At 69.5% G+C, this 115,343-nt stretch carries 95 protein-coding genes (1 of these 95 only partly in view); 50 read left to right on the top strand and 45 right to left on the bottom strand.

Annotated elements, in window-relative coordinates; genetic code table 11:
- The 4 genes from ACFQUV_RS04055 to ACFQUV_RS04070 all read left to right on the top strand — a co-directional run.
- Positions 1–33, top strand: partial view of a DUF2877 domain-containing protein gene (locus ACFQUV_RS04055; RefSeq protein WP_165364081.1) — the 3' end only. The gene continues 978 nt to the left of window position 1, outside the view; the window shows 33 of its 1,011 coding nt (coding positions 979–1,011); the start codon falls outside the window, past its left edge; the stop codon is at positions 31–33.
- A gap of 492 nt (positions 34–525) precedes the next feature.
- Complete coding sequence (gene oxlT, locus ACFQUV_RS04060) at positions 526–1,752, top strand: oxalate/formate MFS antiporter (protein ID WP_244601677.1); 1,227 nt, start codon at positions 526–528, stop codon at positions 1,750–1,752.
- A gap of 370 nt (positions 1,753–2,122) precedes the next feature.
- Positions 2,123–3,715: an L-lactate permease gene (locus ACFQUV_RS04065; protein WP_129610571.1), complete on the top strand. Its 1,593-nt coding sequence runs from the start codon at positions 2,123–2,125 to the stop codon at positions 3,713–3,715.
- Positions 3,716–3,733: 18 nt separating this feature from the next.
- Entirely contained in the window at positions 3,734–3,913 is a 180-nt protein-coding gene (locus tag ACFQUV_RS04070; protein WP_129610572.1) for a hypothetical protein, read from the top strand.
- Between the two features lie 190 nt (positions 3,914–4,103).
- On the opposite strand, the gene hpxZ is transcribed toward ACFQUV_RS04070, so the two are convergent.
- The 4 genes from hpxZ to ACFQUV_RS04090 form a co-directional block, all read right to left on the bottom strand.
- Positions 4,104–4,493, bottom strand: coding sequence for an oxalurate catabolism protein HpxZ (hpxZ, locus tag ACFQUV_RS04075; protein ID WP_129610573.1), 390 nt, complete (start codon positions 4,491–4,493; stop codon positions 4,104–4,106).
- Positions 4,494–4,533: 40 nt separating this feature from the next.
- Complete coding sequence (locus tag ACFQUV_RS04080) at positions 4,534–5,097, bottom strand: TIGR00730 family Rossman fold protein (protein WP_129610574.1); 564 nt, start codon at positions 5,095–5,097, stop codon at positions 4,534–4,536.
- 99 nt (positions 5,098–5,196) lie between these two features.
- On the bottom strand, positions 5,197–5,622 hold the full coding sequence (locus tag ACFQUV_RS04085; protein WP_111387351.1) for a heme-binding protein: 426 nt from the start codon (positions 5,620–5,622) through the stop codon (positions 5,197–5,199).
- Between the two features lie 21 nt (positions 5,623–5,643).
- Positions 5,644–6,762, bottom strand: coding sequence for a ring-opening amidohydrolase (locus tag ACFQUV_RS04090; RefSeq protein WP_129610575.1), 1,119 nt, complete (start codon positions 6,760–6,762; stop codon positions 5,644–5,646).
- Positions 6,763–7,014: 252 nt separating this feature from the next.
- Between ACFQUV_RS04090 and ACFQUV_RS04095 the strand changes: the two genes are divergently transcribed.
- From ACFQUV_RS04095 to fdrA, 3 genes are read left to right on the top strand one after another with little or no spacing between them, the layout of a single operon-like run.
- Positions 7,015–7,185, top strand: coding sequence for a hypothetical protein (locus tag ACFQUV_RS04095; protein ID WP_165364083.1), 171 nt, complete (start codon positions 7,015–7,017; stop codon positions 7,183–7,185).
- Between the two features lies 1 nt (position 7,186).
- Positions 7,187–8,443 (top strand): DUF1116 domain-containing protein, encoded by a 1,257-nt coding sequence (locus tag ACFQUV_RS04100; protein ID WP_129610576.1) that lies wholly within the window; start codon positions 7,187–7,189, stop codon positions 8,441–8,443.
- A 3-nt stretch (positions 8,444–8,446) separates the two neighbouring features.
- Entirely contained in the window at positions 8,447–9,970 is a 1,524-nt protein-coding gene (fdrA, locus tag ACFQUV_RS04105) for an acyl-CoA synthetase FdrA (protein WP_244601674.1), read from the top strand.
- A gap of 176 nt (positions 9,971–10,146) precedes the next feature.
- On the opposite strand, the gene ACFQUV_RS04110 is transcribed toward fdrA, so the two are convergent.
- From ACFQUV_RS04110 to ACFQUV_RS04155, 10 genes are all read right to left on the bottom strand, one after another.
- The gene (locus ACFQUV_RS04110; protein ID WP_129610578.1) at positions 10,147–10,758 is read right to left on the bottom strand and encodes a cysteine hydrolase family protein; all 612 of its coding nucleotides are present in this window, start codon (positions 10,756–10,758) and stop codon (positions 10,147–10,149) included.
- Positions 10,759–10,768: 10 nt separating this feature from the next.
- Positions 10,769–12,844, bottom strand: a complete 2,076-nt coding sequence (locus ACFQUV_RS04115) for a hydantoinase/oxoprolinase family protein (protein WP_129610579.1) — start codon at positions 12,842–12,844, stop codon at positions 10,769–10,771.
- Positions 12,841–14,604 carry a hydantoinase B/oxoprolinase family protein gene (locus tag ACFQUV_RS04120; RefSeq protein WP_129610611.1) on the bottom strand — a complete coding sequence of 588 codons (1,764 nt, stop codon included), beginning with the start codon at positions 14,602–14,604 and terminating at the stop codon, positions 12,841–12,843. The genes ACFQUV_RS04115 and ACFQUV_RS04120 overlap by 4 nt, the downstream gene beginning before the upstream one ends.
- 47 nt (positions 14,605–14,651) lie before the next feature.
- Positions 14,652–15,593, bottom strand: a complete 942-nt coding sequence (locus tag ACFQUV_RS04125) for an oxaloacetate decarboxylase (RefSeq protein ID WP_129610580.1) — start codon at positions 15,591–15,593, stop codon at positions 14,652–14,654.
- A gap of 69 nt (positions 15,594–15,662) precedes the next feature.
- Complete coding sequence (locus tag ACFQUV_RS04130; RefSeq protein ID WP_129610581.1) at positions 15,663–16,382, bottom strand: ABC transporter ATP-binding protein; 720 nt, start codon at positions 16,380–16,382, stop codon at positions 15,663–15,665.
- Entirely contained in the window at positions 16,375–17,121 is a 747-nt protein-coding gene (locus ACFQUV_RS04135; protein WP_129610582.1) for an ABC transporter ATP-binding protein, read from the bottom strand. Before ACFQUV_RS04135 ends, ACFQUV_RS04130 begins: the two co-directional genes overlap by 8 nt.
- Positions 17,115–18,134 (bottom strand): branched-chain amino acid ABC transporter permease, encoded by a 1,020-nt coding sequence (locus tag ACFQUV_RS04140; protein WP_129610583.1) that lies wholly within the window; start codon positions 18,132–18,134, stop codon positions 17,115–17,117. The genes ACFQUV_RS04135 and ACFQUV_RS04140 overlap by 7 nt, the downstream gene beginning before the upstream one ends.
- On the bottom strand, positions 18,131–19,003 hold the full coding sequence (locus ACFQUV_RS04145) for a branched-chain amino acid ABC transporter permease (protein ID WP_129610584.1): 873 nt from the start codon (positions 19,001–19,003) through the stop codon (positions 18,131–18,133). The genes ACFQUV_RS04140 and ACFQUV_RS04145 overlap by 4 nt, the downstream gene beginning before the upstream one ends.
- Before the next feature lie 109 nt (positions 19,004–19,112).
- Positions 19,113–20,336, bottom strand: a complete 1,224-nt coding sequence (locus ACFQUV_RS04150; RefSeq protein ID WP_129610585.1) for an ABC transporter substrate-binding protein — start codon at positions 20,334–20,336, stop codon at positions 19,113–19,115.
- On the bottom strand, positions 20,321–21,199 hold the full coding sequence (locus ACFQUV_RS04155; protein WP_129610586.1) for a GntR family transcriptional regulator: 879 nt from the start codon (positions 21,197–21,199) through the stop codon (positions 20,321–20,323). The genes ACFQUV_RS04150 and ACFQUV_RS04155 overlap by 16 nt, the downstream gene beginning before the upstream one ends.
- Positions 21,200–21,667: 468 nt before the next feature.
- On the opposite strand from ACFQUV_RS04155, the gene leuC reads away from it, so the two are divergent.
- A complete protein-coding gene (gene leuC / locus ACFQUV_RS04160; RefSeq protein WP_129610587.1) occupies positions 21,668–23,089 on the top strand; it encodes a 3-isopropylmalate dehydratase large subunit in 1,422 nt (473 codons plus the stop codon).
- The gene (gene leuD, locus ACFQUV_RS04165; RefSeq protein WP_129610588.1) at positions 23,086–23,709 is read left to right on the top strand and encodes a 3-isopropylmalate dehydratase small subunit; all 624 of its coding nucleotides are present in this window, start codon (positions 23,086–23,088) and stop codon (positions 23,707–23,709) included. The genes leuC and leuD overlap by 4 nt, the downstream gene beginning before the upstream one ends.
- A 67-nt stretch (positions 23,710–23,776) precedes the next feature.
- Here the strand turns inward: leuD and corA are convergent, their stop codons facing one another.
- The gene (corA, locus tag ACFQUV_RS04170) at positions 23,777–24,871 is read right to left on the bottom strand and encodes a magnesium/cobalt transporter CorA (protein ID WP_129610589.1); all 1,095 of its coding nucleotides are present in this window, start codon (positions 24,869–24,871) and stop codon (positions 23,777–23,779) included.
- 325 nt (positions 24,872–25,196) lie between these two features.
- On the opposite strand from corA, the gene ACFQUV_RS04175 reads away from it, so the two are divergent.
- From ACFQUV_RS04175 to ACFQUV_RS04190, 4 genes are all read left to right on the top strand, one after another.
- The gene (locus ACFQUV_RS04175) at positions 25,197–26,753 is read left to right on the top strand and encodes a Do family serine endopeptidase (protein WP_244601675.1); all 1,557 of its coding nucleotides are present in this window, start codon (positions 25,197–25,199) and stop codon (positions 26,751–26,753) included.
- 342 nt (positions 26,754–27,095) lie between these two features.
- A complete protein-coding gene (locus tag ACFQUV_RS04180) occupies positions 27,096–27,773 on the top strand; it encodes a response regulator transcription factor (RefSeq protein ID WP_207211554.1) in 678 nt (225 codons plus the stop codon).
- Complete coding sequence (locus ACFQUV_RS04185; protein ID WP_129610591.1) at positions 27,757–29,211, top strand: HAMP domain-containing sensor histidine kinase; 1,455 nt, start codon at positions 27,757–27,759, stop codon at positions 29,209–29,211. Before ACFQUV_RS04180 ends, ACFQUV_RS04185 begins: the two co-directional genes overlap by 17 nt.
- A 154-nt stretch (positions 29,212–29,365) precedes the next feature.
- On the top strand, positions 29,366–32,314 hold the full coding sequence (locus ACFQUV_RS04190; protein WP_129610612.1) for a bifunctional [glutamine synthetase] adenylyltransferase/[glutamine synthetase]-adenylyl-L-tyrosine phosphorylase: 2,949 nt from the start codon (positions 29,366–29,368) through the stop codon (positions 32,312–32,314).
- A gap of 75 nt (positions 32,315–32,389) precedes the next feature.
- Here ACFQUV_RS04190 and ACFQUV_RS04195 read toward each other — a convergent pair whose 3' ends face one another.
- From ACFQUV_RS04195 to pepN, 3 genes are all read right to left on the bottom strand, one after another.
- Complete coding sequence (locus ACFQUV_RS04195) at positions 32,390–34,264, bottom strand: potassium transporter Kup (protein ID WP_129610592.1); 1,875 nt, start codon at positions 34,262–34,264, stop codon at positions 32,390–32,392.
- 101 nt (positions 34,265–34,365) lie between these two features.
- Entirely contained in the window at positions 34,366–36,813 is a 2,448-nt protein-coding gene (locus ACFQUV_RS04200; RefSeq protein WP_129610593.1) for a PAS domain-containing sensor histidine kinase, read from the bottom strand.
- Positions 36,814–37,009: 196 nt separating this feature from the next.
- Positions 37,010–39,661, bottom strand: coding sequence for an aminopeptidase N (pepN, locus tag ACFQUV_RS04205; RefSeq protein WP_129610594.1), 2,652 nt, complete (start codon positions 39,659–39,661; stop codon positions 37,010–37,012).
- A gap of 351 nt (positions 39,662–40,012) precedes the next feature.
- Between pepN and ACFQUV_RS04210 the strand changes: the two genes are divergently transcribed.
- The 7 genes from ACFQUV_RS04210 (at position 40,013) to ACFQUV_RS04240 (ending at position 48,130) form a co-directional block, all read left to right on the top strand.
- Entirely contained in the window at positions 40,013–40,972 is a 960-nt protein-coding gene (locus tag ACFQUV_RS04210; RefSeq protein WP_129610595.1) for a tripartite tricarboxylate transporter substrate binding protein, read from the top strand.
- A 224-nt stretch (positions 40,973–41,196) separates the two neighbouring features.
- The gene (locus ACFQUV_RS04215) at positions 41,197–42,195 is read left to right on the top strand and encodes a tripartite tricarboxylate transporter substrate binding protein (protein ID WP_129610596.1); all 999 of its coding nucleotides are present in this window, start codon (positions 41,197–41,199) and stop codon (positions 42,193–42,195) included.
- Between the two features lie 248 nt (positions 42,196–42,443).
- A complete protein-coding gene (locus tag ACFQUV_RS04220; RefSeq protein ID WP_129610597.1) occupies positions 42,444–43,241 on the top strand; it encodes an HAD family hydrolase in 798 nt (265 codons plus the stop codon).
- A gap of 279 nt (positions 43,242–43,520) precedes the next feature.
- A complete protein-coding gene (locus tag ACFQUV_RS04225) occupies positions 43,521–44,492 on the top strand; it encodes a tripartite tricarboxylate transporter substrate binding protein (RefSeq protein WP_111387411.1) in 972 nt (323 codons plus the stop codon).
- A 143-nt stretch (positions 44,493–44,635) separates the two neighbouring features.
- Positions 44,636–46,369, top strand: coding sequence for an L-arabinonate dehydratase (gene araD / locus ACFQUV_RS04230; RefSeq protein WP_129610598.1), 1,734 nt, complete (start codon positions 44,636–44,638; stop codon positions 46,367–46,369).
- Positions 46,370–46,506: 137 nt separating this feature from the next.
- Positions 46,507–46,845 carry a helix-turn-helix transcriptional regulator gene (locus ACFQUV_RS04235; RefSeq protein WP_129610599.1) on the top strand — a complete coding sequence of 113 codons (339 nt, stop codon included), beginning with the start codon at positions 46,507–46,509 and terminating at the stop codon, positions 46,843–46,845.
- Entirely contained in the window at positions 46,835–48,130 is a 1,296-nt protein-coding gene (locus tag ACFQUV_RS04240) for a type II toxin-antitoxin system HipA family toxin (RefSeq protein ID WP_129610600.1), read from the top strand. Before ACFQUV_RS04235 ends, ACFQUV_RS04240 begins: the two co-directional genes overlap by 11 nt.
- A gap of 57 nt (positions 48,131–48,187) precedes the next feature.
- On the opposite strand, the gene ACFQUV_RS04245 is transcribed toward ACFQUV_RS04240, so the two are convergent.
- The 4 genes from ACFQUV_RS04245 to ACFQUV_RS04260 form a co-directional block, all read right to left on the bottom strand.
- Positions 48,188–49,168 (bottom strand): tripartite tricarboxylate transporter substrate binding protein, encoded by a 981-nt coding sequence (locus ACFQUV_RS04245; RefSeq protein ID WP_129610601.1) that lies wholly within the window; start codon positions 49,166–49,168, stop codon positions 48,188–48,190.
- A gap of 180 nt (positions 49,169–49,348) precedes the next feature.
- On the bottom strand, positions 49,349–50,305 hold the full coding sequence (locus ACFQUV_RS04250) for a dihydrodipicolinate synthase family protein (protein ID WP_129610602.1): 957 nt from the start codon (positions 50,303–50,305) through the stop codon (positions 49,349–49,351).
- 104 nt (positions 50,306–50,409) lie between these two features.
- On the bottom strand, positions 50,410–51,273 hold the full coding sequence (locus ACFQUV_RS04255) for an IclR family transcriptional regulator (protein WP_129610603.1): 864 nt from the start codon (positions 51,271–51,273) through the stop codon (positions 50,410–50,412).
- 282 nt (positions 51,274–51,555) lie between these two features.
- Positions 51,556–52,758, bottom strand: coding sequence for an MFS transporter (locus tag ACFQUV_RS04260; RefSeq protein WP_129611395.1), 1,203 nt, complete (start codon positions 52,756–52,758; stop codon positions 51,556–51,558).
- A gap of 257 nt (positions 52,759–53,015) precedes the next feature.
- Here ACFQUV_RS04260 and ACFQUV_RS04265 point away from each other — a divergent pair, with 257 nt between their 5' ends.
- The gene (locus ACFQUV_RS04265) at positions 53,016–53,936 is read left to right on the top strand and encodes an MBL fold metallo-hydrolase (RefSeq protein ID WP_129611396.1); all 921 of its coding nucleotides are present in this window, start codon (positions 53,016–53,018) and stop codon (positions 53,934–53,936) included.
- Here ACFQUV_RS04265 and ACFQUV_RS04270 read toward each other — a convergent pair.
- The gene (locus tag ACFQUV_RS04270; protein WP_111386194.1) at positions 53,918–54,757 is read right to left on the bottom strand and encodes a DUF1499 domain-containing protein; all 840 of its coding nucleotides are present in this window, start codon (positions 54,755–54,757) and stop codon (positions 53,918–53,920) included. The genes ACFQUV_RS04265 and ACFQUV_RS04270 overlap by 19 nt on opposite strands.
- Before the next feature lie 316 nt (positions 54,758–55,073).
- Here ACFQUV_RS04270 and ACFQUV_RS04275 point away from each other — a divergent pair, with 316 nt between their 5' ends.
- Positions 55,074–56,447, top strand: a complete 1,374-nt coding sequence (locus tag ACFQUV_RS04275) for an aminotransferase (protein ID WP_129611397.1) — start codon at positions 55,074–55,076, stop codon at positions 56,445–56,447.
- 190 nt (positions 56,448–56,637) lie between these two features.
- Here ACFQUV_RS04275 and ACFQUV_RS04280 read toward each other — a convergent pair whose 3' ends face one another.
- Complete coding sequence (locus ACFQUV_RS04280) at positions 56,638–57,303, bottom strand: L,D-transpeptidase (RefSeq protein ID WP_129611413.1); 666 nt, start codon at positions 57,301–57,303, stop codon at positions 56,638–56,640.
- 402 nt (positions 57,304–57,705) lie between these two features.
- Here ACFQUV_RS04280 and ACFQUV_RS04285 point away from each other — a divergent pair, with 402 nt between their 5' ends.
- The 3 genes from ACFQUV_RS04285 (at position 57,706) to ACFQUV_RS04295 (ending at position 61,185) form a co-directional block, all read left to right on the top strand.
- The gene (locus tag ACFQUV_RS04285; RefSeq protein WP_129611398.1) at positions 57,706–57,894 is read left to right on the top strand and encodes a hypothetical protein; all 189 of its coding nucleotides are present in this window, start codon (positions 57,706–57,708) and stop codon (positions 57,892–57,894) included.
- Positions 57,895–58,169: 275 nt separating this feature from the next.
- A complete protein-coding gene (locus tag ACFQUV_RS04290; protein WP_129611399.1) occupies positions 58,170–59,144 on the top strand; it encodes a magnesium transporter CorA family protein in 975 nt (324 codons plus the stop codon).
- Between the two features lie 181 nt (positions 59,145–59,325).
- Positions 59,326–61,185 (top strand): phosphoenolpyruvate carboxykinase (GTP), encoded by a 1,860-nt coding sequence (locus ACFQUV_RS04295; RefSeq protein WP_129611400.1) that lies wholly within the window; start codon positions 59,326–59,328, stop codon positions 61,183–61,185.
- Positions 61,186–61,599: 414 nt separating this feature from the next.
- Here ACFQUV_RS04295 and ptsP read toward each other — a convergent pair whose 3' ends face one another.
- From ptsP to pdxH, 9 genes are all read right to left on the bottom strand, one after another.
- A complete protein-coding gene (ptsP, locus tag ACFQUV_RS04300; protein ID WP_244601753.1) occupies positions 61,600–64,113 on the bottom strand; it encodes a phosphoenolpyruvate--protein phosphotransferase in 2,514 nt (837 codons plus the stop codon).
- Between the two features lie 36 nt (positions 64,114–64,149).
- The gene (gene dhaL, locus ACFQUV_RS04305; protein WP_129611401.1) at positions 64,150–64,782 is read right to left on the bottom strand and encodes a dihydroxyacetone kinase subunit DhaL; all 633 of its coding nucleotides are present in this window, start codon (positions 64,780–64,782) and stop codon (positions 64,150–64,152) included.
- 28 nt (positions 64,783–64,810) lie between these two features.
- Positions 64,811–65,812 carry a dihydroxyacetone kinase subunit DhaK gene (dhaK, locus tag ACFQUV_RS04310; RefSeq protein ID WP_129611402.1) on the bottom strand — a complete coding sequence of 334 codons (1,002 nt, stop codon included), beginning with the start codon at positions 65,810–65,812 and terminating at the stop codon, positions 64,811–64,813.
- Between the two features lie 14 nt (positions 65,813–65,826).
- On the bottom strand, positions 65,827–66,561 hold the full coding sequence (locus ACFQUV_RS04315) for an MIP/aquaporin family protein (RefSeq protein WP_129611403.1): 735 nt from the start codon (positions 66,559–66,561) through the stop codon (positions 65,827–65,829).
- Between the two features lie 103 nt (positions 66,562–66,664).
- A complete protein-coding gene (gene glpK / locus ACFQUV_RS04320) occupies positions 66,665–68,164 on the bottom strand; it encodes a glycerol kinase GlpK (protein ID WP_129611404.1) in 1,500 nt (499 codons plus the stop codon).
- A 90-nt stretch (positions 68,165–68,254) separates the two neighbouring features.
- Positions 68,255–69,808, bottom strand: a complete 1,554-nt coding sequence (gene glpD, locus ACFQUV_RS04325; protein ID WP_129611405.1) for a glycerol-3-phosphate dehydrogenase — start codon at positions 69,806–69,808, stop codon at positions 68,255–68,257.
- A 116-nt stretch (positions 69,809–69,924) separates the two neighbouring features.
- Positions 69,925–70,737, bottom strand: a complete 813-nt coding sequence (locus tag ACFQUV_RS04330) for a DeoR/GlpR family DNA-binding transcription regulator (protein ID WP_129611406.1) — start codon at positions 70,735–70,737, stop codon at positions 69,925–69,927.
- Positions 70,738–70,875: 138 nt separating this feature from the next.
- Positions 70,876–71,625: an SDR family NAD(P)-dependent oxidoreductase gene (locus tag ACFQUV_RS04335; protein ID WP_129611407.1), complete on the bottom strand. Its 750-nt coding sequence runs from the start codon at positions 71,623–71,625 to the stop codon at positions 70,876–70,878.
- A gap of 38 nt (positions 71,626–71,663) precedes the next feature.
- Positions 71,664–72,305 carry a pyridoxamine 5'-phosphate oxidase gene (gene pdxH / locus ACFQUV_RS04340; RefSeq protein WP_129611408.1) on the bottom strand — a complete coding sequence of 214 codons (642 nt, stop codon included), beginning with the start codon at positions 72,303–72,305 and terminating at the stop codon, positions 71,664–71,666.
- A gap of 123 nt (positions 72,306–72,428) precedes the next feature.
- Between pdxH and ACFQUV_RS04345 the strand changes: the two genes are divergently transcribed.
- The 8 genes from ACFQUV_RS04345 to ACFQUV_RS04380 all read left to right on the top strand — a co-directional run bounded on the left by ACFQUV_RS04345 (position 72,429) and on the right by ACFQUV_RS04380 (position 81,671).
- Positions 72,429–72,944: an RT0821/Lpp0805 family surface protein gene (locus ACFQUV_RS04345; protein ID WP_378394596.1), complete on the top strand. Its 516-nt coding sequence runs from the start codon at positions 72,429–72,431 to the stop codon at positions 72,942–72,944.
- A gap of 150 nt (positions 72,945–73,094) precedes the next feature.
- Positions 73,095–74,111: a DnaJ C-terminal domain-containing protein gene (locus ACFQUV_RS04350; RefSeq protein WP_129611410.1), complete on the top strand. Its 1,017-nt coding sequence runs from the start codon at positions 73,095–73,097 to the stop codon at positions 74,109–74,111.
- 185 nt (positions 74,112–74,296) lie between these two features.
- The gene (gene fabI / locus ACFQUV_RS04355) at positions 74,297–75,115 is read left to right on the top strand and encodes an enoyl-ACP reductase FabI (RefSeq protein WP_129611411.1); all 819 of its coding nucleotides are present in this window, start codon (positions 74,297–74,299) and stop codon (positions 75,113–75,115) included.
- A 108-nt stretch (positions 75,116–75,223) separates the two neighbouring features.
- Complete coding sequence (aroC, locus tag ACFQUV_RS04360) at positions 75,224–76,390, top strand: chorismate synthase (protein ID WP_378394236.1); 1,167 nt, start codon at positions 75,224–75,226, stop codon at positions 76,388–76,390.
- The gene (ribB, locus tag ACFQUV_RS04365) at positions 76,387–77,493 is read left to right on the top strand and encodes a 3,4-dihydroxy-2-butanone-4-phosphate synthase (protein WP_129610516.1); all 1,107 of its coding nucleotides are present in this window, start codon (positions 76,387–76,389) and stop codon (positions 77,491–77,493) included. Before aroC ends, ribB begins: the two co-directional genes overlap by 4 nt.
- Positions 77,494–77,625: 132 nt before the next feature.
- A complete protein-coding gene (locus ACFQUV_RS04370; protein WP_129610515.1) occupies positions 77,626–78,525 on the top strand; it encodes a DUF1194 domain-containing protein in 900 nt (299 codons plus the stop codon).
- Between the two features lie 174 nt (positions 78,526–78,699).
- Positions 78,700–80,886 carry a VTT domain-containing protein gene (locus ACFQUV_RS04375; RefSeq protein WP_129610514.1) on the top strand — a complete coding sequence of 729 codons (2,187 nt, stop codon included), beginning with the start codon at positions 78,700–78,702 and terminating at the stop codon, positions 80,884–80,886.
- Positions 80,883–81,671: an endonuclease/exonuclease/phosphatase family protein gene (locus tag ACFQUV_RS04380; protein WP_244601669.1), complete on the top strand. Its 789-nt coding sequence runs from the start codon at positions 80,883–80,885 to the stop codon at positions 81,669–81,671. The genes ACFQUV_RS04375 and ACFQUV_RS04380 overlap by 4 nt, the downstream gene beginning before the upstream one ends.
- Here the strand turns inward: ACFQUV_RS04380 and ACFQUV_RS04385 are convergent.
- The 3 genes from ACFQUV_RS04385 to ACFQUV_RS04395 all read right to left on the bottom strand — a co-directional run bounded on the left by ACFQUV_RS04385 (position 81,596) and on the right by ACFQUV_RS04395 (position 84,679).
- Positions 81,596–82,195, bottom strand: a complete 600-nt coding sequence (locus ACFQUV_RS04385) for a cysteine hydrolase family protein (RefSeq protein WP_129610513.1) — start codon at positions 82,193–82,195, stop codon at positions 81,596–81,598. The genes ACFQUV_RS04380 and ACFQUV_RS04385 overlap by 76 nt on opposite strands.
- Positions 82,196–82,883: 688 nt before the next feature.
- Positions 82,884–83,336 (bottom strand): protease inhibitor I42 family protein, encoded by a 453-nt coding sequence (locus ACFQUV_RS04390; protein ID WP_165364070.1) that lies wholly within the window; start codon positions 83,334–83,336, stop codon positions 82,884–82,886.
- Positions 83,337–83,380: 44 nt separating this feature from the next.
- Positions 83,381–84,679: an amidase gene (locus ACFQUV_RS04395; protein ID WP_244601668.1), complete on the bottom strand. Its 1,299-nt coding sequence runs from the start codon at positions 84,677–84,679 to the stop codon at positions 83,381–83,383.
- A gap of 258 nt (positions 84,680–84,937) precedes the next feature.
- Between ACFQUV_RS04395 and ACFQUV_RS04400 the strand changes: the two genes are divergently transcribed.
- The 4 genes from ACFQUV_RS04400 to ACFQUV_RS04415 all read left to right on the top strand — a co-directional run bounded on the left by ACFQUV_RS04400 (position 84,938) and on the right by ACFQUV_RS04415 (position 90,811).
- Positions 84,938–86,281 (top strand): extensin family protein, encoded by a 1,344-nt coding sequence (locus ACFQUV_RS04400; protein ID WP_129610511.1) that lies wholly within the window; start codon positions 84,938–84,940, stop codon positions 86,279–86,281.
- A gap of 203 nt (positions 86,282–86,484) precedes the next feature.
- Positions 86,485–88,695 (top strand): PAS domain S-box protein, encoded by a 2,211-nt coding sequence (locus ACFQUV_RS04405; RefSeq protein ID WP_129610510.1) that lies wholly within the window; start codon positions 86,485–86,487, stop codon positions 88,693–88,695.
- 95 nt (positions 88,696–88,790) lie between these two features.
- Entirely contained in the window at positions 88,791–89,555 is a 765-nt protein-coding gene (locus ACFQUV_RS04410; protein ID WP_129610509.1) for an SDR family oxidoreductase, read from the top strand.
- A gap of 206 nt (positions 89,556–89,761) precedes the next feature.
- Positions 89,762–90,811: a Tim44 domain-containing protein gene (locus tag ACFQUV_RS04415; protein ID WP_129610508.1), complete on the top strand. Its 1,050-nt coding sequence runs from the start codon at positions 89,762–89,764 to the stop codon at positions 90,809–90,811.
- 172 nt (positions 90,812–90,983) lie between these two features.
- Here the strand turns inward: ACFQUV_RS04415 and ACFQUV_RS04420 are convergent, their stop codons facing one another.
- Positions 90,984–91,907 (bottom strand): hypothetical protein, encoded by a 924-nt coding sequence (locus tag ACFQUV_RS04420; protein WP_129610507.1) that lies wholly within the window; start codon positions 91,905–91,907, stop codon positions 90,984–90,986.
- 3 nt (positions 91,908–91,910) lie between these two features.
- Positions 91,911–93,827, bottom strand: a complete 1,917-nt coding sequence (locus ACFQUV_RS04425) for a DUF4914 family protein (protein ID WP_129610506.1) — start codon at positions 93,825–93,827, stop codon at positions 91,911–91,913.
- A gap of 491 nt (positions 93,828–94,318) precedes the next feature.
- Between ACFQUV_RS04425 and ACFQUV_RS04430 the strand changes: the two genes are divergently transcribed.
- Entirely contained in the window at positions 94,319–94,780 is a 462-nt protein-coding gene (locus ACFQUV_RS04430; protein WP_129610505.1) for a MarR family winged helix-turn-helix transcriptional regulator, read from the top strand.
- A 687-nt stretch (positions 94,781–95,467) separates the two neighbouring features.
- Here the strand turns inward: ACFQUV_RS04430 and ACFQUV_RS04435 are convergent.
- Complete coding sequence (locus tag ACFQUV_RS04435) at positions 95,468–96,235, bottom strand: hypothetical protein (RefSeq protein WP_165364068.1); 768 nt, start codon at positions 96,233–96,235, stop codon at positions 95,468–95,470.
- 193 nt (positions 96,236–96,428) lie between these two features.
- Here ACFQUV_RS04435 and ACFQUV_RS04440 point away from each other — a divergent pair, with 193 nt between their 5' ends.
- Complete coding sequence (locus ACFQUV_RS04440; protein WP_129610501.1) at positions 96,429–96,716, top strand: hypothetical protein; 288 nt, start codon at positions 96,429–96,431, stop codon at positions 96,714–96,716.
- A 216-nt stretch (positions 96,717–96,932) separates the two neighbouring features.
- On the top strand, positions 96,933–98,243 hold the full coding sequence (locus tag ACFQUV_RS04445) for a hypothetical protein (protein WP_129610499.1): 1,311 nt from the start codon (positions 96,933–96,935) through the stop codon (positions 98,241–98,243).
- Here ACFQUV_RS04445 and ACFQUV_RS04450 read toward each other — a convergent pair.
- Positions 98,240–98,869: a transglutaminase-like cysteine peptidase gene (locus ACFQUV_RS04450; protein ID WP_129610497.1), complete on the bottom strand. Its 630-nt coding sequence runs from the start codon at positions 98,867–98,869 to the stop codon at positions 98,240–98,242. The genes ACFQUV_RS04445 and ACFQUV_RS04450 overlap by 4 nt on opposite strands.
- A 457-nt stretch (positions 98,870–99,326) precedes the next feature.
- On the opposite strand from ACFQUV_RS04450, the gene ACFQUV_RS04455 reads away from it, so the two are divergent.
- Together ACFQUV_RS04455 and ACFQUV_RS04460 are read left to right on the top strand one after the other, a co-directional pair.
- Positions 99,327–100,061, top strand: coding sequence for a metallophosphoesterase (locus ACFQUV_RS04455; protein WP_129610495.1), 735 nt, complete (start codon positions 99,327–99,329; stop codon positions 100,059–100,061).
- A gap of 40 nt (positions 100,062–100,101) precedes the next feature.
- The gene (locus tag ACFQUV_RS04460; protein ID WP_129610493.1) at positions 100,102–100,779 is read left to right on the top strand and encodes a hypothetical protein; all 678 of its coding nucleotides are present in this window, start codon (positions 100,102–100,104) and stop codon (positions 100,777–100,779) included.
- Between the two features lie 136 nt (positions 100,780–100,915).
- Here ACFQUV_RS04460 and ACFQUV_RS04465 read toward each other — a convergent pair whose 3' ends face one another.
- From ACFQUV_RS04465 to ACFQUV_RS04475, 3 genes are all read right to left on the bottom strand, one after another.
- Positions 100,916–102,142 (bottom strand): hypothetical protein, encoded by a 1,227-nt coding sequence (locus ACFQUV_RS04465; protein ID WP_378394244.1) that lies wholly within the window; start codon positions 102,140–102,142, stop codon positions 100,916–100,918.
- A 591-nt stretch (positions 102,143–102,733) separates the two neighbouring features.
- On the bottom strand, positions 102,734–103,387 hold the full coding sequence (locus ACFQUV_RS04470; protein WP_129610489.1) for a Crp/Fnr family transcriptional regulator: 654 nt from the start codon (positions 103,385–103,387) through the stop codon (positions 102,734–102,736).
- A gap of 231 nt (positions 103,388–103,618) precedes the next feature.
- Positions 103,619–104,038 carry a helix-turn-helix domain-containing protein gene (locus ACFQUV_RS04475; RefSeq protein WP_244601667.1) on the bottom strand — a complete coding sequence of 140 codons (420 nt, stop codon included), beginning with the start codon at positions 104,036–104,038 and terminating at the stop codon, positions 103,619–103,621.
- Between the two features lie 11 nt (positions 104,039–104,049).
- Between ACFQUV_RS04475 and ACFQUV_RS04480 the strand changes: the two genes are divergently transcribed.
- Positions 104,050–104,253: a hypothetical protein gene (locus ACFQUV_RS04480; RefSeq protein WP_165364066.1), complete on the top strand. Its 204-nt coding sequence runs from the start codon at positions 104,050–104,052 to the stop codon at positions 104,251–104,253.
- A gap of 172 nt (positions 104,254–104,425) precedes the next feature.
- Here ACFQUV_RS04480 and ACFQUV_RS04485 read toward each other — a convergent pair whose 3' ends face one another.
- Positions 104,426–105,892, bottom strand: a complete 1,467-nt coding sequence (locus ACFQUV_RS04485; protein WP_280176761.1) for an undecaprenyl-phosphate glucose phosphotransferase — start codon at positions 105,890–105,892, stop codon at positions 104,426–104,428.
- Between the two features lie 441 nt (positions 105,893–106,333).
- Here ACFQUV_RS04485 and ACFQUV_RS04490 point away from each other — a divergent pair, with 441 nt between their 5' ends.
- On the top strand, positions 106,334–106,672 hold the full coding sequence (locus tag ACFQUV_RS04490) for a hypothetical protein (RefSeq protein ID WP_129610487.1): 339 nt from the start codon (positions 106,334–106,336) through the stop codon (positions 106,670–106,672).
- Between the two features lie 37 nt (positions 106,673–106,709).
- On the opposite strand, the gene ACFQUV_RS04495 is transcribed toward ACFQUV_RS04490, so the two are convergent.
- The gene (locus ACFQUV_RS04495; RefSeq protein WP_129610485.1) at positions 106,710–107,114 is read right to left on the bottom strand and encodes a hypothetical protein; all 405 of its coding nucleotides are present in this window, start codon (positions 107,112–107,114) and stop codon (positions 106,710–106,712) included.
- 1,040 nt (positions 107,115–108,154) lie between these two features.
- Here ACFQUV_RS04495 and ACFQUV_RS04500 point away from each other — a divergent pair.
- The 6 genes from ACFQUV_RS04500 to ACFQUV_RS04525 all read left to right on the top strand — a co-directional run bounded on the left by ACFQUV_RS04500 (position 108,155) and on the right by ACFQUV_RS04525 (position 115,256).
- The gene (locus ACFQUV_RS04500) at positions 108,155–109,303 is read left to right on the top strand and encodes a polysaccharide biosynthesis/export family protein (protein ID WP_244601666.1); all 1,149 of its coding nucleotides are present in this window, start codon (positions 108,155–108,157) and stop codon (positions 109,301–109,303) included.
- 70 nt (positions 109,304–109,373) lie between these two features.
- On the top strand, positions 109,374–110,858 hold the full coding sequence (locus tag ACFQUV_RS04505; RefSeq protein WP_129610482.1) for an O-antigen ligase: 1,485 nt from the start codon (positions 109,374–109,376) through the stop codon (positions 110,856–110,858).
- A 47-nt stretch (positions 110,859–110,905) separates the two neighbouring features.
- The gene (locus tag ACFQUV_RS04510) at positions 110,906–111,634 is read left to right on the top strand and encodes a hypothetical protein (RefSeq protein ID WP_378394249.1); all 729 of its coding nucleotides are present in this window, start codon (positions 110,906–110,908) and stop codon (positions 111,632–111,634) included.
- 102 nt (positions 111,635–111,736) lie between these two features.
- Complete coding sequence (locus ACFQUV_RS04515) at positions 111,737–114,040, top strand: polysaccharide biosynthesis tyrosine autokinase (RefSeq protein ID WP_129608856.1); 2,304 nt, start codon at positions 111,737–111,739, stop codon at positions 114,038–114,040.
- A gap of 5 nt (positions 114,041–114,045) precedes the next feature.
- Complete coding sequence (locus tag ACFQUV_RS04520) at positions 114,046–114,810, top strand: hypothetical protein (protein WP_129608855.1); 765 nt, start codon at positions 114,046–114,048, stop codon at positions 114,808–114,810.
- Positions 114,798–115,256 (top strand): hypothetical protein, encoded by a 459-nt coding sequence (locus tag ACFQUV_RS04525; protein ID WP_129608854.1) that lies wholly within the window; start codon positions 114,798–114,800, stop codon positions 115,254–115,256. Before ACFQUV_RS04520 ends, ACFQUV_RS04525 begins: the two co-directional genes overlap by 13 nt.
- Positions 115,257–115,343 lie beyond the last annotated feature (87 nt).

A 115,343-nucleotide genomic window follows, 5' to 3' on the forward strand; every position in this document is an offset into this window, starting at 1 on the left:
GTGATGAGCGGACTGCGGGCGAGCTGCCGCTGACGTGATCCGGCGGCGCGCCGGACGCGATGCCGACGCGAGCGGGCCGCCGGGTTTCCACCAGCCGTGCGACGTACGGGAACAGCGTTCGAGTTCCACCTGCCGGAACACGTCTGAGAAAGCTCAACGACGCCTTCGATCTGGCCACGCCCGATGAGCCCGACACGCGGGCGAGACCGTTTCGTCCCGTCCTGCATCGATCCGTCGATCGCGCCGCGCGAGGCGTCATGCGCGTCGCTCAACCCGCCTTCAGCTCTGTCACGCTGCGGTTGCCGCGCGGTCGGGTGAGTATTCATCCGGACCATGCAGAAGCCATGGAAATTCGAAATTACGCTAGACGGCGCCGATCATCGTTTTAGTATGCGATCAACGAGCTCGGCTGTTTCACGAACGATGGAGAATGAGGTGTCTACCGAAACACTCACGCCGCCCCGATCAGGGTCGGCGTCGGCCGGCAACTATCGATGGCTCCAGCTCGCCCTCGGTATTACCTGCATGGTCGCGGTTGCCAACGTCCAGTACTCCTGGACCTTGTTCGTTCCTGAGATCCAGAAGACCTACGGATGGTCGCGGGCCTCGATTCAGACGGCATTCACGATATTCGTGATCATCCAGACCTGGGTGACGCCGGTGGTTGGCGTCGGGATCGACCGCTTCGGTCCGCGTCCGATCGCCATGCTGGGCGGCACGGCGGCCGGTCTCGCCTGGATCATGAACTCCTTCGCGTCGTCGCTCACCGGGTTCTATATCGGTGCCGCCATCGGCGGCATCGGGGCGAGCTGCATCAACGCCTGCGCGGTCAACAACGCGCTCAAATGGTTCCCGGATCGCCGCGGCCTGGCCGTCGGGCTGTCCGCCGCGGGTTACGGCTCGGGCACGATCATCACGACACTGCCGATCGCCAACATGATCCAGAGCAGTGGAATCAGCGCGACCTTCCTGACCTTCGGGATCATCCAGGGGCTGGTGATCGTCGCGGCGGGGCTCTTCCTGCGGGCGCCGCGCAAGGACCAGGTCAGCTACTCCACCAAGCTGGTCCAGTCGCGGCGCGACTACACGCTTGCTGAAGCCGTCCGGACTCCCGTGCTCTGGGTTCTGATGGTGATGTTTACCTGCACCATCACGGGCGGCCTGATGGCGGTGGCGCAGCTCAGCCTCATCGCGCAGGACTTCGGCGTGAAGGACATCCACGTCAACGTGTACTTCTTCAGCATGGCGGCCTTGCCGTTCGCCTTGATGCTCGACCGCTTCATGAATGGCCTGTCGCGGCCGTTCTTCGGCTGGGTGTCCGACACGATCGGCCGCGAGAAGACGATGTTCATCGCCTTCTCGATCGAATCGATCGGCATTCTGGCGCTGGCGACCTTCGGCTCCAATCCGTGGCTGTTCGTCATCCTGTCCGGCGTCGTGTTCCTGGCCTGGGGCGAGGTCTACAGCCTGTTCGGTGCCATCACGGGCGATGCCTTCGGCACCAAGCACGCCGGCAAGATCTACGGCATCCTGTTCCTCTCCAAAGGATTCGCCGCCCTGTTCGTTCCTGTCGGCAACCTGATCATGGAAGCGACCGGCTCGTGGGCCACGGTTCTGTACATCGTCGCATCGCTGGACTTCATCGCGGCGATCTCGGCGCTGTTCATCCTGCGGCCGCTTCTCCTGCGCCATCACGCCAAGGACGCGACCACCAACGCCGCCATGGCGAGCGTCGGCAAAGCCGCCCATTGAGGCGACCGAGGCCCGCCCGGCTGCACGGGCGGGCCTTCGTTCTTCGGCCGCTCCAGGCGGCGCACACGATCGAGCGACGTGCCTCGCCTTCCCTTTCGGCGCCAGACGAGAACAGCCGGCCTGCGGGCCGGCTGTTCGCGTTTCGCGCGAGGCGGTGTCGATGTGACGGACATCCGGAGAATGGAGATGTCGGGGTTTGCAGCCAATGATCTTATAACCTACAAAAACAATAATTTCGAAAATATATTGCATCGCCATCTTGTGCGGAGTAGCGTGAGATGCCGTCCGGCACGGACGGCCCGAGCCGTTGGTCGCCTGCGCTCGCTCTCGGCGACGGCGGCTCGAAGCGACGGTCAGCGAGGTGTCTGTGATGTCCCTGCCTATGAATGTCGTCACCTGGTCAGGGGCCGCACTGTCCATCGTCCTCCTCGTCTACCTTCTGGTCTGGCGACGATGGTCGGCCGTGCAGGCGTCCGCTGCCGGGGCGCTGATCGCGATCGTGGTCGCGTTCGGGCTCTACGGCGCAACGCCGCAAGGGGTCGGAGTCGAAGTCGCCAAGGGCGTGTGGAACAGCGTGTCGATCATCGCCGTCATCGTGCCCGCCATCCTGATCTACGAGGTCAGCCGGGAGGTCGGCGGGTTTGGGACGATCCAGCGCGAGCTGTCGCGCCTCATCCCCGACAAGCTGCTCCAGGTCATCGCGTTGGGCTGGTGCTTCTCCAGCTTCCTTCAGGGACCCTCCGGGTTCGGCGTGCCGATCGCGGTGACGGCGCCGCTGCTCATCGGGATCGGCGTGAAGCCGTTCTGGGCCGTGCTGGTGCCGCTGATGGCGCACGCCTGGGCCAACACGTTCGGCACGCTGGCGCTCGCCTGGGAGGCGCTCGTCCAGCAGACGACCCTGATCGCCGACGCAACCCTCTATTGGGAGACGGCCTTCAAGACCGGACTGCTGACAGGGCTGCTCTGCGTGATCGCCGGCAGCCTGCTATGCTGGCAGTACGCCCGTTTCGCCGGCCTGCGTCGCGGATGGCCGGCGGTCCTCGTGGTGGGCCTGATCCAGGCGGGTGGGCAGCTTTTGCTCACGCAGATCACGCCGACGCTGTCGGTGGTGATCCCGACGACCCTCGCGCTCGGCGTGGTGTTTGCGCTCGGGCGGCTGCCGCGCTACGCGCGCTCCTATGCGGACGGCAGCCCCATGCTGGCGGACGTGCCGGAGGGGGCGAGCGACAAGAGCCCGTTGACCATCCACGAAGCGCTGCTGCCCTATTACATCCTGGTCGGCGTATCGGTTTTCGTGCTGCTCACGCCCGGAGTGAACGCCGTGCTCGGCGCCTGGAAGATGAGCGTCGCGTTCCCGGAGACCAGCACGGCATACGGATTCGTCAACAAGGCGCAGCCGGTCTACGGGTCGGTGTCGTGGCTCACCCATTCCGGGTTCTTCCTGGTTCTCGCGGCCGCCGCCTCGTGCGCCTATTTCGGCTCGAAGGGCCTGATCCGTCGCGACGGCCTCGTCCGCATTCTCGGTGACACCGCCTGCAAGTCTGTGCCGGCGGCGATTTCGGTGGCGCTTCTGCTGACGATGAGCAAGGTGATGACGGGCAGCGGGCAGATCGAGGTGCTGGCGCGTGGCACGGCCGGCGCGACCGGGGCCTATTATGCGGCGCTGGCACCTCTGGTCGGCACCCTCGGAGCCTTCATGTCGTCGAGCAATGTCAGCTCCAACATCCTGTTCGGACAGTTCCAGGAATCGATGGCGCAGTTCACCGGCAAGAGCGTGTCCAGCATCCTGGCGGCGCAGACCAGCGGGGCCGCCATCGGGACGATGTTCTCGCCGTCGAAGGTTCTCCTCGGCACCACGACGGCGGGAATCGTCGGCCAGGAGGGCGCCATCATCAAGAAGCTGCTCGTCGTCGCCGTGGTGGCGGCTGCCCTGATGGGGCTGGTCACCGCCTTGGCCGTCTGATCGATCGGAGCATTGACCATGAACCCGTTGCGCTGGAACGAGCAGAGCCGCATGAGCGCCGCGCTGGCGGCGCTGTGCGCGTCGGCTGTCCTGCTGAGCAACCCCGACAGCACAGGGCCGGTGAGCTACACGCTGGGCTGGGCGCTGCTGGCGGCGTCGCTGCTGCTGCCCCTGTACTCCTGCGTGCGCCGGAGCTAGAGCATTTTCCGGCGAAGTGGATGCCGGTTCGCCGTCGAAAATGCGATCACACAAGGACTTCTAGAGTGGAGTCCGATCCAGTTGGATCGGATTCCACTCTAGCGGGAGCAAGCTGTTGCGCCGCGCCGCTGCCACCACGTGTGTAATGCGGGGCGGCGTGCCGGTGTCGGCCGGCGCGGAGTGTGCGGGTTCAGTCCGCCGGCCGGTCGATCACGCTCACATGGGCGGCGACGATGCGCCAGCCTTGGGGGAGACGCACCCAGCTCTGCATCTGACGGCCGATCTTCGCCGGGTCTCCGTCACGCTCGAACAACGTGGACGCGACGGCGAAATCATTGCCATAGGTCGTGATGACCGTCCGCGACAGCCGGCGGTCCAGTCCGTGGGACGGCCGGGCACGACGGTATCTCTCGATTTCGGCGAAGCCGTAGAGGTTCTCTCCGGCGCCGTAGCGGATCGTTCGCGCATCGTCGAGGAACAGAGCCCCGAGCGTCTGCACGTCGTTGGAGACGAGAGCCCGCTCGTATTGCGCGAAGGCGCGCGCGACTTCGGCGATCACCTCCGGCCTGTCGATATCCATGGCCACATCACCGGATTGTTTTGCGTGACGGCGAGCCGCCTCACATCCACTTGGAGACCTGGACCGGCCGATGATTCCGCAGGCTGTCGAGGAGGAGCCTCGGCTCGGATGCGACGATCAGCATGCTGCGCTGCTGGGAGGGTAGAAACCCTTCCGCCACCATGGTGTCGAGGAACTGGAGAAATCGGTCGTAGAAGCCGCCGATATTGTAGAGGCCGAGTGGCTTGCGGTGGCCGTCGAACTGTGCATTCACCCACATCTCGACGAGTTCCTCCACGGTGCCGAGTCCACCCGGCATGGCGATGAAGCCGTCGGCGACTGCAGCCATGCGGATCTTCCGGTCCGCCCGCGAGGCCACCACCTCGGACACCGCCAGCTTGTCGTACAGCTGGCCCTTGTCGACGAGCACCTGCGGGACGATGCCGTGCACGGTGCCTCCCCGGCTGCACGCCGCATCCGCGACGATCTTCATGAGGCCACGGCTGGTGCCGCCGAACACGAGCGTGATGTCCTGCTCGGCGAGTTCGCGGCCGAGTGCGGCGGCGGCTTCGCTGTAGATCCGGGAATGTCCGTGGTTCGAGCCGCAGAAGATGGCGAGCTTCATCGGGTGTATCCACTGGCTGGAGCGCTGCGGCCGCGGCCCGAGGGCCGCGGCCGTAGGCCGGCGATCGGTTGTGCGAGATCGCCGGGTGCGGTCACGGCGTCAGCCGAAGGTCTGAGCACCCTCGATCGCGGCGAGCCCGGCCTTGGTGACCTCGAGATCCTCCTCGCCGGTCTGGGAGCCGCATCCGATTCCGCCGATGGTGATGCCATCGACGATGATCGGGAGTCCACCCTTGAGGTTCACCAGCCGACCGGACGTCGCGTGGGCGAGCCTGAACTCCAGGTCGCCCTGGATGCCGCCGGTGGGGCCGCGGCTGGAGGCCGCCGTGGCGGCCTTCCGGATTGCCGACTCGATGCTGAGGATCTTGCCGCCGTCCATGCGGGTGAAGGCGAGCAGGTTGCCGCCCTCGTCGACGACCGCGATGCACTGGGGCTTGCCCATCTGGACCGCCTTCGCCACGGCGGCTTCGAGGATACGCATGGCGCCTGCGTGAGTGAGCCGCAGGTGCTTCTCGACATTGCTCATCGGTCTGTGTCCGTTCGGTCGTTACGCTTTGGCCTCGGCGATCACGCAGAGCAGGTTTGCGCCGGGCGGGCCCTGGTGCTCGGCACCGGCCGAGGCGAGGAACTGGGTGTCGCCGACGATCGTCGCCACGATGGCGTGTGCCACGGCCTTGGCCTGAATGCCGCAGAACGGCGCCAGGAAGTCCGAGTGGAGGACGTGCCGCCGGCCGCGGACGTTGGTGACGTAGTCGGCGCCCGCATTCACCAGCACGCCGGCGACGCGCTTGCGGTCCTCCTCGGTGAGGATGCCGTCCTTCAGCGACAGGCCGGCGTTCACGAACGCCTGACGGGCGCCCGCGATGTCGAGCTGGTCCTGCATCACGCCATGCGCCGCGACCAGGCGCCCCGGCGCGCCCTTGACGTTGCCGAGCACCATCACGCGGCAGGCGACCTGCTCGCCGCCCGCCGAGGTGGAGGCCACCGACGAGTAGAGGGTCTTGTCGACATTGATGACGCCGTCCCGCAGCTTGCTGCGGTCGACCTCGCCGGTGGCGACGGCGATGCCGAGGGCGCAGGCGCCTTTCGCCAGCGAGGATGCGACCGCCGGGTTCATGGCGACGACCTTCTGGTTGCGGCTTTCGGCGTCGGCGATGCGGGCCGGCGTCATCGCCGGGCATTTCACCTCGACGCACTCGATGTCGGCAGGATCGGTGATTCCGGCGTCCGCCATCGCGCGCTTCACCGTCTCGGCCACGAGATCGACCTCGATCATCGTGCCGTACTCCTCGGGCTTGAGCTCGCGCGAGCTGGCGACGCCGATCGCCAGGCGCTTGGCGGTGCCTTGCGCGGGCGTCGTGGCGGGCTGCTTGATGAACAGGTAGATGTGGGGCGTCATGATGCCCCCTACGCCGCCGATCATCATCATCGGGATCTTGGCGAACACCTCGGCGCGGGAGAGGCCGAGTCGCTCCGACAGAAGCACCTCCATGGCCAGCGTCGCGTAGCCGCGGGCATAGGGGTCGCCTTCGGTCTGCTCCATGATCGCCACGACATGCCGCGGGTCCACCTCCTTGCGGTCGAAGAGCGCGGCGACTTGCGAGACGTCTCCGGGCGAACTCATCGGAACGCAGACGACTCGGGATTCCAGCAGCTGGTTGGACATTCCATAGACTCCTTTGGTCCGGTGGCGGCTCTCCGCCACCGGCCTTGCCGCGTCCGCTTGGTTGGTCCCGGGCCGCGGTGTCGGCTTTTCGTCCCATCATCGGGACTGCCATTTGATACTACAATGCCGTCGATAGAGCATCAATCGTAGAATTTCGAATTTCTGTTGTTTCACGGTTCATCCTGGGGTAGGGTCTCGATCGATCGAGAGCGGTTGGCCGCGGCGCGGCGCCGCCACTGACGGAGAGACCAGATGGAAGTCGACAAGCTTCTCAACACCGAGGTGCGGGTGATCAATGTCGGGTTGCGCGCTTTCGCGCAGGACCTGGAGAGCCGCAAGTCTCCCGTCGTGCATGTCGATTGGTCGCCCCCGCCGGCGTCGAGCATGAAGCTCGGCAGCTTGCTCGATCGGCTGGGAGTCTGAGATGACCGACATCGCCTCACGCATCGAAGCGGCGAACCGAGAGGCGCATCGGCGCATGCTCGGGGCCGACCCCGTGCTGGTCGACGTGATGCTGGCCAGGGATGCGATTCCCAACCTGCCGCCGCGCACCGTTCTGCATGCCGGCCCGCCGATCTCTTGGGAGCGGATGTGCGGCCCCATGCGGAGCGCCGTGGCCGGCGCTCTGGTGTTCGAGGGCTGGGCATCGGACCTCGCCGAGGCGGAGACAGTGGCGGCCTCCGGCGGCGTGCGGTTCGAGCCCAACCACCACTACGACGGGGTCGGCCCGATGACCGGCATCACCACCCCCGGCATGGTGGTGCTGGTGGTGGAGAACCGCGCCTTCGGCAACCGCGCGTTCTGCACCGTGAACGAAGGCATGGGCAACGTCATGCGGTTCGGCGGCAACGACCAGGAGGTGCGCGACCGCCTGGCGTGGATCGCCGGCGTGTTCGGGCCCGCGGTCGGGGCGGCGTTGCGGCGGCGGGGCGGCGTTCCGCTCAAGAGCCTGATCGCCCGCGGCCTGACCATGGGCGACGAGATGCACATGCGCAACGCCGCCTGCACGGGGCTGATCCTGCGTGAGCTCGCCGCCGATCTGGCCGAGGTGGCGCCCGCGGATCTCGGGCGGATGCTGCGCTTCATCTCCGGCAACGACATGTTCTTTCTCAACATCGCGATGGCGATGGCCAAGGCGGTGGCGGCGCCGGCGCACGGAATCCCATACGCCACCGTGGTCACCACGATGGCGCGCAACGGCACCGACTTCGGCATCCGCCTCTCCTCGACCGGCGATGCCTGGTTCACCGGGCCGGCCCAGATGGCGCGCGGCCTGCTGTTCGCCGGCTTCACCGAGGCGGACGGCAATCCCGACATCGGCGACTCCTGCATCACCGAGACCGTCGGTCTCGGCGGCTGTGCCATGGCGGCGTCACCCGCGGTGGTGGGGTTCGTCGGCGCCGGCGCGCTGTCGGATGCGATCGGCTACACGCGCAGCATGAGCGAGATCACCGTCGGGCCGAATCCGGAATGGACGATGCCGACCATGGCGATGGCCGGCGTTCCGACCGCGATCGATATCCGCAAGGTACTGTCCACCGGCATCCTCCCCGTCATCAACACCGCCATCACCAATCGGCAGCCCGGGCGCGGCCAGATCGGGGCCGGCATCGTCAATCCGCCGCTGGAGTGCTTCCAGCAGGCGCTGATGAGGTTCGCCGAAGTTCACGGAGCTCTCTGAATCATGACCATTCTCGTCAACGAGGTGCGGCGCGGGTTCTACATGGACTCGGTCGCGCTGATGCGGATCTCGCGCAGCGTCGGCGCCATGCCGGGGGTGAAGGGTGCCGCGCTGATGATCGGCTCGGTGACCAACAAGGCGTTGATGCGGGACGCCGGCCTTCTGGGTGCGACCGGCGAGGACGCCGGCCCGAACGATCTCGTGCTCGCGGTCCGGGCCGAGAGCGAGGAGGCGGCCACCACCGCGCTGTCGTCGGCGGCGGGTCTTCTCGACAAGCCGCCGTCGGTCGGGCAGGGCGCCTCGGAGTGGCTGCCGAAGACGCTCGACACCGCCGTGCAGCAGCTCCCCGGTGCGAATCTGGTGCTGATCTCGGTGCCGGGCGAGTTCGCGACGGCAGAGGCGCGGCGGGCGCTCCGGCGCGGCCTCAACGTCCTCATGTTCAGCGACAACGTGCCGCTCGCCGACGAGGTGGCGCTCAAGCAGGAGGCGCAGCAGCGCGGCCTGCTGATGATGGGGCCGGACTGCGGCACCGCCATCATCGGCGGCACGCCGCTGGCATTCGCTAACGAGGTGCCGCGCGGCTCCATCGGGCTCGTCGGCGCCTCGGGCACCGGCTTGCAGGAAGTCTCGACGCTGATCGGGCGCAGCGGCGCCGGCGTGTCCCATGCGATCGGGGTCGGTGGCCGCGATCTCAAGGAGGCGGTCGGCGGCATCACCACGCTGATGGCGATCGATGCGCTCGACCGTGATCCGGGCACCGAGCAGATCGTGATCATCTCCAAGCCACCGGCTCCGTCGGTGGCCAAGCGGGTTCTCCAGCGCGTCGGCGAGAGCCGCAAGCCGGTCACCGTCTGCTTCCTCGGCGTCGACGACATGGCGCTCCCCGCCAACGCCGTGCTGGTTTCCGATCTGCGCAGCGCCGCCGAACGCGCGCTCGGGGGCGGGCGACTGCCGTGGTCCGATCGGCCCACGGTGGCGGCGCTGGCGGCGACCGTCGGGGCCGGACGGCAGCGCATCGCCGGCCTGTTCTGCGGCGGCACGCTGTGCGGCGAGGCTCAGCTGATGCTGCGCCGGGCCGGGCTCGCGGTCTCCTCCAACGCGCCGGTGACCGGCGTCGCGACGCCGAAGGAAGCGCCCGGGGCTCACCGCCTCCTGGATCTCGGCGACGACGAGTACACGGTCGGGCGTCCGCACCCGATGATCGACCCGTCGTTGCGCGACGACATGGTGCGGGCCGCCTTTACGGACCCGGAGGTCGGGGTGGTCCTCGTCGACGTGGTGATCGGCTACGGCGCCCACGACGATCCGGCGACCGATCTGGTCGCCGTGCTGCCGGCCGCGGCTGAGCGCGGCGCCGTGGTGATCGCGTCGGTGTGCGGCACCGACCAGGATCGCCAGGGCTATGCTCGCCAGGTCGGCATCCTGCGCGACGCCGGCGTCGTCGTGGCGCCGTCCAACGCGCACGCGGCCGAGCTGGCGGCGGAGCTCGCCGGCGCGCTCGCCGCGGCCGGCGGATCGTTGCGCTGAGCGGCAGCATCGTGTCCGGGCGCAGGCGCTGCGTCAGGGCGCAGGCGTGTCGGCCGCCGCAACGGCGGCCGACTGCGCCGTCGCGGTGCCGGCGGTCCGCCCGAGCACCACGGCGGTGATGAGGCCGTCGCCGACTGCTCGACGAGCGCGGTCGTGATCACGACAACCGCGACGGCTCAGGCGCTCTCGATGGCCGCGATCGTCGCGGCCACGGTGGTGACGCGGGCGACCGGCGCGAGCGCCGCGATGGCGGTGTCGTGCACCGCCGGCGAGAACGCCGCACAGCCGTCGGAGAGCACCGTCACGTCGATGTCGCGCACATGGGCGTCGCGCACCGTCGAGGCGACGCCGCCATTGGTGACGATGCCGCCGACGATCAGCCGCTCGATGCCGCACTTGCGCAGCACCCATTCGAGTCGCGTCTGATAGAAGGCCGAGTAGGCGATCTTCTCGATCACTAGGTCGGCGGGCGCCAGCGTGTCGACCAGCCGGTGGCCCCAGCCTCCGGGCAGGAAGTCGCCCGTCTTCAGGAACGGCCGCAGGGTCTTCAGATGCGGCGAGACGATCGGCTCGCCGCCCTTGGCCGGCACCAGCGTGAACTGTGTCGAGATGATCCAGCCGCCGGCGGCGCGCAGGCGGTCGGCGAGCGGCTTCAGCCGCTCGGGCAGAGCGGCGATCTCGGGCGCACCTTGGCCGGCGCGGCCATAGGCGCCGTCGGGATGCAGAAAGTCGTTCTGGAGGTCGACGATCAGGAGCGCGGTGCGCGCGATCGGCACGGCATGGTCCATGGCAGTATCCTCAGTGCGAGCCGGCGCGCGCGATGATCAGATTGCCGAAGCGGTCGACGCGGGCGACGAGCCCCGGGTCCACCACCGTGGTGGCGTCGGGCTGCTCCAGCACGGCGGGGCCGGCGATCTCGGCGCCGACCGGCAGGTCGAGCCGCGACCACACCGCGGTGTCGTGCCAGCGCCCCGCGAACCACACCGGACGGGCACCGCGCCGGGCCGCATCGAGGCTCGCGTCGGCCGGCGGCGCGAGCGCCGTCAGGTCGAAGTGCGGACGGCGGCCGGTCGCTGTGGTGCGCAGCGACACGATGCGGATGCCGAGCCCCGGCAGCAACCGGCTGAACGCCGTGAGATAGGCGCGCTCGAACGCCTCGCGCACCAGCGCCTCGGTCACGCCGGTGGCGCCGTCGCGCACGGTGACGGCGACCGGCACCTCGACCGTGTGGGTCTGGCCGACATAGTGCATGTCGAGCGCGAACACGATGTCGATGCGCTCGACCGGCAGGCCGGCGCCGGCCACCACGTCGCGCACCTCGGTGGCCTCGGCCACCATGCGGGCATCGAGGGCGGCGGCGTCGAGCCCGTCCAGCGTCAGGTTGAGGGTGCGCACCTGGTCGTGGCGGATGTCGGCGATCACGCAGCCGAGCGCGCTGGTGACGCCGGGGAAGCGCGGCACCAGGGCGCCCTTGAGCCCGACATCGTCGATCAGGGCACAGACATGCAGGGCGCCACCGCCGCCGAACGGCACCGCGACGTAGCGGCCGGGATCGTGGCCGCGCTCGATCGACACCAGCCGGATGGCGCCGGCCATGCGGGCGTCGGCGATCCGCACGATCGCCTCGGCGGCGGCCATTGGATCGAGCCCCAGCGGCTCGCCGACATGGCGTCGGATCGCCTCACGCGCCGCTTCGACGTCGAGCCGCGTCAGCGCGCCGCCGATCGGCCGCTCGGCATTGATGCGGCCGAGCACCACATTGGCGTCGGTCAGGGTCGGCCGGTCGTTGCCGTGGCCGTAGCACACCGGACCGGGGCGCGAGCCGGCGCTTTCCGGGCCGACCTGGAGGAGCCCGCCCTTGTCCACATGGGCGATGGAGCCGCCGCCCGCCCCGATGGTGGTGATCTCGATCATCGGGGTGCGCACCACCAGGCCGAAATCGATGGTCGTCTGGGCAGCGAGCGCGGTGGCTCCGCCGGTGACCAGGGAGACGTCGAACGAGGTGCCGCCGAGATCTCCGGTGATCACGTCCGGGTAGCCCGCCGCCGTCGCGATGGCGGCGGCGGCGATGACGCCGGCGGCGGGTCCCGACAGGGCCGTGCGCACCGGCAGCCGGCGCGCCGTCGCGGTCGACATCACGCCGCCGTTCGACTGCACGATGTGGAACGGCCCGCCGAAGCGAGACGAGACGAGGGCGCGCTCCAGCTTGGCCAGATAGGAGCCCACCACCGGCTGGAGATAGGCGTTGAGCGCCGTCGTCGAGGTGCGCTCGAACTCGCGGATCTCGGGCAGGATCTGCGACGAGCAGGCGACGTGGTCGTTGGGCCAGACCGACCGCACGGCCTCCAGGGCGGCGCGCTCGTTAGCATCGTTGGCATACGCATTGATGAAGACGATCGCCACTGCCTCGGCGCCGCGGGCGATCAGCGCTTGCGCGGCCGCCCGCACCGCGTCGGGATCGACCGGCACCCGCACGGTGCCGTCGGCCAGCGTCCGCTCCTTGACCTCGAACCTCAGATCGCGGTCGATCACCGGCACGAAGTCGCCCCACAGGCCCCAGGTGTGGCGGCGGTCGCGCCGGCGCATCTCCAGCACGTCGCGGAAGCCCGCCGTGGTGATCAGGCCGGCGCGGGCGCCCTTGCGCTCCAGGAGTGCGTTGGTGCCGACCGTGGTGCCGTGCACGATGGAGCCGAGCTCGCCGACCGCGCCGAAGCATTCGAGCCCGGCCAGGAAGCCGACCGCCTCGTCGCCCCGGTTGGACGGCACCTTGGCGGTGCGGAACGTGGCACTCGCCGCGTCGAAGCAGAACAGATCCGTGAAGGTGCCGCCGACATCGACGCCGACGATCGATCCCCCGCTCGCACGCACGCTCACGCTTCGGCTCCTTCACGCAGTTTGGCGGTTGCCGCCGCGTCGATCTCGCCTGTCTCGGTGAGCGCCACGCCATAGAGAGCGCGGGCCGCCTCGCGGCCGACGTAGCCGAGCCGTACGTCACGGGCGACGAGCGCCGGCGGCCGCTCGTGCGGCTGGCCGAAGCCGCCACCGCCCGGTGTCTCCAGCCGCACCCGGCGGCCCTGGCGGATCGCCACGTCGGTGACCTTGGAGGCGAGGGGCGGCGATGCCTCGCCGTCGTCGGTCTGCCAGGAGAAGCGGTTGAGGGCCGCCGGCAGGCCGCCGCCGACGCCGAAGGGCGCGAAGCGGCCGCGCTCGCCGAGCAGGAACACGTCGGCACCGTCCTTCGCCAGCACCTCGATCTCGTAGACGGCGCCGAGTCCGCCGCGATGGCGGCCGGCGCCGGCGCTGTCGGGCCGCAGCGCCCACTGGGTGAACATCACCGGATAGGCCGCCTCCAGAATCTCGACCGGCGGAATGGTGGCGGTGGAGATCGGGTTGTTGGCGTGGTTGAGGCCGTCGCTCTCCGGGTTGCCGCCCAGCCCGCCGCCGTAGAACGAGAACATCACGAAGCGCGAGCCATCGTCGCGGTGGCCGGCGAGCGACAGCGCGTTGATGGTGCCGAACGGCCCGGCGGTGGCGCGCTCCGGCACGGCGCGGGCGAGCGCTCCGAACACCACGCCGATCACCCGCAGGATGGTCTCGGTGTAGCCGCCGACCGGCTTCGGCGCCGAGACGCCGAGCAGCGTCGTCTCCGGAATGACGAAGTCGATCGGCGCCAGACAGCCGGCATTGGCAGGCACGTCCGGGAAGACGTGCTTGAGGGCGACGTAGCAGCAGGCGACCGCGGTCGAGCGGGCGATGTTGAGCGGCCCGCGGCACGGCGGCGACGAGCGCGAGAAGTCGAGTGTCATGCGGTCGCCCGAGACCGTAAGATCGAGCGCGATGCGCAGCGGCGTGTCGACGATGCCGTCGTTGTCGAGGAAGTCCTCGAACGAGAAGGTTCCGTCCGGCAATGCCGCGACGGCGTCGCGCATCAGCGCCTCGGCACGCGCCGTGAAGGCGTCGAAGGCGGCCGTGATGGTCGCCTCGCCGTAGTCGTCGAGCAGCGCGTTCAGCCGCTTCTCGCCGAGATCGAGGGCGTTGAGCTGGCCGGCGAGGTCGCCGCGGTTGGACACCGGCACCCGCGAGTTCGCCGTCAGGATGGCGACGATGTCCTCGTCGATCACTCCGGCGCGGGCGAGCCGCACGGGAGGGATGCGCACGCCCTCCTGGAAGCTCTCGGTGGCGCGGGCATTGAAGCCGCCCGGCACGTTGCCGCCGATGTCGAGCCAGTGGCCGACCGAGGCGAGCCAGCAGAACAGCCGGCCCTGGCGGAACAGCGGCTGCACCAGCCGCATGTCGTTGAGGTGGGTGCCGCCGAGATAGGGATCGTTGAACAGGAACACGTCGCCGGGTGCGAGTGCCGCGCGCCCGGCGGCAGCCTCCTCGGCCACCTTGTCGATCACCGCCTTGACGGCGAACGCCATGGCGCCGACGAAGATCGGCAGGCCCTTGCCGCCCTGCACCAGCGTGGCGCCGGTCTCGGCGTGGTAGAGCCCGTGGCAGGCGTCGCGCGCCTCGGCGATGATCGGGTTGAAGGCCGAGCGGTAGAGCGTCGCGTCCATCTCGTCGACGATCTGCTCCAGCCTGCCTTTCAGCACCGCGAGCGTCACCGGATCGAGCGGGCGCGCGAGCGGCATCGCGGGCGTGCCGGGTACCGTCGTGTCGCTCAGGGTGTCGAGCGCCGTCATCGGATCTCCTCGCTGGTCGTGGCCGCGGCCCCCTCGTGATCGGGCTGCATGGCGTCGTCGCCAGCTCCGGGGCCGGCTTCGTAGCGACGCCCCAGCGTCAGCATCTCGGGGGTGCCGATCAGTGCGTTCAGGGCATCGAAGTCGAACATCCGATCGCGGAACGCCGCCGTCGATCCGTCGCGGGCGAGCGTCGCGTAGAACTCTTGTGCGACGCGGGCGAGCGCCCGCACGATGGCGCCTGGGAAGATGACGAGGTGGAAGCCGAGCGCCTGAAGCTCGCTCGCCTCGGCGAGTGGCGTCTGGCCGCCTTCCACCATGTTGGCCATCAGCGGCTTCATGCCGCCGAGTGCCGCCGTGATGCGACCGAGCTGCTCACGCGAGCGCGGCGCCTCGACGAACAGCAGGTCGGCGCCGGCCTCCGCATAGCGCTGCGCGCGCTCGATCGCCCGATCGATGCCGTCGATCGCGACGGCGTCGGTGCGGGCGATGATCAGGGTCTCGGCCGACCGGCGGGCATCGACGGCGGCGCGGATCTTTCCCGCCATCTCGGTGGCCGACACGATGGTCTTGTCGGCGAGGTGGCCACACCGCTTGGGGAAGGTTTGGTCCTCCAGCTGGATCGCGGAGGCGCCGGCGCGCTCGAGCAGCCGCACCGTGCGGGCGACGTTGAGGGCGTTGCCGTAGCCGGTGTCGGCGTCGACCACCAGCGGGAGGTCGACTCGGTCGCGGATCAGCGTCACCGTCGCGGCGACCTCGGTCATCGACACGAGGCCGATGTCGGGACGGCCGAGCCGCGTGTAGGCGATCGCGGCGCCCGAGACGTAGAGGGCCGGAAAGCCCGCCCGTTCGGCGATCGTCGCCGTCAGGGCATCGTAGACGCCGGGCGCCACCACGATGGGCGGATGCGCCAGCCGGTCGCGCAGCGAGGGTCTAGCCATGGCGCCGGCTCTCCGTGAGGCGAGACCTGTGGTCCGATATGATCGAGGCGTGCGGCACGGGGGGCTCCGTCACAGGCCGAGATAGGCTTTCTCGAGTTGCGGGTCGGCGGCGAGGTCGCGGGCGGCGCCCGCCATTACGAAGCGGCCGTTCTCCATCACGAAGGCACGGCCGGCGATCTCCAGCGACTGCACCACGTTCTGCTCGACCAGCATGATGGTGAGACCATCGGTGTTGATGCGGCGGATCAGGGTGAACATCTGCTCGACCAGCAGGGGCGACAGGCCGAGCGAAGGCTCGTCGAGGATGAGGAGCTTCGGCTCGGCCATCAGGCCGCGGCCGATCGCCAGCATCTGCTGCTCGCCGCCCGAGAGCGTGCCGGCGCGCTGGCGGCGTCGCTCGGCGAGGCGCGGGAAGATGTCGTAGACGCGGGCCAGGTTGGCGGCCCGGTTGGCGCGGGCGCGCCGATAGCTGCCCAGCTCCAGGTTCTCGTGCACGTCGAGGTCGGGGAAGATCTTGCGGCCCTCGGGGACATGGACGAGGCCCGCCGCCACGATCGCCGGTGCAGCCGCACCGTCGATCCGCTCGCCGTCGAAGCGGATCTCGCCGGCGCTCGGCGTCAGCACCCCTGAGAGCACCTTGTTCAGCGTCGTCTTGCCGACCCCGTTGGCGCCGAGCACGGCGACGATCTCGCCGGGCCCGACCGAGAGATCGATGCCGCGCAGGATCGGGGCGCCGCCGTAGCCGGCGACGAGGCCGGTGACGGCGAGGAGAGGCGACGTCTCAGCCATGGCCGGCCCTCGCGCGGTCGAGCCGGGCGGCGGCGCCATGGCCCAGATAGGCTTCGATCACCCGCGCATCGCGGGCGACCGTCTCGGGCGCGCCCTCGGCGATCAGCCGGCCCTCGGCCAGCACGTAGATGTGCTCGGACAGCGCCATCACGGCCTGCATCACGTGCTCGACCATCAGGATGGTGATGCCGCGGTCGCGCAGGCCGTGCACCACCGGGATCATGTCGCGGATCTCGGACGGGTTGAGGCCGGCCAGCACCTCGTCGAGCAGCAGAAGGCGCGGCTCGGTGGCCAGCGCGCGGGCGAGCTCCAGCCGCTTGCGGCCGGCCACCGTCAGCCCCGCCGCCGGCTGGTCGAGCGCGGCCGACAGGCCGACCTCGGCGGCGATCGCCTCGGCGCGGCACAGCGCCTCGGCGCGAGCGCGATGGCGCAGATGGGCGCCGACCGCGATGTTCTCGCGCACCGTCAGCCCGGCGAACGGCTGCACCACCTGGAAGGTGCGGGCGATGCCGCGCACGGCGCGCCGGTGCGGCGGCTCGGCGGTGACGTCGATGCCCTCCAGCAGCACGCGGCCGGCGGACGGCGCGACGAAGCCGGCGATGACCGCGAACAGCGTGGTCTTGCCGGCCCCGTTGGGGCCGATCAGCCCGGTGATGCGGCCCGGCGCGACGTTAAGAGACACGTCGTCGACGGCGACGAGGCCGCCGAACCGACGGGTGACGTGCTCGACCGTCAGCATCGCTCGCCTCCCGTCGTCGTGTTGGTGGCCGGCGTGGCGGCCGTGGTGGTGGCTGGACGACGCCATCGTCGCCACAGGCGCCCGGCCATGCCGGTCGCGCCGTCCGGCGCGAAGGCGACCGCGAGGATCAGCAGCGCCCCGAACACCACCAGGCTGACGCCGGGGATCTCGCCGGCCAGATGGCCGGTGAGATGACCGAGACCTTGCAGCACGACGGCGCCGACCAGGGGACCGAACACCGTGCCGATGCCGCCAATGATGGGCGCCACCAGGGCCTCGACCGAAATCCAGGCGCCGTAGGCGATACCGGCATCGAGGAACAGGAAGTACTGGGCATAGAGACCGCCGCTCGCCGCCGTGAGGCCGGCCGAGAGCGTGATGGCGAGGAGCTTGACCCGCAGCGGATCGACCCCGAGGGCGCGGGCCGCGTCCTCGTTCTCGCGCACCGCGACCAGATGGGCACCGAAGCGCGAGCGCTCGATCGCTCGCGTCAGGACGAGGCCGATCGCCACCACCGCGAGCGCCACCCAGAAGAAGGTGCCGCGGCTTGCGAACTGGAAGTTCTCGGGTCGCACATCGAGCCGGATCAGCACGCCGGCGGCCCCGCCGGTGATCCCGGCCGCATTGGCGACGATGCGGAACACCTCGGCGAAGGCGAGCGTGATCAGCGCGAAGTAGGAGCCGCGCAGGCCGGAGCGGAACGACAGGAAGCCGATCACGGCACCCACGGCGGCGCCCGCCACGATGCCGAGCAGGACGGTTGCCCACGGGTTCCAGCCGGCCTGCGTCTGGAGCAGCGCGGTCACATAAGCGCCGGTGCCGAAGAAGGCGGCATGGCCGAACGAGTATTGACCGCCGTAGCCGCCGAGCAGGTTCCAGCCTTGCGCCGCCACCGCGACGATGAGGGTGAAGACGAGAAAGTTGATCACGGTGTTGGAGGTGACGACCAGCGGTACGACGGCGGCGAGCGCCACGACGGCCGCGATCGGGAGATAGGCGGCGACGCGGCTCATGCCCGGGCTCCGAACAGGCCGGTCGGCCGGAACAGCAGGATGGCGATGAAGATGGCGAAGATGCCGATCTGTCCCAGGCTCTCGCCGAAATAGAGGCCGCTCAGGCTCTCGACGACGCCGATGAACAGGCCGCCGATCAGCGCCCCGGGAATCGACCCCATGCCGCCCAGCACCACGATGGTGAAGGCGACGAACACGAAGGCGCCGCCCGCCCGCGGGCTGACGTAGAAGGTCGGCATCAGCAGGCAGGCGGCGACGGCGAGGCAGGCGGTGCCGAGCCCGAAGGTGACGGCATACACATGGGCGACGTCGATGCCGACCAGCGCGGCGCCGAGCTTCTCCTTCGCCACCGCGCGGATCGCCTTGCCGGTATCGGTGAGCGCCAGCACCGCCCACAGCGCGGCCGCGACCACGACCGATACTCCGAAGGCGATCACCCGCGGCAGCGCCAGGAGCGCGAAGTCGAGATCGATCGACATGAAGGCATAGGGCACGTCGATGGTGCGGGTGTCGGAGCGGAAGATCGCCAGCAGCAGGTTCTCGATCAGGATCGACAGGCCGAGCGTGACCAGCAGGATGTTGGCGTCGTTGCCGTGACTGGCCGGTCCGATGATGAAACGCTGGAGCGCGTAGCCGATGGCGAAGAACAGCGGCACCAGCGGCACCATCGCCACATAGGGATCGAGGCCGAGCCACAGGTTGAGGACCAGCACCGCGAACATAGCGGCGGTGAGCAGCGCCCCGTGGGCGAAGTTGATGATGTGCAGCACGCCGTAGACGAGCGTCAGCCCGAGCGCCACCAGGGCGTAGACGGCGCCGGTGAGCAGGCCGTTGAGCACGGCGGTGGCGACGATCTCGGGCGAGAACATGGGCGCGACCGGGTTCGAGATGAACTCTCGCCCCGCCGCGCGCGCGGCGGGAGCGAACGGTAAACAGCGTCGGCCGCGCGGCGCCTGAGGGGCCGAGCTGCAGCGGCGATCAGGCCGGCATCGGGAACACCGGCTTGCCGTCGGCGAACGTGTCCGGATAGATCACCTTGATGTCGTTGCCTTGAACCTGGAGGTTGACGGGCGCGGCGCCGGTGTTGGTGCCGTCGACGAACTTGGTCGGCCCGTAGGGCATGATATGGCCGTCGAAGGTCGACGCCGCGAGCGCCTCGATCACTGCGGCGCGGTCGGTGGACTTCGCCCGCTCCAGCGCGTCGGCGAGGAACAGCATGGCCGAGTAGTTGAGCGGGATGTTGTAGGTCCAGAAGGCGCCGCGGGCCTCGACCTCCTTGCGCAGCGCGATGGCTTTCGGGTTGCGCGGGTCGTGCCAGTGATTGCAGTCCATCATCAGGTTGGCGGCCTCGGGGAACTCCTTCACGAAGCGGAAGTTGGAGGCGGCGCCGTTGAGCACCGCATAGATCGCCTTCGGCCGGATGCGCTGCTGCTGCATGGTGCGGGCGAGCAGCACATACTCGCCATAATAGGAAGACGGAATCACGAGGTCCGGCTTCTTGGCCCGGATCTGGAGCGCCACGTTGGACATGTCCCGGGTCGGAGTCGGGTGCGCGATGGTCTCCAGCACCTCGAAGCCGCGCTTGGGCAGCTCGGTTTGCAGCAGCTTGGCGAGCCCGGAGCCGAACAGGCCGTCCTCGTGGATCAGCACCACGGTGCGGGCCGGCTTGCCGGCGGCATCGTTGATGCGCACCAGATTGTCGAGCGCCTGGGTGGCGCAGGTGCCGAAGCCGGGCGCGATGCGAAAGGTGTTCTTCAGGCCGCGCCGAACGATCTGATCCGAGACGCCGACATCGACCACGTAGGGCAGATCGTAGCGGGCCGCCGCCTGGGTGGTGGCGAGGCAGATGGCCGATGCGTAGCCGCCGACCACGGCGACGACGCCCTCGCCCTGCATCCGCTCCACCTCCTGGGTGCCGCCCTCGGGGGTCGACTTGGCGTCGCCGAACACCATCTCCAGCCTGGCGCCGCCGAGCGACTTGATGCCGCCGCCCGCGTTGATGTCGCGGATCGCCAGCTCGGCGCCGATGCGACCCTGCTGGCCGTCATGGGCGAGGGCGCCGGTGACGGGTTGCAGCACGCCCACCTTGATGGCGGCCGGCTGGGCGCGCAGCACCGTCGGCGCGGCGAGCACGCCGGTGGCGAGCGCGGCGGCGCCGGTCTTCAGGATGGTGCGGCGATCGGGCTTCATCGGGTCGAACATCGGGCGGCTCCTCTCCGGGATCGGGTGGCGGCCGGTCGCGCACGCGCCGGCTTCTGATTCGTCTTGGGCGTGCGGCCGGAATGATCGTGCGGGCCGGCGATGACACGGCCGACCGGCGACCAGTGCGGTGTGCCGCGGGCGCCGGTCCGCACCAGGTCCATGCAGAAGGCGTAGCGGTCGGGCCTATAGAGCGCGTGCAAATGCTCGACGCCCTGGCCCGATTGATCGAACACCACACGGGTCATCTCGATCAGCGGCGCCCCGACATCGACATCGAGCGCGCGAGCGACCTCGGGCGCCGCGAGCGCGGCCGCGATGGTCTGGGTGGCGCGGGCCACCTCGACGCCGGAGCGATCGAGCAGCGTCAGCAGCGGCGTGGTGGCCAGCTCGGCCTCCGAATAGGTGAGACCGATGCGCTCGGGCACATGAGTGGTGAGAAACGAGAACGGCGCGCCGTCGACGAGGCGGACCCGCACCGAGCGCTGGGTGCGCTCGCCGGCCTCGAGCCCGAGCGCCGCCGCGACCGCGTCGGGCGGCGTCTCGTAACTGAACGACATGAGCCGCAGGCCGGTGCTGCGGCCCATCTCGGCGAGAGTGGCCAGCACGTTGGCGATGTCGGCGGTGAGGATCGGCGCGGCGCGCCGGTGGATCACCCGGGTGCCGGAGGAGGGGCGGCGCTCCACCAGCCCTTCGGCGGCGAGCTGGGCGAGGGCGCGACGCACCGTGATGCGGGCGACGCCGTGGGCTTCGGCCAGCTCCGGCTCGGGCGGCAATTTGTCGCCGTATGGCAACGCGCCGCTGACGATCCGGTCGCGCAGGACCAGATAGATCTGTCGCGCCTTGCCATCGGCATGGCCATTCATCGCGGACGTTTCCTCGTTGCGGCGATCGACGTGACGAGCACACCGGACGGGATGGCGTCACATCGTCGCTTTGTCTTCTTTGAAGACCATACTTGATCGAGCATCGAAGACAATGTCAACTGAGAGGCAGTCAGGCGCCGCGGCTGCCCGAATGTGCGCCATTTCGCTCGCGGCGCACCCAGGCGATGGCCGCACGATCTGATTTCATGCGATTTCGGCAATACGATCCGTGCGAGGCGATCCTCTGTGATGCGGTGCAAGGTGAGATGGTCCGAGGCGCGGAAAGTTCGCATCATGCTGCGCCGCAGGAGGTGATCCGATGGGCCGCGAAACTCGATACGATCCGTGGTGACGTTGCGCGCTTTCGACACTGCCGGATCTGATATGGCCGTCGTGACTTCTCCGCACCTGCCGCGCTGCGGCGACGCCGGTGCGACATCGTGACCCCCACCCGAGCCCGCCAGACCGATGACCCCACCTCCCGAGACTCTGTTCGACAAGCTGTGGCGCAGTCACGAGGTTGTCCGCCGCGACGACGGTGAATCGCTGCTCTGGGTCGATCGCCATTTCCTCCACGAAGGCTCGTTTCATGCCTTCGGCCAGCTCGCCCGGCGCGGCGGTCGGGTGGCACGGCCCGATCTCACCATCGGGGTCGCCGATCATTACGTGCCGACCCGCCGACCCGGGCCGATCCTCGACCCCGGCATCGCCCGCATGATCGACGATCTGTCGGCCAACACGGCGCGCCACGGCATTCGCCTGTTCGGGCTCGACGACCGGCGCCAGGGCATCGTCCATGTGATCGGTCCCGAGCAGGGGCTGACGCTGCCGGGGCTGCTGATCGCCTGCGGCGACAGCCACACCTCGACGCACGGGGCTTTCGGGGCGTTTGCGTTCGGCATCGGCGCGTCCGATGTCGCCCATGTGCTGGCCACCCAGACGCTGTGGCAGAAGAAGCCGAAGCGCATGCGTGTCACCGTCGACGGACGGCCGGCGCCCGGGGTCGGCGCCAAGGACATCATCCTGGCGGTGATCGCTCGCGTCGGCGCCAACGGGGCCCACGGCCATGCCATCGAGTATGCCGGCTCGGCCATCCGGGCGCTGTCGATGGAGGGCCGGCTCACCATCTGCAACATGTCGATCGAATGCGGGGCCCGCTGCGGCCTGGTGGCGCCCGACGCGACCACCTTCGCGTATCTGCGCGGCCGTCCGTTCGCCCCGCAGGGGGCCGCCTTCGACGAGGCGGTCGCGGCATGGTCGGCGCTCGCCGGCGATGCAGACGCCACGTTCGATCGGGAGGTGACGATCGATGCCGCGTCCGTCGCCCCGGTGGTGACCTGGGGCACCAGCCCCGAGGACGCGCTGCCGATCGACGGCCGCGTTCCGGACCCCGCGGCCGAGGTCGACACAGGTCGCGCCGCGCATGTCGCCGAGGCGCTCGCCTATATGGGGCTCTCGGCCGGCCAGCGGCTCACCGAGGTGGCGATCAATCGGGTGTTCATCGGCTCCTGCACCAACGCCCGCATCGAGGATCTGCGCGCCGCCGCCGCCGTCCTGGCGGGCCGCCGCGCGCGGGTGCCGGGCATCGTCTCGCCGGGCTCCTCGCTGGTGAAGCAGCAGGCCGAGCAGGAAGGGCTCGACCGCGTCTTCGTCGACGCCGGGCTCGACTGGGTCGCCTCCGGCTGCTCGATGTGCGTCGGCATCAACGGTGACGTGGTGGCGGCCGGCCAGCGCTGCGCCTCCACTACCAACCGCAACTTCCCGGGCCGCCAGGGGCAGGGCGCGCGCACCCATCTGATGTCGCCCGCCATGGTGGCGGCCGCCGCGGTGACCGGCCGGCTCGCCGACGTGCGGCCGCTGCTGCGCGACACGAAGGAGACCTCGCCATGACCCCGGTTCGCCGCGTCGAGGGTGTCGCGGTCGCGCTGCGGCGCGACAATGTCGACACCGACCAGCTCTTGCCGGCGCGCTTCCTCAAGGTGCCGAGGCAGCAGGGTTATGGCGGCTTCCTGCTGCACGACCTGCGCCACGATGCCGAGGGGCGGCCGGTCGACGGCATGCCGCTGAACGATCCGGCGCACGCCGGCGCCAAGGTTCTCGTGGCGCGCCGCGCCTTCGGGGTCGGCTCCTCGCGCGAGGCGGCCGTCTATGCGCTCGTCGACTTCGGCATCGGTGCCGTGGTGGCGGCGAGCTTCGGCGACATCTTCGCCGCCAATGCGGCCAACAACGGGCTGATCACCGCCGAGGTGGCGGAGGCCGACATCGAGGTGCTGCTGGCCGCGGTCGCCACGGAGGGCACGGCCGTGGTGGACCTGGAGAGCTGCACGGTGACGAGCGGCCGCCTCACCGCTCCTTTCACGATCGATCCGGTGCGCCGCACCAAGCTGCTCAACGGCTGGGACGATCTCGATCTGACGCTGAGCCACCACGACGCGGTGACCGCCTTCGTGGCCGCCGATCGCATCGCCCGGCCATGGGCGCAGGAGATTCCCGAGGTGTCGGGCCGGTAGGCCGCGGGCACGCCTTCGCGCGCGCCGAGACCGGGCTCGGCTTGCGACGGTGCGGCGGTCTCGATGTCTACAACCAGCCGACCCGACGGAACCACGCGAACAGCGAGCCGCACACCGTGAGGATGCCGGCCAGCACCACGTAGTAGCCGTACTCCCATTGCAGCTCCGGCATGTGCTGGAAGTTCATGCCGTAGATGCCGGCGACCGCGGTCGGCACCGCCAGGATGGCGGCCCAGGCGGCGAGCCGGCGGGTGATCACCGTCTGCTGCATCTGGCCGATCATCAGCCCGGCCTCGAACGCGAAGGCCAGCACCTCGCGCAAGGTATCGATCTCTGCCTGGACGCGGCGGATGTGGTCCGTCACGTCGCGGAACAGCGGCTGGAGATCGGGATCGACCGCCGTCAGCTTGGAGTGCTCGAGCCGCTGGCAGACATCGACCAGCGGGCCGGCCGCGTTGCGCAGCCGCAGGAGATCGCGGCGCAACTCGTAGAGCCGGCCGACCGCATCGCCGCCGTCGGGCCGGTTCTCCAGCACTCGGTCCTCGATCTGCTCGACCTCGTCGGTGATCGCCTCGAGCACCGGCGCGTAATTATCCACGATGAAGTCGAGCACCGCGTAGAGGATGTAGTCCTCGCCCTGGATCAGCATGTCGGGCGAGGCTTCGCAGCGCTGACGCACCTCGGCATAGGAGCTCGACGGCCCGTGCCGCACGCTGACCACGTAGCCGCGGCCGACGAACAGGTGCGTCTCGCCGAAGGCGATGCGGCCGTCCACCATCTGGGCCGTGCGGGCGACCACGAACAGCGTGTCGCCGTACTGCTCCAGCTTGGGCTGCTGGTGCGCCTTGACGGCGTCCTCGATGGCCAGGGGATGCAGCCGGAACTGCCGCTGCACCCGGGCCAGCAGCTCGGAGCTGGCCTCGTAGAGGCCGATCCACACCACATGGCCGTCGCGCTCCGCCCAGGCGCCGGCATCCTCGATGGGGATATCGGCGAGGCGGCGGCCGTTGCGGTAGACCACGGCGTTGATGACGCCGGGCTCGTGCGGCGGCGCTCCGGGCGTCGGCCACGGTGCCGCGCCCGCCGCTGCTTCCCGCGGCGGGTGGGGGGCAGGGGTTGCGGACGCGGGCGTCGACTCGGCGGCGGGCTCGGCTCGGGTCATGGACGAGGTCTCGGGCGCGGGTTCGGCGATGATCGGTCGGCCGCCACGCGGCCGATCCGGATGCGGGTCCAGCTCCGGTGTAGCCCGGCGCCGCCGGCGGGCCAAGCGCAGCCCCGCCCCCCGGCGCGCGCCTGCGCTGCAGGCCGGCAGCAGGCCGGCAGCAAGCCGCGTGATGCTCAAGCCATTGAGGGAGCAAAATAAAATTCGATCGGCTCACCTTACGAGGATTTAATCCGGCGGTCAGGACGCGGTAATCCTCGCACCCCCATCTTCCGCTCCACGGTGATGCGGTTCGCGCCGCCGAAACGTCACGATGGAGCCTTGCATGATCGAGAGTGAAACCTGGAAGCAGACGGCGCGCGGTATCGTCTCGGCGCGGCGCCTGGCGCTGCTCGCGACCGTCGGTGCGCTCGGCGCCGGCGTCCTCTTCGTCCACCCGGATTTCGGCCCGGCCGGCAGCGGCGCGGCCCTGTTGTCCCCGGCCCACGCGCAGACCGCCGCGGCGGTGCAGCGGCCGGCCGGCTTTGCCGACATCGTCGACAAGGTGAAGCCCGCCGTCATCTCGGTGCGGGTGAAGGTGGGCGAGCCGACCCCACGCCTCGGCACTCGCGGTGAGGACGATCCGTTCGCCCCCGGCTCGCCGTTCGAGTTCTTCTTCCGCCGCTTCGGCCAGCCCGACGGCATGCCCGACCGGCCGCAGCAGCGCCGGCGCCAGTTCACCACCGGCCAGGGGTCCGGCTTCTTCATCACGCCGGATGGCTTTGCGGTGACCAACAACCACGTCGTCGACAAGGCGGAGTCCGTGCAGGTCACCACCGACGACGGCAAGACCTACACCGCCAAGGTGATCGGCACCGATCCGCGCACCGATCTCGCGCTCATCAAGGTGGAGGGCCGTACCGACTTCCCGGCGGTGGCGCTGTCCGACAAGGCGCCGCGCATCGGCGACTGGGTGCTGGCGGTAGGCAATCCGTTCGGCCTCGGCGGTACCGTCACGGCCGGCATCGTGTCGGCGCGTGGCCGCGACATCGGCGCCGGCCCCTACGACGACTTCATCCAGATCGATGCGCCGGTGAACCGCGGCAACTCGGGCGGCCCGAGCTTCGACGTCGACGGCAACGTGATCGGCGTCAACACGGCGATCTTCTCGCCGTCGGGCGGCTCGGTCGGCATCGCCTTCGCGATTCCCTCGGAGACGGTGCGCTCGGTGGTGGCCCAGCTCAAGGACAAGGGCGCCGTCACCCGCGGCTGGATCGGGGTGCAGATTCAGCCGGTCAATGCCGAGATCGCCGACAGCCTCGGCCTCAAGGATGCCGAAGGCGCGCTCGTCGCCGAGCCGCAGAGCGGTAGCCCGGCCCAGAAGGCCGGCATCAAGGCCGGCGACGTGATCGTCGCGGTCAACGGCGAGCCGGTGAAGGACGCCCGCACGCTCGCCCGCACCATCTCCACCATGGCGCCGGGCACCACCGTGAAGCTCGGCGTCTTCCGCAACGGCAAGACCGAGACGCTGACCATGACGCTCGGCGAACTGCCGAACGAGCGTCTCGCCCGCGCCGACCGCGACGACGACCGTGGCGGGGCGCGGGGCGGCGGCGACGCCAAGGTGCCGCGGCTCGGCCTCACCCTGGCGCCGGCCGGCTCGGTCGCCGGCGGCGGTAGCGAGGGCGTGGTGGTGACCGCCGTCGATCCCGACGGCGCCGCCGGCGACCGGCTGAAGACCGGCGACGTCATCCTGGATGTCGGCGGCGCGCTCGTCTCCTCTCCGGCGGATGTCCGCAAGGCGCTCGCCGAGGCCACCTCGGGCGGCAAGAAGACCGTCCTGATGCGCGTCAAGTCCGGCCAGAACACCCGCTTCGTCGCGGTGCCGCTGGGCCGCGGCTGACCGCGCCACCTCGTCGCGGCGGCGCCGGTCGCCTCGCCCCTTGGCGGCGCCGCCTCGACCGGGACGGGCTTCGGCCCGTTCCTCTCATTCGACGGGCGGTCCCGGCATATCCTCGCCCCGTCGGGATCGTCGGTGGAGGGGGACGGCGGGTCCGCCGCCGTCCCCCTTTTTTCCGGACAGCCGGTCCCGCGTGGGTTTCCAGCGGCCCCGGTTGTCATTCCGTCGTCGTGTCGCTACTTCTCCGGACGGAGGCGAGTCATGTCGCCCACCCTGCGTGTCCCGTCGTCGGCCGAGGCAATGCCCCGCGACGGGGAGGCCCCGGCGGACGGGAAGGTCCCCACCATGCGCCTGCTGGTCATCGAGGACGATCGGGACGCCGCCGACTATCTGGTCAAGGCGCTGCGCGAAGTCGGCCATGTCGCCGATCACGCGGCCGACGGCGAGGAGGGCCTGTCGCTCGCCGAGCACGAGTCCTACGACGTGCTGATCGTCGATCGCATGCTGCCCAAGCGCGACGGCCTCTCGGTGATCGGTGCGCTGCGCGCCAAGGGCATCACGGTGCCGGCCTTGATCCTGTCGGCGCTCGGCGCCGTCGACGATCGCGTCAAGGGCCTGCGGGCCGGCGGCGACGACTACCTCGCGAAGCCCTATTCGTTCGCCGAGCTGCTCGCCCGCGTCGAGGTGCTGGCGCGCCGCCACGGGGGCCGCGAGGAGACCGCCTACCGGGTCGGCGATCTGGAGCTCGACCGCCTCTCCCACCGGGTGACGCGCGGCAAGGAGGAGATCGTGCTTCAGCCGCGCGAGTTCCGCCTGCTCGAATACCTGATGAAGCACGCCGGCCAGGTGGTGACCCGCACCATGCTGCTGGAGAACGTCTGGGACTATCACTTCGACCCGCAGACCAACGTGATCGACGTCCACGTCTCGCGCCTGCGCGCCAAGATCGACAAGGGGTTCGCGCAGCCGCTTCTGCACACGGTGCGCGGGGCGGGGTACATGATCCGTGACGGCGCTCGCTAAGCTGCTGCGGACGACGGCGTTCCGCCTGACGCTGGTCTATCTCCTGGTGGTGGCGCTGTTCGCCGCCTTCCTGCTCGGCTACTTCGCGCTCAACACGCGGCGGCTGATGAACGAGCAGATCGTCCGCACCGTCGACAGCGAGCTGGCCGAGCTGACCGGCCAGTACGAGGCCGCCGGCCTGCGCCGGCTGGTCTACATCGTCGAGAGCCGCGCCAATCAGCCCGGCTCCAGCCTCTATCTGGTCACCACCCCGAACGGCGCCGGCCTCGCCGGCAATGTGGCGTCGCTGGAGACCGGCGTCATCGAGCGCACCGGCTGGGTGGAGACCAGCTACCGCCGGCTGGAGGAGCCGGACGGCGGCGAGCACCGCGCGCTGGTGCGGGTCACCGCGCTGCCGGGCGGCTTCCGCCTCCTGGTCGGCCGCGATCTCGCCGAGCGCGAGCACCTGTTCCGCATCGTCGCCACCGCGGGCCGCTGGTCGGTGTTCATCGTGGTGGTGCTCGGCATCGCGGGCGGCGTCTTCGTCAGCCGGCGGGTGCTGCGCCGTATCGACGCGATGACCGACAAGGCGCGGGTCATCATGGCGGGCGACCTGTCGGGGCGGCTGCCGGTCGGCGGCTCGGGTGACGAGTTGGACCGGCTGGCGGCCAGCCTCAACACCATGCTGGAGCGCATCGAGACGCTGCTGCGCGGCCTCAAGGAGGTGACCGACAACGTCGCCCACGACCTCAAGACGCCGCTGACCCGGCTGCGCAACCGCAGCGAGGCGGCGTTGCGGCACGCGGCGAGCCCGGCCGACTACCGGCACGCGCTGGAGACGACGATCGAGGAGTCCGACGCCCTCATCCGCACCTTCGACGCCCTGCTGATGATCGCGCGCGCCGAATCCGGCGAGCCGCGCGCCGGCATGGCGCCGGCCGACGCCGCCGCCATCGCCCGCGATGTCGGCGAGCTGTACGAGCCCTTGGCCGAGGAGCAGGGGCTGGCCCTGACAGTCGCGGCCGACGCGCCTGCGCCGATCGTCGCCAACCGCGAGCTGATCAGCCAGGCGCTCGCCAATCTCATCGACAACGCCATCAAGTATGCGGCGGTGCCGGCGCGCCCCTCCGGGCCGCCGGCCTCGGCGCCGGCCGGCGCCCCCGCGGCCGCCGAGCAGGCCGAGCTGCCGCCCGCCGACGTCACCGTCTCCGCCGCCGTCGTGGGCGACCGGGTCGAGATCGCGGTCGCGGATCGTGGCCCCGGCATCGCCCCGGCCGACCGCGGGCGGGTGCTCGACCGCTTCGTCCGCCTGGAGCAGAGCCGGTCGCAGCCGGGCTCGGGCCTCGGATTGAGCCTTGCATCCGCCATCGCGCGGCTCCATGGAGGTGAGTTGCGACTCGAAGACAACGCGCCGGGTCTCCGGGTCGTCCTGTCCTTGCCTCGGGCGGCGTCTGCCTGACACGGAACGCCATCCGGCCGGATCGTCTTTTCCGCTCCGGTAACCTGTGTCTGGGCACGGTGCCGCGACGAGGCGGGTTCGCTGTCGCCGGACGTCGCTTCGGATCGGATCTCGTTCGAGAAGGAATGCCCCCGTGTCCCACCAGCCGGCTGCCATGGCCGCGGACCCGGTGCCCGCCACGCTCGCGCACCGGCTCGCCCGGGTGCCGCTGGTCGTCGATCCCGATGCCGCCCGCAAGGCGGTCGACGACTGGCTCGCCGAAGCCGGGGAGGCGGGCGCCGCCATCACGGCGCTGGCCGCCGAGGCGCCGCGCGTCCGCCCGCTGCTGGAGGCGGTCGCCGACGGCTCGCCGTTCCTTTGGGAGCTGATGCGGAGCGACCCGGCCGGGCTGCTGAGGCTGCTCGGCAGCGATCCCGACCGGCATCTCACGGCCCGCCTGTCCGAGACCTTCCGGGCCGCCAGCCACAGCCGTGACGATGCCGAGGTGATGCGGCTGCTGCGCCGCATGAAGGCGGAGGCGGCGCTGCTCATCGCGCTGGCCGACATCGGCGGCGTCTGGGACCTCGGCCGGGTGACGCGGGCGCTCAGCGATCTCGCCGACGCCGCCGTGTGCGCCGCCGTCCGCTACCTGCTGCTCGGCGCCGTGCGGGCCGGCAAGCTGGTGCCGGCCGATCCCGACCATGTGGAGGAGCACTGCGGCTACGTGGTGTTCGCCATGGGCAAGATGGGAGCGCACGAGCTCAACTATTCGAGCGACATCGACCTCATCGTGTTCTTCGATCCGCAGGCGCCGCTCGCCCCCGGGGTCGAACCGGCCCAGCTCTTCGTGCGGCTGACCCGCACGCTGATCAAGCTGCTCCAGGAGCGCAACGGCGACGGCTACGTGTTCCGGGTGGATCTGCGGCTACGGCCCGATCCGTCGTCCACCCAGGTGGCCGTCTCGGTGTCGGCGGCGCTCGATTACTACGAGAGTGTCGGCCAGAACTGGGAGCGCGCCGCCTTCATCAAGGCGCGGCCCTGCGCCGGCGACCTGGCCCTCGGCGGCCGTGTCCTCAAGGAGCTGACGCCGTTCGTCTGGCGCAAGTATCTCGACTTCGCGACGCTCGCCGACGTCCACGCGATGAAGCGCCAGATCCACGCCTACAAGGGCCACGGCGACATTGCGGTGGAGGGCCACAACGTCAAGCTCGGCCGCGGCGGCATCCGCGAGATCGAGTTCTTCGTGCAGACCCAGCAGCTCATCGCGGGCGGGCGCAATCCCGGCCTGCGCGGCCGCGAGACGCTGGCGATGCTCGACGCGCTCGCCGAGGGCCAGTGGATCGCCGCCGAGGCGGCGACCGAGCTGGCCGGCGCCTACGTGTTCCTGCGCGAGGTCGAGCACCGGCTCCAGATGGTCGCCGACGAGCAGACCCAGAGCCTGCCCGCCGATCGTCCGGCGCTCGAGCGCTTCGCCCGCTTCCTCGGCTACGAGAGCCGCGACGCCTTCGCCCAGGCGCTGCTTGCCCACCTGGTGGTGGTGCAGCGCCACTACGCGGCGCTGTTCGAGGACGCGACGGCGCGCGCGGCCGACGAGCGCGGGCTTACCTTTCCGGCCGACCGCGACGACAAGGAGACGCTCGACAAGCTCGGCGCCATGGGGTTCCGGGCCCCGCTCGAAGTGTCGGCGACGGTGCGGCGCTGGCTGACCGGGTCGCCGCGCGGCGTGCGCGGCGAGACGGCGCGCAGCCACTTCGCGCTGCTGGTGCCGATGCTGCTCGACCAGCTCGCCCGCTCGGAAAATCCCGACGGCGCCGTGCTGGCCTTCGACCACTTCCTCTCCGGCCTGCACGGCGGCGGCCGGCTGTTCGCGCTGCTCAATCAGAACCCGGATCTGGTGGCGCTGGTCGGCCTGCTGCTCGGCACCGCGCCGCGCCTCGCCGACATCCTGGCGGCGCACCCGCAGGTGATGGACCCGCTGATCGAGCCGGCATTCTTCGGTGCGCTGCCGGACGCCGTCCAGCTCGACGCGGAGCTGACGCGCTCGCTCGCCCAGGCGCGATCCGACGAGGACTTCCTCGATCGCGTGCGGCTGTTCGGCCAGGAGCACATGTTTCTGATCGGCGCCCGCATCCTGTCCGGCACCGTCTCGGCCGTGCAGGCCGGCGACGCCTTCGCGGGCCTCGCCGACGTGGTGATCAAGGCGCTGCACCGCTCGGTGGGCGACAGCTTCGCGGCGACCTACGGCCGCGTCGCCGGCGGCGAGAGCGCGGTGCTCGCCATGGGCAAGCTCGGCGGCCGCGAGATGACGGCCTCCTCGGATCTCGACCTGATCGTCGTCTACGATTTCGACGAGGACCATCCGGAATCGGACGGCGCCCGCACCCTCTACGGCGGCCAGTACTTCGCCCGCTTCACCCAGCGGCTGATCAACGCGCTGACCACCCAGACCAACCATGGCCGGCTCTACGAGGTGGACATGCGGCTGCGGCCGTCCGGCCGCTCCGGCCCGGTGGCGACCTCGCTCGCCGCCTTCCGGGACTACCAGCGCAACGAGGCGTGGACCTGGGAGCACCTGGCGCTGACTCGCGCCCGGGTGGTGTCCGCCTCGCCGGCGTTCGCCGCGAAAGTCGAGGTGGCGATCCGCGAGGTGCTGCGGCTGCCGCGCGACGCCCGCGCGGTCGCCGGCGACGTCGTCGAGATGCGCCGCGCCATCGCCACCGAGAAGGGCGAAGGCGACCGCTGGAACCTGAAATACGTGGCCGGCGGGCTCGTCGACATCGAGTTCATCACCCAGTATCTCCAGCTCGTCCATGCCGCCACGACGCCGGCGATCCTCGACACCTCGACCATCCGGGTGCTGGAGAAGGCGGCGCGCCACGGGCTGCTGCCGGTCGAGGAGGCCGAGGTGCTGCGGCCGGCGGCGCGCCTCTACCACGACCTCACCCATGTGCTGCGGCTGTGCCTGGACGGGCCGTTCGAGCCGTCCAAGGCGGGCGCCGGCCTTCTCGCCCTGCTCACCCGCGCGGCCGACGTGCCGAACTTCGCCAATCTCGAAGCCCATCTCGTCGACACCCAGGAGAAGGTGCGGGCGAGCTTCGTGCGGATTCTCGGCGAAGCGCCGTAGAGCGGCGATCAATGGCGGGCGAAGCGCATCGTTCCGCCCCGACGATCCGACCCGGCCGGCGGACCGGCCCGCCCGTCAGATCTCCACCTGGGTGCCCAGCTCGACCACCCGCTCGGGCGGGATGCGGAAGAAGTCGGTGGCGCTCACCGCATTGCGCATCATCCAAGCGAAGAACAGTTCCCGCCACACCGCCATGCCGGGCGGAAGCCGGGGCAGCACGGTCTCGCGGCTGACGAAGAAGGTGGTGCGGTCCATGTCGAACATCAGGCCGTCGTGCCGGACGACGCGGAGCGCTGCCGGGATGTCGGGCCGCTCCATGAAGCCGTAGCGGATCAGGATGCGATAGAAGCCCTTGCCGAGATCCGACACGGTGGTGCGGTCGCTGTCGTCCACATAGGGGATCTCGGTCGCCACCACGGTGGCCAGCACGTTGCGCTCGTGCAGGATCTGGTTGTGCTTGAGGTTGTGCAGGAGCGCCGAGGGCACCCCCTCGGGCCGGCTGGTGAGGTAGACGGCGGTGTTCCTCACCCGCGGCACGCTCGGCTCCTTGATGCGCAGGAACTCGTCGATCGGCATGGTCTTCTCGGCCATCGCCTGGAGCAGCAGGCCGCGGCCGCGCTTCCACGTCGTCAGGGTGATGAACGAGGTCGCCGCGATGGCGAGCGCGAACCAGCCGCCCTGGCTGATCTTGAGCGCGTTGGAGGCGAGGAACAACGTGTCGACCAGGAGCAGCGTGCCGAGCAGCGGCACCACCAGCCACAGCGACCATTTCCACACCTGCACCGCCACGAACGAGATCATGATGGTGCTGATGATCATGGTGCCGGCCACCGCGATGCCGTAGGCGGCGGCGAGATGGCTGGACGTCTGGAAGGCGAGCACCAGGCCGATCACCGCGAAGAACAGCGTCCAGTTGGTGAACGGCACGTAGATCTGGCCGGCCTCGCTCGACGAGGTGTGGCGGATCGCCATGCGCGGCAGGTAGCCGAGCTGCACCGCCTGATGGGCGACCGAGAAGGCGCCCGAGATCACCGCCTGCGAGGCGATCACGGTCGCCGCGGTGGCGAGCCCGACCAGCGGCACTACGGCCCACTCGGGGGCGAGACGATAGAACGGGTTCTCCAGGGTGGTCGGATCGTGGAGCAGCAGCGCCGCCTGGCCGAAATAGTTGAGCACCAGCGCCGGCAGCACCAGCCCGAACCAGGCGAGCCGGATCGGCACGCGGCCGAAATGGCCCATGTCGGCATACAGCGCCTCGCCGCCCGTCACCGCCAGGAACACGGCGCCGAGTGCGAGAAAGCTCTGCCACGGATGCTGGGCGATGAGGGCGGCCCCATAGGCCGGGTTGAGCGCGGCGAGCACGCCCGGGTCGTGCAGGATGTTGATCACCCCGAGGAACGCCAGCACGGCGAACCACACGCACATCACCGGCCCGAACAGGCTGCCGATCGTCTCGGTGCCGCGACTCTGGAACCAGAACAGTCCGCACAGCACCGCGATCGTCACCGGGATGACGTAGCTCTGGAGCTCCGGCGCCACCACCTCCAGGCCCTCGACGGCGCTGAGTACCGAGATGGCCGGGGTGATCATGCTGTCGCCGTAGAACAGCGCCGCCGCGAAGATGCCGAGCGCCGTCACCACCGGGGTCAGCCGTGAGCGCCTCGTGAGGTCGATGACGAGCGCCAGCAGTGCCAGGCTGCCGCCTTCGCCGCGGTTGTCGGCCCGCATGATGACGGCGACGTACTTGATCGTCACCAGCACCATGATGGTCCAGAACATCAGCGACACGACGCCGAGCACCGTCGCCGGCTCCACCGTGAGCGGCGCGCGACCCGCGAAGGTCTCCTTCATGGCGTAGAGGGGACTGGTGCCGATGTCGCCGAAGACGACGCCGATGGCGCCGAGGATCAGCCCGTTGACGTTCTTCGACGCACTGCGGCCCGAGGGCACGACGCCCTCCCGAGTTCGGACGGGCCGGACGACGACGGGTGGCCCGCGACAGGTCGGGCCACCTTAGGGTGGTGCGTGTTGCGGCGCAATAAGGGCAAGCCCTATGCGACCTTGGTCCCCTCGGAGAAGCGCCGCGTCGCCCCCTCGGCGATCGACGGCGCCGACGGCGTGGCGCCGGCGCGCGCCGCCGGGCCGCCGAGATCCGCGGACGCGAGGACCGCATCGAAGCGCCGGGCCGCGGCCTGCAACTCGTTGATCCCGGCGTCGGACGGGGCGCGGGCCTCGAGCGGCAGCCGCAGCACCACCACGGTGCCCTTGTCGGGCGTCGAGCGCAGCCGCATGGTGCCGCGGTGCAGCTCGACCAGCGACTTGGAGATCGCGAGGCCGAGGCCGGAGCCCTGATGGCTCTTGGTGAACTGGTCCTCGACCTGCTCGAACGGCCGGCCGAGGCGGCCGAGCGCCCGCCGGCTGATGCCGATGCCGGTGTCGGCGATGGCGATCACCACGGCGTTGCCGCTGCGGCGGCCGTGCACCCGCACCTCGCCGCCGGCCGGCGTGAACTTGACGGCGTTGGAGAGGAGATTGAGCACCACTTGCTTGATTGAGCGGCGGTCGGCGACGAGGCCGATGCCGGTGGCGATGCGCGACGTCACCACCAGGTTCTTGTCCTGGGCCCGCTTGGCGACCACCCGGATGGCCTCGCCGAGAATGCGGTCGACCTCGATGGTCTCGAAATCGAGCCGCAGCCGGCCGGCCTCGATGCGCGACATGTCGAGAATGTCGTTGATGACGTCGAGGAGATATTGGCCGCTCTCGCGGATGTCGCGGCAGTACTCGTCGTAGCGCTCGACGCCGAGCGGTCCGAACAGCCGCGCCTCCATGATCTCCGAGAAGCCGATGATGGCGTTGAGGGGCGTGCGCAGCTCGTGGCTCATGTTGGCCAGGAACTTCGACTTGGCCTGATTGGCGTCCTCGGCCCGGGTCTTCTCGGCGGCGTATTTCTCGGCCAGCTCGGCGAGCTGGCGGGTCTGGGTCTGCAACGCCTGCTGCGAGGCGCGCAGGTCGGCGACCGTCGCCATCAGCCGGCGCTCGCTCTCGATCAGCTTCTCCTCGTGGCGCTTGATCGTGGTGATGTCGGTGCCGACCGAGACGTAGCCGCCGTCCTTGGTGCGACGCTCGCTGATCTGGAGCCAGCGGCCGTCGTCGAGCTGGGCCTCGAAGGTGCGGCCGCCGTCGGTGCTGGAGCCGCACTCGGCCACGACGGTACGCACGACGTGCTGGCTGCCGGCCGCCAGCACCGCCTCGTAGGAGGTGCCGGCCACCACGGCGGAGTCGGAGAGATTGTACAGCGCCTGGAAGTTCGAGTTGCACAGCACCAGGCGATTGTCGGCGTCCCACAGCACGAAGGCTTCCGGCACCGTCTCGATGGCGTCCCGCAGGCGGAGGTCCGCCGCCACGGTCTTCTCGACCAGGCTCTTCTGCTCGGTGATGTCGACCGCGATGCCGATCAGGTGCGGGCCGCTGCCGTCCTGGCGGATGATCTCGCAGCGCACGCGCAGCCATACCCAGTCGCCGCGGGCGTGACGCATGCGGAAGGCGCGGTCGATCGCCCGCGTCTGGCCGTCGGCGAGCTGCGCCGCCAGCGCGGCGAGGTCGACGTCCTGCGGGTTGACCAGCTCGGCCAACTCGGTGAACGACAACAGCTCGTCGCGCGCCTCGATGCCGAGCATCGCGAACATCGAATGCGACCAGAAGATCCGGCCGCCGCCGAGGTCCCAGTCCCACAGCCCGCAGCGGCCGCGATTGAGCGCCGTGTCGATGCGGTGGCGGACGGTGTCGTGAATGAGGTCGGCTTCACGGATGCGCAGCGCCTGCCAATGGAACGCGAAGCCGAGGATGAGGACGACGAAGCCGGTGGTGGCCGAGAGAGTCACGGTCATCGTCGCGTCGGAGCGCCACGACGCCAGCACATGGCTGGTCGGGATGATCACCAGCACCTGGCCGAGCGGGGCGGGGAGGCGGCGGATGGTGGCGAGGCCGGTGCCGCCCTCGGCGAGGTCGCTCTCGCTCACGGTGCCGCCGTAGCCGAGCGGTGCGGTGCCGGGGATGGGTGACGCCAGGGTCGACAGCCGGCGGCCGCGGCCTCGCTCCGGCGGCGTCGAGGCGATCACCACGCCGACCGCGTCGGCGACGAAGACGTCGCGGTCGCGCAGCATCGGCTCGGCGCCGAGCAGCGCCGTGACCTCCTCCTGCAAGCGGGGCGAGGGCGTCGTGCGGGCGACGCGATCGAGGCGGTCGGCGAGCAGGCCGGCGAGGATCTCGAGCTCGTAGGCGGCCGCCGCGACGGTCCGCCGGTGGTTCTCGCGGATCTGGACGGCGGCGCCGGTCGCGATCGTGATCAGGAACGCGACGATCAGCACCGGCACGGCGCGCCGGAGCACAGGTTCCGCCACCAGCAGCCGGCGATAAGCCGGCCTGGCCACGGCTTGCGCCAGACCTTTGATGGAATCGGTACTCGCCGACGCGCTCGCGCCGTGAGCGGGCGCCATCGCCAGCCTCCGTACGGGTCATTTCTGTAACGTCGGAGGATGTGCCGCATCTCCCGAACGGCGGCATTGGAATCGAAGATTAACGATTTGTCGAGAGTCCCCGAATCGATTCGGGGCGAAATTTTCCGTTGAGCGAGAAAAACGGAGTCGTTTGAATCGCTTGGCGAAAACTGCGCCCACGGGGGTGGGCGCCGCCTCACCGCTCGCCCAGCGATCGCTCGACGATGTCGGCGACGTCGCGCGACAGCGACGCCGTCCCGGCCAGCCGTTCGAGGCCGGCGCGGGCCGCGGCGCGTCGCGTCGGCTCGAGCGCGCGCCAGCTCCGGAAGGCGGTCGCGAGTCGGGCCGCGACCTGCGGATTGACTCCGTCGAGCGCCAGCACGGTGTCGACCACGAGGCGATAGCCCTCGCCGTCGGCGCGGTTGAACTGGGTGTGGTTGGCCTGGGCGAAGGAGCCGATCAGCGCGCGCACCCGGTTGGGGTTGGCGAGCGAGAAGGCCGGGTGGGCGGCGAGCCCCCTGACTCGATCCAGGGTGCCGGGGTCCGGGATCATCGCCTGGAGGGCGAACCACTTGTCGATCACCAGCGGGTCGGCGCGGAAGCGCTCGAAGAAGTCGGCCAGCGCCGCCTCGCGCTCCGGCGTGTCGTGCAGCGCCAGCGTGGCGAGCGCCGCCATGCGGTCCGTCATGTTGTCGGCCTCGGAATACTGAGCGGCCGCGAGCGCGATGGCGGCCGGGTGGCCGGGCGCGGCCAGGAGATCGAGGCAGACATTGCGCAGCGCCCGGCGGCCGGCGCTCGCCGCGTCGGGCGAATAGGGGCCGTCCTGGCGCAGGCGTTCGTAGAGGATGCGCAGGGTGGGGGCCAGGTCGTTGCCGAGCGCCCGGCGCAGCGCCTGGCGGGCCAGATAGATCGCCTCGGGATCGACGTCGCGGCCGATGTCGCGGGCGATGTCGCCCTCCGACGGGATCGACAGCACCTGCGCCACATAGGCCGGGGCGAGCCGCTCGTCGGCCAGCACGGCCGCCAGCGCATGGACAAAGCCGCCGTCGTGGCGCACCGCGCCGCCGGCCCGGATCACCGCGACGTTCTCGATCAGCAGCTCGGAGGCGAGCGTCTGCACCGCCTGCCAGCGGTTGAACGGATCGGAATCGTGGGCGGCCAGGAAGCGCAGGTCGTCGCTGGTCAGGTCGGCATTGATCTTCACCGGCGCCGAGAAGCCGCGGTTGAGAGACGGCACCGTGCCGGCCGGCACACCCTCCAGGACGAAGGTCTCGGCCGCCCGGGTGAGCACCAGGACGCCGCGCTCGACCGGCCCATGCCCGGCGCGCCGGATCGGCAGGTCGTCGCCGTCCGGCCCGACCAGGCCGAGCGCCAGGGGAATCACCATCGGCAACTTCGACGGCTGGCCCGGGGTCGGCGGCAGCACCTGGGCGATCTCCAGCGACAGAGTGCCGGCCTGCGCGTCGTCGCGGCGCGTCACCGCCAGCTCGGGGGTTCCGGCCTGGGCGTACCACAGCATGAACTGGGAGAGGTCGGTGCCGGCCGCCTCGGCGAAGCAGGCGACGAACTCCTCGACGGTCGCGGCGCGCCCGTCGTGGCGGGTGAAGTAGAGGTCCATGCCGGCGCGGAACCGTTCGCGGCCCAGCAGGGTCTCCAGCATGCGCACCACCTCGGCGCCCTTCTCGTAGACGGTCGCCGTGTAGAAGTTGTTGATCTCGCGATAGGTGTCGGGCCGCACCGGATGGGCGAGCGGCCCCGCGTCCTCGACGAATTGGTGGCCGCGCAGCACCCGGACGTCGGCGATCCGCTTCACCGGACGCGACCGCATGTCGGACGAGAACTCCTGATCGCGGAAGACCGTCAGGCCCTCCTTGAGGCAGAGCTGGAACCAGTCGCGGCAGGTGATGCGGTTGCCGGTCCAGTTATGGAAGTACTCGTGGGCGATCACCGCCTCGATGTGGGCGTAGTCGGCGTCGGTGGCGGTCTCGGGCGAGGCGAGGATGTACTTGTCGTTGAAGATGTTGAGGCCCTTGTTCTCCATCGCCCCCATGTTGAAGTCGGCGACCGCGACGATGTTGAAGACGTCGAGGTCGTACTCGCGGCCGAACGCCTGCTCGTCCCAGCGCATCGATCGTTCGAGGGCCTCCAGCGCGTAGCCGGCGCGCTCCTCCTTGCCGCTCTCGACATAGACGCCGAGCGCCACGGTGCGGCCCGACATCGTGGTGAAGGTCGCGGTGCGGGCGCCGAGGCGGCCGCCCACCAGGGCGAACAGGTAGCAGGGCTTCGGGAACGGATCGTGCCACACGGCGAAGTGGCGCGTGGTGCCGGGCACGTCGCCCTGCTCGATCAGGTTGCCGTTGCCGAGCAGCACCGGCGCCTCGTCGCGGTCGGCCTCGATGCGGGTCGTGTAGACCGCCATCACGTCGGGCCGGTCGGGGAAGAAGGTGATGCGGCGGAACCCCTCCGCCTCGCACTGGGTGCAGTAGTTGCCGCTCGACCGATAGAGACCCATCAGCTTGGTGTTGGCGGACGGATCGATCTCGGTCTCGATCTCCAGCACGAAAGGGCCGGCGGGCGGCTGCGGGATGGTGAGGCCGTCCGGCGTCGCCAGGTAGGCGGAGTCGGCCATCGGCACACCGTCGATACGGACCGACAGGGGCGTGATGTCGTCGCCGTCCAGAACCACGGCCGCCGGGCCGGCGGCCTGCGGGTTCGGCCGCAGGCGCAGGCGGGAGCGCACGCGCGTCCGGGTCGGGTGCAGCGCAATATCGAGGTCGACGGTGTCGACCAGCCAATCCGGCGGCCGGTAGTCCGAGAGACGGATCGGGCGGGCATGTTCGGTGCGCATGGGGACCTCGGCTGCTGCGAGCGCCATGTAATCCCGATGGCGGCCGAATTCAAAGACGGGTCCCGGCGAAGCCAGAACCGCGTCCAATTCCCGCAGCACGGCGTCTCATCGTGGATTTGCGCCATCCGACCATTGTGCTTTAGTTGAGCAACTCCGGTCCCACCGACCGGCAGGCTGTCCGTGTCGCGCGCATCGCTCCGAGGAGCGCTTTTCGTCCCCCCTTTCGCGCGTGCCTCTCCGGGAGGTCCGACCATCGCGGCGCCGCCAACGCCGCCCATAATCCGAAAAAAGCGTGCCGCCCGAGCCGCTCGGACGAGCCGACACTTTGAATAACAAGGGAGAGAAACAGACATGCGGATGCCGAGAACCATCATGCTGGCCGCGGCCGCCCTCGCCACCCTCACGGTCGACGGCTGGGCGCAGGGGAGCTATCCGAACCAGATGGTGCGCATCGTCGTGCCGTTTTCGGCCGGCAGCGTCACCGACGGCCTGGCCCGTATCCTGGCCGACAAGCTCGCCGAGACGTGGAAGCAGCAGGTCATCGTCGAGAACCGGCCGGGCCTGCCGGGCACCACCAGCGTCGCCAAGGCGGCGCCGGACGGCTACACCCTGATGCTCACCTCGAACGGCCACACCATCGCGAACGTCATCAACAAGAACATCCAGTTCGATCCGGTGAAGGACTTCGCCGGCGTCACCAAGGTGGCGTCGGTGCCGATGGTCGCCGTGGTGCCGCCCGACTTGCCGGCGCAGTCGCTCGCCGACTTCATCGCGCTCGCCAAGGACAAGCCGGGCAAGCTGAACTTCTCCTCGGCCGGCATCGCCAGCACCACCTATCTGTCGTCCGAGCTGCTCAAGCAGGCCGCCAAGATCGACATCGTCCATGTGCCCTACAAAGGAACCCCGGAGGCGACCACCGCGGTCGTGCGGGGTGACGCGCAGCTCTACTTCACGCCGATCCCGCTGGCGCAGGAGCTCACGGCCGGCAAGAAGGTGCGGGCGATCGCCATCAACTCCAACCAGCGCAGCCCTCAGATGCAGGACGTTCCCACCGTGAAGGAGACGGTGCCGTCCTACGACTACGATTCCTGGTTCGCCGTGATGGCGCCGGCCGGCACCCCCAAGGCGGTGCTCGCCAAGGTGAGCGACGACATCGCGAAGGTGCTCAAGATGCCGGACGTGGTGGACAAGCTCCAGGCCCAGGGGGCGGTGCCGTCGCCGGGCGGGCCGGATGCGCTCGACGCCCAGGTACGGCGCGAGGCCGATCTCTACACCAAGGTGCTGCGCGACGCCGGCGTCGGGACCAACTGACGCGGCGCCCGCCGCTTCGCCGTCGTCACGCCTCGCCGTCGCGGCCTGCGCCGCGGCGGGCCTGCGCCGGAGATCGCCGACCGCCGGCGGTCGGCGGCCTGCCGGTCACGACCGGCCAAGTCATCCAAGAACAAGTCATCCAAAAAACAAGTCATCCAAAAAACGTGACGTGAACGTCGCCGGAGCGGTCGCCGATCGCATCGGGCGCATCCAGGGAGAGACCCATGAAGGGACTGAAGCCCACCCTCGCGGCCGCGGCCGCCCTGCTGGCTCTCGGGACGGCGGCGGTCGCGCAGGCGCCGGCGCCGACGCAAGCGCCCGTGCAAGCCGGCGAGCGCGGCTGGCCGAGCCAGCTCGTGCGCATCGTCGTGCCGTTCTCGGCCGGCAGCATCACCGACAATCTCGCCCGCATCCTGGCCGACAAGCTGTCGGAGCTGTGGAAGCAGCAGGTGATCGTCGAGAACCGGCCGGGCCTCCCGGGCACCACCAGCGCCGCCAAGGCGCCGCCGGACGGCTACACGCTGATGCTGACCTCGAACGGCCACACGGTCGCCGGCACGGTCAACAAGAACATCCAGTTCGATCCGGTGAAGGACTTCGTCGGCGTCAGCAAGGTCGCCTCGGTGCCGCTGGTCGCCATCGTGCCGCCGGACCTCGCGGTGAGATCGCTGGCCGACTTCGTCGCGCTCGCCAAGGACAAGCCCGGCAAGCTCAACTTCTCCTCGGCCGGGGTCGCCTCCTCGTCGTTTCTCGGGTCCGAGCTGATGAAGCAGGGGGCCGCCATCGACATCGTCCATGTTCCCTACAAGGGCGTGCCCGAGGCGGTGACGGCGGTGATCCGCAACGACGCCCAGCTCTATTTCGCGCCGATCCCCAACGCCCAGGAGCTCGCCACCTCCGGCAAGGTGCGGATGATCGCGGTCAACTCCAACAGCCGCAGCGCCAAGCTGCCGGATCTGCCGACCGTGAAGGAGACGGTGCCGTCCTACGACTACGATTCGTGGTTCGCCGTGTTGGCGCCGGCCGGCACTCCCGGGGCAGTCGTCTCCAAGGTCAATGCCGATATCGCGAGGGTGCTGAAGATGCCGGACGCGATCGAGAAGCTCGATGCGCTCGGCGCCGTGCCGTCGCCCGGGACCCCGCAGGCGCTCGATGCCCAGCTCGCCCGCGAGACGGAGTTCTACGCCAAGGTGCTGCGCGACGCCGGCGTCGGGATCAACTGACGCGGCTCCCCGACCCGAGCAGGGCGGGCCGAACGGTTCCGCCCGGCCGTTCCGGACCCGATGCGCCATCATGATACCGATAACCTCGCGGCTCTATGGGGCGGCGGGGAAAATAACTGTCGTGCAGGGAACTAGCCGCGACCGACGCGGTTCTATGTCGGAGTCGCCGGGACGATGGTGCGAGGCTCCGCTTCTCGCATTGCCAGTGCACTCACCAATCCAAAGGGCGGGGGCGGACGAGGGAACGCATGGCTGTTGCGCGCAGGATTCGTCGACGCGGCTGGATGAACGCCGCCAACAAGACCGCCGCCGACGCCGAGCCGCGTCGGCCGGTGGTGCGGCATCTCGCTGTGCGCTCGCGGGTGGGCGGATCGCTCGCCGAGGCGCGCGCTTATCTGCTCGTCGTCGAGGGTGTGCTGGTCGATACCGTGCTGCCCTCGGTGAACTGCTGGCTCCAGACCCTCGCCGAGTTCGGCTTCACGTTCCGCACCGCCGACGTGCATCGCTTCCAGGGTCTCGACGCCGCCGATCTGCTCGACCGGCTGCTGCCGGCCGGCGAGGCGCAGGAGAGCAAGGAGTTCATCCTCGCCAAGTATCAGATGCGCTTCGTCGGCGAGGTGCTGCCGACGCTGCGGGTGATGCCCGGTGTGCGTGATCTCGTCGCCGATCTCGTCGGCCGTGGCGCCAAGGTGGCGTTGGTGTCGGCGGCGCGCGGCGAGGAGCTGGCCGGCTATCGGGCGCTGCTCGGTCTCGACGATCTGGTGGCCACGGTGGTGTCGGGCGACGACGTCGCGAACGGCATGCCGCATCCCGACCGCCTCGCGGCGGCGCTCGACCGGCTCGGCATCCGCCAGCCCGCCGACGCGCTGCTGGTCGGTCCGAGTCCGTACGATGCCGAGGCGGCTCACCTCGCCAAGATCCGCGCGGTCGGCATGCTGAGCGGCCTGTTCGCCCGTGCCGATCTGATGAATGCCGGGTGCCGGGACGTGTTCCTCGATCCCAAGAGCGTGCGGCTGGCGCTCGCGACCTCCGAGGTGGCCGCCTGACCTCGTCGGCGCGGCCGTCCCGACGCCCTCGTTCTTTCGTATAAAAAGCCGCCGCGGCCCTGACGCGGCGGCTTTTTCGTGCCGACGCGCCGGTCGATGCCGCTTGCTGTCGGCCCGCGAGGGCGCATAAGCTTTCTCCACAGCCACAAGATGACGCCGGGCCGGGCGGCGAGGCCGCGGGGACCACGGCGCTCGGGAAACGCCATGACGCCTCGACTGTCGGATCTTCTGTCCTCGTTCGTCTCCAGGGTGGCGCCGGCCGCCGCCACGTCGCGCCGCATGCTCGCCGCGGGCCTCGCCGGCGCGGCGGCGCTCGCCGTCGTCACGGCGGTCCCGGCTCCGGCGACGGCCGCCGCCGACTACCCGACCCGGCCGGTGCGCTGGGTCGTCTCCTACCCGCCCGGCGGCGCCACCGACATCACGGCCCGCCTCGTCGCGCAGGGGCTGTCGGAACGTCTCGGCCAGCAGGTCGTGATCGAGAACCGCGCCGGGGCCGGCAACAATATCGGCACCGAGATCGCCATCAACGCGCCGCCGGACGGCTACACGCTGTTCTTCGTCAATCCGGCCAACACCATCAACGCCACGCTCTACAAGAAGCTGTCGTTCGATTTCGTCCGCGACATCCAGGGCGTCGCCGGCATCATCCGGGTGCCCAACGTGATGGTGGTGAACCCGTCGGTGCCGGCCAAGACGGTGGCGGAGTTCATCGACTGGGTGAAGGCCAATCCCGGCAAGGTCAACATGGCGTCGTCCGGCAACGGCACCTCGATCCATCTGTCGGGCGAGCTGTTCATGGCGATGACCGGCGCCAAGATGACGCATGTGCCCTATCGCGGCTCGGCCCCCGCCGTGACCGATCTCATCGCCGGGCAGGTGCATGTGCTGTTCGACAATCTGCCCTCGGCGATCGAGCATATCCGGAGCGGGCGACTGCGGGCCCTCGCGGTGACGACGGCGGTGCGCTCCGAGATGCTGCCCGACGTTCCGACCATCGCCGAGACGGTGCCGGGCTACGAGGCGAGCGGCATCTTCGGCATGGGCATCCAGAAGGCGGCGCCGCGCGAGATCGTCGACCGCCTCAACGCGGTGGTGAACGAGTCCATCGACGATCCCAAGCTCAGGGCGCGCCTGCTGGAGCTCGGCGGCATTCCGATGAAGACGACGCCGGACGAGTTCCAGAAGGTGATCGAGGAGGAGACCGCCAAGTGGGGCAAGGCGGTGCAGTTCTCCGGCGCCTCGGTGGATTGAGGGCGGCAGGCGGAGGGCACGCGGCGCGCGCAGCCCCGCCTCGCGGCCGGCGCCGGTCTCCACCGCTTCGCCGATGTGCCGGCCTCGGCTAGAACCGGCTATGCCGCCCCGCGCGTCGCGGCGGCATTCACCGGACGAATGCCATGACGACCTCCTCTCGTAAGCGCCCCGACGATCTCCGCAGCCACCGCTGGTTCGGGGTCTCCGATCTGCGCGCCTTCGGCCATCGCTCGCGCCTGCGCCAGTTCGGCTACGACGCCGCCGACTGGGCCGGCAAGCCGGTCATCGGCATCGTCAACACCTGGAGCGAGATCAATCCCTGCCACGGCCATCTGCGCGAGCGCGCCGCCGACGTGAAGCGCGGCGTGCTCCAGGCCGGCGGGCTGCCGCTGGAGCTGCCGGCGATGTCGCTCGCCGAGCCGATCGTCAAGCCGTCGGCGATGCTCTATCGCAACTTCCTGGCGATGGAGGCCGAGGAGCTGCTGCGCAGCCATCCGATCGACGGCGTCGTCCTCATGGGCGGCTGCGACAAGACCACGCCGGGCCTCTTGATGGGCGCCATCAGCATGGGGCTGCCGGCGATCTTCGTGCCGGCCGGGCCGATGCTGCGGGGCCACTGGCGCGGCGAGACGCTGGGCTCCGGCTCCGACACCTGGAAGTACTGGGACGAGAAGCGCGCCGGCCGCATCGGCGAGGACGAGTGGCGCGAGATCGAGGGCGGCATCGCCCGCTCGTTCGGCACCTGCATGGTGATGGGCACCGCCGCCACCATGACGGCGATCGCCGAAGGGCTCGGCCTCACGCTGCCGGGGGCCTCGTCGATCCCGGCGGTCGATGCCTCCCACGCCCGCATGGCGGCCGCCTCCGGCCGCCGCATCGTCGACATGGTGTGGGAGGACCTGACGCCCGCCCGCATCCTGTCGCCGGCCGCCTTCGACAACGCCATCCGGGTCCACATGGCGATGGGCGGCTCGACCAACGCCATCATCCACCTGGTCGCCATGGCGCGGCGCGCCGGCGTCCCGCTCGACATGGCGCGCTTTGACGCGATCGCGCGCGAGATCCCGGTGCTCGCCAATGTGCGGCCGTCGGGCCAGTGGCTGATGGAGGACTTCTATTACGCCGGCGGGCTGCGCGCCCTGATGGGCGAGCTGCGCGATGCGCTCGACCTGTCCTGCATCGGCGTCACCGGGCAGCCGCTCGGCGCCGTGCTGAAGGACGCGCGGGTGCATCGCCCGGACGTGATCCGGCCGCTCTCCGATCCGGTGTCGCGGGCGGGCGCCACCGCGGTGCTGATCGGCAACCTGGCGCCCCGCGGTTGCGTGATGAAGCCGCCGGCCGCCGCTCCGCGACTGCTGAAGCACTGCGGCCCGGCGCTCGCCTTCGACAGCTTCGACGCGATGGCGCGGGCGGTGGAGCGCGACGATCTCGACGTCACCCCGGACCATGTGCTGGTCCTCAAGAATGCCGGCCCCAAGGGCGGCCCCGGCATGCCCGAGTGGGGCATGCTGCCGATCCCGAAGAAGCTGGTGCAGGCCGGGGTGCGCGACATGGTGCGCGTCTCCGATGCGCGGATGAGCGGCACCAGCTATGGCGCCTGCATCCTGCACGTCTGCCCGGAGAGCTTCGTGGGCGGTCCGCTGGCCCTGGTCGAGACCGGCGACCGCATCGAGATCGATGCCGACGGGCGCAGCATCCATCTCCATGTCGGCGAGGAGGAGCTGGCGCGTCGCCGCGCCGCCTGGACGCCGCCGCCGCCGCACTATGCGCGCGGGTGGGGCGCGATGTACTCGGCCCATGTGGGCCAGGCCGACGAGGGCTGCGACTTCGATTTCCTCCAGGGCACCGCGCCGACGGCCGAGCCGGAGATCCATTGAGCCGCGGTGTGGTTCATCAACGAGCCGAGTAGAGACTTCGGGGTCTGTTTATAGACCAACGGTTGACATCGGTTCGATCTGGTCTTATATGGTCCATAAATCAACCGCGTCGCCGTCTTCAGGTCGATTAATGGATTATGGCCAAGCCTCTCGATCGTCCTTACTCCCGTTACAGCCGTGATGCGGCAGCCTTGCTCGGCCAGCTCATTCGTCGGGCCCGGATCGAGCGCAAGCTGACCGCCGAGCAGGTTGCCGAGCGGGTCGGGATTTCGCGCGGGCTTCTCCGCCGCATCGAGCAGGGCGATCCGGGATGCTCGGTCGGGGCGGTCTTCGAGGCCGCGGCCGTCACCGGCGTGAAGCTGTTCGATGCCGATCGCGGAGCGCTGGCCGCCGGCATCTCGGCCAACACGGCGGTGCTGACGCTGCTGCCGCAGTCGGTCCGCGTCTCGACGGGGGCCGTCAAGGATGACTTCTGAGGCGGCGCCGACCGAGGCGTTTGTCTGGATCAGGCTGCCGGGGCAGAACGAGCCGGTGGTGGCCGGCCGGCTGGCGCGCGTCGGCGATCTCTATGTCTTCAACTACGGCCGCAGCTATCTCGGGCGCGATGATGCGATCCCGATCTATCTGCCCGAGCTGCCGCTGCGCCTCGGCGCCCAACCACCGGGGGCCGGGCTGGCCATGGCGGGCTGCCTGCGGGACGCCGCGCCTGACGCCTGGGGCCGCCGCGTCATCCTGAGCCGGCGGCTCGGTCGACGGGGCCGGGAGGTCGACACCGACACCGTCGACGAGTTGACCTATCTGCTGGAATCAGGGTCCGACCGCATCGGCGCACTGGATTTCCAGATCTCGCCGAGCCGCTATGTGCCGCGCCAGGCGACCGGGGCGACGCTGGAGGAGCTTGTCGACGCAGCGCGCCGCGTCGAGGAGGGTCTTGCGCTCACCCCGGAGCTCGACCAGGCGCTTTTCCACGGCAGCTCGATTGGCGGCGCCCGCCCTAAGGCCATGATCGTCGACGGCGATAAGAAGTACATCGCCAAGTTCACATCGACGACCGACGTCACCAATGTGGTGAAGGGCGAGTTTGTCGCCATGCGCCTTGCGGCGCGGGTCGGGCTGGACGTGGCATCGGTCCGGCTGGCGGTCGCCGGCAGCAAGGATGCGATCCTGATCGAGCGGTTCGACCGCATGAAGACGCCGGCGGGCTGGTGCAGCAGGGCTATGGTGTCGGCGCTGACGCTGTTCGGGCTCGACGAGATGATGGCTCGCTATGCGAGCTACGAGGACTTCGCGGCCATCGTGCGCCACCGCTTCACGTCACCGAGGCGGACGCTGCGGGAGCTGTTCGGTCGGCTGGTCTTCAACGTCCTGTGCGGCAACACCGACGACCATGCCCGCAATCACGCGGCCTTCTGGGACGGCGAGCATCTGAGCCTGACGCCGGCCTACGACATCTGCCCGCAGCCGCGGACCGGCAGCGAGGCCACGCAGGCGATGCTGATCACCGGAAACGACCGGATGAGCCGGATCGCCGTGTGCCTGGAGGCCGCGCCCCAATTTCTCCTGAAGCCCGACGAAGCGTTGGCAATCGTGGCGCGTCAGGTGCGTGCCATCATGGCCGCCTGGCCGACCGTCTGTGACGAGGCGGCGCTCTACGAGGTCGAGCGCAATCAGATGTGGCGGCGCCAGATCCTCAATCCGTTCGCGTTCGAAGGGGCGCCACCCGAGCTCGCTGAACCGATCACGGCCGCGGGTCGGATCTGACGGCGATGCCGAGCCGCCACGCCCGGCGAACGGCCGGGCGTGGCGGAGGCGCGTGCGTCACACCGGCTCGAAGTTCACCGACTTGAGCAGCTCGGAGTTCTTGCGCACGTCGTCGACGATGTAGCGGGCGAACGCCTCGGGCGTGCCGGTCACCGGCTCGATGCCGAGATCGGCGAGACGGCCCGAGGTCCCGAGGTCGGTGACTGCGGCGTTGCAGGCCTGGTTGAGCCAGGCGACCACCGGGGCCGGCAGGTTCTTCGGCCCCCACACGCCGTACCAGGTGGCCTGCTCGAGGCCCGGCATGCCGCTCTCGGCGGCGGTCGGGATCTCGGGGGCGAGCGCCGCCCGCTTCGCCGCCGTGACGGCGAGCGCCTTGACGTGGCCGCTGCGCGCCATCGGCAGCAGCGCCAGCACCGGATCGATCATCAGCTGGACGTGGCCGGCGGCGACGTCGGTGAGGCCGGGCGCCGTGCCACGATAGGGCGCGATGGTGAGGTTGAGGCCGGCGAGCTTGTTGAACGCCACCGTCGCCAGATGTCCGGGCGCACCGAGCGCCGCGGTCGCGAACACCCACTTGTCGGGCTGCTTGCGGGCGTCCGCCACCACCTCGGTGATGGTCGTGAAGGGCAGCTTGGGTGACATCACCAGCAGCATCGGCGCCTCGCCGACGCGCGCCACCGGCGTGAAGTCGGTGAGCGGATCGTAGGGCGGGCTCTTCATCACCTGCTTGGCCATGGTGTGGGTCATGGCCGAGAACAGCAGCGTGTAGCCGTCGGGCTCGGCGGTGGCGACCACGGTGCCGCCGATCGCGCCATTGGCGCCCCCGCGGTTCTCCACCACGATGGTGACGCCGCTCTTCTCCTTGATCTTCTCGGCGAGCAGGCGGGCGAAGACGTCGACCCCGCCGCCGGCCGCGAACGGCACGATCAGCCGGATGGTGCGCTTGGGATAGCCGTCGCTCTGGGCGAAGGCGGGCGCTGATCCGAGTCCGCTGCCGACCGCCAGCGCGGCGGCGAGGAACTCACGACGGTGCAGCATGATGCTGTCCTCGTTGGGGAGAGGGACGACGGGCAGCCGCTGCGGTCACCCGTCGGGCGAGCGGAGCCGCCGCCGGCGGCCCCGGAGCTGTCAGGCAGGTCGTCACGCGCGGCCCGCTCGGCGGGTCGGCGGCGCGCCGCCCGCACGGTTGGGCCGCCGTTGCGGCCTGTACGATCGGCCTCAGGCCGCGATGGCGGCCGGCGCCTCGCTGACCAGGCCGGCCGAGCGCATCGCCTCGGCGATCTCGACGTCGGCGCCCTCCGGCAGCGGCAGCAGCGGCGACCGGATGGTGGCGTGCTCCAGGATGCCGCGCGTCACCAGCGCGTGCTTGAGCGCCACCGTGCCCTCCATGTGCGAGCCGCGGTGATAGACCGCCTTGGTGACCGGCAGCAGCCGGTCGTGCAGGGCGCGCGCCCGCCGATAGTCCTGGGCCTTGCCGGCCTCGATCAGCGCGATCAGCAGCTCGGGGGCGATGTTGCCGTAGCCGACCAGCGCGCCGTCGACGTCGAACATCGTGTGCAGCAGATACTCGTCGTGGCAGGTGAGGATCTGGAGATCGGGAACCTCGCGGCGCACGACCGGGATCTCGGTGTCCCAGCGGCGCATGTTGCGCACGCCGTTCTTCATGGCGAAGACGCCCGGCTGCTTGGCGATGTCGAGCTGGGTCTCGAGATTGTAGGTCGCCTTGGTGGCGTCCGGATACTGGAACAGGATCAGCGGCAGGCCGCTCTCCTCGTAGATGGCGCGGTAGCGATCCTGCGGCGCGCCCTTCTGGTAGCCGAAGCGCAGCCAGCCGTGCGACGGATAGAGCAGGCCGGCGGTGGCGCCGGCCGCCACGGCGCGCTTGGCCTCCGCGGCCGCCACCTGGGTGCCCTCGCGGGTGATGCCGGCGATCACCGGGATGCGGCCGTCCACCGAGGCGACGAAGCTCTCGATCACCGCGGTCTGCTCGTCGTCGTCCAGGAAGGTGCCTTCGCCGGCATGGCCGAGCACGACGAGGCCCTTCACGCCCGCGAAGCTGCCGAGCCAGGAGCCGAGCCGCCGGATGGCGGCGTGGTCGACCGCGCCGTCGCGGGTGAACGGGGTGATCGGGGCGGGGACGAGACCGCGGAGGTCGAGCTTGTTCTTGGTGGTCATCGGGAGCTCCTTCTTGGGGTGCGGCGGGTGGCGGATGGAACGGGACGCGGGACCGTGGGGTGCCGCCGGGCAGGGCGCCCGGCGACGGAGGCGAGGAGCGGACGTCAGGGTGCGATGGCGCTGGTGCTGCCGACCGCCTCCTGGGCGCGGGCGATGTGGTTCGCGGTCGCCAGCATCGGGGCGAGGGCGCGGCTCTTGAGATCGTCGTCGGAGAACTGCGTGGCGGGTGCCACGACGCTGATGGCGCCGGTGGCCCAGCCGTCGGGGCCGATCACCGGCACCGCGAGCAGGCGCAGGTCGGGCGTGATGGCGGAGCGCTCGACCACATGGCCGTCGCGGCGGATCGCCGCGAGCGCCGGCTCCAGCGTGGCGCGGTCGGGCACCTTCGGGGCCGGCATCGGGTGCCGGGGCGGCGTGGCGAGCACGCGCTCCAGCCGGTGCTCGGGCAGGAACGCCAGGATGGCGCGGCCGATCGAGGTGACCGCGGCCGGGATGGTGGTGCCGATGCGGATGTCGACGCCGAGCCGGGTGAAGCCGGCGCGCACGCGCTCGATGTAGAGAACGTCGCCGCCCTCCAGCACCCCGAAGCTCGCCGCCTCGCTGACCTCGTCGACCAGCGCCTGCAACAGCGGCCGGGCGATGGCGCGCAGGTCCTGGTGGGCGATGGCGTTGAAGCCGAGGTCGAGCACCTTGAGGGTGAGACGAAACCGCCGGCTCTCCGGGATACGGGCGACGTAGCCGGCCGACACCAGCGTGTTGAGCATGCGGAACGTGGTGCCGGCGTCGAGCCCGGACGCCGCCGCGATCTCGCTCAGCGTCATCTCGTCGGCGTCCCGCGAGAACGCCTCCAGCACCCGCAGCCCCTTGGCGAGGGACTGGACCGAGCTTTTCGCCTCCTTCGGGTCGAGCCGGGGGCGCGCCGCGGGGGAGGCTGGGTTCGGCGTCAGGGAACCGTTGGGCGAGGCCATCGCGCTTCCTCTTGACTTTTCGGAATGCGAAATTATTTTCGCGTTGTTGATTGAAGCTAGAGGAGGCGACCGCCGCTGTCAATGCGGGCCGGCCGGTGCGTCTTGCGCATGCGCGAACGCTCCCATGCCGGGATCGCAGGGCGAGCCGGTTGGCGGGGGCGGTGGGGCGGGTGTTGCGAAAGGCGACGCGAGCGCGCGGGGGCGGTCGTGGGGTCGGTCGTGAAGTCGGCCGCGCGCGGAGCGGCCGATGCGGCCGCGGATCAGTCGGCGAAGAGTCGCCGGTCAGTCCGCCGGCGGTCGCCGCAGCAGCGGCAGCAGGGCGAGCACCAGCACGTTCGAGGCGAGCATCACCGCAAAGGCGGCGTCGTAACCGCCGAGGCGGTCGAAGGTGACGGCGCCGAGCCAGGCGCCGAAGCCGCCCGCCATGTGGTGCACCATGGTGATCAGCCCGGTCAGCGCCCCGAGATGGCGGCTGCCGAAGTGCTCGGCGACGAACACCACGGTCAGCGGCGCCGTGACCATGAAGGTCATGCCGTAGACCAGCGCGAAGGCCGCCACCGACGGGATCGACTGGTCGACCAGGACCAGGGCGAACACCGCGAGGCGCGCCACGAACAAGGCGGCGGTCGGCCACAGCGGTCCGGCGCGGTCGCTCCACAGGCCGGCGATCATCACGCCGACCAGCGCGGTCAGTCCCATCAGGGCGAGCAGGCTGCCGGCCAGCCAGGCGTCGAGCCCGCGGTCCTGGGCGAAGGCGACCACATGGGTGGAGACGAAGAAGTCGTCGAGCCCGCAGATGGCGTAGACGGCGAGCAGCACCCAGAACGGCCGCGTGCGGGCGGCGGCGCCGAGCGACAGGCCCCGGACGGCGCGTCGCGAATGCGGCTCGTCGCCGGCGCGGCCGGCCCGCATGGCGAGGAGCACCAGCGGCAGCAGGATCAGATGCGCGGCGCCGAGCCACAGGAACACCGAGCGCCAGCCGATCGCCACCAGCACGGCGGCGAGCAGGCCGATCATCACGAGCTGGCCGAGGCTCATGCCGGAGGTGACGGCCGCGTTGGCGAAGCCGGTGCGCTGCGGGAAGGCGCGCGTCACCATCACGCCGACCGGGATCAGGGAGGCGGCGCCGTTGCCGGCCGCGAACACCACGCCATAGAGCACCAGCGCGTGCCAGGGCGCGGCCATCACGCTCATGGCGCCGATGCCGAGCCCGGCGACAAAGAGGCCGGCGGCGAGCACGAGATGCGGGTCGGCGCGGTCCGACAGGCGGCCGGCCAGAAACATGCAGATGGCCGACACCGCCTGGAACAGCGCCACCGCGGTCCCGAGCTCGGCCCGGCCCCAGCCGAGATCGTCGACCACCGCCTTGAGGGTGAGGCCGATGGCGAACCGCGCACCGCCGCCGACGAACACCACGGCGAACCCGGCGACGAGCACCAGCACGGCGCCGGCCGAGAGGGCGGGCGACGGAGTTTTGGGGGGCATGAACGCGACCGCGATTGACGGACGACCCGGACGCCGGATCGACGGGGGTGACGATGACGCCCATATCCTGCCAGAACGACCTAGGCTTAGCCCAGAGGATCGGCGGCCCGGGAGCGCCGGAGATTTGGCTGAGTCGCGTTTTCGATGGCGAACCGGGTCCCGCTTCGCCGGAAAATGCTCTACGTCGGGCGGAACCGTCGCGGACGGCCGGCGCGGGCCGGGCCGACGACGGAGAGCGGGTGGGAAGGAGCGACCGGATGGGCAGCAGCAACGACATCGCGTTCGACAAGAGTTTCGCGCTGCCGGCCGGGCAGGTCGAGGAGGTCGCGCCGGGGGTGCGGCGGCTCTTGTGCGACAACCCCAGCCCGTTCACCTGGAAGGGCACCGTCAGCTACATCCTTGGCCGCGGCCGCGTGGCGATCGTCGATCCGGGGCCGGACGATCCCACCCATGTCGCGGCGCTGCTCGATGCGGTGCGGGGCGAGACCGTCACCCACGTCCTGGTCACCCACACGCATCGCGACCACTCGCCGGCGGCCGCCGCCGTCAAGGCGGCGACCGGCGCCCTCACGGTCGCCGAGGGGCCGCACCGGGCCGCGCGGGCGCTCGGCATCGGCGTGGGGCCGCGGCTGGACGCCGCCAACGATCTCGACTTCGTCCCCGATATTCGGCTGGCCGACCGCGACACCCTGGAGGCCGGCGGCTTCGTGGTCGAGGCGATCGCGACGCCGGGCCACACCGCCAACCACCTCGCTTTCGCGCTGCGCGGCACCGGCATCCTGCTCTCGGGCGACCACGTGATGGCATGGGCCACCTCGGTGGTGGCGCCGCCCGACGGCGCCATGAGCGACTACATGGCGTCGCTGCACAAGCTGGCGCGCCGCGAGGAGACCGTCTACCTGCCCGGCCACGGCGGCGCGGTGCGCGACGCGCCGGGCTTCGTGGCCCAGTACATCCGCCACCGCGAGGGCCGCGAGGCGTCGATCCTCGGCCGGCTGCGCAAGGGCGCCGCCGATATCCCGACCCTGGTGCGGGCCATCTATATCGGGCTCGATCCGCGGCTCACCGGGGCGGCCGGGCTCTCGGTGCTGGCGCATCTCGAGGACCTGGTGGCGCGCGGCGTGGTGGCGACCGACGGGCCGCCCGCGGTCGACGGCATCTACCGCTTGGCGGCCTGACCGCCCTTGGCGGGCGCCGCCGGCTTGGGGGCGGGGCGCTCCGGCTTGGTCACGCTGGTGAGGTCGTCGATCTCCTCCAGCAGCGTGCGGATGCGGGCGGCGTTGACGCCGAAGTCGATGCGCCCGTAGCGCGAGGCGGAGCGCATGTCGATGCGGGCACCGCTGCCGACCGGGCGGATGCGGATGGCGACGTCCTCGCGGAACGCCATGATGGGCGTCTGGGCGATCGCCTCGATGTAGCCGTCGCGGCGACCCGGCTGCGGCGCGCGCGCATTGACGACCCGCCACTTGCGCTTGGTCACCAGCGTCATGGTCGCCTCGTAGGCGGCCTCGGGCGTCACCGTCACCATCAGGGGCTCGATGTCCGGATAGGCGGTGCGCTGCTGCTCGGCCGCGTAGAGGCCCGCATAGAGGACCGGGTTGGCCTGGCGGGTGCGCAGCCGCGCGATCGCCTCGAAACGCGGCGGGTCGATGGCGTCGGTGGTGATGTCGGCGATCATCGGCAGCTTTGATGCCTTGTATCCGAGCCAGGCCGGATAGGCGATCAGGACGAGGCCGATGAACAGGCCGGCGACCGCCTGGCCGAGGCCGCGGGCGCCGGTCTGCCAAATCACCCCGAAGGCGATCAGCGCGACCACGATGGCGACGACGGCGACCGCCAGCCCGCCCGCCAGAGTCGCCAGCACCGGCAGGGTGTCGAGCAGGCCCGCCCGCGCGATCACGATGGCGAGCAGCACCGCGGCGAGCGAGAACAGCGCCAGCCGGCGCGCCCACAGGGCGAAACGGGAGACGGGTTCCTCGGCCAGCCGGCGGCGCGCCATCATTCAGCCTTTCCGGGCGCGCAACCCCTGTGCGGCGCGACCGAGCCGCGCCGTGCGACCACCATGCTGGCGGCCGTTGCGACGCCGGGGCCACCGATAGAGGGTCGCTCGGCGGCTGGCAACGGCCCTGCCGAGGGGTGGAGGAAAGGCCCGGCTCGATCGGCCGTGGTCACCCGGCAGAGCATCACCGGGCGTACCGATCGGCTCGCCGCCCTCGATGCGACCCGCCGGGAGAGCGAGGGCGAATTCCGATTCGATCGACGCGCAATTCGCTCTAGAGTGCCGCCATCTTGCCCGTTCCGTGAAAGCTTCGCTCATGACAGTTCTTGGAAATCAAGCCGTTCGCGACATCGAAACCGTTCTGCACCCCTATACCAACCTGGCCGCTCACCGTGACACCGGCCCGCTGATGCTGGAGCGCGGCAAAGGGGTGTTCGTCTATGACTCGCGCGGCAAGGACTACATCGAGGGCATGGCGGGCCTGTGGTGCCTGTCGCTCGGCCACGGCCACGAGGAGCTGATCGAGGCGGCCACCGCCCAGCTCCGCAAGCTGTCCTTCGCGCATCTGTTCAACGGCAAGAGCCACGATCCGGCGGTCGAGCTGGCCGAGGCGCTGAAAGGCATGGCGCCGACTCCGACCTCCAAGGTGTTCTTCTGCAACTCGGGCTCCGAGGCCAACGACACCCAGGTCAAGCTCGTCCGCTACATGAACAACGCCCTCGGGCGCCCGGCCAAGAAGAAGATCATCGCCCGCGACAAGGCCTATCACGGCGTCACCGTGGCCTCGGCCTCGCTCACCGGGCTCGCCGCCAACCACACGGATTTCGACCTGCCGATTCCCGGCATCCTGCGCACTGCCTGCCCCCATTACTACCGCGGCGCGCAGGACGGCGAAAGCGAGGACGATTTCACCAGCCGGCTCGCCGCCGAGCTGGAGGCGTTGATTCTCGCCGAAGGCCCCGAGACGGTGGCGGCCTTCATCGCCGAGCCGGTGATGGGGGCGGGCGGCGTGGTGGTGCCGCCGGCGAGCTATTTCCCGAAGATCCAGGCGGTGTGCGACACCTACGATCTCTACGTCATCTCCGACGAGGTGATCTGCGGCTTTGGCCGGCTCGGCACCCCCTTCGGCTGCCAGGCGCTCGGCTTCCGCCCCGATTCGATCTCGGTCGCCAAGGCGCTGTCGTCGGCCTATGTGCCGATCGCCGCCGTCACGGTGCCGGAGACGATGTACGAGGCGACCCTGGAGGCGAGCCGCCGGATCGGCGTGTTCGGCCACGGCTTCACCTATACGGGGCATCCGGTGGCCGCCGCGGTGGCGCTGAAGACGCTGGAGATCTACGCGCGCGAGAAGATCGTCGAGCAGGTGGCCGCCAAGGCGCCGCAGTTCCTGGCCCACCTGCGCCGGCTCGCCGATCATCCGCTGGTCGGCAATGCCCGCGGCCTCGGCCTGGTGGGCGGCATCGAGCTGGTCGCCGACAAGGCGACCAAGCGGTCGTTCGATCCCAAGCTCGGGGTGGGGGCGCGCTGCGTGCGCTTCGCCGAGGAAGAGGGGCTGATCGTGCGGGCGCTCGCCAGCGACACGATCTCGATCTGCCCGCCGATGATCATCACGCCCGCCGAGATCGACGAGCTGTTCGCGCGGCTCGACCGGGCGCTGGCGCGCACCCTGGAGTCCGTGCGGCACGGGTGAGCCTGCACGCCCGGAGGTTCGCCGTCATTTCGGGGCGCGGCGAAGCCGCGAACCCGGAATGACCACCGAGGCGAACAGCCGGCTCTCGGAGGACGGGTTCAGCAATAAAAAAGTCCCGCGTCGCAGGCGCGACGCGGGACCGAGAATCGCGCCGTAGGCCCCCCCGGCCCGGCGCGGACGTCGCGCGACCTCAGCTTCCCCCCACCGAAGCCACGCGCGAACTGCTCATCGGCGACGGTCCGCCGGCGCCCGGCGCCAGCACCACCACCGGCGTGCCGACCTTGGCCCGGGTGTACAGGTCGATGATGTCCTCGTTGGTCAGGCGGATGCAGCCCGACGAGATGGCCGAGCCGATATACTCCGGCTGGTTGGTGCCGTGGATGCGATACAGCGTGTCCTTGCCGTTCGCATGCAGGTAGAGGGCGCGAGCACCGAGCGGATTGTGCGGGCCGCCCTCGACATGGTTCGGCACGTCGCCCATGCGCCGCTTGATATCGGGGGTCGGCGTCCAGCCCGGCCACTCGGCCATGTTGCCCACCCTGGCGACGCCCGAGAAGGCCAGAGCCTCCTCGCCGACCGTCACGCCGTAGCGGATCGCCTTCTTGTTGGGCAGCACGTAGTAGAGGAAGCGCGCGTCGGAATCGACCACGATGGTGCCGGGCGCCTCGGTCCGGTGGTAGTCGACGATGTGGCGCTGATAGGGCGCCGGGATCGACGCCTTGGCGTAGGGCGCGCGGGCCAGGTACTCGCGGTCGCGCGGCTTGAGAGTCGCCTCGGAGGCAGGCTCCGGAGTTGCCGTCACGCAGGCGCCGAGCGACAGCCCCGCCAGGACAACAACGATCGCTTTCGGAATCATCGCCGGCCCCACCCTGGTTCCAAGAAAAGTGCGAAGGTTCGATTCTGGTTTAACCAAATCCGGCCGGACCTTCCAGGCCGCGGGACGCCGGCGTGGCAAGAACGCCGCTGCCTGTTGCGAGATTGCCGCACAATCGTCGATCTTGGCGAAAATACGGCGTGCTGCGGCAACTTCGGCGAAGCTGTTCATGTTCTCGACGGCACCCTGGACCGACGGAAAAACATGCTCGGCTCTTAACGGCTCGTTTAGAGTCGCCGCGCTTATGACGAGGTGTTCGGCGGCCCGGAACGGGCACCGAAAGGCCCCGCTCTCGGACGGTTTCCCACCCAATTCCGCCGAGCCGGGGCGCCAAGAGAGGCGACCCGCCCGGCGATCGGCCGGGGGAAGCCAGGAGTGTTCGCGATGACCGATACCGCCCGGACCCCGGCGGTCGAGACGACGACCGACCAATCCCACGACCAGCACTTCGCCCGCATCGGCATCGCCGCGGTCGCGGCGGCCCTGCGCTGGCAGCACCTGCCGGCGCCCGCGATCGTCGACCACACCTTCGACGGGGTCGAAGGCTGGGGCGATCGCCACCACTTCGCCTGACCGGCCGCGTCCGATCCAGCCTTCCATGATGGACGTTCGATCCTGCTGCCGGCCCAGTCGGCGGCAGGACGGTGGTGCGCGCCGGCCGCATGGCCCGCCGCAGGCCCGGATGCCGGCCGGCCCCGGGCGGCGCCGCCACCGCGTCCGCCGTGACCTCGTCGCCGTGACCTGCGGGCATCGCCGGTCGCCGATCTGCGGGCTTGCGAAGCGGAGCGACTCGGGGTGGATTACCGCACGCCGCTGCGGCGGACCCTCCAGACGCCGAGGCGCGCCCGATGCTCACGGTCAAGATTCCCGCCGGGACGTCGCTCGAGGCGCGCGTCGTCGGTCCCGACGAGGAGATCCCCGAGGCCGCGGTGTGGATCGATCTGATGTCGCCGGTGCCGCCGGAGGACAAGATGGTCGAGCGCGCCATCGGGGTGGCGGTGCCGAGCCGCGAGGAGATGCAGGAGATCGAGCCGACCAGCCGTCTCTATGCGGAGAACGGCGCCCGCTACATGACGGCGACGCTGATGTGTCGGTCGGAGTCCGACAATCCCACCACCACGGCCGTGACCTTCATCCTGGCCGGGCGGCGGCTGATCACGGTGCGCTGGGACGAGCCGCGCCCGTTCAGCATCGTGGCCAACCGGCTGGCGCGGCAGTGTCCCGCCGTGGTCACCGGCGAGGCGATCCTGATGGAGCTGCTCGATGCCATCATCGATCGCTCGGCCGACATCCTCGAGCGGATCGGCAGCGAGGTCGACGCGATCTCGCGCACCATCTTCGATCCCGACCGGGCCGGCGGCGACCGTATCGCCAGCCAGGACATCCTGCGTGCCATCGGCCGCACCGGCGACCTCACCTCCAAGGCGCGCGAGTGCCTGGTCTCGATAGGCCGGCTGGTGCTCTATCTCGCCAACGAGGCCGACGTGATGCGCTGGGCCAAGGATCAGCGGGCGATCCTCAAGGGCATGCAGCGCGACGTGCAGTCCTTGTCGGACCACGCTACCTATTTGTCCAACAAGATTACCTTCCTGCTCGACGCCATGGTGGGTGTGGTCACCATCGAGCAGAACAACATCATCAAGATTTTCTCGGTCGCCGCCGTGGTGCTGATGCCGCCGACGCTGGTCGCGTCGATCTACGGCATGAACTTCAGGCACATGCCCGAGCTGGAATTCACCTATGGCTATCCGATGGCGATCGTTCTGATGGTGGTGGCCGCCGTCGTGCCCTACGTCGTCTTCAAGCTGAAGAAGTGGTTGTGATTGGCCGTGCGGGAAGGTCTTTGGCAGGCTTGCGTCGGTGCGACGTCGGCCGCGCGGTTCGACCATTGTGACCTGAGGAAAACTACCTAGAGAATGCGCGATCCACCGCATGGCGACTGCTAGTCGAAGCTGGTATAGCCATAACGTTTTGAAGCAAAGAACGGACCGAGGGACGAGGGACATGCTCGCGACCAACAAAATTCCTCCACATGTGAAAAGTGCGCGGCTGAAGACGTGGGTCACCGAGATGATCGCGCTCTGCAAGCCTGCCGACGTTCACTGGTGCGACGGCTCGCAGGAGGAGTACGACGACCTGTGCGAGCAGCTCGTGGCCGCCGGCACCTTCAAGCGTCTCAACCCCGAGAAGCGGCCGGGCTCCTTCCTCGCCTGGTCCGATCCGAGCGACGTCGCCCGTGTCGAAGACCGCACCTATATTTGCAGCACCAAGAAAGAAGATGCCGGGCCGACCAACAATTGGGTCGACCCCAGGGAGATGAAGGCGACCCTCACCAAGCTGTTCGACGGCTCGATGACGGGACGCACCATGTATGTGATCCCGTTCTCCATGGGGCCGATCGGCTCCAACATCTCCTATATCGGCTACGAGATCACCGACTCCCCGTACGTCGTCGTCAACATGAAGCTGATGACCCGCATGGGACGTCAGGTCGACGAGGCGCTCGGCGAGAGCGACGTGTTCGTGCCGTGCCTGCACTCCGTCGGCATGCCGCTGTCGCCCGGCCAGAAGGACATCTCGTGGCCGTGCAACCCGACCGTGAAGTACATCGTCCACTTCCCGGAAGAGCGGCTGATCTGGTCGTACGGCTCGGGCTACGGCGGCAACGCGCTGCTCGGCAAGAAGTGTCTCGCTCTGCGCATCGCCTCGGTGATCGGCCGCGACGAGGGCTGGATGGCCGAGCACATGCTGATCCTCGGCGTCACTGACCCGAAGGGCCGCAAGACCTACGTGGCGGCGGCGTTCCCGAGCGCCTGCGGCAAGACCAACTTCGCCATGCTGATTCCGCCCAAGGAGATCGAGGGCTGGAAGGTCTCCACCATCGGTGACGACATCGCGTGGCTGAAGCCCGCGTCGGACGGCAAGCTCTACGCCATCAATCCCGAGGCCGGCTATTTCGGCGTCGCGCCGGGGACGAACTACAAGACCAACCCCAACGCGATGCGCACGATCGAGAAGAACACCATCTTCACGAACGTGGCGCTCACCGACGACGGCGACGTCTGGTGGGAGGGCATGGACGGCGATCCGCCGGCCCACGCCATCGACTGGCAGGGCAAGGAGTGGACGCCGGATTGCGGCCGCAAGGCGGCCCACCCGAACAGCCGCTTCACCGTGCATGCCTCGCAGAACCCGGCCATCGATCCGGCCTGGGAGGACCCCAAGGGCGTGCCGATCAGCGCGCTGATCTTCGGCGGTCGCCGCTCGACGGTGACGCCGCTGGTCTATCAGCCGCTGTCCTGGGCGTTCGGTGTCTACGCCGCCGCCACCATGGGCTCGGAGATGACCGCCGCCGCCTTCGGCAATATCGGCGAGGTGCGCCGCGACCCGATGGCGATGGTGCCGTTCTGCGGCTACCACATGGGGACCTACTTCAATCATTGGTTCCACATGGGCCGCAAGTTCCCGATCCCGCCGCGCATCTTCTGCGTCAACTGGTTCCGCAAGGACAAGGACGGCAAGTTCCTGTGGCCGGGCTTCGGCGAGAACATGCGGGTGCTGAAGTGGATCGTCGAGCGCGCCAACGGCTCGGCCCGCGCCGTGGAAGGCCCGCTCGGCTATGCGCCGACCTACGAGGACCTCGACTGGCGCGGCAGCGACTTCACCCACGAGCAGTTCGAGGAGGTGATGTCGGTCGATCGGGCCGAGTGGATGAAGGAGATCCTCAGCCACGACGAGCTGTTCATCAAGCTCTACGACCGGCTGCCGAAGGAGATCCTGTCGGTCCGCGATCTGCTGCTCTCCGGCCTGTATCGGTCGCCGAACCGCTGGCAGCCGCCGGACTACGGCACCGTGAACAGCTGACTCCGCATGCCCGTGTGATACTGTGCTCGGGTGATCAGTGCGCCGTCATTCCGGGGCGCGGGAAACCGCGAACCCGGAACAAAGCGGCAAACTCGGAGCTCTCGGCTGGATTCCGGATAGCCGCTTCGCGGCTTCCGGAACGACCGCCGAATTGATCAGCCGGATCTCGTATTCAGCCGGATCTCGTATGACGTGATCTGATCGATGGCCGGGCGACGAGCCCGGCCATCGGCGTTTGTGGGGCGCGTGGTTGTCGGCACAGCGCTGCCGGGTTCCGCAGCCGCGTGTCCCGCACGCAGTGCGGTGCGAGCGCATCGCGCGAGTACTGCACCGCAGATGCGGGCCCCAGCCCCAGGCGAGGTCAGCGCATCACGACGCTTCGCGTCCTGCGGCGCTGCGCCCGGGACACGAGCCTCACGTCTCGGCGGCCTCGGCGATCGCCGCCCGGGCTGCTTCCGGCGTCTCGGCCGCGAGCGCCGCGCGGGCGCCGGCCTCCAATGCCGGGACGTCGGCCGCCGAGAGGGCACGAAACACGCCGGCCAGCGACGCTGCTCCCATGCTCAGGGTGCGGACGCCGAGGCCGACGAGGAGGCGCGCCACCTGCGGATCGGCCGCCGCCTCACCGCACACCGACACGGGACGGTCGGCGGCGGCGCCCGCCGCCACCACCTCGGCGATCAGCCGCAGCACTGCCGGGTGCGCCGCGTCGGCGAAGCGGCCGAGGTCCGGATGGCCGCGCTCGGCCGCCAGCGTGTACTGGGTGAGGTCGTTGGTGCCGATCGAGAAGAAGTCCGCATGGGCCGCGAGCCGCGCCGCCGTCAGCGCCGACGCCGGCACCTCGACCATGATGCCGAGCGGCACCGGCCAGGCGTGCGGCGTGCCGGCCGCGGCCAGCGCCGCCTGCACCCGCTCCAGCGCCGCGCGCGTCCGCACCAGCTCGTCGGCCTCCGTCACCATCGGCAGCATGATGCGCACGTCGTGGCCGTGGCCGGCGATCAGCACGGCGCGGATCTGGGCCTCCAGCAGCTCCGGGCGGTCGAGCAGCAGGCGGATGCCGCGCACGCCGAGATAGGGGTTCGCCTCCGCCGACATGGCGAGATAGGGGATCGGCTTGTCGCCGCCGGCGTCGAGCAGGCGCACCACCACGGGGCAGCCGGCGAAGACGCCGAGGATCGCGCGCAGCGCCGCCACCTGCTCGTCCTCGGAGGGGGGATCGAGGCGGTCGAGGAACAGCATCTCGGTGCGCAGCAGCCCGACCCCGGCGGCGCCTGCGGCCCGCGCGGCCCGCGCGTCGGCCGCGCCGGAGACATTGGCCCACAGCGCGATCTCGACGCCGTCGCCGAGCCGGATGCGTCGCTCGCCGGGGGCGGCTGGTCGCGCGCTCGCGAACGCTGTCCGCCGCCCCGCGAGGGTCGCCTGGGTGGCGGCGTCGGGATCGATCCACACCTCGCCGGTGGTGCCGTCCAGCGCCGCCAGGGTGCCACCTGCGGCCGGCACCAGCGCGGCCGCCCCGGCGACCGCCGGGATGCCGGCGGCGCGCAGCAGGATGGCGGCGTGCGAGGTGGGGCCGCCGCGGCGGTCGATCACGCCGAGCACGGTGGCGGGATCGAGCTGGGCGGCCTCCGACGGCGCCAGGTCGTCGACCACCAGCACGGCCGGCGGACCGCCGGGCCGCAACCCCTCCGCGCCCGCCGGCGCGGCGCCAACGAGGAGGCGCAGCACGGCGCGGCCGATGTCGCGCACGTCCGCCTCGCGGGCCTTCAGATAAGGGTCGTCGAGCGCCCCATAGGCGGCGGCCGCCTCCGCCACCGCGGCTCGCCACGCCGAAGCAGCGTCGCGGCGCTCGGTCCCGATCAGCGCCTCGGCGCGGCCGACGATCGCCGGATCGTCCAGCAGTGCGCCCTGCACCGCGAGGATGTCGCCCGCCGTGCCGCCGCGGCCCGCAACGCCGAGCATGGTCCTGGCGGTGGCGATCGCAGCGGCGAGCCGCGCGGTCTCGCCCGCCGGGTCGTCGGTGCGACGCTCCGGCACGTCCGGAAGGGCACGGTCGAGCCGCACCAGCGGGCCGAGGGCGACGCCCGGCGTTACCGGGATGGCGCGGCCGGACGGTGTCACCTCTTTGGGATTGAGTGGGGGCGGCGTGTCGCCTGTGCCGGTGAAGCTCTCGATGGCGGCGGCGAGCGCCGCGACGGCGGCCTCCGCGTCGGGGCCGGACGCGGCGACGCGCAGGCGGTCGCCGGCCCGCACGCCGAGGCGCGCGAGGGCCACCATGCTGGTGAGCGGCGCCGGCCCGGTGCCGCGGGTGAGGTCGGCGAGCGTCACGCTTGCCGAGAAGCCGGCCGCGAGGGCGACCAGCCGGGCGGCCGGGCGGGCGTGCAGGCCGGCGGGATCGCGGATCACCGCCTCGGCGGTGCCGACCGTGCGTCCGTGGTCGGCGCTCGCCTGGTCGGCGACCGCGTCGGCGGGCGACGGTGCGCCGGGCGATACTGCGGCGGTCGCTGCGGCCTCGCCGAGATGCTCCGCCTTGGGGCCGAGCGCGGCGCGTGCCTCGCGGGCGACGGCCTCGCGTGGCGCCCCGGTGCCGGCGAGCGCCGCCGCCGCGACCGCGCCCTCGACGAACGGCGCCGCCGTCAGCGTCACCCGCGCCGCGACCTCGGGGTCGAGCAGGTCGCGGGCGAGGTCGGCACTCAGCAGCGCGCTGCCGAGATCCATCAGCACCACGGTGCCGGCCGGCCCGTCGACGGCGGTGACCGCATCCACGATGGCGGTGGCGTCGGTGCCCAGCTCGCCGCCGTCCGGCCCGCTGCCGGCCGCGATCGCGATGGCGACCGTATCGCCGGTCATCTGGCGGGCCAGCACCGCAGTCGCCTCGGCGAGGGCGCGGCTGTGCGAGACGAGGACGAGGGCGACGCGCGGCGGCTGCGGCACGGTCAATCGGAGCACTCCCGCGAGGAGAACACCTGTTCAGCCGGCGGCGGTGTCGGCCAGCGCCTTCAGCAGCAGGAACGACGAGGTGGCGCCGGGGTCCTGATGGCCGACGCTGCGCTCTCCCAGATAGCTGGCGCGGCCTTTTCGCGCGACCAGCGGGATGGTCGCCATCATGCCGGCCTCGGCGGCGGCCGCCGCGGCGGCGAGCGCCTGCGGCAGCGACGCGCCGGCGGCGGCGTCGAGCGCCGCGACCGCGGGGCCAAGCGCATCCACCATGGTCTTGTCGCCGGGCTCGGCCTTGCCACGCTGGACGATGCCGGCGAGCCCGGCCTTCAGGCATTCGGCGAGGGCCGGCGCGTCGAGCGCCGGCTTGCCGGTCGCCTGGCCGGCGGCTTGCAGGAACAGCGTGCCGTAGAGCGGGCCGGCGGCGCCGCCGACGGTCGAGATCAGCGTCATGCCGACCGTCTTGAAGAGGGCCGCCGGGTCGGCCGGTGGAGCTCCGGCGAGCTTGGCGGCGACGGCCGAGAAGCCGCGTGCCATGTTGACGCCGTGGTCGCTGTCGCCAATGGCGGCGTCGAGCTCGGTGAGACGGGCCTTCTCGCGCTCCAGCACGGCGGCGGCGCGGTCGAGCCACGCCGTCAAGGCCGCGACGTCCAGGCTGTCGGTCATGCGGATGATCCTCGTCGCCGCCGCGCCTTCACGCGCCCCAGCGCAGCGCCGGCGTGAGCACCGGGGCGTCCCAGTATCGGATCATGTCTGCATCGAGTCGCAACAGCGTGATCGAGGCGCCGGCCATCTCCAGGCTGGTGATGTAGGAGCCGACCAGGTTGCGCACCACCTTCAGGCCGTGCCGCTCCGCGATCTCGTGCGCCTTGCGGTAGAGCACGTACAGCTCGATCAGCGGCGTGCCGCCCATGCCGTTGACGAACAGCAGCACCTCGTCGCCGGTGCGGAACGGCAGGTCCTCGATCACCGGCTCCATCAGCATCTCGGCGACGCGGTCGGCCGGCTCCAGCGGCACCCGCCGTCGGCCCGGCTCGCCATGGATGCCGATGCCGATCTCCATCTCGTCGTCGGCGAGCGTGAAGGACGGTTTGCCGGCGTGCGGCACCGTGCAGGCGGTGAGCGCCATGCCCATGCTGCGGCCGTTGGCATTCACCCGGCGGCAGAGATCGGCGACTGCGGCGAGCGGCAGCCCCGCCTCGGCGGCGCCGCCGCAGATCTTCTCGGCCAGCACCGTCGTCGCCACCCCGCGGCGGCCGGCCGTGTAGAGGCTGTCCTTCACGGCGACGTCGTCGTCGATGACGACGCTGTCGACGGTCAGCCCTTCGGCTGCGGCTAGCTCCGCCGCCATCTCGAAGTTCATCACGTCGCCGGTGTAGTTCTTGACGATGAAGAGGACGCCGGCGCCGCCGTCGACCGCCTTGGCGGCGGCGAGCATCTGGTCCGGGGTCGGGCTGGTGAACACCGCGCCCGGGCAGGCCGCATCCAGCATGCCGCGACCGACGAAGCCGCCATGCATCGGCTCGTGCCCCGAGCCGCCGCCCGACACGAGGCCCACCTTGCCGCGCACGGGCGCATCGGCACGGACCACGAAGGCCGGGTCCGTCTCCACCCGGATCAGCCCCGGATGCGCCGCCGCCATGCCGGCGAGCGCCTCGGCGACGACCGCCTCGGGGGCGTTGATCAGCTTCTTCATGCCCGTCTCCCGGATCACTGGATGCCGACCGCCAGGATGGCGAGGCCCGCCACGAGCGCGCCGACGATCGGCCCGACCACCGGGATCGCAGCATAGCCCCAATCGGAGGAGCCCTTGCCGGGAATCGGCAGCAGCGCATGGGCGAGCCGCGGCCCGAGATCGCGAGCCGGGTTGATGGCGTAGCCGGTGGTGCCGCCGAGCGAGAGGCCGATGCCCCACACCAGCATGGCGACCATGTAGGGGATCATGCCGGGCGCCATGCCGCCGGTGCCGCCGACCGTCTTGGAGGCGATCGCCGCGATGACGAACAAGAGCACGATGGTGCCGATCACCTCGCTGACGAAGTTGGCCGGTAGATTGCGGATCGCCGGGCCGGTGCAGAACACCGCGAGCTTGAGGCCGGGATCGGGGGTCTTGGCCCAGTGCGGCAGGTAATGCAGCCAGACCACCACGGCGCCGAGGAACGCCCCGATGAACTGCGCCGGCAGATAGACCGGCACCTTCGACCAGGTGCCGCTCGACAGCGCGAAGCCGATGGTGACGGCGGGGTTGATGTGGGCGTCGGCGCTGCCCGTCGCGGTGGCGACGAACACGCCGGCCAGCACCGCGATGGCCCAGCCGGTGGTGATGACGATCCAGCCGGAGTTCTGGGCCTTGGACTGTTGCAGCAGCACGCCGGCGACGACGCCGTCGCCGAGGATGACCAGCATCATGGTGCCGAGAAGTTCGCCGAGGAAGGGAGAGGTCATGACCTGTTCCTGACGTCGTCTGAACGAGGTTCGGAGAGTACGCGCGGGCTCGCTCCGCGTCGATGAAGTGCCACGCCCGCCGGTGCGGGAGGGGGCGGTCCAGTCAGTCGACCCAGTCGAACGCGCGGGTGACGGCCTTGCCCCAGGCCGCGTAGAGCTTCGCCCGGCGCTCCGCCGGCATCGCCGGCGTCCACCGCTTGTCGACGCCCCAGTTGGCGACGAGATCGTCGGTGCCCTGCCAATAGTCGGTGGCCAGCCCGGCCGCATAGGCGGCGCCGAGCGCCGTCGTCTCGGTCATCCGCGGGCGCACCACCGGCACGTCGAGAATGTCGGCCTGGAACTGCATGAGAAGCTCGTTGGCCACCATGCCGCCGTCGACGCGCAGCTCCTCCAGGCGGATCGACGAGTCCTTCTCCATCGCCTCCACCACCTCGCGGGTCTGGTAGGCGGTGGCTTCGAGCGCCGCACGGGCGAAGTGGGCGCGGTTGGCGAAGCGGGTGAGACCGGCGACGACGCCGCGGGCGCTCTCCTTCCAGTGCGGCGCGTAGAGGCCCGAGAAGGCCGGCACGATGTAGACGTCGCCGTTGTCAGGCACGCTCGCGGCCAGCGCCTCGATGTCGCCGCTCGACCGGATCAGGCCGAGATTGTCGCGCAGCCACTGCACCAGCGCGCCCGTGATGGCGATCGAGCCTTCGAGGGCGTAGCAGGCCGGCTGATCGCCGAGCCGGTACGCTACCGTGGTGACCAGGCCGCAGGTCGAGGGGACGATCTTGGGGCCGGTGTTCATCAGCAGGAAGCAGCCGGTGCCGTAGGTGTTCTTGGCCTCGCCCGGGCGGAAGCAGGTCTGCCCGACCAGCGCCGCCTGCTGGTCGCCGAGGATGCCGGCGATCGGCACGCCGGCGATGGGGCCGTCGCGGACCTCGCCATAGACCTCGCTGGACGAGCGGATCGCGGGGAGGACACTGCGCGGAATCCCGAAGGTATCGAGCAGCGTGGCGTCCCAGTCGAGGGTGGCGAGATTCATCAGCTGGGTGCGGCTGGCGTTGGTCACGTCGGTGACATGCAGGCCGCCGTCCGGGCCGCCGGTGAGGTGCCACAGCAGGAAGGTGTCGATGTTGCCGAACAGCGCGTCGCCGGCCTCGGCCTTGGCGCGGGCGTCCGGCACGTTGTCGAGGAGCCAGACGAGCTTTAGGCCGGAGAAGTAGGAGGCGAGCGGCAGGCCGGTGGCGGCGCGGAAGCGGTCCTGGCCGCCGTCGCGCGCGAAGGCGGCGACGAGCTGGTCGACGCGGGTGTCCTGCCAGACCAGCGCGTTGTGGAGCGGGGCGCCGGTCCTGCGGTCCCACAGCACGGTGGTCTCGCGCTGATTGGTGACGCCGACGGCGGCGAGGTTCTTGGGCTCGAGGCCCTTGCGGCTCATCGCCTCGGCGACCACCTCGCGAGTGTTGCGCCAGATCTCGGCGGGGTCGTGCTCGACCCAGCCGGGCTTCGGATAGATCTGCCGGTGCTCCTTCTGGGCCATGGCGACGACCTCGCCCTGGCGATCGACGACGATGAAGCGGGTGCTCGTCGTGCCCTGGTCAATCGCCCCGACATACCTGGTCATGCTGACACTCCTCCCGATGCCGCCGCTCGTGCCGGCGGCTGTGCGACTGTGATGACGGTCCGCTGGCGGACGAGTCCGCGGGCGGACCGTTCAGGGGCCGTCCGCGGGGGTCGCGTGGCTCGCGGCGCGCGCCGGGGCGACGGTCGCGAGGTAGGAGTCGAGCGCGTCGGCGGTACCGTCGGGGACGTGCAGGCCGAGCTTGGTCCGTCGCCACAGGATGTCGTCGGCGGAGCGGGCCCATTCGTGGCTGACGAGATAGCGGACTTCCGCCTCGGTGAGTCCGGCGCCGAAGTCGCAGCCGAGATCGGCCATGCGGGTCGCCTCGCCGAGGATCAGCTCGACCCGGGTGCCGTAGGCGCGCGCCAGGCGCTGCGCCAGCGGGGCGGGGAGGAACGGCTTGTTCTTCTGCAAGGCGGCGACGAACAGGTCGAAGTCGCCGGCCGGCAGGTCGCCGCCGGGCAGGTGGCTGTGCTCGGTCCAGGCCGGCTTCAGGTCCGGCAGATGGGGGGCGAGCTTCTCCATCGCGTGCTCGGCGAGGCGGCGATAGGTGGTGATCTTGCCGCCGAACACCGACAGCACCGGGGCGCCGTGATCGCCGCCGTCGCCGGTGTCGAGATCGAGCACATAGTCGCGGGTCACCGCCGAGGCGTCGGCGGCCGCGTCGTCGTAGAGCGGCCGCACGCCCGCATAGCTCCACACCACGTCGGCGGGTGCGATGGGCCGCCGGAAGTAGCGGTTCATCGTCTCGCAGAGATAGGTGGTCTCCTCGGCCGAGATCGTCACCGGGCCGGGCTCGGCCGTGTAGGGCACGTCGGTGGTGCCGACCAGCGTGAAGGCGTCCTCGTAGGGAATCGCGAAGACGATGCGGCGGTCCGGGTTCTGGAAGATGAAGGCGTGCTCGCCCTCGAACATCCGCGGCACCACGATGTGGCTGCCCTTCACCAGGCGGACATTGGCGTGCTTGGCGATGCCGAGCTGCTCGGTGAGCAGCCGGCTGACCCACGGTCCGCCGGCATTGACCAGGATGCGCGCCATCACCTCCTCGCGCCGGCCGCTGTCGCGATCCTCCACCACGGCGCGCCACAGCCCGTCGCGGCGCCGCGCCGAGACGAAGCGGCAGCGGGTCCGGATGGTGGCGCCGCACGCCTGCGCATCGACCGCGTTGAGGACCACGAGGCGGGCGTCGTCGACCCAGCAGTCGGAGTAGACGAAACCCTTGGTGAGCCGCTCCTGGAGCGGAGTGCCGATCGGGGATGTTCGGAATCGAACAGTCTCGGTGCCGGGAAGCGTCTTGCGGCCGCCGATATGGTCGTAAAGGAACAGGCCGAGCCGCACCATCCAGGCCGGGCGCAGCCCGCCCACATGGGGCAGCACGAAGCGCATCGGGCGCACCAGATGGGGCGCCACGGCGAGCAGCCGCTCGCGCTCGATCAGCGCCTCGCGGACCAGGCGGAAGTCGTAATATTCGAGATAGCGCAGCCCGCCATGGATCAGCTTGGTGGAGGCCGACGACGTGTAGGCCGCGAGATCCGCCTGCTCGACCAGGAGCACCGAGGCGCCGCGCCCGGCCGCGTCGCGGGCCAGGCCGGTGCCGTTGATGCCGCCGCCGATGATCAGGAGATCGAAGGGATCGCGTGGGCTCATCGGACCCGTCCCGTTCGGTGCGCGCCGCTCCGGCGCTCTCACCCGACAGGATAGTCCGCAATCCGAAATGTTCGCAAGCGAAAATTCAACTTTCGTTTCCGCACCGCAACGCGAGGTTACTGCGTCGCAACATGGATCGCGATGCCGTGCGTCGCCAGCAGCGCGCGGATGCCGGGAGGCGGCGGCTGGTCGGTGAACAGGGCGCTGACGTCGGTTATCGCGCCGAGCCGCACCAGCGGCCGCCGGCTGAACTTGGTGTGGTCGGTGACCAGGAACACCTGCCGGGCATTGGCCAGGATGGTCTGGGCGGCGCGCACCTCGTCGTAATCGTAGTCGAGCAGCGTGCCGTCGGCGTCGATGCCGCTGATGCCGATGATGCCGATGTCGACCCGGAACTTGCCGATGGTGTCGCACGCCGCCTGGCCGACCAGGCCGCCGTCGCGGTTGCGCACCGAGCCGCCCGTCACCACGATCCGGAAGCTCGTCTTGTTGGCGAGCAGATGGGCGACGTTGAGGTTGTTGGTGATGACGTGCAGGTCCTCGTGATCGACCAGGGCGCGGGCCACCGCCTCGGTGGTGGTGCCGATGTTGATGAACAGCGACGAGTGCGCCGGCACATGGGCGGCGACCAGGCGGGCGATGCGCTCCTTCTCGGCCAGGTTCATCACCCGCCGCATCGAGTAGTCGATGTTCTCGACGCTCGACGGCAGCCCGGCGCCGCCATGGTAGCGGGCGACCTGGCCCTCGTCGGACAGGCTGTTGATGTCGCGCCGGATGGTCTGGACGGTGACGCCGAACTGCTGCGCCAGCGCCCCGATGGTGACGAAGCCGCGCTGGCGCACCAGCGCGACGATCTCGGCGCGCCGTGCCTCGTTCTTCTGCTGGTCGCCGGGCTTTTGCGGGCTGCTGGCCGAATGCGGGCGGGACATGCGGGAAAGCCCTCGCGGATGGCCCGGCGCCCATTGAGGCGCCCGGGCGCCTGCCGGTCGACCGCGCCGCCGCGGCCGCTCGGCGCCGGCGGCGGTCAGCGCGACCGCGGAGCGATCCCTATCACGCCTCGCGTCGGATCACACGTGCTGGCCGCCGTTGATGTGAATCTCGGCGCCGTTCACGTAGGACGAGGCCTCGGTGCACAGCACATAGATGATCTTGGCCACCTCGTCGGTGGTGCCGAGGCGCTGCATCGGGATCTGGGCGACGATCTTGTCGGTGCCGGGCGACAGGATCGAGGTGTCGATCTCGCCGGGCGCGATGGCGTTGACCCGGATGCCGAGGCGGCCGAAGTCGGACGCCATCTCGCGGGTGAGTGCCGCGAGCGCCGCCTTGGAGGTCGAGTAGGCCGAGCCGGCGAACGGATGCACGCGCGAGCCGGCGATCGACGTGACGTTGACCACCGAGCCCTTGGCGGCCTTCAGCTCCTCGATCAGGCCGCGCGCCAGCATGACGGGGGCGAAGAAGTTCACCTGAAAGACGGTCTGCCACACGTCGAGCGTGGTGTTGACGGTGCCGAGGCGGCCGCCCTCCTCGTCCTTGGGCGAGATGCCGGCATTGTTCACCAGCGCGTGCAGCTGGCCGTCGAGGCGCTCTTTCACCTCGGCGATCGCCTCGCGGGTCGAGACCGGGTCGGCGAGGTCGACCTGGAGGTGATCCTCCGGCCCGCTCGCCCACGGGCAGTTCTCCGGGAAGGCGTGGCGCGAGCAGGTGATCACCCGCCAGCCCGCGGCCGAGAAGCGCTTGACGGTGGCGTGCCCGATGCCGCGGCTGGCGCCGGTGAGCAGCAGGGTGCGGCGGGGCTGGTTGCTCAGCGGGGTGTTCATCGGGGCGGCCCTCGGGTGAATGGGTTCGTGGTTCGAAATCAGGGGTAGAGCCGGTACTTGGTCCACGGCGCGCCGGTGCGCTCGCGCTTGAAGACGATACGGTCGTGCAGCCGGAACGGCCGGTCGTGCCAGAACTCGATCGACAGCGGCGCCAGCCGGTAGCCACCCCAGTGGGGCGGCCGCGGCACCGGGCCGATCGCGTACTTGGCGGAGTAATAGGCGACCGCCTTCTCGAAGGCCAGCCGGCTCTCCAGCGGCGTCGACTGCTTGCTGGCCCAGGCGCCGATGCGCGACTGGCGCGGCCGGCTGGCGAAATAGGCGTCCGCCTCCTCGTCCGGAACCTGCGACACCGGCCCGCGCAGCCGCACCTGGCGGGTCAGCGACTTCCAGTGGAACACCGCGGCGGCCGACGGGTTGGCGGCCAGCTCCTGGCCCTTCTGGCTGGTCTGGTGGGTGTAGAAGACGAAGCCGCGCTCGTCGAAGCTCTTCAGCAGCACCATGCGGACATTCGGCATGCCGCCGGCGTCCGCGGTGGCGAGCGCCATGGCGTCGGGATCGGACGGCTCGCTGCGGCCGGCCTCCGCAAACCAGGCGGCGAACAGCGCGAAGGGCTCGCCGGCCTCGGTGAAATCACCGGCCGTTAACCGGATCGCGTGTTCAATCGGATCTGTGTCGGACATGCGTCGAGGTACCTCTTGGCAGACCAGCAGCCGGCCGATGCCGTCGCGTCCGCGGGCCGGACGTCCTACGGTGTCGCGCGTCCGTGGGGCCGTCGCGCACGGCGGGTGGCGAGCTTGAGCCTGGTGACGGCGGCGGCGCTGCTGGCCGGCGGCTGTAGCTTCTCCTACCAGTTGGGATCGCTGATGGGAAACGACGACGCGCATGGCCGCGGTGCGACCGGCGCGCTCGGCGGCCGCCGCGGCGGCGCCCCGGTGCCGGTCGGCAAGGAGACCGAGGGCAGCACCCACGCCGCCGGAAGCGGCGGCGAGCGGTCCGAGAGCGGCGCCGACCCGGCCGCGGCGGATGCGGCGAGCGCGCTGCCGGGCGAGGCGGACCTGGCGGTCGCCCGCACCGCCATCGCCGAGGTGCTGGGCAAGAGCGGCACCACCGCCAGCGCGTCCTGGGAAAATCCGTCGACCGGCGCCCGCGGCACCGTCACGCCGCTGACCGCCCCGCAGCGGGAGGGCGGCCGCACCTGCCGCGACTTCCTGGTCAGCCATGTCCGCGACGGCCGCGAGACCTGGCTGGAAGGTGGCGCCTGCCGGATCACCACCGGCCGCTGGCAGGTCACCCGGCTGAAGCCTTGGAAGCGGGCCTGACGGCGGGGGCGGGCGGTTCGCTCCCGCGCCGCGGCGCCCACGCGGAGCAGCATCGGGCCTCCGGCGCGTTGCGGAAATGCCCGATTCCCCCCACATTCGGCACGACCCCGGGCGCACCGCGCCCGACCCGAGTTCCGGAGTTTTCGATCGATGCGCAACCCCTATGACGTCCTCGGGGTGCCGCGGACGGCGGACGCGGCCGCCATCAAGGGCGCATTCCGCAAGCTCGCCAAGAAGCTGCACCCCGACGCCAACAAGGACGACCCGAAGAGTGCCAAGCGGTTCGCCGAGGTGAACACCGCCTACGAGATCCTCGGCGACGAGAAGAAGCGCAAGGCGTTCGATCGCGGCGAGATCGACGCCGAGGGCAAGCCGCGCTTCCACGGCTTCGAGGGCTTCGGCGGCCACCCGGGCGGCTTTCCGGGCGGCGGCGCCGGGGCGGGGCCGGGCGGCGCCCATTTCGAGAGCTTCTCGTTCGGCCCCGAGGGCTTCCGCCGGGCCGGCGGCGCCGGCGCCGGCGGCCCGCGCGGCTTCGGCGGCTTCGAGGACCTGCTCAAGGACGTGTTCGGCGGCGCCGCGGCGGGCCGCCGTGGCGGCTTCGCCGGCGGGTCCCATTTCGAGCCCGAGGACCTGCATCCGCAGCCGCCCGGCCGCGATGTCGAGGTCGCCGTCACCATCTCGCTCGCCGAGGCCGCCCAGGGCGGCACCCGAAGGGTGCATCTGCCGACCGGCAAGGAGGTCGAGGTCAAGATCCCGCCCGGCCTCGCCGACGGCCAGCAGATCCGCCTGAAGGGGCAGGGGCTGCCCGGCCCCGGCGCGGTCGGTGACGCGCTGATCACCGTCTCCATCGCGCCGCACCCGGTGTTCGAGCGCGACGGCGCCAACCTGCGGCTCGACCTGCCGGTGACGCTCTACGAGGCGGTGCTGGGCGGCAAGGTGCGGGTGCCGACGCTGGACGGTGCCGTCGAGCTGGCGATTCCGCCGGGAACGTCGAGCGGCCGCACCTTCCGGCTCAAGGGCAAGGGCCTGCCCGCCAAGGGCGGGCCCGGCGACCTGCTCGCCAGCGTCCGCATCGTGCTGCCGCCGGAGGGGGACCCGGAACTCGACGACCTGATGCGCCATTGGCGCGACGCCCGGCCCTACGATCCGCGCCGCGACCTGACCTGACCTCTGGCCTCAGTCGTTGCTCCGAAGGCCGCCCCGCCTCGGGGGCAGCCTCCGGAGCCGCCTCCGCCGGCCCGCCGGTCCCGACCAATTGCCCATTCGCGGGGCGGTGTGTGGCGCCTTGATGGTCATCGGGGGCTGTGCCATAGGTGCCGCCGCGCCGGTCTCCGGCCGCTTTGAGGACAACCATGCCGGATACTGCGGGGCTGCTGCGCGGCAAGCGCGGCCTTATCTTTGGAATCGCCAATAATCGTTCGATCGCGTGGGGCATTGCCCGGGCCGCGCATGCGCACGGCGCCGAACTCGGATTCACCTATCAGGGCGACGTGCTGAAGAAGCGGGTCGAGCCGCTGGCGAAAGAGCTGGGCGCCCGCCTGATCGGCCATTGCGACGTCACCGAGCCGGCCACCATCGACGCGGTGTTCGCCGAGGCGGCGGCCGTGTTCGGCAGCATCGACTTCGTCGTCCACGCGGTGGCGTTCTCCGACAAGGACCAGCTCGACGGCCGCTATGTCGACACCACCGAGGACAACTTCGCCAAGACGATGCTCATCAGCTGCTACTCGTTCACGGCGATCGCTCAGCGCGCCGAGAAGCTGATGACCAATGGCGGCTCGCTCCTCACCCTGACCTATTACGGCGCCGAGAAGTGGATGCCCCATTACAACGTGATGGGCGTCGCAAAGGCCGGCCTCGAAGCCTCGGTGCGCTACCTCGCCGCCGATCTCGGCGAGAAGAACATCCGGGTCAACGCCGTCTCGGCCGGCCCGATCAAGACGCTGGCGGCCTCCGGCATCGGCGACTTCCGCTACATCCTGCGCTGGAACGAGTACAACTCGCCGCTCAAGCGCACCGTCACCATCGACGAGGTGGGCGACACCGCGGTCTATCTCCTGTCCGACATGGCGCGCGGTGTCACCGGCGAGATTCACCATGTCGATGCCGGTTACCATGTGGTCGGCATGAAGCGGCCCGACGCCCCCGACATCACCGTCGTCAAGGAGTGAGCCGCGGGCGGCCGCGCCGCCCCGCCGCCACCGCTCGGCTGGCCCGTGCGCCGCCGAATTGACCCCCCGGGGGCCGCGCGCTACCAGACGGCAGCAGGACCCCCGGCGATGTCGTTCAACACCTTCGGCCACCTCTTCCGCGTCACCACCTTCGGCGAGAGCCACGGGCCGGCGCTCGGCTGCGTGGTGGACGGCTGCCCGCCGCGCATCCCGCTGGAGGCCGCCGAGATCCAGGAGCGGCTCGACCGCCGCCGGCCGGGCCAGTCGCGCTTCACCACCCAGCGGCGCGAGCCCGACGCGGTCAAGATCCTGTCCGGCGTGTTCGCCGATCCGCAGAGCGGCGCCCAGGTCACCACCGGCACGCCGATCGCGCTCCTGATCGAGAACACCGACCAGCGCAGCAAGGACTACGCGGAGATCAGGGACGCCTACCGGCCCGGCCACGCCGACTACACCTATGACGCGAAATACGGCCTGCGCGACTATCGCGGCGGCGGCCGCTCGTCGGCCCGCGAGACCGCGGCGCGCGTCGCCGCAGGGGCGATCGCCCGCAAGGTGGTGCCGGGCCTGGTGGTGCGGGCGGCGCTGATCCAGGTCGGCCGGCTGCGCATCGATCGCGCCCGCTGGGACTGGGCCGAGATCGACCGCAATCCGCTGTTCTGCCCGGACGCCACCGCCGCCGAAGCTTTCGCGGCCCATCTGGACGAGGTTCGCAAGGCCGGCTCCTCGGTCGGCGCCGTGGTGGAGGTGGTGGCGGAGGGGGTGCCGGTGGGGCTCGGGGCTCCGGTCTACGGCAAGCTCGACGCCGACCTCGCCGCCGCCCTGATGGGGATCAACGCCGTCAAGGGCGTCGAGATCGGCGCCGGCTTCGAGGCCGCCGCGCTGAGCGGGGAGGAGAACGCCGACGAGATGCGGATGGGCAACGACGGCGCCCCGCGCTTCCTCTCCAACCAGGCGGGCGGCGTGCTCGGCGGCATCTCCACCGGCCAGCCGGTGGTGGCCCGCTTCGCCGTCAAGCCGACCTCCTCGATCCTCACGCCGCGCGCCACCGTGACCCGCTTCGGCGAGGAGACCGACCTTCTCACCAAGGGTCGCCACGACCCCTGCGTCGGCATCCGGGCCGTCCCGGTCGCCGAGGCCATGGTGGCGTGCGTGATCGCCGACCATTATCTGCGCCATCGCGCCCAGGTGGGCGACACGCCGGCCTGGCCGTTCACCCGGCCCGCCGACTCGCCCGAGCAGGTGCCACTCCCGGAATCGAAAGCCAGCCGATGACCAACGAGAACAACACGCGGGTGGAGGCGGCGATCGCCGCCTTCGCACGGGGCGATCTGGTGATCGTCACCGACGACAACGATCGTGAGGACGAGGGCGATCTGTTCGTCGCGGCGTCGATGTGCACGCCCGAGAAGATGGCCTTCGTGATTCGCCACACCTCGGGCATCGTCTGCGCGCCGCTGTCGGTCGAGGAGGCGAAGCGCCTGCGCCTCGATCCCATGGTGGCCCAGAACGACGCGCCGCTCGGCACCGCCTTCACGGTGTCGGTCGACGTGCGCCACGGCTTCGTCACCGGCATCTCGGCCGAGGAGCGCACCAACACGGTGCGGGCGCTCGCCAACCACAACACCGCGGCGGGCGACTTCGTGCGGCCCGGCCACGTCTTCCCGCTGGTGGCGCGCGAAGGCGGCGTGCTCATGCGCTCCGGCCATACCGAGGCGTGCGTCGATCTCTGCCGGCTCGCCGGCCTGCCGCCGGTCGGCGTGCTGGCCGAGCTGATGAACGACGACGGCACCGTGATGCGCGGCCCCGAGGTGACGGCTTTCGCCGAGAAGCACGGGCTGGTGATCCTGTCGGTCGCCGACCTGATCGCCTATCGCCAGGTGCGCGACAAGCTGGTCGAGCGGATCAGCGAGTTCACGGTTCAGACCGAGATCGGGCCGCTGCGCGGCTACGCCTACGTCACCCCGTTCGAGGCGGTGCATCACATGGCGCTGGTGTATGGCGCGGTGGGCGACGGCAGGAGCGTGGTGACCCGGCTGCACCGCCACAACCTGCTGCGCGACACCTTCGGGGGCGCGCCGACCATTCACGCGGCGCTGCGCCGCTTCAAGGCGGAGGGGCGGGGCGTGCTGGTGGTGCTGCGCGACGGCACCGTCGGGGTGCCGGCGGCGGCGCTGCCCACCAACGGCGACGCCCCGACCGACTCGGAGGCCGCCCGCTCGCAGCAGTGGCGGGAGATCGGGCTCGGCGCCCAGATCCTCAAGGACCTCGGCGTGTCGTCGATCCGGCTGCTCGCCTCCTCGGAGCAGCGCTATGTCGGTCTCGCCGGCTTCGGCATCGAGATCGTCGCGACCGAGCCGGTCGACCACACGACGTAGCCGGTCGCGATATGCGCCACGCCGGCGGCGCCACGCCGTCGCAGCCGCGATAATGCGATCGTGAACGCCGGCCGCTTGCCGCGCCGCGACCCTGTGCGACCATCCCGTCTCCAGCATCGTGCGGAGACGGCCATGCGGGCGAGGCGAGCGGCAACAGCGCTGCGGGTGGTGCGACGGGTGGCGGGACTGGCGGCCGTCGCGGCCGCGGCCACCACCGCGGTGGCGGCACTCGGTGTCGCCGCGACCCTGCGGCTCGCCGATCTGCCCGCCGCCCAGGCCGGCAGCACCGTCGACGTCGAGCTGGTGCTCGCCGTCGACATCTCCTACTCCATGGACCCCGACGAGCAGGCGCTCCAGCGCGAGGGCTATGTGGCGGCGCTGACCTCGCCGGAGTTTCTCTCCGCGCTGCGCCAGGGCATGCACGGACGCATCGCGGTCACCTATGTGGAATGGGCCGGCGCCGCCGATCAGCGCGTGCTGGTGCCGTGGCGCATCGTCGACGGTGCGGCCAGCGCCGAAACCTTCGCGGCCGCGATCGCCGAGGCGCCGTATCGGCGCGCCTACCGCACCTCGATCTCCGGCGCGCTGCAATTCTCGGCCGAGCTGTTCGCCAGCTCGGGTGAGCGCGGCATCCGCCGCGTCATCGACGTCTCCGGCGACGGCGCCAACAATCAGGGGCCGCTGGTCGATCAGACGCGCGACGAGGTGGTCGCCAAGGGCATCACCATCAACGGGCTGCCGCTGGTGCTCAAGCGGCCCTCCGCCGCCACCCTCGATCTCGAGGCGCTCGACGTCTACTACGAGGACTGCGTCATCGGCGGCCCGTCGGCCTTCGTGGTGCCGATCCGCGATCGCTCGCAGTTCAAGGAGGCGACCCGTACTAAGCTGGTGCTGGAGGTGGCGGGCGCGACCCCGCCGGCGCGCCCGGTGCCGGTCTCGGCGACCACACCGCGCGTCGAGCCGCGCGTCTCCTGCACCATCGGCGAGCGCATGTGGCAGCAGCGCTGGGGCCGCGGCAGCGACTTCAACTGAACGAGGACGCCCGGCAGCTCGCGACACCGCCGCGGCCATACGCCGCGACGGGATGACGCCGCCCGACCCGGCCGGTAACAGGAGCGGCCCGCCACCACGGCACCAAATCGCGCGTCGTGCGTTGTCGCCGCGAGCCCGAGATCCCGCCGGAACCCCGTCGCCCGATGCCCGTTGATGACCTCGCCGTCCGTTGATGATGATCTCGCCGTCGTCGCCGACCGCATTCTCCGTCCCGGCCACAATGTGTGGCGGGTGGAGCCGACGCAGCGCGCCGCCGTCCTGATCGACGGCGAGCAGTATTTCTCGGCGCTGCGCCGCAGCCTGCTGCGGGCCAGGCACGCGGTGCTGGTGGTCGGCTGGGACATCCACAGCCAGACGCGGCTGCCGCGCACCGGGCCCGACGACGACCTGCCCGAGACGCTGGTGGATCTCCTCGCCGCCCTGGTGGAGCGCCGCCCCGCGCTGACCATCCGGCTCCTGCTGTGGAACTACTCGGTGCTGTTCGCCGGCGAGCGCGAGTGGTTTCCGTCGCTCGCCATCGACGACCGTACGCCGCCCCAAGTGATCCTGCGGCTCGACGACCGGCTGCCGTTCGGCTCGTCGCAGCACCAGAAGATCGTCCTGGTCGACGACACCGTCGCCTTCGCGGGCGGCCTCGACCTCACCATCCGGCGCTGGGACCGCTGCGCCCACCGGGCCGCCGATCCCGACCGCGTCGACCCCGACGGCGTGCCCTACGCGCCGTTCCACGACGTCCAGCTCGTCTGCGACGGCGCCGCCGCGGCGGCGCTCGGCGACCTCGCCAAGAACCGCTGGCGGCGCGCCACCGGCGAGACGCTGCCGAGCCATCCGGGCGATCACGACGTGTGGCCGGATGGCGTCGTGCCCGACATCCGAGACACGCGGCTCGCCATCGCCCGCACGGTGCCGTGCTGCGACGACGGCGAGCCCGAGGCGCGCGAGATCGAGGCGCTGTTTCTCGACAGCATCGACGCGGCGCGCCGCAGCATCTACATCGAGAACCAGTTCGTCACCGCGGCCGCCATGGCGGAGCGGCTCGCCGCCCGCATGCAGCGCATGCCGGAGCTCGAGCTGGTGGTGGTGACGCCGCGTCAGTATCACTCGTGGATCGAGGCCAACACCATGCATGCGGGCCGCGCCCGCTTCCGCCGCATCCTGGAGGAGGCCGGCGTGGCGGCGCGGGCGCGCTTCCTGTTCCCGCAGGTGTGCGACGGCGACAGCACGGCCGACACCATGGTGCATTCGAAGGTGATGGTGGTGGACGATCGCCTGCTGCGCGTCGGCTCGGCCAATCTCAACAACCGCTCGATGGGGGCCGACGCCGAGTGCGACGTCGTCCTGGAGGCGGAGACCGAGGCGGAGCGGCGCGCCGTCGCCCGCGTCCGCAACCGGCTGATCGCCGATCATTGCGGCGTCGGCGAGCAGGCGGTGGCCGATCAGCTCGCCCGCACCGGCTCGCTGCTGCGCACCGTCGAGACGCTGTCGGGCGGCGGCCATCGGCTGTGCCCGGTGAGCGATCCTGAGTCGCCGCCGAGCGTGCTGCCGCTGGCGATCGAGCCGATCGCCGATCCTGCGGCGCCGATCAGCGTCGAGGCGGTGACCCGCCAGGTGATCGGGCCGGCGCAGGCCCGCCGCTTGCCGGTGTTCGCCAAGATCGGCGCGGTGGCTCTCGTGCTGATCGGCCTGGTGCTCGCCTGGCGCACCACGCCGCTCGCCCAGTTCACCGATATCGAGCGGGTGCGGGCACTGCTCGAAGGGCTCGGCACCGTGTGGGCGCCGGTCGCGGTGGCCGGCGTCTATGTGGTGGCGGGGCTGCTCGGCTTTCCGGTGACGGTGCTGATCGCCGCCACCGCCATGGTGTATGGCGCTTGGCTCGGTCTCCTCTACGCGACGCTCGGCGCGCTGGTGAGTGCCGCGGTCGGCTTCGCGATCGGTGCCAAGCTGGGGCAGGAGCCGTTCATCCGTCTGCTCGGGCCGCGGCTCAACAAGATCCGGCGCAAGATCACCCGGCGCGGCGTGCTCGCGGTGGCTGCCATCCGGGTGCTGCCGATCGCCCCGTTCACGGTCATCAATCTCCTGTCGGGGGCGGGCGGCGTGCGCTTCGCCGACTTCATGGGCGGCACGCTGCTCGGGCTGACACCCGGTCTCGTCGCCATGTCGGTGTTCGGCGATCGGCTGCTCGCCGTGATCCGCGATCCGACGCCGGGCCGCATCGCGGTCGCGGTGGGGCTCCTGGCCGGCTGGATCGCGCTCGCCTTCGGCATTCAGGCGGTCGTGTCCCGCCGTGGCGGCCGCGACGAGGAGCGCGGTCGCGGGCGCGACGGGAGCCGCGATCCGTGAGGCCGGCCGGCACCGTCCGGGTGATGACGTGGAACATCCACGGGGCGCTCGGACTCAATCCCGATTTCGATCTCGCCCGGGTGATCGCGCTGATCGAGCGGCACGATCCCGACATCGTGGCGCTCCAGGAGGTCGACTCGCGGCGGCCGCGCGCCGCCGACGCCGATCCGTTCGCGGTGATCGAGCGGACGCTGGGCCATTACGGGCTCGGCGCCAAGTCGATCGTCACGGCGGACGGCGCCTACGGGCAGATGCTGCTCAGCCGATGGCGGCCGCGCGCCTGGGCGGCGCACGACATCTCCTATCCGGAGCGCGAGCCGCGCCGCGCCATCGTGGCCGACATCGACACGGCGCATGGCCCGTGCCGGGTGATCGCGACCCATCTCGGCTTGAGCTTCGGCGAGCGGCGCAGCCAGGCGCGCGCGCTGCTGGCCCTGATCGAGGAGAGCCCGTTCACCACCGTGGTGGTGGGCGACTTCAACGACTGGCTGTTCGCCGGCTCGGTGCGGGCGGTGCTGCGCGGCGCCTGCCCGGGGCGGACGCGCTTCCGCACCTTCCCGTCGCACTGGCCGCTGTTCCGGCTCGACCGCGTCTATTGCCGGCCGGCGTGCGCCCTGGTGTCGGCGTTCACCGACCGGGCGGCGCGCGGCCTCTCAGACCACCTGCCGGTGATCGCCGATGTCGCCGTCACGGTCGACGTCGCGGCCGATCAGCCGGCCAGCTCCTCACAGGACGAGACGATGGTGGCGAAGCGGTCGGCGAGCGCTGCCAGCGCATTGCGGTGAACCTCGGCGGCCGGCACCAGCGAGCCGTCGAGCGGGTGGCGCAGGTCGCGCGTCGCCGTCGCGGCCGCCACCACCGTGGGGGAGAGGCCGAGATCGACGGCCCCGCGGGCGGTCGCCTCCACGCACATATGCGTCATGAAGCCGACGAGGACGAGCGACGAGCGATGCAGCGCGTGCAGGCGATCGGCCAGATCGGTGCTGGCGAACGCATTGGGGAGGCCCTTGACCAACACCGGCTCGCCCGGCGCCGGCGTCGCCGGCGACGCCACCTCGACGCCGCGCGTGCCGGGCGCGAATGGACCGCCGCCCTTGCTCTGATGCACCACATGGATCACCGGCGTGCCGGCGCGGCGGGCGCGCGCGAGCAGGCGTCCGATCTCGTCCAGGGCAGCATCGATGCCGACGAGCGGCAGGCGGCCGTCGACATATTCGCGCTGGGCATCGATCACCACCAGCACGGTGTCGGTCAGGTTGGCCGGAGCCGGCGTCACGCCGGCGAGCTCGAAGAGGGTTTTGGGGGACATTGCGACGTCACGGCCTCTACGGAACACGGAGGACGGAAGCAGAGCACGGAAATGGGGGGAACGGAAATCAGGAAAGCGAGCCGGAAGCTACGAGTGGAGATCGAGCGCACGATCGCAGCGGCGCCCACCGACGGCCCTGCGGGCTGATCCAAACGGGCTCATAAAACGCAAACACCGGAGACGTCGTTCTCCGGTGTTCCAGGGTTCTCCGGTGTTACAGGATTGTCCGGTGTTCCAGATCTCTGCTCGGATTGCCTTGCTTCGGATATTGCCCGAAGGCTCTGGTTCTCGGCTCTGTTTCGCGGTTCTGGTTCTCGGGTGGCCGCTCTCGGCGAGCCGATGTGGTAATCGGGGCCGGTCAGAAGGCACCCAGAACAATGGCGGTCACGAAGGCGAACACCGCCACGATCGCCACACGTTCCAGGTCGATCGAGTAAGCCACATTCGTCTCCTTGGACTGGCGCATTTTCTGGCGGCGCAGACTCTGGTTCGCCGTCGACAATGCGAACGAGTAGACGTCTCTCGCGTCAGAACGTCTGGAGTGGAGGCGATCACCTTGGATCGAATTCCTCTCCAGTGAGCGGCGGCAACGTAGCACAACCGGCCGATGTTCTGAAGGCGGAAACAATTGCGCGCCGCAACATGGGTGTGCGCTGCGTGCGTCGATTTTATCAATTCATGCCACTGCTCAGTGGACGTCGACCACCAGCTTGTGCATGCGCACAGGCTGCCGCTCCCACGGGCGCTCATACACGAAACGCAGCTCGCATCGGCCCGGGGCTGCGGCCCGCAAGTGCCAGCGATGCAGCCCGGCGGCGCCCACATTGGCGCTCGTGCCGGCGCGTCGCCGATGGCCCAGATCGACGACGTCGATGCGGACGCCGGCGTCGCCCTGCTGGTCGACATAGCGCCAGACATACCCGGTGGAGATGTTCTCCTCCAGCACCACCGTGGTCTCCGCCCCGAGGGCGAGACGCAGGGTGGCGGTGGTGGCGTGGACCGGCGGCGTCTCGCCAGCGGCCTGCGTCGCACCGGGGCCTGTGCTGGCGGCGAGCGCCGTGACGACGGCGGCGGCCATGAGCCTGGCGCGTGCGAGGAGGCCGTGGGCTGGCGCCAGGGAGATGGGGCGAAGAGCCGGCATGGCGTCCCTCTTGGATGCGCGCCGACGCCTTGCGAGGCTCGCGGTCATCCGCCCGACTCGGTGGACACAAGTTGCTCGACGAACAGCGCCGCCTCGAGGGCCGCCCGGTCGCGTCCAAACCGGCCGACGATCTGGATGCCGAGCGGCAGGCCCGACTCGTCCTTCGCGCCCGGAACATTGATGCACGGTGTTCCCATAAGGGTCCATAACCTGTTGAAAGTCGATAGTCCGGTAGAGCCTAGCCCGCGCGGCGCCGCGCCGGGGGCCGATGGCGTCAGCAGCACGTCCAGGTCGTCCATCAGATCGGCGAGCGTCTGGCGGGCCCGCTTGGCGACCCGGCGGGCGTCGTCATACGCCTCCGGCCGGATCGTCGCGGCGGCATCGAGCAGGTGGCGCAGCAGCGGCCCGAGCTGGTCGCGGTGGTGGTCGTGCTCGTGGGCCAGGGCGCGGAACGCTTCGTAATCCTGCACCAGGGCGTGGGCCCGGAAGGCATCCTCGAACACCGGGGGCAGGGCGATCTCGCGGACCGTGGCGCCGGCGGAGGCTGCCACCTTCGCGGTGCGCTCGACGAGCGCCTGCATGGCGGCGCTCGCCTGCGGCCAGACATGGGTGCGGACGACGCCGACGCGGGGCGCCGCCGCGGCCGCGCGGTCCACCCGCAGATCGCGCCCGGTCAGGGCGGCCGCCGCGAAGGCGACGTCGGCGACGCCGGCCGCGAACACGCCGGCGGTGTCGAGCGACCACGAGAAGGTCTTGCAGCCGACCATCGGCAGCATCCGGAACGACGGCTTGTAGCCGGCGACCCCGCAATAGGAGGCCGGGCGGATCACCGAGCCGCCGGTCTGGGTGCCGATGGCGATCGGCACCAGCCCGGCCGCGACCGCCGCGGCCGAGCCCGACGACGAGCCGCCGGGCGTGTGCTCGGGATGATGCGGATTGGCGGTGCCGGCCGGATCGAGGAACGCGAAGGGCGTCGTCACCGTCTTGCCGAGGATCAGCCCACCGGCGCGCCGCGCCATGGCGACGAGCGCCGCGTCGGCGACCGGGCGGTGCCCGGCATAGATCGGCGTGCCGTATTCGGTCGGCAGGTCGGCGGTGTCGAAGATGTCCTTGATGCCGACCGGCAGGCCGCGCAGCGGCGCCGCCTCCAGGGTCGCGGCGGAGGCCGCCGCCCGCGCCCGGGTGCCGGCGAGGTCGAGCGCCGCGAAGGCCCCGATCGTCTCCTCGCGGGCCGCGATCGCCTCGGCGCACAGGTCCACCACCTCGGCAGGCGTCAGGTCGCCGGCCTCGATGCGGCGGGCGAGTTCGAGCGCCCTCAGGGGGCGGACCGGCGGCTGCGGCACGATGTGGCATCTCCTCTGCGGCTTCTGGTCCGGGGCAGCGCCTCGGCCGGCGCGGCGCCCGGACCGGCGGGCCGGGCGTGTTTGACGAAAAGGCGGCGCGCGATCAAGCGCCCTCTGGGCAGGGCTTCTCCGCGGCAGGCGCGGCGGCCGGGATGGTCGAGCGCGACGCCGGTTGCGCCGTGACGTGGATGCGGTCCGCCGGGCAACGGGCGAGTAACGTTGAGGGCTCGTTAAGGGAGTGTCCGGCAAGCTCCGGACATGACGCGCGACGTTCGTTGGTATCTCGTCGGCTCGCTCGTTCTCCTCACGCTCGCCGGTTGCGCCCGCAACTTCATGGCGCAGCGCGAGCCATGGCGGCGTGAGGCGGAGGTTCAGTGCCTCAAGTCGGGCTCGGTCAAGCAGGGGCCGGCCGTCGCTCTCCTATCGCCGATCGACGGTCCCGGCGCGTGCGGCGCCGACTTTCCTCTCAAGGTTGCGGCGCTCGGCGAGATCCAGGCGCTCGGCTACACCGACGAGCCGCTGCGTCCGCCGGGGGGCATCCCGCGCGGCACGCCGGCGGCTGCACCCGGTCGCGTGCTCGGCGCGCCGCCCGGCTATCTGCGGGTGCCCGACGGTCCGCCGCCCGCCACCCGTCCGGCCGCGGTGCCGGGGCCGACCCCGTTGTCGCCGCCCGGCAGCGGCCATGCTGGTCCGCCGCACCGTGTCGACGCCGATGCCGGGCCGCCACGCGGCCGCGCCGCCGCGATCGGCCGCGGGCCGTTGCCACCGCCCCGCGACGCCGGCCCCGACTACGAGGAGCCCGGATTCTCGCCGACCCCGATCGACCGCCGCTCGCCGTTCGGCGACGGATCGCCGCGCCAGGGCCGCGCCCCGGTGACGCGGGAGGTCGAGCCGCCGCGGCAGACCGCCTCGGTCTACCCGCCGCAGTATCCCGCCATGGGCGAGCCGGTGCCGGTCGGCCCGTCGCGGGCCGAGCCGCTGACCACCGCGGCCACGCCGGCCAGCGTGTCGCCGGCCGCGACGCTCGCCTGTCCGCTGGTGTCGGCGCTCGATCGCTGGGTGCTGGAGGGCGTGCAGCCGGCCGCGCAGCGCTGGTTCCGCCAGCCGGTGGTCGAGATCAAGCAGATCTCCGCCTATTCGTGCCGCGGCATGAACGGCAATCCGCGCGCCCGCATCTCCGAGCACGCCTTCGGCAACGCCCTCGACATCTCCGGCTTCGTGCTCGCCGACGGTCATGTGATCACCATCAAGCGCGGCTGGCGCGGCACCCCGGAGGAGCAGGGATTCCTGCGCGACGTCCAGGTCTCGGCCTGCGAGCTGTTCAGCACCGTCTTGGCGCCGGGCTCGAACGTCTTCCACTACGATCACATCCATGTCGATCTGATGCGTCGCGACAGCGGTCGCCGCATCTGCCAGCCGGCCGCGGTGCCGGGCGAGGTGATCGCGGCGCGCGCCCGTGCGGGGCAAGGTTACGCGGCGCATCGCTCCGACGTCGGGCCGACCGGCTCGGTGACGCCGCGGCGGCGCGCCGCCGCTCGCTCCGGCGACGATCGCTTCGACGAGGATCGCGACTTGCCGAAGGCCGTCCCAGGCGAAGATTAGGCTGTTCGAGCTAGTCGGGCCGACGGCTTGCGCAACCCCGTGAAAAGCGTGAGGGTGAAAGCCGGTTCGCGGACATAATCCGACGACACGGGGCCGGACCGGCTGCGCAGCGGGCGCCGGCGGCGGAACGGAGGAGCGAAGTGGCGGGGCCTGCGTCGGGCCGCGGGGTGAGCCCGCGACGGTCCAGAACCCGGCGGCGTCCCATGCCGTTGCGGGTCGCGCTCGCCCTCCTGGCGCTCGGCGTGCTGCTGCCGAGCCTCGCCTTCTTCGCGGTCGAGTATCGGGTGGTGCTGGGCGAGAAGCAGGCCGAGGTGGAGCGGCAGGGACGGCTGTTCGCCCGCGCCATCGCGGACGACATCACCCGCGAGATCGCCGTCAAGCGGGCGCAACTCGCGGTGCTCGGCACCTCGCCGCATCTCGTCGGCGACAATCTCGCGGGCTTCCACGCCCAGGCGCGCCAGAGCGTCGCCGCGGTGCCGGGCTGGATCGTGCTGTTCGCGCAGGACGGCCATCAGATTCTCAACACCCAGGAGCCGTTCGGCCGGGCGTTGCCGCCGACCCGCAACCCGGCGCTGATACGGCATGTCCACGACACCATGTCGTGCGCCACCACCGGCGTGTTCGCCTCGCCCCGCACGGAGCGGTCGGTGGTGGCCCTGCTGTGCCCGGTGCCCGGGACCGACTACGTGCTCTCCGGCCCGCTGCCGGTCGATCATCTCAGCAGCGTCGTCGCCCGGCAGACGCCGTCCGGCTGGGCCGCAACCCTGATCGACCGTGACGGGCTGGTGATCGTGCGCAGCGAGGCGTCCGACACCACGGTGGGCGACCGCCTGCCCGACGAGGTGCGCCGCCGCGTCGCCGCCGGCACCGGCGGCTGGACCGGCTTCATGCTCGACGGCGAGGAGTACCAGGCCGGGTGGCAGCGCCTCTCCAACGGCTGGACGGTGTTCGCCGCGGTGCCGCGCGCCACCGTCGATGCGCCGATGCGGCGCTGGAAGAGCGACGTGCTGTGGAGCCTCGTGGTGTTCTCCGGGCTCGCCGTCCTGTGCGCCGCGCTGGCGGGCGAGTGGATCATCCGCTCCACCCGCGACCTGTCGCGCGCCGCCGCGGTGATCGGGGCGGGCGGCGTGATCGACCGCGTCGACACCGGCATCCGCGAGGTCAACGAGGTCGGCCAAGCGCTGGCGCAGGCGTCGCACGACCGCGCCAAAGGCGAGATCGCCAACGCGCATCTGGCCGCGCTGGTCAGCTCGTCGGGCGACGCCATCATGAGCGTGTCGCTGGACGGCGAGATCCTGAGCTGGAACGCCGCCGCCGAGGAGCTGTACGGCTACCGCGCCGACGAGGCGGTGTGCCGGCCGCACGCCATGCTGGTGCCGCCGGACCTGCTCGGCGAGCTGGACGAGAAGCTGGCGGCGGCGCGCGCCGGCCGCAGCCTGCGGCTGGAGACCATCCGGCTGCGCAAAGACGGCACGCCGGTGGAGGTGTCGCTCGATGCCGCGCCGATCCGCAGCACCGACGGCACGCTGGTCGGCATCTCGGTGATCGCCCACGACATCAGCCAGCGCAAGCGCAACGAGGCGCATGTGCAGTTCGTGATGCGCGAATTGTCCCACCGCACCAAGAATCTGATCACCGTCATCATCGCCATGGCGCGCCGCACCGCGCGGCAGAGCGACACCTTCACGGATTTCGAGACCAAGTTCTCGGGCCGCCTGCAAGGGCTGGCGCGCTCGCACGATCTCCTGGTCCACACCGACTGGCGCGGCGCCACCCTCGAGGAGCTGGTGCGCTTCCAGCTCGCGCCGTTCGTGGGGGAATCCGCGTCGCTCGACACCGCGGGACCGGAGCTGATGCTGCGCCCCGAAGCGGTGCAGAATCTCGGCTTCGCGCTGCACGAGCTCGCCACCAACGCCAACAAGTACGGAGCGCTGGGGCAGGCCGGCGGCTGCGTGAGGATCGATTGGCAGGTGGGGCCGGGGCCGCACGGCGAGGATCGCGTGCGGCTGCGCTGGCAGGAGGCGGGCGGCCCGGCGGTGGAGCCGCCCGGGCGCGTCGGCTTCGGCTCGACGGTGATTCAGAAGCTCACCGAGGCGGCCCTCAACGCCACCGTCACGGTCGCCTATGCGCGCGAAGGCTTCCGCTGGGAGGTCGACATGCCGGCCGCCGAGGTGCTGAGCGAGATGCCGCCGCCGCGCGGCGTCGTCGAGACGGTGCCGGACCAGGCGCCGGCTGGTGATGCGCCGATGGGTGATGCATCGACGGGTGATGCGCCGCCGGTGTCGGCCGCCACGCAGGAGGCCGACACGGCGTCGTTGGAGTCGACATCGGCAGAGCCGGCATCCGCGCACACGGCATCCGCCGAGCCTGCGGTCCGCCCTCCGGCTCCGGCCGAAGAGGCCCGCGCCGGCTGACCCGCCTTGCCATGCGGGACCGCGGAAACGGGTGGCGGCACTCGCCCGCCTCGCCGACGGTCGCCTTCGATCCATTGCGAACGAAGGAGACCAGCATGGGACAACTCGACGGGAGAATCGCCATCGTGACCGGCGCCAGCTCCGGCATCGGTCAGGCGGCCGCCCTGCTGTTCGCGCGCGAAGGCGCGCGGCTCGTGCTGGTCTCGCGTCGCCGCGATCCGCTCGATGTGCTGAGCGCCGAGATCGCCGCGGCGGGCGGCGAGGCGATCGTGGTCACGGGCGACGTGCGCGACGAGGCGACAGCGGCCGCGGCGGTGACGGCGGCGGTCGCGCGGTTCGGCCGTCTCGACATCGCCTTCAACAATGCCGGCCTGATGGGCGAGGCCGCGCCGGTTCCGGAGATCGCGCCGGACACCTGGCGCGAGGTTCTGGACGTCAACCTGACCGGCGCCTTCTACGGGGCGCGCCACCAGATCCCGGCGATGCTGGCGGCCGGCGGCGGTGCGATCGTGTTCACCTCGACCTTCGTCGGGCACACGGTCGGCTTTCCGGGCATGGGCGCCTATGCGGCCAGCAAGGCGGGGGTGATCGGCCTGACCCAGGTGATCGCCGCCGAGTTCGGGGCGCAGGGCATCCGCGCCAACGCGCTGCTGCCCGGCGGCACCGACACCCCGATGGGCCGCACGGCCGCGCCGACCTCGCAGGCCCGCGCCGCCGTCGCCAACCTGCACGCTCTGAAGCGGCTGGCCGACCCGGACGAGATCGCCCGGGCGGCGCTCTGGCTCGTCTCCGATGCGGCCAGCTTCGTCACCGGGACGGCGCTCCTGGTCGACGGCGGTGTCTCGATCGCCCGCGCCTGATCCCACATTCCGGTCATCGCACCGGCCGTTCCGCGGGACCGAGCCGCGGAACGGCACGCGCGGGTTGCGGGGTAGGGCGCTGCGGCCCGTGGCCGCGGCAAGCCTGTCGGAATCGCGACAATGCGCCACTTTCCCGGGCGCCCGGGCCACCCGATATAACGCGGCGTGACCGCTCCCGCGACCGTGGGAGCCTGAGGAGGACATCCATGTTCGGTTCGCGCAAGCGCCCGATTTTCCTGTCCCTGGCCGTCGCCTCGGCCCTGGTGCTGCTGGCCGGCGACATCGCCTGGTCGCGCGCCGGCGGCGGCTCGAGCTCCGGCAGCCGCGGCAGCCGCACCTATTCGGCCCCGGCCCCAACCAACACGGCACCCGGCGCGACCGCCCCGATGGAGCGCTCGATGACCCAGCCGGCGCGGCCGAATGCCGCCCCCGGTGCGCCCGGCATGGCGCAGAACCGGCCGGGCGGCATGTTCGGCGGCTTCGGCGGCGTCATGGGCGGCCTCGCGGCCGGCTTCCTCGGCGCCGGCCTGCTCGGCATGCTGTTCGGCAACGGCTTCATGAGTGGCCTCGGCGGCTTCGCCTCGATGCTGGGGCTGCTGCTGCAAATCGGCATCGTGGCGTTCCTGGGCATGTTCCTGTGGCGCATGTGGCAGAACCGCCGGCGCCCGGCACCCGCCATGGCGAGCGGCCCGCAGGTCGACCCGCATCACGCCGACCCGCACCGTGGTGACGGCATGATGCAGCGCCAGGGGCTGGGTGGTGGCCTCGGCGGTGGCCTGGGTGGCCTCGGTGGCGGCATGAGCGGCGGCTACGGGGCCGCCACGGCCGCGGCGGCGCCGGAGCGCGCCGACGAGGTCGGTATCGGCCCGGCCGACTACGACGCCTTCGAGCGGCTGCTCGGCGACGTCCAGACCGCCTACTCGACCGAGGATCTGGCCAAGCTGCGCACCCTGGTCTCGCCCGAGATGCTGTCCTACTTCTCGGAGCAGTTCGCCGAGAACGCCGGCCGCGGCGTGATCAACAAGGTGTCGGACGTCAAGCTGGAGCAGGGCGACCTGGCCGAGGCGTGGCGCGAGGGCGACGCCGAGTACGCCACGGTGGCGATGCGCTTCTCGCTGGTCGACAAGACCGTCGATCGCGCCACCGAACGCCTGGTGTCCGGCGGTGACACCCGCGAGACGGTCACCGAGGTGTGGACGTTCCGGCGGCCGCGCGGCGGCAACTGGATGCTCTCGGCGATCCAGCAGGCGCAGTGATCCTGCGGCCGTGATCCCGAGACCGGACGCTAGGCGCTCCGGCTGGAATCGCGATCGGACAAAAAGGCCGCGGGAGTGATCCCGCGGCCTCTTCGATTCTCGGCCTTTTCGATTTGGGGATGGCGGCATCGTCAGCCGCATCGGCATCGGCCGGGCGAGAGGGCCGGATCGATCACTGGGCGTGCTGGTCCGCCTCGGCGTGCGTCACGGCGATCGGCGGCGGCTCGCACCGCACCAGCAGCTCGTAATCGATCAAGGCCCACTTGATGCCGTGGGAGCGCTGGAGCAGTCCGGCGCCGGAGCGGGCCGCGCGGATGATGACATGCCGGGGCTTGTGGTCGCACACCATCCAGCCGAACCGGCGCAGCGCGGTGCGCGCCGCTTGGCCGAGGGCCTCCATCGTCTCACGCGAGATCGCGCCGCCCCGCATGGCGGCTTCTGCGTCGAAGCCGTCGATCCAGCGGTAGAGCAGAATGTAGAGGCGCTCCCAGTCGTAGTGGATGCGCCGCTCCTCCGGCGTGTCGCGCTGCGACGCCTCGAGCCCCTTGTTCATGCGCCAGCAGATGCCGGCGTTGCGCCCGAGCTGCCAGTCGAGATAGCGCGTCGGCGGCGAATAGATCGCCAGCGGCTGCTTGGTCGGGATCGCCGATCTCGCCGCCGCACGGAGGCGGGCGACGTTGCCGAACTCCTCGAACGGCGACAGGAACTCCGCCTCCTCCACGCGCGCCTTCTCCTGCGCATCGAGATGGAGCCCGTCGTCCAGCACCGTGATGTTGGTGTCCTGCCCGGCGCGGCTGAACTTCACGACGAGCGCGAAGTCCGCACGCGCCCGGTGGGCCACCGGCACGCGATAGACGGCGCCGGTGGCGCCGGCGAGCGCGCGGCCGACCTTGCGGAAGCGCTCGTCGACGAACCACGCGTCCGGCAGGATCGACTCGATGCAGCCCCAGCCGTGGCGGGTGACGAACAGATCGCCACCCTGCTTGCCGCGCATATGGACATAGTCGACGCCGAACAGACGGACGCGCGCCCCCGCCGGGACCTTGTCGAAAGCCGGCTGGTAAACCTTGCGGAACCTGTAATCGAACTGCTCCAAGCCTCACTCCTCGGGATCGAAGAGCGGCAGGTCGAGCACCGAGAGATAGTCGGCGGCGGTGCCGCCCGACAGGCAGCACTCGATGATCCGGCGCCCGCTCGGCAGGAGATCCGGCACCAGGAACTGCTCCAGCTCGCGGCGGAAGAAGGCCGCGAGGATCTCGGCGCCGGCATCGTAGGCGGCGGTGCCGACCTCGGGCTGCTTCTCGACCCGGAAGAACTGGCTGCCGATGGTCTTGCCCTCGACCACGATCGAACCCGGCGTGAAGCCCAGCAGCGCGCAGCGGGAGGGCTTCATCTGGCTGGCCTGGAAGTGGGCGCCGCCGCGCCGCGCCAGATACTCGCGCGCGATCCATTGCGGCATGAAGCCGACCTCCCAGGTTCCGATGTGCTGGTTCGGCACCAGCACGTAGCGCACCTCCGGGGTCTCGATGATCTGGTTGAGCAGCAGGTTCGCCTGATCGACCCGGCGGCCGGTGGCGAACGGCCAGTAGGAGCCGACGCCCTCGGACGTCATGCCTTCGGTCTCGACGATCGACGGATTGGCGTGGCCGCGGGGCGCCACCAGCCGCCACAGCCAGGCGAGCGACGCCGGCAGCAGATGGAACAGGCCGATGATGCCGTAGGTCGGGCGCTCGGCCGTGCAGGGCGGCGTGCGCACGCCCATGCTGCGGATGTCGACGTCGACCGGGCCTTCCACCACCCGCGGGATGATGTTGCGCGGAATGATGACACGCGGGTTGGGACACGGCACGCCCGGGGCATCCTCGGTGTGCTCCCACAGCAGGCAGGTGGCGCCGGGATGGCCCTGCACGTTGAGGAACAGCAGCGGCTCCGGCGGGCTGATGCACAGCCTCTCGAGGTGCGGGTCGGTGCCGTAGTGGTCGAGATGGTTGCAGCGGACGAACCAAGCGTTCTCGGCGTCCATCAACGTCAGCTTGCCGCGGCCCTTGTCGAGCGAAGGGTGGCACAGCGCCATGTCGTCGGTGACCGGCAGCAGCTCGCAGGCTTGCGGCAGCGGCACGGTGATCTCCTCGTGGGTCACGAGGTTGTGGCCGAGCCGCAGCAGGCCGTCGCTGCGGCGGTGGACGTGCTCCAGCATCTCGCTCTTGCCGCCGCCGCTCGCACCCTCGTGCGAGATGACGAGCTTGTTGCCGTAGGGCGTCACCAGCCGCACGGTCGAGCAGTGCATCGTCAGCCAGTGCTCCTGCTCGCCGATATTGAGGAGCACCCCGTAGATGCCTTTCTTGGCGCTCGGGCCGGGATAGAGATTGTAGCTGTAGAGCTCGTGGCCGCCGGAGGTGCGGCGATGGACCACGATCTGCCGGCCGTCGAAGTCGGTGTGGCGGAACGGCGGGGCGACGTAGATCACCGCCTTCGGCGAGAAGTCGTCGGGGATCTCGTCGGGCCGGAGAATGCCTTGCAGCAGCGCGAGGCCGAGCGCGAAGAAGCCGGCATTGTCGGGTGCGACGACGAGGGCGTCGGTGCCCTTGCCGGGCCGGCCGGCATGGAACGCGAAGGCGGCGAGCGGCTGGGTCTTCAGCCAGTCGAGGGTGCGCTGGCGCAGCGGCTCGAACGGGCCGCCGAAGCGCTCCTCGAAGCGCGGCTTGTCGGTCGGGCGCTGGTCGCCGATCACCATGCAGTCCGGATCGCGGCGACGCATGTAGGGGTCGAGATAGTTGGCGACGATGCCGTTCTTGGCCCGGCAGACCGCGGCCTCGACGATCCGCCCGCGGCCGGGCACGTCATAGGCGACCTCCTGCCAGCCGTTGACCGCGTCGCGCGTGGCGAGCGCCGTCAGCTCCTGGACCGTGCCGGCGAAGGTGACCGATGGGGCGGCCGCGAAAATTTCCTCCACCTCGGGAGGCAGCGGGAACGGCGCGATCGGTGCGGGCTTGAGCTCGGCTTGGCGGATTTGCATGGCGTGACGTGACCTTCTGGTGGATCGCTACGGGCGCTCGGGCCTCGTGTGCGGGCCGCCGGGCGTGGCGAGCGCCGGCATGGTGCTGGGCGCCGACGAACGAGCTCCAAGCTCGGCCTTCCGGTCGGACCGTCCTGCGCGAGGACGAGCGTTTTCGCGGCTTGCGAGAACATGAAGACAGGTCCCAAGCCCGTATCGACGTAGCTTATGAACCATAGTTTCTTGCAGGCCGCATGACTATACGGTGAAATACAAAGATCATAGTTATGAACTCTGTGAAATAGGCGAGATGTATTGGAGAAGTAGTTCTGAATTTCTTGATCGACGGATGCAGAATTCGGAAATGCGCGGACCCGCGGTAGGCCGGCCCGGTAAGTCGAAAGCGAGATAATAATGAGCTAGCTAACAATAAACTTGCTTGTCGATGACCGTGGACGAACCGCCGCCGCCATGGCAGGTCGACGGAATGCCGAACGACATGGGCCTCGCGCATGATCATCGACGATAACGACAAGGGGCTCGGGTTCCTGATTGCCGAGACCGCGCGCCTGCACCGCAAGCTCCTCGACCGGCGCTTGCAGCCGTTCGGCCTGACCCGGGCGCAGTGGGCCGTGCTCGCCGTGCTGGTGCGGCGGGACGGGCGAACGCAGTCGGAGATCGCCGAGGAGCTCGAGATCGAGAAGCCGACCGCCGGCCGGCTGCTCGATCACCTCGAGCAGCTCGCCTGGATCGAGCGGCGTCCCACACCGGCGGACCGCCGCGTCTGGCGGGTCCACATCCCGCCGGCGGCGCGCCCGCGCATCGCCGCGGTGGCCGATGTCGTGCGCGACACGCGCCACGTCATGGTGCAGGGCCTGTCGGCCGACCAGCAGCTCCTGCTGGTCCGCCAGCTCGGCGCCATCAAGACCAACATGGTCGCGGCGCTCGGCGAGGCGGCCGGCGATCCGGGCTGAAGACGGGCTCAAGACGGGCTGCGACGAGGTGCGCAGACGCCAGCCGCGGGCGCGACCTATCCGGACCTGCGCCATTCTATCCGACGCCGAGCGATTGGCACGGTGGCGTCGTCCACCTGATGTTACTCCTTACGCGGGTCATCTGCGGCTGTCGACAGCACGGCGATGTCAATCACGGTCACCGGAATGAAGCGCATCGCCCGATCGGCGAAAGTGACCGTCGACGCAGCGATGCGAACGGGAGTATGATTCACTAACATTTCAGTTTCGAATGTGTGCCGGCCGGAGGGCCGGCAAGGTGCCGAGCCGTCGAGATCCCGATCGTCGAGGTGGACAGATGAGGCCGATGTCCTGTTTTGCCGTGCTCGCCGTTGCCGTCGCGTTGCCGATGTCCGCCGGCCCTGTGCAGGCGGGCCTCTTGCACGCGGGTCTCATGCAAGCGAGTCTCATGGGAACAGTGGCCGGCGCGCTCTCGGCACCGGACGACATTCACTCGATATCGTTCTGGGCCAAGCCTTATCCTTATGGATATCGCTGGCGAAAGACTCCCTGCTACAGGAAGGTGCCGGAATGCGTCCGTTACGTGCCGGAGACGGTCTGCGATACACGGTTGCGGCCGGTCTGGACCTGCCGCTGAGGCCGTAATCTGCCGTCGCGCCGGTCGGAACCGGACTCGGGTCTCGCCGATCAGCGCAATCGGATCTGACGCCGTAGTTCGACGGGATGGGGCGGATCGGTCCGTTCGTCCATTTCTCCGCGGCTGGTCGACGCCAGGGTGGCGATCGAGGGCGCCGCAAGGGAGCGGGCCTTGGATCGCGCGGTGTCGTGCCAGCCGCGAACGGCCTGTGCCGATCGAGACAGGGCGTCGAAGAGCCGGTCGAATCGCCCCACGGGTCCGCGATCGAGGCCGTCGAGGAACGCTTCGGCCGCATCTGTCGCGCCTTCGGCGAAACCGGCCGGCCAGCCCGGCCGGTCGAGTTTCTCGACGATCCGCAGGGCCAGTGTGCGGGCGATCTCGTCCGCGTCATGCCGAGCGACGCGGCGGAATGCAGGCCCATGTGCGGCCGCGACCTCGCAGATCAGGGTCTGGCCGAGCCAGTAGCCCGCCGGATCGGCGGGCTGAAAGATCGTCTCGTCGGCTGCTGCCGGAACCGCGCCGGAGGCACGAAGGAGGGCGTATTGCGCGGCCCCGCGGCAGAGCATCGCCGTGACGACGAGATCGGCAGCCCGATCGGGCTCCTCGATCTCGCAAAGCGCAATCGTGATACGAGAGGTCTCGTCGTGCGTCGCCTCGTTTTCGGCCAAGTAGACGTCGAGGTCGGGCCCCGTCCAGGCCGCCCGCAAGGCCTGTAACGACCGTGTGCCGATATGCGACACATGCCGCATCCCCTCGGTAGGTCGATTCGACCGGCAGAGGTCCACGACGACACCCCGGATGAACGAAGTCGACAACATTATCGCTGCATCTATATTTCTTAACATTGATAGCATGGAACGACAAGGTCCCGTCACGACGTATCGTCACGGCGGGGCCGATGGAGCGGAGATATGAATGCAGTTGTGCGGGCTTTTATTTGTCGAATGCCGGCGAAATCGTTAGCGGCTTCTTAAGACATTTCGTCGAACCCTCGTTCCTGTGAGGTGTTCGATGCTCGTCTGTGTCGTCGTCGCGGTCCTTACCGGTGCCGTCCTCGGCATGCGGTACAGCGTCTTGAGCCTCGTTCCGGTGACCCTCGTCGCCTGGATCGGCCTCGCGGCGTTCGCTGTCTCGAACGACCTTTCCATAATGACCGCCGTCGCGATTTGCGTCGGCGTGGCGCTCGCGCTCCAGTTCGGCTACGTGGTCGGCGTCACGGCTCAGTATTGTTTGGTCGTGTCACGCGCCCGATCGATGGCCAAGCCGGCGCCGGCCCGCATGCCCGCCGTGGAGCTGTGAGCGCCGTAAACGCGGCAGAACCGATACCGCACTGTGATCCGTCTCGTCCGCGATCGAGTCACGCCGATCGCGACGACGGTACATGACAGCGATCGCCGGTCCATGGTACCGAAGCGATGGTGCGGAGCCGGCAGCCCGAGAGGGATGTCGGCCGTCGCGCCGTGACGTGATCTCCGTATTTCGGATCGCTATCATTCTCGCTACGGATCGGTCGCCGTGACCGTCGCATCGCTCGCCGTCCTGGCGCTGGTCGTCTGTGTTCCGCTTCTGTTGGTCGCCGATGCCCTGCCGTCCGTCGGCGAACGCGGGCTGATGGGCGCGCTGATGCTCGCGGTCGGCTTCGGGCTGGCGATCATCGTGGCGGCGCTCCGGCCCGGAGAGACGGCCCGGCTTCGGCGGGCGCTGACGCCGGTCCTGCCGCTCGCGCTGTTGCCGGTCGTCTGCATCATCGTTCAGCTCGTTCCGGTCCCGGGGCTTGCGCATCCGATCTGGGCGAGTGCGGCGTCGGCCCTCGGGGCACCCGTGCACGCATCGATCACGATCGATCCCGGCGCGACCGTGGTGGCACTCTGCACCTGGCTTCTCGCGCTCGCCCTCGTCACCTCGAGTGCGGCCGCGACGATCAACCGCGAACGTGCCGAATGGACGCTGGCGGCACTGGCGGTCGCGACGGCCGCCCTGGCGGTTGTCGTCGTGTCGCACGATCTCTCCGGCGCGACCTTCCTGGGAGAGCTTCAGGGGCAGACCAGAGCGGCTTTCGATACCGTGTCGGCGCTCGGCGTCGTCACGACGCTCGCCTATGCGGATCTGGTGTTCGAGCGCTACGAAACTCGGCATCGCCGCGGGGCACTCTCTACGATCGCGCTGATCGAGCGTCTGTCTCTCGCCGTCGTGGCGCTTCTCGCTTGCGCCTTCGCGGTCGGGTTCTTTCGCGGGGGGGTGATGCTGGTCGCCGCCGTGAGCGGCGCCGCGACCTTCGCGCTCGTCGTCGTCGTGCGCCGCATGGGCGGCAGCCTGTGGCTGGGAGGGGGCCTGGCCGCCGCCGGCTTCGTCGTGCTCGTCATGAGCCTCGCGGCCCTCGGCGGCGCGCGGGATGCGCCGTTGGCGATCCGCTTTGCCGAAGTGGCGCACAGCCGCTTCGACGCGACGCAACGCTTGCTCGCCGACGTGACGGCGACCGGGAGCGGAGCCGGAACGGCGGCGCGCGTTCTCTCCGCCTATCAGGACGGCGCGGCGCGCGGGATGCCGGGGGCGCCCACCACCGCGGCCACGTTGGCGATCGAATTCGGCCCCGCGGCGCCGTGGATCGCTATCCTCATGGCGGCCATGGTCGCTGCGCTTCTGATCCGGGGCGCGCTGGGGCGCGGGCGGGATTCCTTCTATTCGGCCGCGGCCGCCGGCAGTGTGGTGACGCTCGCGATTGGTGCCTTCCACGATGCGAGCCTGCTCGGGCTCGGCCCGATGGTCCTGGCCTGTCTGGTGCTCGGCCTAGGTCTCGCGCAGCGCCTTGGGCAACACAGCCGCTAGACGGAGCGGTCCGGGCGGCCGATCGCGACCCTCGACCAGAACTGCGGGTTCTTCGGCGATTGCATGCGGACCCAGCGGTAGCGCGGCGTCGCCCAGGGCCGGATCGTGGGATGCAGATTGTCGGCGATGAAATCCCCGTCGGTCGTACGGATGACGAGGATCAGATGATGCTCGCCCGACGCCACCACCACCTCTGCGAGGAGAAGGTTGCGGGGTGCCCAGCCGCGTTTGATGAGCTCGTGTCGCTTGGTGACCGCGTAGTCGTTGCAGTCGCCGGCCGAGGGGCCGATCAGCCAGCGCTCGTAGGCGACGCCGCGTGTGTTCGGCTCGGGCGTGATGGTGCGGTTGACGTCGGCATTCACCTTCGCCAGCTCGCTCCAGCGTTCTGCCGTGAGCTTCATGGCGCCACCGCGGAACACGGTCCGGCGCACCTTGCATTCCTGAGTGTACTGGAGGCAGAAGCGCGTGTGAGCCATCGGGGCGGGAGCCGGCTCGTCGAGCAGCAGCCGGGCGACCTGCTGCTTGAGTGCGCGGGGGGCGCCGAAGAAGGCCGCCTGGGTCGTGGCCGTCCAGCCCAGAACCGCCAATCCCGCCAGGATCGTGATCGCTGTCGCCTTGACGCGCATGATGCTCGCTCCGCTCGTCCTCTCCGGACCAGAGATAGCGGGCGCGGCTTGCAATCACGTTCGGTCACATGACGCAAATTATTGAAAATGAAAGATGTTCTGGTTCGCTTTCGTTAACTCTCCGGCTCCCTGCGGGCCGGCCGGTGATGAGGCCGAAGCCGGGGAGGGGGAGGCGTCGGCAGCCGACGCTCACGTTCACACTCACTCACACTCACACTCACACTCACACATGACTGCGTGGCCCTCCCGGGCCGCCCATCCGCTACCGCAGGACGTGTTTTCAAGACGTTTTATCGGAGCTTCTCTTGCCCGCCACTGCGGTCGCATCGCGGCCATGACGGTCCGTAACGACAATCGCGGGTCGGCCGTGCCGCGACGTCGTCACGGTGGAGTGTGCTCGCCGAATTTGCTAACCCAATCACGATGAAAGCCTGCCTCGCCGGATCGGATTCTCACCGTGTGGACGCTCGAACGATCGAAGGATCTTGCATTCACATTGCCGGCCGGATACCGCATTTATGCGATCGGGGACGTGCACGGGCGCGACGATCTCCTGGGCGGCGTGTTCGATCGCATCGACGCGGATCTCAGAGGCCACCGTGCCCGCCAAGCGATTGAGGTTTATCTCGGCGACTATGTCGACCGCGGGCCGCGGTCGCGCGACGTGATCGATCGCCTGCTGGCGCGCGCGCGGCACCGCGACACGGTGTTCCTGAAAGGAAACCACGAGCGCTTCCTGCTCGACTTCATCGACGATCCCCAGGTGCTGCGGAGCTGGCGTCAATGGGGCGGGCTCGAGACGCTGATGTCCTACGGGCTGCGTCCCTCGCTCAATCCCGACGATGCGGAACTCGCCGCGCTCTCGGCCGCGCTACGCATGGCGATCCCGGACAGCCATTACGGGTTCTTCGAAGGGCTGGTGCCGTTCTTCACCCTCGGTGGCTATTATTTCGCTCATGCCGGGGTCCGGCCGGGTGTTCCGCTCACCCAGCAGGTCGAGCAGGATCTGTTGTGGATTCGCGACGAGTTCCTCGAATGGGAGGCTCCCTACGAGAAGATGGTGGTGCATGGCCACACGGCCGTGATGGCGCCCGAGTTCCGGCGCAACCGCATCAACATCGACACCGGCGCGTATGCGACCGGTCGTCTGACTTGCCTGATGATCGAGAATGACACCGCTTTCGTCCTCTAGTGCCGCGTCACCGTCGCGGGGTGGACACCGCAGCAGGAGCTTGCCGGTCCACAGCGGCCTGTTTGCTTTCGCCATCCTGATCATGGCCTGCGGCGGTTGGCTCCTCGTGCCGGAACTCGTCCGGCCGGGCGAGAGCGGCCGCCTGGAGACGACCCCGGAGGCCCGGGAAGCGAGTGCGTCACGGTCGCTGCTGGCCGCCCGCCTCGGCGCCATTCGCGGGGATCTGTGGGCCGACGCTGCGATGATACTCGTCGCGGCATTGCCGGGCGTCACCGAGGTTGCGAGTGGCGAGGCGTTCCCGAGGGCCATTCATCCGAAGGCCCGTGTGGCGGCCGAGCGGGCGGTCCGGCTCGCGCCGTACGATCCGACGGCCTGGTTCGCCTTTGCAGCCGTGCTGCCGGCAGCGCGGGCGACCGAGGACGGGCGCGGCCCGACGACGGCGACATTGCTGGAAATGGCATTTCTGACCGGCCCGGACGACGAGGCTCTGCGGCTTCCGAGAGCGGCGCTCGCGGTGCGGACCGATGCGATCGCGGCCGCCGGCATCCGGGACTTCGTCGCGCGTGATCTATACCGCCTCGCGGCCCGGGCCGATCGTGACCGGGTCTTTGCCGTCCTGTACGGCGAGGCGACGCCGATCGGGAAGCTGTTCCTCGAGCGCGTCGCCGTCGAGATCGACCCGGCACTCAGACGGGCGATGACCCGAATTGCGGGCTGACCGAGCACGGATCGGCGAGCGACGGCGGTCTGGGGCATCCGGGCCAGGGCGGCAATCGAGCGACCGGGACGCCATCGCCGAGCGTCTCATCACGAGCAGCAAACACGAACACTAAATCAAAATCGAATGTCGGGCGTCACTTCGGCTGGCATTCGTAGAGGGTCGGCCCGCGGCTGGTGCCGACGCTTTCGAGGCAGTGCGCCGGCTCGGTCACCGGACCTTCCACCGTGAAGTCGTAGGGCGTGCCGTTGATCATCATCACGTAGCGCCCGGCCGGGATCGGGCTGCCCGGGTGCTCGGGCTGCACCCAAATCATCTCCGGATTGCCGCGCATCGGGCGGACCCGGAACTCGAACCCGGTCTCGCGGATCACCCACCGCTCTTCCCCGGGCGGCGCGATGACGACCTTGCCGCTCGGATCGAAGGTCATGACCTTGGCGAGGCGCGCGGCGATGCGGACGGGCACGCGCTCGGGCGCGCTCGACATCATCTCGCGCCGAAACACGAGGAACCGGAGGTCACGATCGGGCAGGAGAGTCTTGGTCGGGGTCTTGATCTGTAGCACGGTCCGGACCCGCGGATCGACCGGGCTCGCTTGCACCTGTTCGAGTTCCGTGAACTGCGCTCCCTGGACGGCGTAGACGCCGTAGAGGGTGGGGAGCGTCGGGAGGGCCGAGTGGCTCGGATCGCTGGCCGCCTCTACGCCGGTCGTTCCGCTCCGGGCGGCGGCGAGTTCGGGTCCGATCGGTCCGGCATCGCGCCGCTGGGGCTCGGCCGTCGGGGGAGGGCGGTCCGCGATCGTCTCGACCACCTCGGGCTGACCGGCGCCGTCACGCGGAACGACCGCGGCATAAACAAGCAGCGGCACGACGGCGGCGACGGCGAGCTCACCCCAGCGACGGGCCGATCGACGCCGCCGGCGCGGCAACGAGCCTGGTCCCGCCACCGCGGCGATCGGCTCGACCGTGAAAGGGAGCAGCGGCATCGGCTCCGGGAAGGCGAGTATGGCCTCGCCGTCGACTGACAGACGACCGCGACCGCTGCGACTGTTCGTTCGAGGGGGGCCGGACCACGCGGCTGCGACTCCGTCGGCAATGTCCGCCGCAGCCGCATGCGACGTGGGCGGATCGCCCTCGGCCAGCGAAGCCGGCGGAGTGCGGCTGGCTACCGCGGCGCAGGTCGCAATGGCAGCTTCGAGCGCCGCCATATGGGCTGCGGCCTCGGCCGGGGCCAGGGTGCGGGCGTGCCGCTGGAGCTGCCGACGCAACGTCGCGCGTGCGAGCTCGAAAACGAACTCGCGGCGATGCGACGGGTCCTCGGCCTCGGCGATCATCCGCTCGAGAAGTGCGGCGAAGTCCACCATGTCGCTCGTGCCCGAACGTCGCATCCGATCACATCGATACCACATATCGGCACGCGACTGTATGGCGACCGGACTGCGGCCGGCGCTTCTGCCCTTGGAGGATGTCGATCCGATGGTCGGGGTGGCGGCGGCAAAGTGTCCGCGACGACACCTCATGATGCGCTGCCGGCAGCCAGACAGCGATTGCGAAGGCCGGCGCGGTATGACGACGGCGCTCGGGTGTTCAGTTGCGGAGCAGACGACGTAGCGTCTCGATCTCGGCCCGGGTTCGCGCGACGATACGGGTGAGCGCATCGTTCTCCCGCTCGAGCTCACGCAGGCGACGGGCCTGCGCGAACTCCGCGGCACTCAAAGCGTCGCGACGTCCCTGGCGCCCCGTCCTCAGGACATGGAGGGTGGCGGAGCGGGGCGCGGAAATGTCGATTGCACGAGGTTGTGTCGTCGTCGGTCTCATGTTTGTCGCATATGACGTTGTTGTAGCTTAAAAAAAGCATCGTTGGTTGGGTGAAAAAACCGCCCTGTTTTGACATTAGCGTTCGACGGAAAAACTGGAAAGTGACGAAAGTCACAGCTCTCGAAAATTGGCCCGGCTCAGCGGCGAAGTTCGTCGATCTCGCCGGCAATGCGGACGAGTTCGTCCGGCGCCAGAAGGGTCAAAGTGCGGCCGGTCAGGCTGATGATCCCGCCGGACGACCATTCCTTGAGTTTGCGATTAACGGTTTCGCGAGACACGCCTGAAAAGCCTGCGATCAGCCTTTGGCTGACCTCGACCGAAACGCTGGCGCCCGGCACGAGCTGTCGACCCGACCGCCGGAACTGGGACAGGATCCAGTGGGCGAGGCGTGCGCCCAAGTCGCGCGTCGCCAAGCTTTCAGCCAAGTTCGTCCGCGTGCGCAGGACCTCGATCAGGGCCTCGAAGGCCTCCAGCGCGACGACCGGGTCCGCCAGCACGACCCGTCGTGCGGTCTCCCGCTCCAGCGTTACGACCTCGCAGTCCGTGATCGTCTTCGCCTCGAAGATTGCGCTGTTGCGGGACGAGAGGCCGGTGAGGGCGAAAACCTCTCCAGGCCGAATTATGTCGAACGCGATCTCCCGGCCGCCGGGCGACGTCGTATAGAGGATTACTCGGCCGCTGATGATATAATACAAACGGGATATGGCGGACCCGCGTCGGATCACCACTTGGTCAGCCGGAACTTTCGAGCGTTGTCCGTAGGCCAGGAAGACGTCGGTCAGGGCGCTCATCGATCCGATCGTTGAGAGACGACAGAGACCCGAAAGAGCTCCAGTTCATATGTGAATGGACTCCGGGTATCAATCGCAATCGGATCGGCAGCATGGTCGAGGGCGGTACGGCGGCTCGCTGCCGACGGCAAAATGCCGTCCAAGCATCCCCGGACGGCTTCGGGTTTCAAAATAACATTGGAAACGCTGGCGCCGCCGGGATGCGGAATGTCAGTTCCGGGTGCGAGCCCCTCAGCCCTGCCGCGCGGCCACCTGGCGCTCGTCCGGCGCCTTTCCGAGCCGTTCCTCCAGCGCCATTTTCTCGAGCATGAGATCGATGACCAGACGACGCAGGCGCTGGTTCTCCACCTCGAGATTTCGGACGTCGGTCGCACCCTCCCGCGCCCGGCGTGCGGGGGTGATTCGAGCGGGCGCCGGCGGCTCGGATGCGACGCCATGCGGCTGACGCCGCGGCTCGTCAGGCACGTCGCTCTCGGGGTGCTGCTTACGCCAGCGGTGATAGGTCATCACGCTGACGCCGAGCGCCTTTGCGATCTCATGCTGGTTCTTGCCTTTAGCCGCCAATGCGCCCGCTTCGGCCAACTTCTCGGCAATTTCCTCAGATCCGTGCCGTCGCCCGACCATCTCGCTCGTCCCGATTATCTCAATCATTCTGGTGAACGATGTATCGTGCCTACACCTTCTTTGGTGACTCTTCAAATGAAAAAGAAATGCGCGGCACTTTACCAGCAATCGAGAAGCCTCGTCCGATCAGTTTCGAGCTAGTTTGTCGGCTAAATCAAATCCACTTCGTCGCGATCATTACAACTTTCTTGATTTATACAGAACGCTCTCAACCTTCTGTAATTATATTCGGCGGCATGTGATACAGATGCATTATGATTGCGTTTCTCACCAATCGTGAGCTCTGCCACATCGCCCAATGGAATCCGCCCGGGCCAGTCTCGCGGGCTGGACCGGGCCGCGGCGCATTGGTAACGCCGCGACACTCTCAGGATGTGGGCCCTCGGGATGATCGGTTCGTGCGGCTATGTGAAGTCAATATGCGTTATGATGTCGAAGGAGCTCGAAAGTAGTCTTGAGTAGGATGCGAAGGTCGAGCCCGAGATTCCAATTATTGATGTACCATATGTCCAAAGACACGCGCTTTTCCATCAAGGACACGTGCGGGGTCTCGCCGCGACAGCCGTTCACTTGAGCCCATCCGGTGATGCCGGGCTTAACGTGATGCCGGTAAGCGTACTGTCCGATGATCTTGCTGTACTCGTCGTCGTGGGCGATCGCGTGGGGGCGCGGGCCGACGATCGACATGTCGCCACGCAGCACGTTGAACAGCTGCGGTAATTCGTCGATGCTGGTGCGCCGCAGGAAGCGTCCCACCCGGGTCACCCGCGGGTCGCGTCGGGTCGCCTGGGTGACCACGGCGCCGTCCTCCAGCACCGTCATGCTGCGGAACTTGAAGATCAAAAACTCGCGCTCGTTGAAGCCGTTGCGCCTTTGGCGGAAGATCACGGGCCCGGGCGAGTCGAGCTTGATGGCGACGGCCGCGAGCAGCATCAGCGGCGCGAGAATCACGAGTGCGAGAGATGCCACGGCGAGGTCGAGGAGCCGCTTCATCCCACGCTCGATCGTCGACAAGGGACCCCGCTGAAGATCGACGAGCAGGCACTGCCGCGTTCCAAGCGTCTTCCGACGCAGGACCGTTCGGACAGCCCGGTCGGGGATCAGGCGGACCGGCAACGGTGATACCCGGAACCGTTCCGTGACGAACTCGATCTGCGGCAAGTTGGTCCAAGGCAGGACGAGCAGCACCTCCTCGATGGAAGTCCCACGGGAGCGCTCGATGGCCCGTGCGACGGCGGCCCGCTGAAGCGGCGACACGATCTTGCGGTTGACCAAGATCGGCAAGGCGACGCGGTCGACCTCTTCCGCTCCGAAAGTCACGAGGAGATCGCGGGTCCCGAGATGGGCGAGTTCATCGGCGGTTCCGACGACGAGGGCGCGCCGACCGAGAATTGTCCCGCGGACCAGGGCGAGGCGCAGGCTTCGTTTCGCCAGCCGTCGCCACGCCACGAGCGCCGCGGCCCCGACCACGGCAGCACCGACGACCCCACCGCGCGAGACCTGTGCGCCGATCTTGAACAAGAACAGGACCACCACGAAGGCGAGCACGGCGAGTGACCAACTGGTCAGAACCCGCACATAGTCGCGATGGCGTTGCAGCAGGTTGGTCAGCCGGTAGATGTCGAAATGATACCCGGCAAGCGCGTAGGAGACGCAGGCCACGAGGCCGAGGCCGACATAGGCGTCCATGTCGCCGACCTGGCCGTTCGCGACCAGATGATACGACACGCCGCCGACAAGGCTCGACACGACGATCAGGGTCGCGTCCGTCAGTGCGACGAGCGGCTCGATGATCGCGTAGGGCAGGCCGCTGCGCGGACGTTGCGCCTCGCCGGCCGTCGCGACACTCGCATCGACACTGGGCTCAAGGGCGTTCGACACGTATCATGATCCGCAATGTGATCAACGCCTGTATCGTAGCTGCTAACAGATCGATGCTAATTAACCAACAATTAAGCTCGGACTCGATGCGTTAGGGTTACCGGACGGAGGGGGCTCGTGACATCCAGGCAACATGTTGGGACGACGGCACTGACATCACATGATCGGATCGTTCGGATCGAGGATCCAAGCGGACCGTCGGGGCGACGAGAGCTTTCGCGGAAGCGTCTTTGCGAGCTCTCGTCCTGGGCCACTCCAGAACTCTGGTGTCGGCTAATGCATGCTGACGATCATAGGTCTGTCGCATCCGGGGAGCATGCCGGTCAGCGGCGGGACGGCACGTCGGCGGCTTGCGGTCGCCGCGATCTGGCTGACATTGCTGGCCGACCGTGGATGGAAAGGGCGCAAGACAGGCGAGCGCTCGCTGCAATCGTCGCAATCATGATCACCTGGGCGACCACGCTGCCCGGGAACGCGGAAGCCGCATACCCGGCGGTGCTGCGAACCCGCTACGAGGCCGTCGATCAGAAGGCCGGGGGGCACTTCATCATTTGGCTGGAGCGCGAGAAAGCGCATCACGGCCTCGATCCGAGGCTCTATCCGGCGGTCAGCTATGTCGATGTGACACATGTCACACCGTCGCCGGGCTCGCCAATCATCAGCATCGTCGAGGTGATGCCGATCAATTCGACGATATCAGAATTCTATCACCTGGCCGGCATCGCACGCTTCAAGGTGACGGGCATGAGAATCGTGTCGTCCGGTGTGCCGCCGCCCTGACCCCGTCCCTTGCGCCACCCGGCGACCCGGCCGCGATCTATCGGTTCGCGCACGCAGTCCTCAACGCCGCCAAAGCGGGGCCGAGCCCGTCGAGGCCGATCTTTCCCCTGATGGTGCGATCCGCATGGACAATCTCCAGGCCGATCGACGTCGCGCCGAACCACTTCGATTGCGCCGATGCTGTCGCAGGCTCGGGAAGCCGGATGGCGGAACCCGGCGGGGTCACGGCGCCTTCGAGCCGGGTGACGCTTGTTCCGGCCGTGAGGGTCACGAGCGGCGTCGCGCGCGGCGGCAAAGGCGGGATCACGACCGCGAGCACCTCGATGTCGGTTGCGCCACAGCGGAGCATGAGGCCGACGAGTTCCGGGTCGGAGCCGGCCAGTTCGGCGGAGCGCATGATCGAGATCGCATCGCTTGCGCCGGTCGGATCGGGTGTCCGCACGAGCCGCCAAGCTCCGATTGGCTCGGAGCGCCCCTTATCGCTGGGGGGCGTGGGAGGGCCGGAGTGCGAGGCGTGGCTCGGTCTCGGGGGGCCTGAAGGGGCCCCTGATGGAGCCGAAGGCCCAGGCGCCCGGGACGCCTCTGGTGTGTTCGAATGCGGCGCTGAACGCGATGGCTGATCGTCGTAGCATTTCAGTCGCGCCATCGGATCGGGCAGAGATCGACAGTCGTCGCGGCCGATGTTCTGCGCATGTGCCGAAGCCGCGAACGGACCCCATTCGATCACGGTCAGTGCCGAGGCCATGACCACCGCAGCAGCAGTCACGTGAAGGGCCATAACGGTGCGACGGAGTTCCATGTCCCGCATCTGATCGCCTGCTTGGCCTGTGACGTCGCGTCACTGAGCGATATGCCATTGCCGGAGCGTCGACGGAAGTTCTCGCCGTCAGGCGAGACGGGCGTCATTCGCGGTGTCGAGCTATTTGGAAAGGGAGCAACGAGTCGGCAGGGAAACGACCGTCCGGGCTCTCGCCGAGCGATCTTGGACGCCGCAATCATCCGACAGATCTGTATCGTCAGCGACAGGAGGAGCATTCCAGCATCTCACGTGGCATTTGCGGGCTAACAGAAACCGGCTTCAAGGCATACCTGCCGTGCTTATCGAAACCACAAAGAACTGGCCTTCAAGAAGGATCGATAGAAGAAGCTGACCGCCGGCGGGATGCGGATCAAATTCAAGTGCTGATCTCGCTCGGGCCGCAGAATGGTCCTCTCATGAGCGTCACAAGTCATCCAACATGTCGCTCATGGCCGTTTGCGACGCATATGTTTCTATGACATGAGCGGTGGATAGGTGTGGCGCGCGCGCAACGGCGCGCCTCTTTCTATGCCTTGGCGCCTCCATGTCCGCACGGTTGTTGTTGTGGCTGGGTAGAGGGTGGGGTTATCGATTTGAGAGGCTAGGTAACGAGTCTGTGATGTTATTGGGGCGGGGCGATGCGGAGATCATCTCTGGTAGTGGGTGCGGGATGCATCCTGGCCATGGTCGGTCTCGGCGGATGCGGGTTCATCCCGATGTCAGGTCCGTCCAGCCTGGAGATCCGGACCGAGCATAGCCCGACGCTTCCTTATGCGCTCGTGCGGCTCGACGCCCGAGCCGTGCAGGTCCTCGAATCCTTCGAGCCCAACATTCTCGGCGGCGTGTTTACGGACCGTCGGCAGCCGACCGGAATCAAGTTCGGGATCGGCGACGTCGTCAACGTCACGATATTCGAAGCCGCGGCCGGCGGCCTGTTCATTCCCATCGAAGCGGGTGTGCGGCCCGGAAACTTCGTCAATTTGCCGTCGCAGACCGTCGACAACGACGGCAACATCAGCGTTCCCTATGCGGGAACCATCCGGGCGGCAGGTCGGACCAATGTTCAGGTCCAGAACGAGATTGTGGAGAAGATCAAGAACCGCGCCATCGAGCCGCAAGTCGTCGTGTCGCTCGGCGAGCAGCGGACGTCGCTCGTCAGTGTCGTCGGCGATGTCCGCACCCCCACCCGCTATCCCATGCCGGCGACGGGCGCGCAGGACCGGATCACCGATGCGTTGACGCGCGCCGGTGGCATCAGCGGGCAGGGCTGGGAATCATGGGTCATGCTCGAACGCGACGGAAAGCGCGCGACGGTGCCGTTCGCGAACCTCGTCTACATGCCGGTGAACAATATTTTCGTGCAGCCGGGCGATCGCATTTACGTCTATCGCGAGCCGATGAAGTTCCTGGCGTTCGGCGCCACCGGTCAGCAAGGCGAGTTTAACTTCGACGCCTGGAAGATCAACTTGGCGCAAGCAGTCGCGAAGGCGGGTGGCCTGTTCGACCTTCAGGCCGATCCGGGCTCGATTTTCCTCTATCGCCGCGAGCCGCGTGAAGTCGCCGAGAAGCTCGGCGTCGATTGCACGAAGTTCTCCGGTGGCTTGATCCCGATCGTTTTCACGGTCAGCTTCCAGGACCCGGCTGGCTACTTTCATGCCACTAAAGTGGAGATGCGGCCGTTCGACATCATCTATGTGGCGAACGCGATCCAGGTCGATACGACGAAGTTCCTGAACTTCATCGACAAAGCAGTCGGCACCGCGGACAACGGTGTGAACCTGATCAACGACATCTATATCGCCCGCTACAACAGCCGACTCCACGGACGATAGGCTCTGCCAGGATGTTCATTGCACGACGCGGCCGGAACGATGGGTTCGTTCCGGCCCGGAGCTCGGTGACATGACCGCAGACCGGCCGCGTCCGCTGGCAGATCGGATCGCCTTCTGTATTTTGGCCGGTGTCGTCGCGTTGGCACCGCTGCCGTACGGATCACGTGACCTGCCGGTCGTGGCGGTCTGGTGCGGGCTCCTTGGAATCGGCCTCGTTTTCGCGCCGGTCCACGCCCTACAGCGGCATCATCGCCAAGTGTTGGCGGGCCTCTCCGTCGTCGTCGCCGGATACGTCTTCGTTCTCCACGAGCAACTGTCGGTAACGCCGTGGATGGCGACGTTCAATCCAATTTGGGAGGATGCATCGAAACTTCTGAAGGCGCCGATCCAGCCTTCGGTGTCGATCGTGCGAAACGAGCCATTCTTCGCCCTCGGCGCTCCATTGGCCAACGTTCTGGTGCTGACTCTCGGGATGCTGGTCGCCACCGACCGCAGCGACGCGCGCAAGCTTCTGACGGTCATCGCGTGGGCCGGATCATTCTACGCGATTTACGGCATTTACAGCCTCGTCCTCGACCCGCACACCATCCTGGGCCGCGAGAAGACAGCCTATATCGGCAATCTGACCGGGACCTTCATCAACCGGAACACGGCGGCCACGTATTTCGGGTCGGTGTCGATCCTGTGGTTCCTGTTTCTGCTGGAGGAGGTTCGAAAGCTCCTTCCGGCAGGCCCGATCGTCTGGGCTACGCTTTTGCGTGAGGTCTCCGAGGACCGCGCCGTGCGAGGTGCGCTGGCGCTTCCGTTCGCCATGCTGTTTCTCTGCCTGGTCGCGACCTTCCTCACCGTGTCGCGTGCCGGGTCGACGCTGACGATGCTCATGCTCACCGTGACGTTCGTGATCTTCTTTCGGCGCCGCCTCTCAGGGCGCAAGACCTTGATCATCGCGATGGTCGGAAGCCTCGCTGTGGCGCTTCTCGTGCTGCACCTTCTCGGTGGCCGGGTCGGAAGCCGCTTCGAGAGTCACGGACTGTCCGATTCCGGACGGCTGGCCGGGTGGCAATCGACACTTGAGATTATTTCACATCATCCATGGTTCGGTACTGGTCTTGGGACATTCGCATGGGCGTTTCCGGCCTATCGCAGCCCGGACGTGTCGATGTGGGGAGTGTGGGGGCTCGCACACAGCACGCCGCTCGAGCTCGTCGCCGAGGTTGGGATTCCGCTCGCCGTGCTGGTCGGGGTCGCGTGGGTCGGCGGGCTCGTGCTGCTGCTTGGCGGGTCGTTTCGTCGCCGTCGCGACAGGATCGTTCCCCTGGCCGGTTTTTCCGTCGCTTTGCTCGGCCTGCTGCATTCGACAGTGGATTTTTCGCTGCAAATCTCCGGCTACGCCATCGTGGCTTTCGGGATCATGGGGATCGGGCTCGGGCAGGCCATGCGCGGCACGGATAGCCCGTCAGGCATTAATCTTAAGTCCGAATCCTCTCGCGAACAGCCCCGCCCCGGCCTGCCCCGATCTGGGCGCCCCGGTCGCGACAGGGCGACGATAACATAACAACGATAAGACTTTGATCGACCGTAGAAGGCGGGACAGGTCTCGACATGGCGGATGTGATCCCGCTGTTCCGCGATGGTTTCACATATGCTAATGTCGCGGCGATTGTTCGAATGGAGCGCATCCGGATGAGCGACAGATCGGGCCTTCGGTACTTCGCCGCAGTGATATTTGCCGTACTGTCGACACAGGCGCAGTCGGCTTGTTACGAGGCCGGCCAAGGGCTCCCGCCGGATGCGGTCAATGCCTTCATGGCGAACCCGGCGCAACTCCTTGCCGGCAACCCCGAGGGCGGCGCCCGATTGATCTCGCAGGCGCGCGATCTCGTCGCCTCCGATCCGTCGACGCTGCCGGCCGTGATCGCGCTCCTCGCCCAGGCCAATCGCGACCAGCAACGCGGGATCGGCTCGGGACTCGGACAAGCCTATAGAATCTGCCTGCCGCGCGACCAAGCCTTCGCGACCCAGATTCAGCAGGCGACAGCGGCGTCGGCGAGTGATCTCGCCAAGGATGCCTATGCGCTCGTCAATCCGGACGTTCCGATCGGGGCGGCGGCGGGCGGCGGGGGAGGCGGTGCCGGCGGCGGCACCGGGGTCGGCGGGCCGACCGGGGGCACGACGACCATCGGTGTCGGAACCGCCGGTCCGACCTTGGGAACGAGCCCGACCGCGAACAATACGCCGACGAGCCTCACGGGTGGCCGCGCGGGTGGGGCAAGCGGTCTGTCCGTGACGATCGGAGGGACGGTACCGAATTCGCAGGTCAGCAATTTCTGATCGATCCTCCGCATCCCGATCGACTGCTCCCTTCGACGACCTGCAGCGGATCGCCGGCGAACGGGGTCGTCTCCGACCAAGGCGCGCGTCCGAGTGAACATCATGCGTCCTGTCGAGAACTATACCGAGCGCGATGTCGGCGCCGACCAGTTGTCGCCGCGGGATCTCGCGCTGTCGGTCATCAAGGGCGCACGGCGGCAGTACCCGATCATCCTGACGGTCGTCGCGGCCGTGGTGGTTCTCGGCCTGACCTATCTTCTCACCACGCCGGCGCGCTACACCGCGACGGCCACCATGGTGATCGACACCCGCAAGGTTCAGCTGTTCCAGCAGCAATCGGTGCTCGGCGACATCACGGTCGACGCCGGAACGGTCGAGACCCAGGTCGAGATCCTCAAGTCCGAGAACATCAGCCTGTCGGTCATCAAGGACCAGCGGCTGATCGAGGACCCCGAGTTCGTAGGGTCGAGCGGGGGGCTGATCGGGACGGTGCTGGGTGCAATCACGGAGATGTTCCAGTCCGCAGCCGCGCCGCCGTCGGAATTCGATCTCATGCGCCGGGCGCTGGGCCGCTTCGAGAGGGAACGCTCGGTCAAGCGGGTCGGTTTGACCTATGTGATGGAGGTCAAGTTCCGGTCGCTCAGTCCCGACAAGGCCGCTGCGATCGCCAACGCCATCGTGGACGCCTATATCGTCGATCAGCTCGAGGCCAAGTACCAGGCGACCCGTCGCGCGAGCGTCTGGCTGCAGGAGCGAATCCGCGAGCTGAGAACCCAGGCCTCGGCGGCCGAGAAAGCCGTCATCGACTACAAGGAAAAGAACAACATCGTCGACACGGGCGGCCGGCTGATCGGCGAACAGCAACTCGCCGAGGTCAACAGCCAGCTCATCATGTCGCGCGCATCGGTGGCCGAGGCCAAGGCGAGGCTCGACCGGATCAACGAGATCCTGCGTGAGGAGATCCCCAACGAGTCGGTTGCCGACGCTCTGAAGAACGAGACGATCATCAAGCTTCGCGGCCAGTACGTCGATATCGCCGCACGCGAGGCGACGTGGTCGGAGAAGTATGGCCGGAATCACCTGGCGGCGATCAATCTGCGCAATCAAATGGAGCAGATTCGACGGAGCATAAATTCGGAGCTCCAACGCATTCAGCAGGCGTATCAGAGCGACTACGACATCGCGCGGGCCCGCGAGGAGAGCATCAAGAACAGCCTGGCAAACGTGGTCTCCGAGAACCAGCTGACCAACCAGGCCCAGATCCAGCTCCGCGAGCTCGAGAGCAACGCCCAGACCTACCGGGCCATGTACGACAACTTTCTACAGCGCTACATGGAGTCGGTGCAGCAGCAGTCGTTCCCGATCACCGAGGCGCGGTTGATCAGCCCGGCATCCCGCCCTCTCGGCAAGAGCGATCCCAAGACGATGCTCGTCCTCGCCGTCGCGCTGGCCGGCGGCATGATCCTCGGCAGCGGAGCCGCTTATCTGCGCGAGGTGGGTGACAACGTCTTCCGAACCAGCAGCCAGGTCGAGCAGGTTCTGCAAGTGAACTGCCTCGCCGTCGTTCCTCTGGTCCAGGACGGAAACGCCAAGAAGGCGAAACCGGCGCTCCTGCCCGCGCAATTCTCGTTCGGCGGCTCTGGTCCTGGCACCAAAGCCGATGCCGCGACGAAAGCCGAACCAAAACCGAAACTCTCCTATGTGGTCGAGCAACCCTTCTCGCGCTTTGCCGAAGCGATACGCGCCGTCAAGGTGGCCGTCGACCTCAATGCGATGATCAAGACCACGAAGGTGATCGGTGTCACGTCGACCATGCCGGGCGAGGGCAAGTCGACGGTTGCGTCGAACTTCGCTCAGCTGATCGCCCACGCGGGGGCTCGGGTGTTGCTGATCGACGCCGATCTCCGGAACCCCTCGTTATCGCGCGCGATCGCACCTGCCGTGGAACACGGGCTTCTCGACGTCGTGGCCAAACGCAAGACTCTCGCCGATCTCGTAATCGCCGACCCGGTCACAAAGCTCGGCTTTCTGCCGTCTGGCGTGACTGCGAAGATTCTCCATACCAACGAGATCCTCGCCTCGCCGGCGATGCGGAAGGTCATCGATGTCGCCTGCCACAGCTACGATTACGTGATCGTCGATCTCCCGCCGATTGCGCCGGTGGTGGATGTTCGCTCGACGATCGGCATCATCGATTCCTATCTCTATGTGGTCGAGTGGGGGAAGACCAAGATCGACATCGTCGAGCACCATCTGTCGGGCGCACGGGCGATATACGATCGCCTGCTCGGCGTAATCCTCAACAAGGCCGATGTCTCGGCTCTCAGTCGCTACGAATATCATCAGGGCAAATACTATTATCAAAAGCACTATGCCCGCTACGGCTACGCCGAGCATTACGAGTAGCCGACATGGTGTCCCACCCCGAGCCCTCAGGTCCGATCATCCGCTCCTCCCTGGTGGTGATCGGGCTTGCCGCGATCACGTGGGCGGGGGTCGTGCTCGCTGCGCCGACTGCGACGGGACTTGACCCGGCGGCCGACAGGATCGTCGTCGGCGATCCCTTCAAGACGGATGATCTGAATCGCTTGGCGTCGGATCTCGAGGTGGCGAGACACGGAACACCGCCGCGCGCGCGTGCTCTGCGCAATGCCGTCATCGTCGCCGTGCGGCAGACCGAGGAGGCTGTTCGGGACGGTCGCCGGACCGAGATCGAAGACAGACTCGGCGCCCTCGGGCCGATGCTCGACCGCGCGACCGCGCTCGCACCGTGCGACGGCTTCCTGTGGCTCGCACGATTCTGGCACCGGAACCTTCGCGACGGCTTCGATGGCGAAAGCCTCGCGCTGCTCGCCGCCTCCTATCGAGTCGCGCCGCGGGAGGGATGGCTGGCGGTTCGCCGCAGTCCGCTCGCGCTCGCGGCCTTTTCGCGGATGGACGCGCCTCTGCGCGGGCTCGTCGTCGACGAGTTCGTCGGTCTCGTCAATTCGCATCTCGGACCGACGGCCGAAGTCTTCGTGACAGCTGGCTGGGCCGCTCGCGGCGCCTTGCTACCGGCGCTCGCCGGGGCGAGCGAGGTCAGCCGTAGGAACTTTGCAAGAGCCGTGTATCAGCTCGGCTATGACGTCGATGTACCTGGGATCGCGCGCCCGGATACGCGCCCATGGAGTCGCTGACCATGCGGGCGATCGGGGAGCCGAGAGGGGTGTCATTGTCGAGCAGGTACACCGTCGCGTCGAAGGGTACCGTAGCCTTGATCACGCTCTGGATCGGAATGTCGAGTCCACTGATCGGTGCTTCGGCCGAGCCCGCATCGAACAGCCGCCTGACGATGCAGTCCGGCAGTTATGCCGGCAGGGTGCCGGCCAGCAGGGATGCCTTCGGCAAGCTTTGCGCCGATGTCGAAGCGGCCTCTAAGGCTCGGGTCAGCAATCCAAATGTGTTCGAGCACATCGTCAGTGTCCTTAATCGCTGTCTGAAGCCAATAAAACTGCGTTTTTGCTATTTCGGCAGCGACCGTTGCACGGACGTCGACCTGCCTGGGCTCAAACGCAAGGACCTGGTGCTCGGGGTTTATCCGGGCCTGAAAACATTTCGTTACAGTTGGATAGAGGTCCGATGACGGTTCCTCCCATCAACGCCGCTGTATCATAACGGCGACCGCTGCTGATCGTCGGTGGTGAGCGCATATGCCGAGTGGCATAATTGT

This window comes from Rhodoplanes sp. P11 (assembly GCF_964266735.1).
GTDB lineage: Bacteria > Pseudomonadota > Alphaproteobacteria > Rhizobiales > Xanthobacteraceae > Rhodoplanes > Rhodoplanes serenus.

Bases quoted from the DNA above. Each gene is read 5' to 3' on its own strand.
- oxlT (WP_244601677.1), top strand. From the start codon at position 526: ATGGTCGCGGTTGCCAACGTCCAGTACTCCTGGACCTTGTTCGTTCCT.
- ACFQUV_RS04065 (WP_129610571.1), top strand. From the start codon at position 2,123: ATGTCCCTGCCTATGAATGTCGTCACCTGGTCAGGGGCCGCACTGTCC.
- ACFQUV_RS04070 (WP_129610572.1), top strand. From the start codon at position 3,734: ATGAACCCGTTGCGCTGGAACGAGCAGAGCCGCATGAGCGCCGCGCTG.
- hpxZ (WP_129610573.1), bottom strand. From the start codon at position 4,493: ATGGATATCGACAGGCCGGAGGTGATCGCCGAAGTCGCGCGCGCCTTC.
- ACFQUV_RS04080 (WP_129610574.1), bottom strand. From the start codon at position 5,097: ATGAAGCTCGCCATCTTCTGCGGCTCGAACCACGGACATTCCCGGATC.
- ACFQUV_RS04085 (WP_111387351.1), bottom strand. From the start codon at position 5,622: ATGAGCAATGTCGAGAAGCACCTGCGGCTCACTCACGCAGGCGCCATG.
- ACFQUV_RS04090 (WP_129610575.1), bottom strand. From the start codon at position 6,762: ATGTCCAACCAGCTGCTGGAATCCCGAGTCGTCTGCGTTCCGATGAGT.
- ACFQUV_RS04095 (WP_165364083.1), top strand. From the start codon at position 7,015: ATGGAAGTCGACAAGCTTCTCAACACCGAGGTGCGGGTGATCAATGTC.
- ACFQUV_RS04100 (WP_129610576.1), top strand. From the start codon at position 7,187: ATGACCGACATCGCCTCACGCATCGAAGCGGCGAACCGAGAGGCGCAT.
- fdrA (WP_244601674.1), top strand. From the start codon at position 8,447: ATGACCATTCTCGTCAACGAGGTGCGGCGCGGGTTCTACATGGACTCG.
- ACFQUV_RS04110 (WP_129610578.1), bottom strand. From the start codon at position 10,758: ATGGACCATGCCGTGCCGATCGCGCGCACCGCGCTCCTGATCGTCGAC.
- ACFQUV_RS04120 (WP_129610611.1), bottom strand. From the start codon at position 14,604: ATGCCGCTCGCGCGCCCGCTCGATCCGGTGACGCTCGCGGTGCTGAAA.
- ACFQUV_RS04125 (WP_129610580.1), bottom strand. From the start codon at position 15,593: ATGGCTAGACCCTCGCTGCGCGACCGGCTGGCGCATCCGCCCATCGTG.
- ACFQUV_RS04130 (WP_129610581.1), bottom strand. From the start codon at position 16,382: ATGGCTGAGACGTCGCCTCTCCTCGCCGTCACCGGCCTCGTCGCCGGC.
- ACFQUV_RS04135 (WP_129610582.1), bottom strand. From the start codon at position 17,121: ATGCTGACGGTCGAGCACGTCACCCGTCGGTTCGGCGGCCTCGTCGCC.
- ACFQUV_RS04140 (WP_129610583.1), bottom strand. From the start codon at position 18,134: ATGAGCCGCGTCGCCGCCTATCTCCCGATCGCGGCCGTCGTGGCGCTC.
- ACFQUV_RS04145 (WP_129610584.1), bottom strand. From the start codon at position 19,003: ATGTTCTCGCCCGAGATCGTCGCCACCGCCGTGCTCAACGGCCTGCTC.
- ACFQUV_RS04150 (WP_129610585.1), bottom strand. From the start codon at position 20,336: ATGTTCGACCCGATGAAGCCCGATCGCCGCACCATCCTGAAGACCGGC.
- ACFQUV_RS04155 (WP_129610586.1), bottom strand. From the start codon at position 21,199: ATGAATGGCCATGCCGATGGCAAGGCGCGACAGATCTATCTGGTCCTG.
- leuC (WP_129610587.1), top strand. From the start codon at position 21,668: ATGACCCCACCTCCCGAGACTCTGTTCGACAAGCTGTGGCGCAGTCAC.
- leuD (WP_129610588.1), top strand. From the start codon at position 23,086: ATGACCCCGGTTCGCCGCGTCGAGGGTGTCGCGGTCGCGCTGCGGCGC.
- corA (WP_129610589.1), bottom strand. From the start codon at position 24,871: ATGACCCGAGCCGAGCCCGCCGCCGAGTCGACGCCCGCGTCCGCAACC.
- ACFQUV_RS04175 (WP_244601675.1), top strand. From the start codon at position 25,197: ATGATCGAGAGTGAAACCTGGAAGCAGACGGCGCGCGGTATCGTCTCG.
- ACFQUV_RS04180 (WP_207211554.1), top strand. From the start codon at position 27,096: ATGCGCCTGCTGGTCATCGAGGACGATCGGGACGCCGCCGACTATCTG.
- ACFQUV_RS04190 (WP_129610612.1), top strand. From the start codon at position 29,366: ATGGCCGCGGACCCGGTGCCCGCCACGCTCGCGCACCGGCTCGCCCGG.
- ACFQUV_RS04200 (WP_129610593.1), bottom strand. From the start codon at position 36,813: ATGGCGCCCGCTCACGGCGCGAGCGCGTCGGCGAGTACCGATTCCATC.
- pepN (WP_129610594.1), bottom strand. From the start codon at position 39,661: ATGCGCACCGAACATGCCCGCCCGATCCGTCTCTCGGACTACCGGCCG.
- ACFQUV_RS04210 (WP_129610595.1), top strand. From the start codon at position 40,013: ATGCGGATGCCGAGAACCATCATGCTGGCCGCGGCCGCCCTCGCCACC.
- ACFQUV_RS04215 (WP_129610596.1), top strand. From the start codon at position 41,197: ATGAAGGGACTGAAGCCCACCCTCGCGGCCGCGGCCGCCCTGCTGGCT.
- ACFQUV_RS04220 (WP_129610597.1), top strand. From the start codon at position 42,444: ATGGCTGTTGCGCGCAGGATTCGTCGACGCGGCTGGATGAACGCCGCC.
- ACFQUV_RS04225 (WP_111387411.1), top strand. From the start codon at position 43,521: ATGCTCGCCGCGGGCCTCGCCGGCGCGGCGGCGCTCGCCGTCGTCACG.
- araD (WP_129610598.1), top strand. From the start codon at position 44,636: ATGACGACCTCCTCTCGTAAGCGCCCCGACGATCTCCGCAGCCACCGC.
- ACFQUV_RS04235 (WP_129610599.1), top strand. From the start codon at position 46,507: ATGGCCAAGCCTCTCGATCGTCCTTACTCCCGTTACAGCCGTGATGCG.
- ACFQUV_RS04240 (WP_129610600.1), top strand. From the start codon at position 46,835: ATGACTTCTGAGGCGGCGCCGACCGAGGCGTTTGTCTGGATCAGGCTG.
- ACFQUV_RS04245 (WP_129610601.1), bottom strand. From the start codon at position 49,168: ATGCTGCACCGTCGTGAGTTCCTCGCCGCCGCGCTGGCGGTCGGCAGC.
- ACFQUV_RS04250 (WP_129610602.1), bottom strand. From the start codon at position 50,305: ATGACCACCAAGAACAAGCTCGACCTCCGCGGTCTCGTCCCCGCCCCG.
- ACFQUV_RS04255 (WP_129610603.1), bottom strand. From the start codon at position 51,273: ATGGCCTCGCCCAACGGTTCCCTGACGCCGAACCCAGCCTCCCCCGCG.
- ACFQUV_RS04260 (WP_129611395.1), bottom strand. From the start codon at position 52,758: ATGCCCCCCAAAACTCCGTCGCCCGCCCTCTCGGCCGGCGCCGTGCTG.
- ACFQUV_RS04265 (WP_129611396.1), top strand. From the start codon at position 53,016: ATGGGCAGCAGCAACGACATCGCGTTCGACAAGAGTTTCGCGCTGCCG.
- ACFQUV_RS04270 (WP_111386194.1), bottom strand. From the start codon at position 54,757: ATGGCGCGCCGCCGGCTGGCCGAGGAACCCGTCTCCCGTTTCGCCCTG.
- ACFQUV_RS04275 (WP_129611397.1), top strand. From the start codon at position 55,074: ATGACAGTTCTTGGAAATCAAGCCGTTCGCGACATCGAAACCGTTCTG.
- ACFQUV_RS04280 (WP_129611413.1), bottom strand. From the start codon at position 57,303: ATGATTCCGAAAGCGATCGTTGTTGTCCTGGCGGGGCTGTCGCTCGGC.
- ACFQUV_RS04285 (WP_129611398.1), top strand. From the start codon at position 57,706: ATGACCGATACCGCCCGGACCCCGGCGGTCGAGACGACGACCGACCAA.
- ACFQUV_RS04290 (WP_129611399.1), top strand. From the start codon at position 58,170: ATGCTCACGGTCAAGATTCCCGCCGGGACGTCGCTCGAGGCGCGCGTC.
- ACFQUV_RS04295 (WP_129611400.1), top strand. From the start codon at position 59,326: ATGCTCGCGACCAACAAAATTCCTCCACATGTGAAAAGTGCGCGGCTG.
- dhaL (WP_129611401.1), bottom strand. From the start codon at position 64,782: ATGACCGACAGCCTGGACGTCGCGGCCTTGACGGCGTGGCTCGACCGC.
- dhaK (WP_129611402.1), bottom strand. From the start codon at position 65,812: ATGAAGAAGCTGATCAACGCCCCCGAGGCGGTCGTCGCCGAGGCGCTC.
- ACFQUV_RS04315 (WP_129611403.1), bottom strand. From the start codon at position 66,561: ATGACCTCTCCCTTCCTCGGCGAACTTCTCGGCACCATGATGCTGGTC.
- glpK (WP_129611404.1), bottom strand. From the start codon at position 68,164: ATGACCAGGTATGTCGGGGCGATTGACCAGGGCACGACGAGCACCCGC.
- glpD (WP_129611405.1), bottom strand. From the start codon at position 69,808: ATGAGCCCACGCGATCCCTTCGATCTCCTGATCATCGGCGGCGGCATC.
- ACFQUV_RS04330 (WP_129611406.1), bottom strand. From the start codon at position 70,737: ATGTCCCGCCCGCATTCGGCCAGCAGCCCGCAAAAGCCCGGCGACCAG.
- ACFQUV_RS04335 (WP_129611407.1), bottom strand. From the start codon at position 71,625: ATGAACACCCCGCTGAGCAACCAGCCCCGCCGCACCCTGCTGCTCACC.
- pdxH (WP_129611408.1), bottom strand. From the start codon at position 72,305: ATGTCCGACACAGATCCGATTGAACACGCGATCCGGTTAACGGCCGGT.
- ACFQUV_RS04350 (WP_129611410.1), top strand. From the start codon at position 73,095: ATGCGCAACCCCTATGACGTCCTCGGGGTGCCGCGGACGGCGGACGCG.
- fabI (WP_129611411.1), top strand. From the start codon at position 74,297: ATGCCGGATACTGCGGGGCTGCTGCGCGGCAAGCGCGGCCTTATCTTT.
- aroC (WP_378394236.1), top strand. From the start codon at position 75,224: ATGTCGTTCAACACCTTCGGCCACCTCTTCCGCGTCACCACCTTCGGC.
- ribB (WP_129610516.1), top strand. From the start codon at position 76,387: ATGACCAACGAGAACAACACGCGGGTGGAGGCGGCGATCGCCGCCTTC.
- ACFQUV_RS04370 (WP_129610515.1), top strand. From the start codon at position 77,626: ATGCGGGCGAGGCGAGCGGCAACAGCGCTGCGGGTGGTGCGACGGGTG.
- ACFQUV_RS04375 (WP_129610514.1), top strand. From the start codon at position 78,700: ATGACCTCGCCGTCCGTTGATGATGATCTCGCCGTCGTCGCCGACCGC.
- ACFQUV_RS04385 (WP_129610513.1), bottom strand. From the start codon at position 82,195: ATGTCCCCCAAAACCCTCTTCGAGCTCGCCGGCGTGACGCCGGCTCCG.
- ACFQUV_RS04390 (WP_165364070.1), bottom strand. From the start codon at position 83,336: ATGCCGGCTCTTCGCCCCATCTCCCTGGCGCCAGCCCACGGCCTCCTC.
- ACFQUV_RS04400 (WP_129610511.1), top strand. From the start codon at position 84,938: ATGACGCGCGACGTTCGTTGGTATCTCGTCGGCTCGCTCGTTCTCCTC.
- ACFQUV_RS04405 (WP_129610510.1), top strand. From the start codon at position 86,485: ATGCCGTTGCGGGTCGCGCTCGCCCTCCTGGCGCTCGGCGTGCTGCTG.
- ACFQUV_RS04410 (WP_129610509.1), top strand. From the start codon at position 88,791: ATGGGACAACTCGACGGGAGAATCGCCATCGTGACCGGCGCCAGCTCC.
- ACFQUV_RS04415 (WP_129610508.1), top strand. From the start codon at position 89,762: ATGTTCGGTTCGCGCAAGCGCCCGATTTTCCTGTCCCTGGCCGTCGCC.
- ACFQUV_RS04425 (WP_129610506.1), bottom strand. From the start codon at position 93,827: ATGCAAATCCGCCAAGCCGAGCTCAAGCCCGCACCGATCGCGCCGTTC.
- ACFQUV_RS04430 (WP_129610505.1), top strand. From the start codon at position 94,319: ATGATCATCGACGATAACGACAAGGGGCTCGGGTTCCTGATTGCCGAG.
- ACFQUV_RS04435 (WP_165364068.1), bottom strand. From the start codon at position 96,235: ATGTTGTCGACTTCGTTCATCCGGGGTGTCGTCGTGGACCTCTGCCGG.
- ACFQUV_RS04440 (WP_129610501.1), top strand. From the start codon at position 96,429: ATGCTCGTCTGTGTCGTCGTCGCGGTCCTTACCGGTGCCGTCCTCGGC.
- ACFQUV_RS04450 (WP_129610497.1), bottom strand. From the start codon at position 98,869: ATGCGCGTCAAGGCGACAGCGATCACGATCCTGGCGGGATTGGCGGTT.
- ACFQUV_RS04465 (WP_378394244.1), bottom strand. From the start codon at position 102,142: ATGGTGGACTTCGCCGCACTTCTCGAGCGGATGATCGCCGAGGCCGAG.
- ACFQUV_RS04470 (WP_129610489.1), bottom strand. From the start codon at position 103,387: ATGAGCGCCCTGACCGACGTCTTCCTGGCCTACGGACAACGCTCGAAA.
- ACFQUV_RS04475 (WP_244601667.1), bottom strand. From the start codon at position 104,038: ATGATTGAGATAATCGGGACGAGCGAGATGGTCGGGCGACGGCACGGA.
- ACFQUV_RS04480 (WP_165364066.1), top strand. From the start codon at position 104,050: ATGTATCGTGCCTACACCTTCTTTGGTGACTCTTCAAATGAAAAAGAA.
- ACFQUV_RS04490 (WP_129610487.1), top strand. From the start codon at position 106,334: ATGATCACCTGGGCGACCACGCTGCCCGGGAACGCGGAAGCCGCATAC.
- ACFQUV_RS04500 (WP_244601666.1), top strand. From the start codon at position 108,155: ATGGTCGGTCTCGGCGGATGCGGGTTCATCCCGATGTCAGGTCCGTCC.
- ACFQUV_RS04505 (WP_129610482.1), top strand. From the start codon at position 109,374: ATGACCGCAGACCGGCCGCGTCCGCTGGCAGATCGGATCGCCTTCTGT.
- ACFQUV_RS04510 (WP_378394249.1), top strand. From the start codon at position 110,906: ATGGCGGATGTGATCCCGCTGTTCCGCGATGGTTTCACATATGCTAAT.
- ACFQUV_RS04515 (WP_129608856.1), top strand. From the start codon at position 111,737: ATGCGTCCTGTCGAGAACTATACCGAGCGCGATGTCGGCGCCGACCAG.
- ACFQUV_RS04520 (WP_129608855.1), top strand. From the start codon at position 114,046: ATGGTGTCCCACCCCGAGCCCTCAGGTCCGATCATCCGCTCCTCCCTG.
- ACFQUV_RS04525 (WP_129608854.1), top strand. From the start codon at position 114,798: ATGGAGTCGCTGACCATGCGGGCGATCGGGGAGCCGAGAGGGGTGTCA.